General features: G+C 63.0%; 104 protein-coding genes, 1 pseudogene and 1 riboswitch. Of the genes and pseudogenes, 50 read left to right on the top strand and 55 right to left on the bottom strand.

Translation table 11 applies throughout. The features are described from left to right. The first annotated feature begins 101 nt into the window (after window positions 1–101). From JT360_RS05375 to hmuQ, 3 genes and pseudogenes are all read left to right on the top strand, one after another. Complete coding sequence (locus JT360_RS05375) at window positions 102–2,273, top strand: TonB-dependent hemoglobin/transferrin/lactoferrin family receptor (protein ID WP_214470531.1); 2,172 nt, start codon at window positions 102–104, stop codon at window positions 2,271–2,273. 5 nt (window positions 2,274–2,278) lie between these two features. Next, window positions 2,279–2,722: a hypothetical protein gene (locus JT360_RS05370; protein ID WP_214470530.1), complete on the top strand. Its 444-nt coding sequence runs from the start codon at window positions 2,279–2,281 to the stop codon at window positions 2,720–2,722. Between the two features lie 162 nt (window positions 2,723–2,884). Continuing rightward, window positions 2,885–3,200 (top strand): annotated as a pseudogene (gene hmuQ, locus JT360_RS05365) (heme-degrading protein HmuQ). 154 nt (window positions 3,201–3,354) lie between these two features. On the opposite strand, the gene JT360_RS05360 reads toward hmuQ, so the two are convergent. Next, window positions 3,355–4,407, bottom strand: coding sequence for a glycosyltransferase family 2 protein (locus JT360_RS05360; protein WP_250888631.1), 1,053 nt, complete (start codon window positions 4,405–4,407; stop codon window positions 3,355–3,357). Between the two features lie 89 nt (window positions 4,408–4,496). Then, complete coding sequence (gene putA / locus JT360_RS05355) at window positions 4,497–8,105, bottom strand: bifunctional proline dehydrogenase/L-glutamate gamma-semialdehyde dehydrogenase PutA (RefSeq protein ID WP_214470527.1); 3,609 nt, start codon at window positions 8,103–8,105, stop codon at window positions 4,497–4,499. Between the two features lie 162 nt (window positions 8,106–8,267). On the opposite strand from putA, the gene JT360_RS05350 reads away from it, so the two are divergent. Beyond that, on the top strand, window positions 8,268–8,720 hold the full coding sequence (locus JT360_RS05350) for an Lrp/AsnC family transcriptional regulator (protein WP_214470526.1): 453 nt from the start codon (window positions 8,268–8,270) through the stop codon (window positions 8,718–8,720). Window positions 8,721–8,794: 74 nt separating this feature from the next. Here the strand turns inward: JT360_RS05350 and JT360_RS05345 are convergent, their stop codons facing one another. Both JT360_RS05345 and JT360_RS05340 read right to left on the bottom strand, forming a co-directional pair. Continuing rightward, window positions 8,795–9,991 (bottom strand): cytochrome-c peroxidase, encoded by a 1,197-nt coding sequence (locus tag JT360_RS05345; RefSeq protein WP_214470524.1) that lies wholly within the window; start codon window positions 9,989–9,991, stop codon window positions 8,795–8,797. Between the two features lie 7 nt (window positions 9,992–9,998). Next, entirely contained in the window at window positions 9,999–10,448 is a 450-nt protein-coding gene (locus tag JT360_RS05340) for a FixH family protein (RefSeq protein ID WP_214470743.1), read from the bottom strand. 151 nt (window positions 10,449–10,599) lie between these two features. Between JT360_RS05340 and JT360_RS05335 the strand changes: the two genes are divergently transcribed. Beyond that, window positions 10,600–11,520: a sugar kinase gene (locus JT360_RS05335; RefSeq protein WP_214470522.1), complete on the top strand. Its 921-nt coding sequence runs from the start codon at window positions 10,600–10,602 to the stop codon at window positions 11,518–11,520. A gap of 2 nt (window positions 11,521–11,522) precedes the next feature. Here the strand turns inward: JT360_RS05335 and JT360_RS05330 are convergent, their stop codons facing one another. The 3 genes from JT360_RS05330 to JT360_RS05320 form a co-directional block, all read right to left on the bottom strand. Beyond that, complete coding sequence (locus JT360_RS05330; RefSeq protein ID WP_214470520.1) at window positions 11,523–12,545, bottom strand: aldose epimerase family protein; 1,023 nt, start codon at window positions 12,543–12,545, stop codon at window positions 11,523–11,525. Between the two features lie 90 nt (window positions 12,546–12,635). Beyond that, window positions 12,636–14,093, bottom strand: coding sequence for an NAD-dependent succinate-semialdehyde dehydrogenase (locus JT360_RS05325; protein ID WP_214470519.1), 1,458 nt, complete (start codon window positions 14,091–14,093; stop codon window positions 12,636–12,638). A 225-nt stretch (window positions 14,094–14,318) separates the two neighbouring features. Beyond that, window positions 14,319–15,269, bottom strand: a complete 951-nt coding sequence (locus tag JT360_RS05320) for an AEC family transporter (protein WP_214470517.1) — start codon at window positions 15,267–15,269, stop codon at window positions 14,319–14,321. A gap of 191 nt (window positions 15,270–15,460) precedes the next feature. Between JT360_RS05320 and JT360_RS05315 the strand changes: the two genes are divergently transcribed. Then, on the top strand, window positions 15,461–16,009 hold the full coding sequence (locus JT360_RS05315; RefSeq protein ID WP_214470515.1) for a histidine phosphatase family protein: 549 nt from the start codon (window positions 15,461–15,463) through the stop codon (window positions 16,007–16,009). A gap of 76 nt (window positions 16,010–16,085) precedes the next feature. Here the strand turns inward: JT360_RS05315 and JT360_RS05310 are convergent, their stop codons facing one another. The 3 genes from JT360_RS05310 to JT360_RS05300 are packed head-to-tail and all read right to left on the bottom strand — an operon-like array spanning window position 16,086 to window position 16,744. Continuing rightward, window positions 16,086–16,322, bottom strand: a complete 237-nt coding sequence (locus JT360_RS05310) for a hypothetical protein (RefSeq protein ID WP_214470514.1) — start codon at window positions 16,320–16,322, stop codon at window positions 16,086–16,088. Between the two features lie 3 nt (window positions 16,323–16,325). Continuing rightward, window positions 16,326–16,475 carry a hypothetical protein gene (locus tag JT360_RS05305; RefSeq protein WP_214470513.1) on the bottom strand — a complete coding sequence of 50 codons (150 nt, stop codon included), beginning with the start codon at window positions 16,473–16,475 and terminating at the stop codon, window positions 16,326–16,328. Between the two features lie 17 nt (window positions 16,476–16,492). Then, window positions 16,493–16,744, bottom strand: a complete 252-nt coding sequence (locus tag JT360_RS05300) for a hypothetical protein (protein ID WP_214470512.1) — start codon at window positions 16,742–16,744, stop codon at window positions 16,493–16,495. A gap of 339 nt (window positions 16,745–17,083) precedes the next feature. On the opposite strand from JT360_RS05300, the gene JT360_RS05295 reads away from it, so the two are divergent. The 5 genes from JT360_RS05295 to JT360_RS05275 are packed head-to-tail and all read left to right on the top strand — an operon-like array spanning window position 17,084 to window position 21,997. Further along, entirely contained in the window at window positions 17,084–17,365 is a 282-nt protein-coding gene (locus tag JT360_RS05295) for an acyl carrier protein (protein WP_010909964.1), read from the top strand. A 55-nt stretch (window positions 17,366–17,420) separates the two neighbouring features. Beyond that, window positions 17,421–18,611 (top strand): beta-ketoacyl-ACP synthase, encoded by a 1,191-nt coding sequence (locus tag JT360_RS05290; RefSeq protein WP_214470511.1) that lies wholly within the window; start codon window positions 17,421–17,423, stop codon window positions 18,609–18,611. 46 nt (window positions 18,612–18,657) lie between these two features. Beyond that, entirely contained in the window at window positions 18,658–19,935 is a 1,278-nt protein-coding gene (locus tag JT360_RS05285) for a beta-ketoacyl-ACP synthase (protein WP_214470509.1), read from the top strand. A gap of 36 nt (window positions 19,936–19,971) precedes the next feature. Beyond that, complete coding sequence (locus JT360_RS05280; RefSeq protein ID WP_214470507.1) at window positions 19,972–21,000, top strand: zinc-binding dehydrogenase; 1,029 nt, start codon at window positions 19,972–19,974, stop codon at window positions 20,998–21,000. 13 nt (window positions 21,001–21,013) lie between these two features. Further along, window positions 21,014–21,997, top strand: coding sequence for a lipid A biosynthesis lauroyl acyltransferase (locus JT360_RS05275; protein ID WP_214470504.1), 984 nt, complete (start codon window positions 21,014–21,016; stop codon window positions 21,995–21,997). A 65-nt stretch (window positions 21,998–22,062) separates the two neighbouring features. Here JT360_RS05275 and JT360_RS05270 read toward each other — a convergent pair whose 3' ends face one another. After that, a complete protein-coding gene (locus JT360_RS05270) occupies window positions 22,063–22,494 on the bottom strand; it encodes a L,D-transpeptidase (protein WP_214470503.1) in 432 nt (143 codons plus the stop codon). Window positions 22,495–22,711: 217 nt separating this feature from the next. On the opposite strand from JT360_RS05270, the gene JT360_RS05265 reads away from it, so the two are divergent. The 5 genes from JT360_RS05265 to JT360_RS05245 all read left to right on the top strand — a co-directional run bounded on the left by JT360_RS05265 (window position 22,712) and on the right by JT360_RS05245 (window position 29,170). Then, complete coding sequence (locus tag JT360_RS05265) at window positions 22,712–23,992, top strand: acetylornithine deacetylase/succinyl-diaminopimelate desuccinylase family protein (RefSeq protein ID WP_214470501.1); 1,281 nt, start codon at window positions 22,712–22,714, stop codon at window positions 23,990–23,992. A gap of 148 nt (window positions 23,993–24,140) precedes the next feature. Beyond that, window positions 24,141–25,619, top strand: coding sequence for an ABC transporter substrate-binding protein (locus JT360_RS05260; protein WP_214470498.1), 1,479 nt, complete (start codon window positions 24,141–24,143; stop codon window positions 25,617–25,619). A 118-nt stretch (window positions 25,620–25,737) separates the two neighbouring features. Further along, on the top strand, window positions 25,738–26,685 hold the full coding sequence (locus JT360_RS05255; protein ID WP_214470497.1) for an ABC transporter permease: 948 nt from the start codon (window positions 25,738–25,740) through the stop codon (window positions 26,683–26,685). After that, entirely contained in the window at window positions 26,682–27,551 is an 870-nt protein-coding gene (locus JT360_RS05250; RefSeq protein WP_214470495.1) for an ABC transporter permease, read from the top strand. The genes JT360_RS05255 and JT360_RS05250 overlap by 4 nt, the downstream gene beginning before the upstream one ends. After that, window positions 27,548–29,170 carry an ABC transporter ATP-binding protein gene (locus JT360_RS05245; RefSeq protein WP_214470494.1) on the top strand — a complete coding sequence of 541 codons (1,623 nt, stop codon included), beginning with the start codon at window positions 27,548–27,550 and terminating at the stop codon, window positions 29,168–29,170. Before JT360_RS05250 ends, JT360_RS05245 begins: the two co-directional genes overlap by 4 nt. A gap of 103 nt (window positions 29,171–29,273) precedes the next feature. Here the strand turns inward: JT360_RS05245 and JT360_RS05240 are convergent, their stop codons facing one another. After that, entirely contained in the window at window positions 29,274–29,705 is a 432-nt protein-coding gene (locus tag JT360_RS05240; RefSeq protein WP_214470493.1) for a TerB family tellurite resistance protein, read from the bottom strand. 117 nt (window positions 29,706–29,822) lie between these two features. Here JT360_RS05240 and JT360_RS05235 point away from each other — a divergent pair, with 117 nt between their 5' ends. Together JT360_RS05235 and JT360_RS05230 are read left to right on the top strand one after the other, a co-directional pair. Then, window positions 29,823–30,608: a TSUP family transporter gene (locus JT360_RS05235; protein WP_214470492.1), complete on the top strand. Its 786-nt coding sequence runs from the start codon at window positions 29,823–29,825 to the stop codon at window positions 30,606–30,608. Window positions 30,609–30,660: 52 nt separating this feature from the next. Next, window positions 30,661–30,831, top strand: coding sequence for a hypothetical protein (locus tag JT360_RS05230; RefSeq protein WP_127369211.1), 171 nt, complete (start codon window positions 30,661–30,663; stop codon window positions 30,829–30,831). A gap of 170 nt (window positions 30,832–31,001) precedes the next feature. On the opposite strand, the gene JT360_RS05225 is transcribed toward JT360_RS05230, so the two are convergent. Next, window positions 31,002–32,477 (bottom strand): cobyric acid synthase, encoded by a 1,476-nt coding sequence (locus JT360_RS05225; protein WP_214470491.1) that lies wholly within the window; start codon window positions 32,475–32,477, stop codon window positions 31,002–31,004. Continuing rightward, a complete protein-coding gene (locus tag JT360_RS05220) occupies window positions 32,477–33,091 on the bottom strand; it encodes a dimethylsulfonioproprionate lyase family protein (protein ID WP_214470490.1) in 615 nt (204 codons plus the stop codon). Before JT360_RS05220 ends, JT360_RS05225 begins: the two co-directional genes overlap by 1 nt. A gap of 144 nt (window positions 33,092–33,235) precedes the next feature. Here JT360_RS05220 and JT360_RS05215 point away from each other — a divergent pair, with 144 nt between their 5' ends. From JT360_RS05215 to mmsB, 3 genes are all read left to right on the top strand, one after another. After that, on the top strand, window positions 33,236–34,405 hold the full coding sequence (locus JT360_RS05215; protein ID WP_214470489.1) for an isobutyryl-CoA dehydrogenase: 1,170 nt from the start codon (window positions 33,236–33,238) through the stop codon (window positions 34,403–34,405). Window positions 34,406–34,469: 64 nt separating this feature from the next. Next, window positions 34,470–34,838: a four helix bundle protein gene (locus tag JT360_RS05210; protein WP_214470488.1), complete on the top strand. Its 369-nt coding sequence runs from the start codon at window positions 34,470–34,472 to the stop codon at window positions 34,836–34,838. A 74-nt stretch (window positions 34,839–34,912) separates the two neighbouring features. Beyond that, entirely contained in the window at window positions 34,913–35,797 is an 885-nt protein-coding gene (mmsB, locus tag JT360_RS05205) for a 3-hydroxyisobutyrate dehydrogenase (protein WP_214470487.1), read from the top strand. Between the two features lie 269 nt (window positions 35,798–36,066). On the opposite strand, the gene JT360_RS05200 is transcribed toward mmsB, so the two are convergent. The 6 genes from JT360_RS05200 to JT360_RS05180 all read right to left on the bottom strand — a co-directional run bounded on the left by JT360_RS05200 (window position 36,067) and on the right by JT360_RS05180 (window position 44,014). After that, entirely contained in the window at window positions 36,067–36,723 is a 657-nt protein-coding gene (locus JT360_RS05200) for a cytochrome c oxidase assembly factor Coa1 family protein (RefSeq protein WP_250888629.1), read from the bottom strand. 161 nt (window positions 36,724–36,884) lie between these two features. Further along, window positions 36,885–38,264 (bottom strand): aspartate aminotransferase family protein, encoded by a 1,380-nt coding sequence (locus JT360_RS05195; RefSeq protein WP_214470486.1) that lies wholly within the window; start codon window positions 38,262–38,264, stop codon window positions 36,885–36,887. A 252-nt stretch (window positions 38,265–38,516) separates the two neighbouring features. Beyond that, the gene (locus tag JT360_RS05190; protein WP_214470485.1) at window positions 38,517–40,580 is read right to left on the bottom strand and encodes a prolyl oligopeptidase family serine peptidase; all 2,064 of its coding nucleotides are present in this window, start codon (window positions 40,578–40,580) and stop codon (window positions 38,517–38,519) included. 79 nt (window positions 40,581–40,659) lie between these two features. Further along, window positions 40,660–41,823: an MFS transporter gene (locus JT360_RS05185; protein ID WP_250888628.1), complete on the bottom strand. Its 1,164-nt coding sequence runs from the start codon at window positions 41,821–41,823 to the stop codon at window positions 40,660–40,662. Further along, window positions 41,820–41,948, bottom strand: coding sequence for a hypothetical protein (locus tag JT360_RS33960; RefSeq protein ID WP_284731532.1), 129 nt, complete (start codon window positions 41,946–41,948; stop codon window positions 41,820–41,822). Before JT360_RS33960 ends, JT360_RS05185 begins: the two co-directional genes overlap by 4 nt. Before the next feature lie 158 nt (window positions 41,949–42,106). Continuing rightward, window positions 42,107–44,014 carry a phospholipase D-like domain-containing protein gene (locus JT360_RS05180; RefSeq protein ID WP_214470484.1) on the bottom strand — a complete coding sequence of 636 codons (1,908 nt, stop codon included), beginning with the start codon at window positions 44,012–44,014 and terminating at the stop codon, window positions 42,107–42,109. A gap of 254 nt (window positions 44,015–44,268) precedes the next feature. Between JT360_RS05180 and JT360_RS05175 the strand changes: the two genes are divergently transcribed. From JT360_RS05175 to JT360_RS05165, 3 genes are all read left to right on the top strand, one after another. After that, on the top strand, window positions 44,269–45,846 hold the full coding sequence (locus tag JT360_RS05175) for a trimethylamine methyltransferase family protein (RefSeq protein ID WP_214470741.1): 1,578 nt from the start codon (window positions 44,269–44,271) through the stop codon (window positions 45,844–45,846). 296 nt (window positions 45,847–46,142) lie between these two features. Then, entirely contained in the window at window positions 46,143–48,725 is a 2,583-nt protein-coding gene (locus JT360_RS05170) for a GcvT family protein (RefSeq protein ID WP_214470483.1), read from the top strand. A 9-nt stretch (window positions 48,726–48,734) separates the two neighbouring features. Then, window positions 48,735–50,090, top strand: coding sequence for a M24 family metallopeptidase (locus JT360_RS05165; RefSeq protein WP_214470482.1), 1,356 nt, complete (start codon window positions 48,735–48,737; stop codon window positions 50,088–50,090). Here JT360_RS05165 and JT360_RS05160 read toward each other — a convergent pair. Further along, window positions 50,055–50,882, bottom strand: a complete 828-nt coding sequence (locus JT360_RS05160; protein WP_214470481.1) for a phosphate/phosphite/phosphonate ABC transporter substrate-binding protein — start codon at window positions 50,880–50,882, stop codon at window positions 50,055–50,057. The genes JT360_RS05165 and JT360_RS05160 overlap by 36 nt on opposite strands. Before the next feature lie 185 nt (window positions 50,883–51,067). Further along, window positions 51,068–52,078 carry a fatty acid desaturase gene (locus JT360_RS05155; protein WP_214470480.1) on the bottom strand — a complete coding sequence of 337 codons (1,011 nt, stop codon included), beginning with the start codon at window positions 52,076–52,078 and terminating at the stop codon, window positions 51,068–51,070. 231 nt (window positions 52,079–52,309) lie between these two features. Between JT360_RS05155 and JT360_RS05150 the strand changes: the two genes are divergently transcribed. Both JT360_RS05150 and bmt read left to right on the top strand, forming a co-directional pair. Further along, window positions 52,310–53,167: a helix-turn-helix domain-containing protein gene (locus JT360_RS05150; protein WP_027043871.1), complete on the top strand. Its 858-nt coding sequence runs from the start codon at window positions 52,310–52,312 to the stop codon at window positions 53,165–53,167. A gap of 115 nt (window positions 53,168–53,282) precedes the next feature. Next, window positions 53,283–54,305 (top strand): betaine--homocysteine S-methyltransferase, encoded by a 1,023-nt coding sequence (gene bmt / locus JT360_RS05145; RefSeq protein ID WP_214470479.1) that lies wholly within the window; start codon window positions 53,283–53,285, stop codon window positions 54,303–54,305. Window positions 54,306–54,319: 14 nt separating this feature from the next. Here bmt and JT360_RS05140 read toward each other — a convergent pair whose 3' ends face one another. The 6 genes from JT360_RS05140 to JT360_RS05115 all read right to left on the bottom strand — a co-directional run bounded on the left by JT360_RS05140 (window position 54,320) and on the right by JT360_RS05115 (window position 60,858). Next, window positions 54,320–54,589: a hypothetical protein gene (locus tag JT360_RS05140; RefSeq protein WP_214470478.1), complete on the bottom strand. Its 270-nt coding sequence runs from the start codon at window positions 54,587–54,589 to the stop codon at window positions 54,320–54,322. A 210-nt stretch (window positions 54,590–54,799) separates the two neighbouring features. Then, window positions 54,800–56,920, bottom strand: a complete 2,121-nt coding sequence (locus JT360_RS05135) for a vWA domain-containing protein (protein ID WP_214470477.1) — start codon at window positions 56,918–56,920, stop codon at window positions 54,800–54,802. A 2-nt stretch (window positions 56,921–56,922) separates the two neighbouring features. Continuing rightward, window positions 56,923–57,480: an RNA polymerase sigma factor gene (locus JT360_RS05130; RefSeq protein WP_214470476.1), complete on the bottom strand. Its 558-nt coding sequence runs from the start codon at window positions 57,478–57,480 to the stop codon at window positions 56,923–56,925. A gap of 187 nt (window positions 57,481–57,667) precedes the next feature. After that, entirely contained in the window at window positions 57,668–58,405 is a 738-nt protein-coding gene (locus JT360_RS05125) for a dienelactone hydrolase family protein (protein ID WP_214470475.1), read from the bottom strand. Between the two features lie 103 nt (window positions 58,406–58,508). Beyond that, the gene (locus tag JT360_RS05120) at window positions 58,509–59,177 is read right to left on the bottom strand and encodes a 4Fe-4S dicluster domain-containing protein (RefSeq protein ID WP_250888627.1); all 669 of its coding nucleotides are present in this window, start codon (window positions 59,175–59,177) and stop codon (window positions 58,509–58,511) included. 106 nt (window positions 59,178–59,283) lie between these two features. After that, a complete protein-coding gene (locus JT360_RS05115; RefSeq protein WP_214470473.1) occupies window positions 59,284–60,858 on the bottom strand; it encodes a trimethylamine methyltransferase family protein in 1,575 nt (524 codons plus the stop codon). A gap of 291 nt (window positions 60,859–61,149) precedes the next feature. Between JT360_RS05115 and JT360_RS05110 the strand changes: the two genes are divergently transcribed. Next, entirely contained in the window at window positions 61,150–61,848 is a 699-nt protein-coding gene (locus JT360_RS05110) for a cobalamin B12-binding domain-containing protein (RefSeq protein WP_214470472.1), read from the top strand. Between the two features lie 88 nt (window positions 61,849–61,936). Here JT360_RS05110 and JT360_RS05105 read toward each other — a convergent pair whose 3' ends face one another. Further along, window positions 61,937–62,077 carry an EncA/B family entericidin gene (locus JT360_RS05105; RefSeq protein ID WP_214470471.1) on the bottom strand — a complete coding sequence of 47 codons (141 nt, stop codon included), beginning with the start codon at window positions 62,075–62,077 and terminating at the stop codon, window positions 61,937–61,939. A 64-nt stretch (window positions 62,078–62,141) separates the two neighbouring features. On the opposite strand from JT360_RS05105, the gene JT360_RS05100 reads away from it, so the two are divergent. After that, window positions 62,142–62,771, top strand: a complete 630-nt coding sequence (locus JT360_RS05100; RefSeq protein WP_214470470.1) for a DUF1638 domain-containing protein — start codon at window positions 62,142–62,144, stop codon at window positions 62,769–62,771. A 7-nt stretch (window positions 62,772–62,778) separates the two neighbouring features. Here JT360_RS05100 and JT360_RS05095 read toward each other — a convergent pair whose 3' ends face one another. After that, window positions 62,779–63,702 (bottom strand): NAD-dependent epimerase/dehydratase family protein, encoded by a 924-nt coding sequence (locus JT360_RS05095; protein ID WP_214470469.1) that lies wholly within the window; start codon window positions 63,700–63,702, stop codon window positions 62,779–62,781. 136 nt (window positions 63,703–63,838) lie between these two features. Here JT360_RS05095 and JT360_RS05090 point away from each other — a divergent pair, with 136 nt between their 5' ends. The 6 genes from JT360_RS05090 (at window position 63,839) to JT360_RS05065 (ending at window position 68,548) form a co-directional block, all read left to right on the top strand. Beyond that, window positions 63,839–64,414 carry a DUF4893 domain-containing protein gene (locus JT360_RS05090; protein WP_214470468.1) on the top strand — a complete coding sequence of 192 codons (576 nt, stop codon included), beginning with the start codon at window positions 63,839–63,841 and terminating at the stop codon, window positions 64,412–64,414. A gap of 98 nt (window positions 64,415–64,512) precedes the next feature. Further along, window positions 64,513–65,295 (top strand): formyl transferase, encoded by a 783-nt coding sequence (locus JT360_RS05085; protein WP_214470467.1) that lies wholly within the window; start codon window positions 64,513–64,515, stop codon window positions 65,293–65,295. 202 nt (window positions 65,296–65,497) lie between these two features. Continuing rightward, on the top strand, window positions 65,498–65,800 hold the full coding sequence (locus JT360_RS05080; protein ID WP_214470466.1) for a virulence factor: 303 nt from the start codon (window positions 65,498–65,500) through the stop codon (window positions 65,798–65,800). Continuing rightward, the gene (locus JT360_RS05075; RefSeq protein ID WP_214470465.1) at window positions 65,793–66,404 is read left to right on the top strand and encodes a methylenetetrahydrofolate reductase C-terminal domain-containing protein; all 612 of its coding nucleotides are present in this window, start codon (window positions 65,793–65,795) and stop codon (window positions 66,402–66,404) included. Before JT360_RS05080 ends, JT360_RS05075 begins: the two co-directional genes overlap by 8 nt. Continuing rightward, window positions 66,401–67,492: a methylenetetrahydrofolate reductase gene (locus tag JT360_RS05070; RefSeq protein ID WP_214470464.1), complete on the top strand. Its 1,092-nt coding sequence runs from the start codon at window positions 66,401–66,403 to the stop codon at window positions 67,490–67,492. The genes JT360_RS05075 and JT360_RS05070 overlap by 4 nt, the downstream gene beginning before the upstream one ends. A gap of 81 nt (window positions 67,493–67,573) precedes the next feature. Beyond that, window positions 67,574–68,548 (top strand): methyltetrahydrofolate cobalamin methyltransferase, encoded by a 975-nt coding sequence (locus tag JT360_RS05065; protein WP_214470463.1) that lies wholly within the window; start codon window positions 67,574–67,576, stop codon window positions 68,546–68,548. Between the two features lie 79 nt (window positions 68,549–68,627). Here JT360_RS05065 and JT360_RS05060 read toward each other — a convergent pair whose 3' ends face one another. Beyond that, the gene (locus JT360_RS05060; RefSeq protein WP_250888626.1) at window positions 68,628–68,870 is read right to left on the bottom strand and encodes a hypothetical protein; all 243 of its coding nucleotides are present in this window, start codon (window positions 68,868–68,870) and stop codon (window positions 68,628–68,630) included. A gap of 89 nt (window positions 68,871–68,959) precedes the next feature. Between JT360_RS05060 and JT360_RS05055 the strand changes: the two genes are divergently transcribed. From JT360_RS05055 to JT360_RS05045, 3 genes are all read left to right on the top strand, one after another. Then, window positions 68,960–71,029 carry an ASKHA domain-containing protein gene (locus JT360_RS05055; RefSeq protein ID WP_214470462.1) on the top strand — a complete coding sequence of 690 codons (2,070 nt, stop codon included), beginning with the start codon at window positions 68,960–68,962 and terminating at the stop codon, window positions 71,027–71,029. A gap of 238 nt (window positions 71,030–71,267) precedes the next feature. Continuing rightward, window positions 71,268–71,453, top strand: a complete 186-nt coding sequence (locus tag JT360_RS05050; protein WP_214470461.1) for a hypothetical protein — start codon at window positions 71,268–71,270, stop codon at window positions 71,451–71,453. A 230-nt stretch (window positions 71,454–71,683) separates the two neighbouring features. Beyond that, entirely contained in the window at window positions 71,684–72,637 is a 954-nt protein-coding gene (locus tag JT360_RS05045; protein ID WP_214470460.1) for an alpha/beta hydrolase, read from the top strand. A gap of 33 nt (window positions 72,638–72,670) precedes the next feature. On the opposite strand, the gene JT360_RS05040 is transcribed toward JT360_RS05045, so the two are convergent. Next, window positions 72,671–73,570, bottom strand: a complete 900-nt coding sequence (locus tag JT360_RS05040) for a LysR substrate-binding domain-containing protein (RefSeq protein ID WP_214470459.1) — start codon at window positions 73,568–73,570, stop codon at window positions 72,671–72,673. Window positions 73,571–73,795: 225 nt separating this feature from the next. Between JT360_RS05040 and JT360_RS05035 the strand changes: the two genes are divergently transcribed. From JT360_RS05035 to JT360_RS05030, 3 genes are all read left to right on the top strand, one after another. Further along, a complete protein-coding gene (locus JT360_RS05035; RefSeq protein ID WP_214470458.1) occupies window positions 73,796–73,981 on the top strand; it encodes a hypothetical protein in 186 nt (61 codons plus the stop codon). Between the two features lie 340 nt (window positions 73,982–74,321). Further along, window positions 74,322–74,456, top strand: coding sequence for a hypothetical protein (locus JT360_RS33955; RefSeq protein ID WP_013894968.1), 135 nt, complete (start codon window positions 74,322–74,324; stop codon window positions 74,454–74,456). 314 nt (window positions 74,457–74,770) lie between these two features. After that, window positions 74,771–75,709: a GlxA family transcriptional regulator gene (locus JT360_RS05030; protein ID WP_250888640.1), complete on the top strand. Its 939-nt coding sequence runs from the start codon at window positions 74,771–74,773 to the stop codon at window positions 75,707–75,709. 16 nt (window positions 75,710–75,725) lie between these two features. On the opposite strand, the gene JT360_RS05025 is transcribed toward JT360_RS05030, so the two are convergent. The 22 genes from JT360_RS05025 to JT360_RS04920 all read right to left on the bottom strand — a co-directional run bounded on the left by JT360_RS05025 (window position 75,726) and on the right by JT360_RS04920 (window position 100,363). Further along, window positions 75,726–76,523, bottom strand: a complete 798-nt coding sequence (locus JT360_RS05025) for an ABC transporter ATP-binding protein (protein WP_214470456.1) — start codon at window positions 76,521–76,523, stop codon at window positions 75,726–75,728. Beyond that, entirely contained in the window at window positions 76,520–77,293 is a 774-nt protein-coding gene (locus tag JT360_RS05020; protein WP_214470455.1) for an ABC transporter permease, read from the bottom strand. The genes JT360_RS05025 and JT360_RS05020 overlap by 4 nt, the downstream gene beginning before the upstream one ends. 106 nt (window positions 77,294–77,399) lie before the next feature. Then, a complete protein-coding gene (locus JT360_RS05015; RefSeq protein WP_214470454.1) occupies window positions 77,400–78,350 on the bottom strand; it encodes an ABC transporter substrate-binding protein in 951 nt (316 codons plus the stop codon). Between the two features lie 128 nt (window positions 78,351–78,478). Beyond that, entirely contained in the window at window positions 78,479–78,817 is a 339-nt protein-coding gene (locus JT360_RS05010; protein ID WP_214470453.1) for a peptidase inhibitor family I36 protein, read from the bottom strand. A gap of 87 nt (window positions 78,818–78,904) precedes the next feature. After that, the gene (locus JT360_RS05005) at window positions 78,905–79,753 is read right to left on the bottom strand and encodes a DUF1194 domain-containing protein (protein WP_214470452.1); all 849 of its coding nucleotides are present in this window, start codon (window positions 79,751–79,753) and stop codon (window positions 78,905–78,907) included. 108 nt (window positions 79,754–79,861) lie between these two features. Beyond that, on the bottom strand, window positions 79,862–81,022 hold the full coding sequence (locus JT360_RS05000; RefSeq protein ID WP_214470451.1) for a hypothetical protein: 1,161 nt from the start codon (window positions 81,020–81,022) through the stop codon (window positions 79,862–79,864). 127 nt (window positions 81,023–81,149) lie between these two features. Continuing rightward, complete coding sequence (locus JT360_RS04995; protein ID WP_214470450.1) at window positions 81,150–83,711, bottom strand: GcvT family protein; 2,562 nt, start codon at window positions 83,709–83,711, stop codon at window positions 81,150–81,152. Window positions 83,712–83,864: 153 nt separating this feature from the next. Continuing rightward, the gene (locus JT360_RS04990; protein WP_214470449.1) at window positions 83,865–84,623 is read right to left on the bottom strand and encodes a hydroxymethylpyrimidine/phosphomethylpyrimidine kinase; all 759 of its coding nucleotides are present in this window, start codon (window positions 84,621–84,623) and stop codon (window positions 83,865–83,867) included. Further along, entirely contained in the window at window positions 84,614–85,219 is a 606-nt protein-coding gene (locus tag JT360_RS04985; RefSeq protein ID WP_214470448.1) for a thiamine phosphate synthase, read from the bottom strand. The genes JT360_RS04990 and JT360_RS04985 overlap by 10 nt, the downstream gene beginning before the upstream one ends. After that, on the bottom strand, window positions 85,216–85,989 hold the full coding sequence (locus tag JT360_RS04980; protein WP_214470447.1) for a thiazole synthase: 774 nt from the start codon (window positions 85,987–85,989) through the stop codon (window positions 85,216–85,218). The genes JT360_RS04985 and JT360_RS04980 overlap by 4 nt, the downstream gene beginning before the upstream one ends. Before the next feature lie 2 nt (window positions 85,990–85,991). After that, on the bottom strand, window positions 85,992–86,189 hold the full coding sequence (gene thiS, locus JT360_RS04975; RefSeq protein WP_214470446.1) for a sulfur carrier protein ThiS: 198 nt from the start codon (window positions 86,187–86,189) through the stop codon (window positions 85,992–85,994). Beyond that, window positions 86,186–87,163 (bottom strand): glycine oxidase ThiO, encoded by a 978-nt coding sequence (thiO, locus tag JT360_RS04970; protein ID WP_214470445.1) that lies wholly within the window; start codon window positions 87,161–87,163, stop codon window positions 86,186–86,188. Before thiO ends, thiS begins: the two co-directional genes overlap by 4 nt. Window positions 87,164–87,166: 3 nt before the next feature. Then, window positions 87,167–89,011 carry a phosphomethylpyrimidine synthase ThiC gene (gene thiC, locus JT360_RS04965; RefSeq protein WP_214470444.1) on the bottom strand — a complete coding sequence of 615 codons (1,845 nt, stop codon included), beginning with the start codon at window positions 89,009–89,011 and terminating at the stop codon, window positions 87,167–87,169. A gap of 104 nt (window positions 89,012–89,115) precedes the next feature. Next, a riboswitch (TPP riboswitch) is annotated at window positions 89,116–89,232 on the bottom strand. 96 nt (window positions 89,233–89,328) lie between these two features. Beyond that, the gene (locus JT360_RS04960; RefSeq protein WP_214470443.1) at window positions 89,329–90,087 is read right to left on the bottom strand and encodes an FkbM family methyltransferase; all 759 of its coding nucleotides are present in this window, start codon (window positions 90,085–90,087) and stop codon (window positions 89,329–89,331) included. After that, window positions 90,084–91,316, bottom strand: a complete 1,233-nt coding sequence (locus tag JT360_RS04955; protein WP_214470442.1) for a glycosyltransferase 87 family protein — start codon at window positions 91,314–91,316, stop codon at window positions 90,084–90,086. Before JT360_RS04955 ends, JT360_RS04960 begins: the two co-directional genes overlap by 4 nt. A 23-nt stretch (window positions 91,317–91,339) precedes the next feature. Beyond that, window positions 91,340–92,812 (bottom strand): aspartate aminotransferase family protein, encoded by a 1,473-nt coding sequence (locus JT360_RS04950; protein ID WP_214470441.1) that lies wholly within the window; start codon window positions 92,810–92,812, stop codon window positions 91,340–91,342. A 62-nt stretch (window positions 92,813–92,874) separates the two neighbouring features. Then, a complete protein-coding gene (locus tag JT360_RS04945; RefSeq protein ID WP_214470440.1) occupies window positions 92,875–93,882 on the bottom strand; it encodes an NAD-dependent epimerase/dehydratase family protein in 1,008 nt (335 codons plus the stop codon). Next, on the bottom strand, window positions 93,879–94,328 hold the full coding sequence (locus JT360_RS04940) for an EamA family transporter (protein ID WP_214470439.1): 450 nt from the start codon (window positions 94,326–94,328) through the stop codon (window positions 93,879–93,881). The genes JT360_RS04945 and JT360_RS04940 overlap by 4 nt, the downstream gene beginning before the upstream one ends. A 124-nt stretch (window positions 94,329–94,452) precedes the next feature. Continuing rightward, a complete protein-coding gene (locus JT360_RS04935) occupies window positions 94,453–95,802 on the bottom strand; it encodes an FAD-binding oxidoreductase (protein ID WP_214470438.1) in 1,350 nt (449 codons plus the stop codon). Between the two features lie 2 nt (window positions 95,803–95,804). Next, a complete protein-coding gene (locus tag JT360_RS04930; protein ID WP_214470437.1) occupies window positions 95,805–97,238 on the bottom strand; it encodes a UbiA family prenyltransferase in 1,434 nt (477 codons plus the stop codon). A 227-nt stretch (window positions 97,239–97,465) separates the two neighbouring features. After that, window positions 97,466–97,729 carry a hypothetical protein gene (locus tag JT360_RS04925; RefSeq protein WP_214470436.1) on the bottom strand — a complete coding sequence of 88 codons (264 nt, stop codon included), beginning with the start codon at window positions 97,727–97,729 and terminating at the stop codon, window positions 97,466–97,468. A gap of 144 nt (window positions 97,730–97,873) precedes the next feature. Beyond that, window positions 97,874–100,363 (bottom strand): mechanosensitive ion channel family protein, encoded by a 2,490-nt coding sequence (locus JT360_RS04920; protein WP_214470435.1) that lies wholly within the window; start codon window positions 100,361–100,363, stop codon window positions 97,874–97,876. A 227-nt stretch (window positions 100,364–100,590) separates the two neighbouring features. On the opposite strand from JT360_RS04920, the gene JT360_RS04915 reads away from it, so the two are divergent. The 5 genes from JT360_RS04915 (at window position 100,591) to JT360_RS04895 (ending at window position 107,484) form a co-directional block, all read left to right on the top strand. Next, window positions 100,591–101,850 carry a sarcosine oxidase subunit beta gene (locus tag JT360_RS04915; RefSeq protein ID WP_214470434.1) on the top strand — a complete coding sequence of 420 codons (1,260 nt, stop codon included), beginning with the start codon at window positions 100,591–100,593 and terminating at the stop codon, window positions 101,848–101,850. 64 nt (window positions 101,851–101,914) lie between these two features. Further along, the gene (locus JT360_RS04910) at window positions 101,915–102,211 is read left to right on the top strand and encodes a sarcosine oxidase subunit delta (RefSeq protein ID WP_214470433.1); all 297 of its coding nucleotides are present in this window, start codon (window positions 101,915–101,917) and stop codon (window positions 102,209–102,211) included. Continuing rightward, a complete protein-coding gene (locus JT360_RS04905; protein WP_214470432.1) occupies window positions 102,208–105,201 on the top strand; it encodes a sarcosine oxidase subunit alpha in 2,994 nt (997 codons plus the stop codon). Before JT360_RS04910 ends, JT360_RS04905 begins: the two co-directional genes overlap by 4 nt. Then, a complete protein-coding gene (locus tag JT360_RS04900; protein ID WP_214470431.1) occupies window positions 105,194–105,781 on the top strand; it encodes a sarcosine oxidase subunit gamma in 588 nt (195 codons plus the stop codon). The genes JT360_RS04905 and JT360_RS04900 overlap by 8 nt, the downstream gene beginning before the upstream one ends. Before the next feature lie 260 nt (window positions 105,782–106,041). Next, window positions 106,042–107,484 carry an MFS transporter gene (locus tag JT360_RS04895; protein WP_214470430.1) on the top strand — a complete coding sequence of 481 codons (1,443 nt, stop codon included), beginning with the start codon at window positions 106,042–106,044 and terminating at the stop codon, window positions 107,482–107,484. Window positions 107,485–107,506: 22 nt separating this feature from the next. Here JT360_RS04895 and JT360_RS04890 read toward each other — a convergent pair whose 3' ends face one another. Beyond that, entirely contained in the window at window positions 107,507–108,211 is a 705-nt protein-coding gene (locus JT360_RS04890; RefSeq protein ID WP_214470429.1) for a nitroreductase, read from the bottom strand. A gap of 204 nt (window positions 108,212–108,415) precedes the next feature. On the opposite strand from JT360_RS04890, the gene JT360_RS04885 reads away from it, so the two are divergent. The 5 genes from JT360_RS04885 to JT360_RS04865 form a co-directional block, all read left to right on the top strand. Continuing rightward, window positions 108,416–108,979, top strand: coding sequence for a helix-turn-helix domain-containing protein (locus tag JT360_RS04885; RefSeq protein WP_250888625.1), 564 nt, complete (start codon window positions 108,416–108,418; stop codon window positions 108,977–108,979). A gap of 21 nt (window positions 108,980–109,000) precedes the next feature. After that, the gene (locus JT360_RS04880) at window positions 109,001–111,454 is read left to right on the top strand and encodes a GcvT family protein (RefSeq protein ID WP_214470428.1); all 2,454 of its coding nucleotides are present in this window, start codon (window positions 109,001–109,003) and stop codon (window positions 111,452–111,454) included. Further along, a complete protein-coding gene (locus JT360_RS04875; protein WP_214470427.1) occupies window positions 111,451–112,350 on the top strand; it encodes a homocysteine S-methyltransferase family protein in 900 nt (299 codons plus the stop codon). Before JT360_RS04880 ends, JT360_RS04875 begins: the two co-directional genes overlap by 4 nt. Further along, window positions 112,350–113,531 (top strand): pyridoxal phosphate-dependent aminotransferase, encoded by a 1,182-nt coding sequence (locus JT360_RS04870; RefSeq protein WP_214470426.1) that lies wholly within the window; start codon window positions 112,350–112,352, stop codon window positions 113,529–113,531. Before JT360_RS04875 ends, JT360_RS04870 begins: the two co-directional genes overlap by 1 nt. Then, a partial coding sequence (locus JT360_RS04865) for an FAD-dependent oxidoreductase (RefSeq protein ID WP_214470738.1) occupies window positions 113,528–113,683 on the top strand: 156 nt, incomplete at its 3' end. The genes JT360_RS04870 and JT360_RS04865, both read left to right, overlap by 4 nt.

The raw sequence follows: 113,683 nt of genomic DNA, 5'->3' as shown, positions 1-113,683 counted from the left end.
TACCGGAGCAAACGAGTCAAGATTTAAGACGCCGGACACGAACAAAAATGCCAGCCAGCCCCGGGCCAGCCAGCATCGAACCTGGAATTTGGAGTTGGGGCATGGGGTTGATGAATTGGGAACGGCGCGGCCGGTCGGCGGCGAATGGTGCGGCGGCTTTGCTGGCAAGCGTGGCGGCGATCGCCTTGTCGGCGCAACTTGCCAGTGCCCAGCAGGCGGCGACCGATCAATCGAAAAAGGTTGACCAGGAAAAAGCAGCACAAGCGGGCGCGACGCTGCTCGACAAGATCCTGGTGCTCAGCCGCACCGGCGAAACGGCCATCGAATCGCTGGCCTCCGCCAGCCACGTCGACCAGGAACAGCTCGACCGCCGCATGGCGACCACGCCGAACGAGATGCTGCTCGGTGTACCCGGCGTCGCGACACAGGCCGACGCCAGGCGCGTCAGCACCAGCATCAACATTCGCGGCCTGCAGGATTTCGGCCGCGTCGCCGTCATCGTCGATGGGGCACGCCAGGACTTCCAGCGTTCAGACCACGGCACGCAGTCGACCTTCTACATCGATCCCGAACTCGTCAAATCCGTCGACGTGATCCGTGGCCCTGTCGCCAACACATACGGCTCGGGCGCCATCGGCGGCGTCGTCTTCTTCGACACCAAGGACGCCGAGGACTTCCTCAAGCCAGAAGAAACATGGGGCGCTTCGGTAACCGGACGCTACGAAAGCAACGGCAAGGGCTGGACCACCAGCGCCACGGGTGCCCACCGCTTCAATGAGAACTGGGACGTATTGGGCAATATCGTCTATCGCGACTATGACGACTACAAGGATGGCGGCGGCGATACCGTCAACGGCACCGGCTTCGACGTGCTGAGCGGCCTGCTCAAGACCACCATCCGTCCGACCGACAACAGTGAGCTGAAGCTTGGCTGGGTCGGCTCAAGCGACGGCTGGGACGAAACCAGCGGCGGCGTGCCGGTGAATGATGTCGACCTGAAGTCGAACACCTTCACGGCCCGTTACAACATATCAGACGAAGACAAGAGCTGGCTCGATCTTCATATCAATGCCTCGTACAACAAGACCAGTCTCGACCTGACCAGCCTTGTCCCTCAGAACCGCTTCGATCCGGTCACCGGTCTTCCCGTGGTTCTGCCGGCCGGATCACAGTCCACATTTGATGTCGGCACATCAGGCATCGACATCTGGAACACGTCACGGTTCGAAACGGGCGGCATCGCGCATGAGCTGACCTATGGCGGTGACCGGGTCGGCGACAACGTCGAGACGGGCGGTGCGGCTGGCGGTGACAGCTTCTATACGCCTTCGGGCAAGCGGAATGTGTCCGGCGCTTATGTCCAGGACAAGCTCACCTGGGAGTGGCTGGAGGTGATCGGCGGTCTGCGCTACGATAGCTACAGCCTGAAGGATGACACCCACGATATTTCCGGCGACAGGGTGTCGCCGCGTATCACCGTCGGCGTCTCGCCATTCGAAACCGCAGGCCTTGCAGGCCTCCAGTTCTATGGCACATACGCGGAAGGCTATCGCTCGCCGTCGATCACGGAGACGCTGATCAGCGGCAACCATCCTGCGGGCGTCACCTTCCCGTTCCTGCCCAATCCCAATTTGCGGCCTGAGACCGGCAAGACGACGGAATTCGGCGTCAACTACAAGCAGAACGACATCTTCGAATCCGGCGATGCGCTCCGCGTCAAGGCGGCCTACTTCAACAACGACGTCGACGACTATATCGATGGTGTGACACTGTCACCGTTCGCGCCAGGCAGCGGCTGCCCGTTCGGGCCTGGCATTCCGATCTGCTTCCAGTATCAGAATTTCGCCAAGGCCAAGATCAACGGCTTCGAACTGGAAGGCGTCTACGACGCCGGTTGGGGCTATGCGGGGCTATCGGCATCGATCACGAATGGCCACACGATTTCCTACAAGGGTGTGGAAGCCGATCTCGCCACCATTCCCTCCTCGCAGGTCACCGCACAGCTCGGCCTGCGCTTCCTCGAGGACAAGCTGACCGTCGGCGGCGAGGTGCAATACAACGGCAAGCCGAAGGGCAATGCGGTGGCGGAGGACTACACTCTGGTCAATGCCTTCGCCAGTTATCAGGCGACGGACAATCTGAAAGTCGATTTCCGCGCCGACAATCTGTTCGATGTCAAATACGCCAACCCGCTGAACGGCAGCACGACAGTTGCGGTCTATGAGCCGGGCATCACGCTGAAGCTGGCGGCAACCATGCGTTTCGGAGGCTGAGGGCAATGGCGAGTTTGATGACATCTCTTCGTCTGCTGACCTCGGCGTTTGCGATGTCGCTTGCGATGGTTCCGGCGTGGGCTGAAGGGCCCGCGCCGGTCCCCGCGCTGACCCTCGAACTCAATGCCGCGCAACCCTCCGACAAGGGCTGCCGGCTGACCTTCCTGGTCAACAACGATCTCGGTGCCGACCTCTCCAAGGCGGCGTTCGAAATCGCGCTGTTCAACGAGGCCGGCGTCGTCGACCGGCTGACCGTGCTCGACTTCAAGGACCTGCCGGCCGGCAAGACCAAGGTGACGCGCTTCGATCTCACCGGCACGGACTGTGCCAAGGTCAGCCGCGTGCTGATCAACAGTGCGACGGAATGCACAGGCACCGGCGTCGAACCGAACGCCTGCATGCGCAAGCTGAAGACGGCCACCAAGACCAGCATCGCTTTCGGCGCCTGAGGCTTTGCATCCCGCATTCGCGCATGACACCCTCGCCTGGCCGCCAGCCGCCGCCAGCATCCTGCCATTTGGCCAAACGATCTTGATTTGACTTTTCGGCGTTGGAAATGGGCACGGAACGAATTGCGACGCCAATAATCAAACCCGCATGAAAGGAACCGCATGTACATCGCCATGAACCGCTTCAAGGTGCAGAACGGCTCGGAGGCCGATTTCGAGGCCGTGTGGAAGAATCGCGATTCCAGCCTGGCCGAGATGAAAGGCTTCCGCGAATTCCATCTGCTGCGCGGCCCGGTCAACGAGGCCGAAGGCTACACGCTTTTCGCGTCGCACACAGTGTGGGCGAGCCAGGACGATTTTCGTCGCCTGGACCAAGTCGGAGAATTTCCGCGCCGCGCACAGGAATGTCGGCACGACGAAAGTCCACTATCTTGGCCACCCGCAATTCGAGGGCTTTTCCGTCATTGAAGGCGCCTGAATGGAACCGTCTGACGACCCGGCTCGCAGCATCCCGAGCTCGGTTTCGGTATCGTCGAGCCGGAAATGGACGACTATCTGATCGTTTGCGGTGGCGAGATCGAGATCCTGCGCACCGGAAGAGGCGTAGGTCTCCGCGACCGGGGCAGCAACCCTTAGGCTTGGCCAAACAAACGCCGCAGATCCCGGACGGCACGCTTGCGCCACCGTCGCCAACGGTTTTTTCGATTGAGAAAGGGCACGACACGTGGATCGTCAAACAGGCTGCCAAATCGCCTTACATGATGCGTAAGCACCTCTGACACGAAGCCCTTGCCGTTTATCGCGTCGAGGCGTTCGGCATTGGCCAGGACATAGTCGAGGACTTCGGCGCCCAGGTTGATGTGTTTGGCGCTATGCGTCGGCGTCTGCTGGACATGTCCACCCGCGTAGGCACTGTTGGTGGAGACGTTGGCCCCGTGCAGGCGGTAGAGGCCCAGACATTCCGACAGGAGCAAGCTGCCAGCCACCAAATGCGCGCAGGTCGCCGTAAGATAGTCGGTGCTCATGCGGGACTGGAACGGGAAGGCCAGAACCGGTTCCAGCGCTCCGCGTCGGAAAACCATCGAGGATGTCGGTGCCCAGATCCAGCCATAGGTTCTGGGTCCGAAATAGGTGATCGGATATTCCGTGGAATAGGCGATGCCCGGGGCTATTTCGCCGAGCCGACTGGTGGGCGGCACGGCGGCGCCGTGTGGGTCCATCTCCGAACGTGGCTTGCGCATCAACACGTAGGTACCGCTAAGGACGACGCGGTCGCGATCGACCAGAAGGACGTCGGAACTGGACAGCGACACTGAGCGCATCGTGTTCAGATGGGCCGACAGATGCGCGGCGAGAAAATTCGGCAACCAGACATCGTCGGCATCGAGGAACGCCACGAATGGCTGATCGCCGGTGGCAAAACCGTCGCGGAACGCTGCAATCTGGCCGCCATTTTGCGGCCGCACCAGTAGGCGCAGGCGCGGGTCGCCTATCGTTTCGAGAAGCTGGCGCACATGTTCGGCCGAACCATCCGTCGAGGCATCGTCAACGATGACGCAGTCCCATTTCTGATAGGTCTGCGCCAATACCGAGCGGATCGCGTCCTCGACATAGGCGCGATAGTTGTGACAGGTGATGATAACGCCCACTCGAGGAAGCTCGAATGGCGCGTTCGTGCTTGGCATGCGCGGCTTGCCCCGATTGACGCCCAGGCTTTCGGGCTCTCGCCCTTTGCACCGGCCCGAAGCCGATGACAAGGGAAAAGCCTTCCTCCCTAAGCCGCGGCGAGCAGGCTCGCATTGCCGCCCGCGGCCGTGGTGTCGACGCATACGGCCCGCTCATGCGCATAGGCCGCCGGATTGAGCACTTCGCTGACCAGCGGCACGATCGGCCCGCTGCGCTCGGCAATGACCTTGCGAACGATCCGCGCTGCTTCCGGTGTGCCGGAGAAGGCGACGACATCGACCCGCAACGAGCGTGCCTCGACCGGATCCGGCCGACCGTCTATGGCCGCCAAAGGAAGGCCTTTGCCAGTCAAGGCGGAAAGGGCAGCCGGCGCTCCAGGCGCCACAGCCAGCACTGCATTGCCTGCGGCGAGTGCCTGGATCGTCTGCGCGAGCAGCGTGTCGCCGTCGGGGCCGAGGCACAGCACCCGACCACGCGGCGACAGCGACAGCGTATTGGCCTCGCCGGTCGGTCCGGGCAGGTCGACCTGGCCAAAGTCGATACCGGCAGCGGCGCCAATGGCGGCCGCGCCCTTGCCGCGCAGATGCTTCCTCAGGATGGCGATCCTATCCGGGCGAGTCGACCAGCCGCCAAGCGCCGGATCGGGCAGATTGTCGGCCAGCTCGGTCGCCGTCACCTTATGGCCGTCGCCAACTTCCGTGCCCGCTTGCGGCCCCTTGCGGAAGCGCCGGAGATAGTGTGGACCGCCGGCCTTCGGCCCGGTGCCGGACAGCCCCTCGCCGCCAAATGGCTGCGAACCGACGACGGCGCCGATCTGGTTGCGGTTGACATAGATGTTGCCGGCATGGATGCCGTCGACGAAATGCTGGACGCGGCCTTCGATACGGGTGTGCAGGCCGAAGGTCAGGCCATAGCCCTTGCGGTTGATCGCGGCGATGACCGCGTCGATCTCGTCGGCGTCGAAGGTAGCGACATGCAGCACCGGGCCGAACACCTCGCGCTCCATCTCCTCGATGCCCTTGACCCGGAAGACATGCGGCGCGACGAAGCGGCCATCTCTGGGCGCCTCCAGCTTGGCAATCAGCCGTCCCTGCAGGCCCATCGTGGTGCAATAGTCGCGGATCGATGCCTGCGCCTCATCGTCGATGACCGGGCCGACATCGGTCGAAATCCGCCAGGGATCGCCGATATTGAGCGCCTGCAGGGCGCCCTTCAGCATCTCCAGCATCTTCTTCTCGACGTCCTTCTGCACGTAGAGCACGCGCAGCGCCGAGCAGCGTTGTCCGGCACTCTGGAAGGCCGAGGCGAGGATATCGCGCACCGCCTGCTCGGGCAGCGCGGTGGAATCGACGATCATGGCATTGAGGCCGCCGGTCTCTGCGATCAGCATGGCATCCGGCGCGGCGGTCTGCGCCAATTGCTTCTCGATCAGCTTGGCGACCTCGGTCGAGCCGGTGAAGCAGACGCCGGCAATGCGCGGATCTGATGTCAGCGGCCCGCCGACCGAGGGGCCGTCACCCGGCAGAAGCTGGATGACGTCCTCCGGCACGCCGGCCTCGCGCAGCAGCTCGACGGCGCGGTAGGCGATCAACGGCGTCTGCTCGGCCGGCTTGGCGATGACCGAATTGCCGGTGACGAGTGCCGCCGCGATCTGGCCAGTGAAGATGGCGAGCGGGAAATTCCACGGCGAAATACAGACGATGGCGCCGCGCGCCTGCGTGCCCGTCTCGGCGTTTGCCGCCTCGGCGGCGTAGTAGCGCAGGAAGTCGACCGCCTCGCGCACCTCGGCGACGCCGTCGGCCAGTGATTTTCCGGCTTCGCGGGTGGCGAGTGCGAAGAATTCGACGGCATTGGCCTCATAGAGATCGGCGGCGCGGTTGAGGATAGCGGCGCGCTCGGCAACCGGACGCTTTGCCCAGGCTGGCTGTGCTTCCACGGCGAAGCGCACGGCCGTCGCCACTTGGTCGGCGGCGGCCTCGCTGACCGTGCCGACCAGTTCATCAGGCTTTGCGGGATTGACGATCGGGTGCTGCTTGCCGTAACCGGCGGCCCGCGTGATCGGCTTGGCATGCCAACGGTCGGGACCAGCGAATGCCGCTCTGGCCCTGTCGATCGCCGCGAGCGTCACCGTGTCGGTGATGTCGAATCCCCTGGAATTGCGGCGGCCGGCGCCAAAGATCTGCGAAGGCCGGGCGATCGCCGGATTGGCGGCGGGACCCTGGCCCTCGACCGTTTCGAGCGGATCACGCGCGATGTCCTCCGGCTCGACGTCCTCGTCGGTCAGTTGGTGCACGAAGGAGGAATTGGCGCCGTTTTCCAGCAGCCGGCGGACCAGATAGGCAAGCAGGTCCGAATGCGCGCCGACCGGCGCATAGATGCGGCAGCGCGTGCCTTCGGACCGGCGCACCGTCTCGTGCAGCGCCTCGCCCATGCCGTGCAGGCGCTGGAACTCGAAGGAGTCGCGATTTGCGGCCATCGACAGGATGGCGGCTACGGTGTGGGCGTTGTGGGTGGCGAATTGCGGATAGATGCGGTCGGTCATGCCAAGCAGTTTTTTCGCGCAAGCGATGTAGGAGACGTCGGTGTTGGCCTTGCGGGTGAACACCGGATAGCCTGACAGTCCGAGCGTCTGCGCCCGCTTGATCTCGGTGTCCCAATAGGCGCCCTTGACCAGCCGCACCATGATGGTGCGGTCGTATTTCTTGGCCAGCGCGTAGAGCCAGTCGATGGCGAAGGCCGCGCGTGGCCCATAGGCTTGCACCACCACACCAAAGCCGTTCCAGCCGGCGAGCTCGGGCTCGGCCAGCACCCGCTCGATGACGTCGAGCGACAGATCAAGGCGGTCGGCCTCCTCGGCGTCGATGTTGAGGCCCATGCGCGAATGCCGTGCGGCGAGCGCCAGCGACAACAGCCGCTCGGCCATGACAGGCAGCATCTCTTCCTTCTGCGCCACCTCATAGCGCGGATGCAGCGCCGAGAGCTTGACCGAGATGCCGTGGTTCTGGCGGATGTCTGGGCCATTGGAGCCGGAATCGAGCGCAGAAATGGCGTCGGCATAGGCCTTGTGATAGCGCAAGGCGTCGGCCTCGGTGCGAGCCGCCTCGCCCAGCATGTCGAAGGAATAGAGATAGCCCTTCTGCGTCATCGGCCGGCCGCGCTTGACGGCCTCGGCGATCGTGCGGCCGAGCACGAACTGCTCGCCCATCTCGCGCATGGCGGCGGCCACCGCCTTGCGGATGACCGGCTCGCCCAGCCGCCGCACCATCGAACGCAGCGTACCTTCGATGCCGCCCTCGCCCTCATCGAGGACGCGGCCGGTCAGCATCAGCGCCCAGGTCGAGGCATTGACGAAGATCGAACTCGAACCGCCCGAATGCGACGACCAATCGTGCGGCGCGATCTTGTCGGCGATGAGATCGTCCATCGTCTCGGTGTCCGGCACGCGCAGCAGCGCTTCGGCCAGGCACATCAGCGCCACGCCTTCCTTGGTGGAGAGGCCATAGGCAGACAGGAAAACTTCCATCAGCCGGGGATCGGACGAACCGCGCACTGCCCGTACCAGGTCGGCGGCACGGGCCGAGATCGCCTTGCGCTCCTTCGCCGAGAGCCCCGTCACCTCGGCCAGCCGCTTCATGGCCTCGTCTTCGTCGGGCAAATAGTTGGCGCGGATCTGCTGGCGGATGGTGTCGAGCGGCATGGAGGTCCTGCGGAGCAAGCTTCAGGGAGCGGGCCGGCGGTCACCGGACCGAATGCCGCAAGCTAGCACAGGCGCTGATTTTGGTCGGTCCAAAGAAATCGACAAGGTAGCCCAATCGATCTATCATTTCGCCAATTTTCCAGATTTTGGACTGTGATTTATATGACAGAAGACCAATTGGACCGCATCGACCGGAACATCCTGTCGGCGCTGGCAAGCAATGGCCGGCTTTCGATGTCCGAACTGGCGGCAAAGGTCGGTCTTTCCAAGACGCCGGTGCAGGCGCGGGTGAAGCGGCTGGAGAAGGACGGCTATATCAGGGGTTATCAGGCGATCATCGACCGCGAACGCATGGGTGAAGGCCACGTCGCCTTCGTGCAGGTGAAACTATCCGATACCCGTTCCGCGGCACTCGACGCCTTCAATCGCTCCGTGCAGGGCGTGCCCGAGATCGAGCAGTGTCACATGATGGCGTCGAGCTTCGACTATCTGCTGAAGGTTCGCACCAGGGACATCGCCGCCTACCGCCGCGTGCTGGGCGAGCGCATCTCCGCCCTGCCCCATGTCGCCCAGACCTCGACCTTCGTGGCGATGGAAACGGTGAAAGATCGATAGACTTTTTTCAGGTTTGCGCTGCCCCTCATCGGCGATTCTCCGGAGCCAGCACGCTCTGCCGACCCTATCTCTGGTCAATCCGACAGCGTCTTCAGGAATGCCACCAGCGCCGCCCGCTCGCGATCCGACAACTCCAGCGGGTGAATCTCGGATGTGCCCTCCACGCTGGGGGCAGCCTTGGCGTAATGCGCAACCACCTCGTCTAGCGAAGAAAACTGCCCCGCATGCATGTAGGGTGGTCGGCCCGCCGCGCCGCGCAGCGACGGCGTCTTGTAGGCGCGGACGAGTTCCGGTTCTGACTTGACCATGAAGCGCAGCTCGCCGCAGGCACCCGCATCGCCGTCGCGATAAGCGCCGAAACAATTGAACGGATCGGCCTCGACTTGGCGTACCGCATCGACGCGCCCTCGATCCGGCGGCAGATCCGGAACGGGGGGCACGCCGGTGTTGTGAAAGCCGTTGTCGGTGAAGCGCGGGCCGTTGTGACAGGTCACGCAGTTAGCCTTGCCGAGGAACAGTTTCAGCCCGAGGATTTCTTCCCGTGAAAAGACCGCATCGCCCTTCGGCTCGGCACCGGTGACGAGGTCCAGCGCAAAACGGTCGAAGCGCGTCTGCGCCGGCTCGATCGAGCGCTCGAAGGCCGCGATCGCCTTGCCGATATTGGCAAAGACGCGATTGATGGCGTCGCGCTGCGCATCGCTCATCGCGTTCCAGGCAGCCTTCTCGGCATCGTTTCCCTGCGGGCTGGCATTCAACGGAATGCCGGAAAAATCGGGCAACGGCCCGAAGATGCGCTCATAGCGTTCGCCGAAGCGCGCCTTAATGTAGTGCGCATAGGCGGCGCGATTTCCCGCCTGTTCCAGCGGGTTCTCGAGTGGCGTCAGCGCTTGTGCCCACAGGCTGTCGCGGCGGCCGTCCCAGAAGAACCAGGGATCGCGGGCCACGCCGGCCAACGGCATGGTGCGCCGGTTCGTGTGGCCAACGCCGACGGCTTGCGGCAGGTCGTCCTGGAACTGCCGGTCGATCTTGTGGCAGGTCGAGCACGACACCGTGCCCTCCCGGCTCATGCCGACATCAAAGAACAGCGTCGAGCCAAGGGCGGCGGCGGCCGGCACGTCGGCAAAACGGTTGGTGGTGTCCGGCTTTAGCGACGGCAGCGTGTTCAGGGCCAACGACGCGATGGTCTTCTTCTCGGCGTCGGAAAAATCCGGCTTGCCGCAACCGGCAAGAATGACGGCCATCATCGCCAGAAAGCAGAAAAGGCGCCTCATCGATCGCTCACAGCACCACGTTGAACAGTACCGTGTCGGAGCCGGCGGTGGCCGAGATGGCGAAATGCAGCTGCCACCAGCCGCTCATCGTGAACTTGACCCCTTCGATCCGGTAGCGTCCATCGCCGAGATAGTCGGTCGCCTGCGGGCTGGTCGGCAGGCCATGATTGTGCTGCGGCATCCCTCCTGAGATTGTGATCGCGGCCCCCTCCACCGATGCGCCGGCCTTTGTCTTCAGGGTCAGCAGCCACGATTCCAGTTCGCCCTGCCGCACGACCCCCCGCTCCGGCGCGAAGCTTGCCACGAACAGCCCGTTGTCCGTGGCCTTGGTGCGCGACACATCCGGGCCGACAGTCTGCGCCGAATGCGGCGTCGTCAGATAGACGACCGCCAGAACGCCGACCAGCAAGGCAGCCAGACCAAGACCCGCTAAGAGATAACGCCATAACGATGCCAAACCGGTTCCTTTTCTGCAGACAACGTTCTGCCGGGTGGATCGCATCCCGCCAGCCTGTGGGAAAACGCTGTGGCGGAAAAAAGCCTGCTTGCCAAGCATGGCGCTGCCGCCGGCAAAAAGCTACAGCACCGAAGTCACCGGAGGATCGCAGATGGCAGGAAACGGCATCGCCTCGATCGGCGAATGCATGCTCGAACTGTCGGGCCAGACCGGCCCGAACTGGCGCATGGGTTTTGCCGGCGACACGTTCAATACGTTGTGGGCGCTGCACGCGTTGAGCGGCGACCGGCCGGCAACCTATGTCTCGGCCTTCGGCGACGACCCGTTCTCGCAAGGCCAGATCGGCTTCTTCGCCGAAAACGGCATCGGTATCGGTTCCAGCCCGGTGATCGCGGGCGCCCGGCCCGGCCTCTATGCAATCACGCTGACCGGTGCCGAGCGCGCCTTCACCTATTGGCGCAGCGATGCCGCCGCCCGGCAGCTCGCGTCGGACTCCCCAGCCCTGTTGAAAAACCTGGAAAATCAGGCACTTGTCTACTTCAGTGGAATTACCTTGGCAATTCTGGACGATACTGCGCGCAAAACGCTGCTGTCGGCCGTGGCCAAGGCGCGGGCTGCTGGATCCACTGTGGCTTTCGATCCGAACTACCGGCCAAGGCTCTGGCGCAGCCGCGAGGACGCGCAGGCAGCGATCGTCGAGGCATTGGCCGTCACCGACATTGCCCTGCCGACGTTTCCCGACGAGCAGATGCTGTTCGGCGACGAAGTCCCGCAGGCCACAGCCGAGCGCCTCGGAAAAGTGGTCAAAGAGGTCGTCGTCAAGAACGGCGAGGAACCGGCGCTGATCGCCGCTGGCGGAGCCCTGCAGCCGGTTCCGGCCCAGCATGTCGCCGCCCCTGTCGACACCACCGGCGCCGGCGATTCCTTCAACGGCGCCTATCTCGCAGCCCGGCTCGCTGGTCACGCGCCGGTCCAGGCCGTGCAGAGCGCGCACCGTGTCGCCGCCGCTGTCGTGCAGGTTCGCGGCGCGCTGGCGCCGTTCGAGACGCTACGACGGGCCTTCGCGGGATAACATTAAGGCAGCCTGAACCGGTATTCCGTCACATGATGGTAGATCGCGCCTGGCCATAGCGTCGCCTGCGGGAAATAAGGCCTGTTCGGCGCGTCGGGCCATATCTGCGGCTCCAGGCAGAAGCCGGAAAAAGCCTTGTAGTTGCGCCCTTCCAGGCCGGCGCGCGGCGTCACATATTGGCCGGTATAGAGCTGGACGCCGGGCTCCGTGGTCCAGACCTCCATCTCGACGCCTGAACTCGCGCCTTGCGTCCATGACGCTTGCCGGAGCGGTCCGCGCGCCGAGGCAAGGCAGAAATTCTGGTCGTAGGGAAGCTGTTCGCCCTCGGTCTCCATGCGCAGCGGCCGCGCCTGGCGGAAATCGAAGGGCGTGCCGTCAACCGGCTTGACCACGCCAGTGGGGATCATATCGCTGTCGACCGGCAGATAGGCGCCGGCGTTCAGCATCATCCTGTGGTCGAGAATGTCGCCGGCGCCGCCGTCATCCAGGTTGAAGTAGGAGTGCTGGGTGAGATTGCACGGCGTCGGTTCCTCGCAGGTCGCCGTCAGCTCGACGCTGAGCGTGCCCGGAATCTTCAGCCGGTAGGTGCAGGTGACGTCGAGCGCGCCGGGAAAGCCCATCACGCCGTCGGGATCGTGCAGCGTCAGAGTGACGAAATCCCGGCCGTGCAGCGAAACCGCCCATGGCCGGTGCGAATAGCCTTGCGAGCCGCCATGCAGCGTATGCTTGCCAAGGAAATTTGGCTCGGTCTGGTAGCGATTGCCGCCAAGGGTGAAGCGGCCGTCGCGGATGCGGTTGGCATAGCGGCCGACAACCGCGCCGAAGAAGGCATTGTCGGCCTCATAGGCTTCCAGATTGTTGTAGCCGAGCACCAGCGGTGCATCATGCCCGGTCAGGCGCAAATCCTGGATGATCGCGCCGAGCCCGATGATGTTTGCGGTGATACCGCCGCCCCTGATGGTGAAGCGGCGGATCGATTCGCCCGCCTGCGTCTTGCCGAAAACCTCGCCGTCCTTCATCGCCATGCCCGCAAACGCCAGTTGATCCAGAGGACTTCGGCTGATTTCCCATAAGAGACAGGCGGCCATTGGCCTGCCTGTCTCAGTACCAATCTATCAGAGGCCGAGGCCGCCGATGCAGACATATTTGGTATCGAGGTAATCCTCGATGCCCTGATGTCCGCCTTCCTTGCCAAGACCCGATTCCTTGACGCCGCCGAACGGTGCCTCCGGCGTGGTGATGAGGCCTTCATTGACACCGACCATGCCGTATTTCAGCCCTTCCATAACGCGGAAGGCGCGGCCGAGATCGCCGGTGTAGAAATAGCAGGCAAGGCCGAATTCGGTATCGTTGGCGAGCGAGACCGCTTCTTCCTCGGTCTCGAACTTGAACACCGGAGCGACCGGCCCAAAAATCTCTTCCTTCATGAAGCGCATCTTGGGCGTCGCATTGGCGATGACGGTCGGCTGGAAGAACGAGCCGCCCAGCGCATGGCGCTTGCCGCCGGCGACAACCTTGCCGCCCTTCGAAGTGGCGTCGGCGATCAGCTCCTCGACCTTCTCGACCGCCTTTTCGTCGATCAGCGGTCCCTGCTGCACGCCCTCCTCGAGGCCGGAACCGACCTTCAGCCCGTTGCTCGCCGCCGCGAGCTTCTCGACGAATTTGTCGTAGACGCCGGCCTGGACGAGGAAGCGGTTGGTGCAGACGCAGGTCTGGCCGGAATTGCGGTACTTGGCGGTGATCGCTCCGGCGACGGCACGCTCGATGTCGGCGTCGTCGAAGACGATGAACGGCGCGTTGCCGCCCAGTTCCATCGACACTTTCTTGACGGTGACGGACGACTTCTGGATCAGGATCTTGCCGACCTCGGTTGAGCCGGTGAAGGTGATCTTCTTGACCAGCGGATTGGCGCAGATCTCGTCGCCGATTTCGCCGGCGGCACCCGTCAGGATGTTGACGACGCCCTTGGGGAAGCCGACTTCCTCGGCGAGCGCGCCCCAGGCGAGACCCGAATACGGCGTCTGCGAGGCTGGCTTGACGACGGCGGTGCAGCCGGCAGCAAGTGCCGGACCGAGTTTGCGGGCCAGCATCGAGGACGGGAAATTCCACGGCGTGATGGCGGCGATGACACCGACCGGTTCCTTGGTCACCAGGATGCGGCGGTCCGCCCATGGCGAGGGCACGACGTCGCCATAGGTGCGGCGGCCTTCCTCGGCAAACCACAATATGTAGGCCGCGGCAGAGCCGATCTCGCCTTTCGATTCGAACAGCGACTTGCCCTGCTCGATGGTGAGCAGTTCGGCCAGCACGTCCTGATTGTCCATCATCGCATCATGCAGCTTGCGCAGCAGCTTCGAACGCTCGAGCGCGGTGGTCTTGCGCCAGGTCTTGAACGCTTCGTCGGCGGCTTCGATGGCGCGGCGTGTCTCGGCCTTGCCCGACTTCGGCACTGTGCCGATCTTGAGGCCGGTGGCCGGGTTGTTGACGTCGACCGTCTGGCCGCTGTCGGCCTGCACCCATTCGCCGTTGATGAGATTGGCCTGCCGCATGAAATGGCTGGTTTTCTGAAGCATGGTCTAGCCTCCGCTCGGCACTGACGGGCCGGTCTGTGGATTTCTTCGATGAGCGTGTCCGGTATATCGGCCCCGACACGCCAAGTCATGGATTCATGACTGTGAGCCAGTGCTCTTTACCTAGGGCAAGGCCCGCAAGCAATCGCAAGATGGCATATAGGGGTTGGGCCAGCGCAAGACGAGAGCAGGCTGGCCTGTAATTGCCTCACTTGATCCCGAAACGCCCTATCCGAAGACATGCAAGACGACCGTCAGCCAGAAAGCCGTGGTGACGGCCGCGCAGGCCGTGGCGATGGTCATCTGGTTCGAGGCCAGCGCCTGGCCGGTGTTGAACTGAACGGCGATGAGATAGGAATTGATGCCGGACGGCAGCGCCGCGACCACGACGGCCACCTTGGCCGTCAAGGGCGGCAGGCCGAGCAGCCAGACGAAGACCAGAACCAGCGCCGGCATCAGGAACAGTTTCAGCACCGAAAGCGCCAGCGCCGGCCGGACATTGCCTGAAATGCCGAAGCGGCGCAGGCTGAGCCCCATGGCAAACAGCGCCACCGGCCCGGCCGTGTCGGCCAGCGCATCGACCAGCCGCATGACAAGGTCGGGCAGCGGCACGCCGCTGAGCCGCCATGCAAGGCCCAGCAGAATGCCGATGATTAGCGGATTGATGAACAGGCGCCTCAGGAAACTGCGCAGCACCCGCAACGGATGCACATGTTCGCCGCTGCCGCGGCCGAACATCTCGAACAGCACGATTGAGGCCATCATCATAACAGGCAGATGCACGGAGACCAGCAGCGACAGCACTTCGAAGCCGCTCGGGCCGAATATGCCGAGGATGAACGGAGCGCCGAGCAGCACGACATTGGAATAGGCCGACGACACGCCACCGACGACGCCGGCGCGGGCGTCGCGTCCGAAGATCCGCGTGGTGACGATATGGCCAGCGGCCCAGGTGATTGCTGCCGCTGCGAAATAGGCCCCCCACAGCGGCCATGGCGCCACGCCGCGGAAATCCGCTTTCACCATGGTCTGGAACAGAAGCAGCGGCATCGCCACCGAGACCGCGAAATCGGCTATCCCTTCCCCGCTCGCCGGTCTGAGATAGCCTGTGAACCCGGCGAGATAGCCGAGCGCCACGAGGCTGAAAACGAAAAGGACGGTTTCTGTGAGCGGAGACATTTTTCAGGGATAGGCGAGCCATGCCCGCGGCGCAATCGCACCCGAATTTGATCATGGTCGGCTGGCAGCGCCCGCGACGTAACCAATCACGATGCCGCCATCAGCCAGCTCCTGGCTTGTCTTTGTGCCCGCTTTCCAATCCCTTATATGCGAATGGTCGGGGCCCGATGCCGGGCTCCTGGAGGGTGGCGATGATTCGATTTGCCTTGGCGTTGTTCCTGCTTGTTGTCCCTGCAGCGGCCCATGCCACCGATGCCGGCTGGGCGCTGCTGCGCGACGGCGGCCACATCGTGCTGCTTCGCCATGCCATGGTCACCGGCACCACCGACCCCGCCAATTTCGACATCGGCAGCTGCGCAACCCAGGTCAATTTGTCGGCACGCGGCAAGCAGCAGGCGAGCAAGATCGGCGCCTTGTTCGCGGCAAGGGCCGCGCCGATCGAGCGCGTGCTGTCCAGCCGCTACTGCCGCTGCCTCGAAACCGCGCGCATCGCCTTCGAGGCCGAGCCGGAACCCTTCGCGCCCCTCGACCTGCTGAAAAGCGACGAGACCGAGAAGGCAGCGCAGATCGCAGCGATCCTGAACGAAATCCGCGCCTATTCCGGCTCGGACAATCTGGTCATGGTCACCCATCTGGAAAACATCGTCGCGCTGACCGGTGTCTCGCCGCGCGAAGGCGAAGCTGTCGTCGTCGAGCCGCAAGGCGACGGCCTGCGCGTGCTTGGCCGCGTCACGTTCTAATGGTGGCCAGAGCCGGCCGACACACCAGAGAGCAGCCACGCATCGATACGAACCTTCCAGCCTTCGATCATGCCCGCTAAGCCTCCTGTGTCAGCGCTGACAGGTGCGACCGCCCTGCTGCGTTGAGGGCCGTGAACGTATAGGCAATCGATGCCTCGGTCCCACCGCCGGCGGCCGCTTGGCAGGCCACCTCGACAAAACCGAAACGCGAATCCGGCATCACCCTGACATAGCGGACACGATGCTCGGCCGGCTCCCAGTCCGTGCAGGCCCAGAGCGTCGCCTCGTCGCCATGGTCGGTTCGGAAGACCATGCCTTACTGCGTTTCTCCGTTTTTCGGATGCAGGAACTCCGATTGCCAGCCCTCCACCCACAAAGTCTCGCCTATTGGCGTGAACAGCGGGAAGACGCGATCGATAGGGCCGGCAAGCAAGACACGGTGGCTGCGCTCAAGATGGCTCGTCATCGGCTTTTCCATTCCATTCAGTCGGATGTCGGCGCTTCGGCGAGGTGGTGGCTGTCCGCTGCGCCGAGCTCCAGCCCGTAAATGCGTTTCAACTGGCTGATCGTTTCCAGGGCCTCCGCCGAAAACGGCGTTTGCCCTTCGAAAGCATGCAGGACGATGCCTTCGACGAGATCGCCAAGGCTCATGTCGCGATGCTCGGCCAAGGCCTTGAGCACTTTCACCAGCCGTTTTTCCAACCGCACGCCTGTCTGTACGCGTTCAATGTTCATGACGCTATGTACCATGGTACATTGGTACAAGCAATTCCGTGCTGGCGGCACTGGGGAGTGTTGCCGAAATGCCACCACTGAAAGAAGCTCCGGGGCCTACGTCATCCGCCGCCGTCGCCCAAAAGATGTTCCGGTTTTGGGGAACGACATGCATCGAAACAACGACTGACGTGACGTAATGGGAAGGGCCGCCGGGTTGACCGGCGGCCCTTCTTGCGTTTCCTAGGCAGCCTACCCATCTGCGCCCGGCCTATCAGGCCTTTTCCTGCCGGGAAAAACCGATTAGACAGCGCCCAAACAAGCTGCGGACAGATTCCGCCCGCAAAGAAGGAAAAGCCCTTGTCCACCACGTTCGACAAAGTCGCCAAGATCATTGCCGACACCAGCGAGATCGATATCGACACCATCACGCCCGAGAGCCACACGATCGACGATCTCGGCATCGACAGCCTCGATTTCCTCGACATCGTCTTCGCCATCGACAAGGAATTCGGCATCAAGGTACCGCTGGAAAAGTGGACCCAGGAAGTCAATGACGGTAAGGCGTCGACCGACGATTACTTCGTCATGAAGAACCTGTGCGCCAAGATCGACGCACTGGTCGCAGCCAAGACCGCCTGACATAGGCCGGCGCGCGGCCTTGACGGGTAGCGCAGCCTGACCCACAAAGCCGCCCATGAGCAGCCCCCGCGACGTCGTCATCACAGGTATCGGCCTTGTCTCTTCGCTGGGAGAAGGTCCTGATACCCACTGGCAAAAGCTCGCGCAGCCGGGCCTGCAGCCGGTGCTCGAAGCCGCGCGCTTCGCGCCCTACACCGTCCATCCCCTGCCGGAGATCGACTGGAACCTGCAGATCGCCAAGCGCGGCGACCAGCGGCAGATGGAAACCTGGCAGCGGCTCGGCACCTATGCCGCGGGCCTTGCGCTGGACGACGCCGGTATCAAGGGTAATGACGAGCTTTGCACGACAATGGACATGGTCGTGGCAGCCGGCGGCGGCGAGCGCGATGAGGCGGTCGATGCCGCTATTCTCGCCGCTTCGGAAAGCCGCAATGACCGCGACGTGCTGCTCAACGAGAAGCTGACCACCGAATTGCGGCCGACTTTGTTCCTGGCCCAGCTTTCCAACCTGCTCGCCGGCAACATCTCCATCGTCCACAAGGTGACCGGCTCGTCCAGGACCTTCATGGGTGAAGAGGGTGCCGGCGTGGCCGCGGTCGAGACGGCCGCCGCGCGAATCCGCTCCGGCCAATCGACGCACATTCTGGTCGGCGGCGCCTTCCAGACCGAACATTCCGATATGCTGCTCGGCTACGAGCTGGCCGGCTATTTGCATCGCGGCCCCTGGAAAGCCGTCTGGCAAAGGCAGGGCACCGAGGGCGGTGGCGTGGTCACAGGTTCGGGCGGTGCTTTCCTGGTGCTGGAGCAGCGCGAACACGCGATGAGCCGTGGGCGCAAAATCTATGCCGAGCTGGGACCGGTCCTCTCCGGGCGCGCCAGACGGTCGCGCGGAAAACTCGATACCGAGATCGCCGCATTGCTGGCCCAAGCGGCGTTGCCGAATGGCAAACTGCTCGCTTTGTCGGGCGCATCCGGCGCGCATGCGGCAACCACCGCCGAGAAGGCGGCGCTCGACGCCAATCCGGCGATCGCCGCGCGTGGTTTCTCGACGCTGACCGGACATATGAAGGAAGCGCAGTTTCCTTTCGCCGTGGCGCTCGCCGCATTGGCCGTCGACCGCAAGGCCGCCTACCCTGTCTTTGATGCAACAGCCGAGAAGCCATTCGAAGGCATTCCCGCAAGCGTCCTTGCAACGGCGATCGGCTATCACCAATTCGAGGGCATGGCGCTGGTCAACGCGGCGTAAGGCGGACGCTGACCGATCCATGCCGCAACGACAAGAGGGGTCCCGAATGGCCAATCTCAGAGATCACATGGGCAGGCCGATCGTCGCCGTCACCGGCATCGGTGTCGTGACATCGCTCGGTGTCGGCAAGACCGACAACTGGGCGGCATTGACCTCCGGCAAGTCAGGCATCCATCCGATCACCCGCTTTCCCATCGATCAACTGAACACCCGCATCTCCGGCATGGTCGATTTCCTGCCGTCGAGTTCGAAAGGCGCGAGCCCCCTCACCTACGAGTTGGCCGAGCTTGCGGGCGTCGAAGCGGTGGCCGAGGCGAGTCTTGATTCCAACGACTTCGGCGGACCGCTCTTCCTCGCCTCGCCGCCGGTCGAACTCGACTGGGCCGAGCGGTTTTCGCTCTACAATTCCGACAAGGACAAGGATGACACCGCCGCCGAAAGACTGCTCCGGGTGGCGCGCAGCTTGAAAGAGCTTGATATTTTCGAGACCACCCAGTTCGGTTCGATCGCCGACCGCCTTGCCGACCGCCTTGGCACACGCGGTCTGCCGATCACGCTGTCGACGGCTTGCGCCTCGGGCGCCACCGCGATCCAACTCGGTGTCGAGGCGATCCGCCGCGGCGAATGCGACCGTGCGCTGTCGATCGGTGCGGACGGTTCTGCCACCGCCGAGGCACTGATCCGTTTCTCATTGCTCTCGGCGCTCTCCACGCACAACGACATTCCCGAAAAGGCATCGAAACCTTTCTCCAGGGATCGCGACGGCTTCGTACTGGCCGAGGGATCCGGGGCGCTCGTGTTGGAATCGCTTGAGGCGGCATTGGCTCGCGGCGCCACCATCCTCGGCATCCTGGGCGGTTGCGGCGAGAAGGCCGACGACTTCCACCGTACTCGCTCGAAGCCGGACGCTTCGCCGGCCATCGCTGCGGTTCGCGCCGCCCTCGCCGATGCCGGCCTGGGTGAAGACGAGGTCGACTATGTCAACGCCCACGGCACGTCGACCCCGGAGAACGACAAGATGGAACATCTGGCGCTGTCGACTGTGTTCGGCGAGCGCATAAGCTCCATGCCGGTTTCGTCGAACAAGTCGATGATCGGCCATACGCTGTCGGCGGCCGGCGCCGTCGAGGCGGCGTTTTCGCTGATGACGATGCGCGAAAGCGTCATTCCGCCGACCATCAACTACGACAATCCCGACCCTGCGATCGTGCTCGACGTCGTGCCGAACAAGAAGCGCAATGCCGGGGTTCGCACCGTTCTGTCGAACTCCTTCGGTTTCGGCGGCCAGAACACTTGCCTTGTCATGGCGCGGGAACCGGTCTAAGCGACCTTTTTCAGGCATACTGAACCGACAGGCCCAATGCGCGCATTGCAACTTATCGAGGACCGCCGTCTTGAAACGGTGGACCTGCCGCCCCCTCCGCCGCCCGCACTCGGCGAAGTCACGCTGCGCATCAAGGCGGTGGCGCTGAACCATATCGACGTCTGGGGCTGGCGCGGCATGGCCTTCGCCAAACGCAAACTGCCGCTGGTCGTCGGCGCGGAAGCCTCGGGCGAAGTCGAGGCGGTCGGTCCCGGCGTTTCCAGCCTGCTGCCCGGACAGTTGGTGTCGATCTATGGCGCGCGCACCTGCGGCCTTTGCCGCGCCTGCCGCGAAGGCCGCGACAATCTCTGCGAGCATGTCTCCGGCGTTCACGGCTTTCATCTCGACGGCTTTGCGCAAGAGAAGATCAACCTGCCTGCGCGTCTGCTCGTCCCGGCACCGCCCGGCGTGACCGATATCGGTGCCGCGGTGGCGCCCGTCACCTTCGGCACCGTCGAGCACATGCTGTTCGACAACGCCAGGCTGCAGCCCGGCGAGACGATCCTCATCCATGCCGGCGGATCCGGCATCGGCTCGGCGGCGATCCAGCTGGCGAAGCGGATGGGCTGCACCATCATCACCACGGTCGGCTCGAACGACAAGATCGACAAGGCCAAGGCGCTCGGCGCCGACCACGTCATCAACTACCGCGAAGATCGTTTCGAAGGCGTCGTGCGCAAGCTGACCAAGAAGAAGGGCGTCGATGTCGTGTTCGAACATGTCGGCGCTGACACCTTCGCCGGCTCGATGCTGTGCCTGAAGCGTGGCGGCCGGCTGGTGACATGCGGCTCGACATCAGGCGTATCGACGCAGATCAACCTGATGCAGCTCTTCCAGCAACAGCTGAAGCTGCTCGGATCCTTCGGCTGCCGCATGGAGAACATGGCCAACGCCATGCAGAAGATGGCGGCGGGACAAGTCGCGCCAGTCATCGACACCGAAGTCGGCTTCGACGACATCGATGCGGCGTTGAAGCGTATGGAAGGCCGCGACGTCTTCGGCAAGATCATCCTGCGCGTCGTCTAGAGCCTTGACTTCGGTGTTCAAGAAGTTTCGCCGCGATCTCAGATTTCGCTACGGCAGGCAGCTGCGTCAGGTGAACTACTGGCTGGTTGCGCGGGTCGCGATGATCATCATCTCGCTGCTGCGCCTGCTGCCGGTCGACAGTGCGCTGAATTTCGCCGACCGCGTCGCGCGCCGCATCGGCCCCTGGGTCGGTCGTCATCAGGTCGCCATCGACAATCTGCGCAAGGCCTATCCGGAAAAGAGCGAGGACGAGATCCAGGCCATTGCCTCCGACATGTGGGGCAACATGGCTCGCCTTGCCGCCGAATACATATTTCTCGACGCCCTGTTCGACTATGACCCGGCCGCCGGCAAGCCCGGTCGCGTCGAGGTCAAGGGAATAGAGCATTTCGTCGAGATCGCCGCCGAAAAGCAGCCGCACATCGTCTTCACCGGACATCTCGGCAATTTCGAGCTGCTGCCGGTGGCGGCGGCGACCTTCGGCATGAACATCACGGCGCTGTTTCGCCCGCCCAACAACCCCTACCTCGCCGATTACATCCTTTCGACGCGGCGCTCGACCATGGGATCGCTGTTGCCGTCGATGGCTGGCGCCTCGTTTGCATTGGCCGGGGTCCTGGAGAATGGCGGCAACATCGGCGTCCTCGTCGACCAGAAATTCTCCAATGGCCTGGATACCACCTTCTTCGGCCGTCCCTGCCAGAGCAACCGGGTGCTCGGGACCCTTGCCCGCCACTATGATTGCGACGTCTATCCCGCGCGTTGCATCAGGCTGCCCGGCAACCGCTTCCGGCTCGAGATCGAGGACAAGCTGGTCTTGCCGCGCACCGCTGACGGCAGCGTCGACGTCCACGCCACCACCCAGGTTCTGAACGATGTGGTCGAGCGCTGGGTGCGCGAGGATCCCGGCCAGTGGATGTGGTTCCACAAGAGATGGGAGATCAGCAACTGGCGGCGCAAGCGGCCCGTGAAGGCCGCCCCGGTCGCAAACCTCTAAGCTAAGTCGCTGGCGAAAATACAATTTCTACGCCAGCCGATGATGTCCCGGCGACCCGGGTCACTTCAGTTCGTGACGACAATACGGGTGTTGCCAAAACCCACTTCCCGCACCATCGAATAGAAGGTTGCGGCATTGGCCGTGTGCAGCCGCACGCAGCCATGCGAGGCCGGGCGGCCGAGCTGCCGGACTGCGCCCGTCCCGTGGATGGCGTAGCCACCATGGAAGAACACGGAATAAGGCATCGGCGACATCTCGTATTTGCGCGAGTACCACATACGCGCGGTCCGCTGCGGCCGGTACGTCCCGCGCGGCGTGAAATAGCCGGGACGCGCGGTGGACACGGCCCACCGGTAGACCGCCGAGCCATATCTGACCGTCATCGTCTGCGAGGACACGTCGATATTCGCCTCCAACATCGCCGCGTAGCTTGCGGCCGGCGTACCAAACAGCGCTGTTGCCAACATCGCCGCTGCTACCAGAAAGTTCTTCTTCATGCGATCAAACCCCTTTGATTGCCCCTTGCCTGCTCGCCATCACGTTGTTTTTTTAGGCTTTAATGGCAGTGAACAGATAGCACATACTCCTTGATCAATTCGCCAATCCAAAGCAGCCAATTTGAACGATTTCCCGCGATAGTTGCCGCAACGACACGCTGCACCGGTTTGATCGACGGGCTTGCAAAACCACAGGGATCACTGCTCAACTCGGCGCATGAATGAGCGACTCCTCAAGGCAATCGACACCAGGCGCGACGACGTCGTCGCGCTGACAGCCGACCTGATCCGCTTTCCGACCATCAATCCGCCCGGCGAAGCCTACCGGCCATGCGCCGAATATCTTGGCGCGCGGCTGAAGAAGCGCGGCTTCGAGACCGAATTCATCCGTGCAGAAGGCACGCCCGGCGACACCGATCGCTACCCACGCGTCAATGTCGTGGCCCGTTTCGAGGGCAGGTCACCCGGTGCCTGCGTCCACTTCAATTCGCATATCGACGTGGTCGAAGCCGGCGACGGCTGGACCGTCGATCCCTTTGCCGGCATCGTCAAGGACGGCAGGGTCTATGGCCGTGGCGCCTGCGACATGAAGGGTGGCCTGGCGTCGTCGATCATCGCGGCCGAAGCCTTCATGGAAGTCTATCCCGACTTTCCCGGCGCCATCGAGATATCCGGCACGGTCGATGAAGAGTCCGGCGGCTTCGGCGGTGTCGCCCATCTGGCCAGACTCGGCTATTTCTCCAAACCCAGGGTCGACCACGTCATCATCCCCGAGCCGCTCAACAAGGACCGCATCTGCCTTGGTCATCGTGGCGTCTGGTGGGCGGAGATCGAGACCAAGGGCGAGATCGCGCATGGCTCGATGCCGTTTCTCGGCGACAATGCGGTGCGCCATATGGGCGCCGTGCTAAGGGCTTTCGAGGACGAATTGTTCCCGGCACTCGACCGCAAGATGACACGCATGCCGGTCGTGCCAGAAGGCGCCAGGCGCTCGACCATGAACATCAACTCCGTCCACGGCGGCCAGACCGAGGACTTCCGGCCCGGCCTGCCCTCGCCCAACGTGCCCGATTCCTGTCGGCTGACCATCGACCGCCGCTTCCTGCTCGAGGAAGATCTCGCCACGGTCAAGGGCGAAGTGACCGGCATTCTTGACCGGCTGAAGCGCGAGCGCAAAAAGTTCGACTATGAAATTCGCGACCTGATGGAAGTTTTGCCGCTGATGACCGAGCGCGACGCGCCGGTGGTCAAGGCCGTGGCGCAAGGCATTCATGCGATTTTCGACCGCGAGCCCGATTATGTCATTTCTCCCGGCACCTATGACCAGAAACACATCGCCCGCATCGGCCACATCTACGATTGCATCGCCTATGGCCCGGGCATTCTCGACCTCGCCCACCGGCCGGACGAATGGGTCGGCATAGCGGACATGGTGGAATCGGCCAAGGTGATGGCGATCGGGCTCAATGTGCTGCTGCGCGGCACGGCGACGGGATAACCCTGCACCGCGACAAGCTTCGACCTGTCGACGGGGCTGGCGCGGCAAAAACATTCCCGGCCATCCTGCCTGGCAGCACGAAACGCAATTTACTCCCGCGCGAAATCACGCTTCTATCCGGTCGCTTGAGTAGATGGGGAGTCGCACGATGAGATTGTGGAAAACCATTCTGGCCGCGGCGGTCCTTGCGCTGGCCACCGGAAGCCCGACCTTTGCCGCGCGCACCGACCTTGTCATCGGCATTCCGCTCGAACCGCCGCATCTCGACCCAACCGCCGGCGCCGCGGCCGCGATCGACGAGGTGCTCTATGCCAATGTGTTCGAGGGCCTGACGCGTATCGGTCAAAATGGCGAAGTGCTGCCGGACCTGGCCGAAAGCTGGACCATTTCCGACGACGGCAAGACCTACACCTTCAAGCTGCACAGCGGCGTGAAATTCCACGACGGCGCCGACTTCAGCGCCGACGATGTTAAATTCTCGCTCGACCGTGCACGCGCCGATAATTCCGTCAATGCGCAAAAGGCTCTGTTTGCGGAGATCGACAAGGTCGAAATCGTCGATCCGGCAACGGTCAAGGTCACGCTGAAAAACCCGCAAGGGTCATTCCTCTACAATATGGGCTGGGGCGATGCAGTCATCGTCTCCCCGAAATCCGCCGACACCAACAAGGAAAAGCCTGTCGGTACCGGCCCGTTCAAATTCCAGAGCTGGAGCAAGGGATCGTCGATCACGCTGGTCAAGTCCGACCACTACTGGGGCACGCCGGCATCCCTCGACAAAGTCGAGTTCCGCATCGTGCCGGATGCCGCCGCCTATGTGCCGGCGCTGCTGTCGGGCGACATCCAGGCCTTCCCGTTCTTCGATCCCGAGAGTCTCGCGCAGGTCAAGGACGATCCGCGTTTCAAGGTGGTGATCGGCTCGACCGAGGGCGAAACCATCCTGTCGATCAACAACAAGAAGCCGCCTTTCGACAAGCTGCAGGTCAGGCAGGCGATCTCCTACGCGCTCGACCGCAAGGCGATCATCGATGGCGCCTCGGCCGGCCTTGGCCTGCCGATCGGCTCGCATATGTCCCCGGCCAACAAGGACTATGTCGACCTCACCGGCCGCTATCCGCATGATATCGCCAAGGCCAAGGAGCTCCTGAAGGAAGCAGGCCTGGAAAACGGGTTCAAGGCGACGCTGAAGCTGCCTCCGCCCGGCTATGCCAGGCTCGGCGGCGAGATCATCGCCTCGGAGCTTCGTGACGTCGGCATCAACCTCGAGATCATCCCGGTCGAATGGGCGCAGTGGCTGGACCAGGTATTCACCAAGAAGGACTACGACCTGACCATCGTTTCCCACACCGAACCCAACGACATCGATATCTATTCGCGCAAGGATTATTACTTCAACTACGATAACCCCACCTTCGACAGGGTGATTGCCGACCTCAACCTCACCTCCGACGAGGCCAAGCGCAAGGAGTTGCTCGCCCAGGCACAGAAGATCCTGGCCGACGACGCCGTGGTCGGCTTCCTCTACGAACTGCCGAAGGTTGGCGTCTGGGATGCCAAGCTGCAAGGGCTGTGGGAAAACGCCCCGATCCAGGCGAATGACCTGACCAAGGTGAAGTGGGGCGAGTGAGGCTGTTGGCCAAAAGGCGACGCTTGCGCTCCGCCCCCCTCTCTGCAGAGGGGGGCGCCGTAGAGCGACACCCTCAGCTGCTCTTTGCCGTCGGCAATACCGCCGGTCCTCGCCTCCCATGACCGCCTACCTCCTCAAGCGCTTCGCCATCGCCCTCGCCACACTGGTCCTCGCCTCCATGGTGGTGTTCGCCGTGCTGGAGATCCTTCCCGGCGACCCGGCGCGGCTGATGTTGGGCATGAACGCGAGCGCCGACCAGGTCGAACTTCTGCGCAACCAGATGGGTCTCAACGCGCCGCTGGCTTGGCGCTATCTGCACTGGGCCGGAGGCCTGCTCAGCCTCGATTTCGGCCGCTCCTATACCTATTCGGTGCCGGTCCTCGATCTCGTGCGCGAACGGCTTGCCGTCTCGCTGCCATTGGCGCTGATCGCGCTCGCGCTCTCCACCATCATCGCCATTCCGGTCGGGCTGTTTTCCGCCAGCCGGCGCGGCCGCGCTGGCGACACGGTGGCGATGGGCGCGGCACAGCTTGGCGTTGCCGTACCCAATTTCTGGTTCGCCCTCATGCTGATCTATGTCTTCGCGGTCTGGCTGCGACTGGTCCCGGCCGGCGGTTTTCCCGGCTGGGGCGCTGGCATCTGGCCGGCCGCGAAATCGCTGATGCTGCCGGCGGTGGCGCTTGCCTTGCCGCAGGCGGCGATCCTGGCGCGCGTCACCCGCTCGGCGCTGATCGAGGTGCTGAATGAGGATTATATCCGAACCGCCCGCGCCAAGGGCCTGCCCTATCGCGCCGTGCTGTGGCGGCACGCGCTGCGCAACGCCATGATCCCGGTGCTGACCATCCTTGGCCTGCAATTCGCCTTCCTGCTCGCCGGCACCATCATCATCGAGAATGTTTTCTATCTCCCCGGCCTCGGCCGGCTGGTGTTCCAGGCGATCACCCAGCGCGACCTGATCGTCGTTGAAAGCGTCGTCATGCTGCTGGTCGCCGCCGTCATTGCCGTCAACCTGGTCGTCGACCTTTCCTATGCGGTCGTCGATCCGCGCCTGAGAAGCCGGCAATGACAATGCACATCGACATCCCCGAGGAGACGCTCAGCTCCATCCTGGCCAAGGCGTTCAGGAATACCGCATTCGTTGCCGGTTTCGTCATCACCGTGCTGATCCTGGCGATGGCTGTGATCTCCTACGTCTGGACACCTTACGACGTGACGAGGTTGGTCATATCGGACAAAACGCAAGGCCCCTCGCTGGCGCATTGGTTCGGCACCGACCATTTCGGCCGCGACATCCTGTCGATGATCATGGTTGGCGCGCGCAATTCGATTGCCGTGGCATTTGTCGCGGTCGGCATCGGCATGGGTGTCGGCGTGCCGCTCGGCGCCTTCGCCGCGGCGCGCGGCGGTCTCGTCGACGAGGCGCTGATGCGCATCAACGACCTCGTCTTCGCCTTTCCGGCACTGCTGTCGGCGATCATGATCACCGCCATCTTCGGGCCGGGCGCCGTCAACGCCATCATCGCCATCGGCATCTTCAACATCCCGGTCTTTGCCCGCGTCGCCCGCGCCGGCGCGCTGGCGATCTGGCCGCGCGAGTTCATCCTTGCCGCGCGCGCCGCCGGCAAAAGCAGCACACAGATCTCAATCGAACATGTGCTGCCCAACATTGCCACGCTGCTTCTGGTGCAAGGCACCATCCAGTTCGCGCTGGGCATTCTGGCCGAAGCCGGGCTTTCCTATCTCGGCCTCGGCGCGCAGCCGCCAATGCCGAGCTGGGGCCGCATGCTCTTCGACGCGCAGACCCGCATGGTGGCGGCGCCCTGGATGGCGATCTTTCCCGGCATGGCAATCGTCATCACCGTGCTCGGCCTGAACCTCCTGGGCGACGGCATCGCCGACATTCTCGACCCGAAATCGCGGCGGCAGCGATGAGCCTGCTGGAGATCGAGAACCTGTCGCTGACCATCGGCGATACGCCGATCCTGAAAGACTTGCAGCTTTCCGTTGCGCCCGGCGAGGTGATGGGGCTGGTCGGCGAATCCGGTTCCGGCAAATCGATGACCGCGCTGACCACGATGCGGCTTCTGCCCCATGCCGCCCGCGCCACCGGGCGCGTCTCGTTCGACGGCATCGATATCCTCGCCGCAACCGAGGACCAGATGTGCGCACTGCGCGGCGACGACATCGGCATGGTGTTCCAGGAGCCGATGACGGCACTCAATCCGGTCAAGACCATCGGCGAACAGGTGGCCGAAGGCATACGCTGGCACACCAAGGCGTCTCGCGCCGAGGCCGAGGAGCGGGCGCGAAAAATGCTCGACCGCGTCGGCCTTCCCTCGGCGAAGTTCCCGCTGTCGCGCTATCCGCACGAACTGTCCGGCGGCCAGCGCCAGCGTGTCGTCATCGCCATCGCTTGCGCGCTGAAACCGAAACTGCTGATCGCCGACGAGCCGACGACGGCCCTCGACGTGGTGATTCAGGCGCAGATCCTCGATCTCCTGCGCGACCTCGTTGCCGAGAGCCGCATGGGCCTGCTGCTGATCTCGCACGACCTGGCTGTCGTGACCGAGATGGCCGACCGCATCACCATCCTGCGCCGCGGCGAGGTGATGGAAACCGGCGAGACCGCGCGCACGCTCTCCGAACAGCTTGACCCCTACACGCGCCAACTGGCGCAAGCCTCGATGCATGTGCCGGCACGCGCCAAGCCGCATGCCACCGGAGAAGGCAAGCCGCTGCTCGAGGTCGAAGGCGTGACCCGCGACTATCCCGGCCGGCGCATCGCGCTGTTCCGGCGCGCGCCTGATATCCGCGCCGTCGACGATGTCTCCCTGGCGATGGCGCCGGGCCAGTCGGTGGCGCTGGTCGGCCGATCCGGCTGCGGCAAGTCAACACTCGCCCGCATGATCCTGGCGCTCGATCGACCAAAGTCAGGCACGATCCGCTTTCGCGGCGAAACCATCACCGACAAGGGCGAAGCGGAACTGAAACCGGCCCGGCGCGACATGCAGCCTGTCTTCCAGGACCCCTACGGCTCCTTCGATCCGCGCCAAAAAGTCGAAAAACTGGTCGCCGAACCCTTGCATGTGCTGGAGAAACAACCGACACGCGCCGAGCGCCGCGAAATGGTGGCGCATGCGCTGCACGAGGTCGGCCTCGACCAGCGCGATATGGACAAGTACCCGCACGAATTTTCCGGCGGCCAGCGCCAGCGCCTGTCGATCGCCCGCGCCATCATCACCCGCCCCAAGCTGGTCGTCGCCGACGAGCCGGTCTCGGCGCTCGACGTCTCGATCCGCGCCCAGATCCTCGATCTGTTCGCCGAACTCAACCAGAAGCTCGGCATCGCCTATCTCTTCATCACCCATGACCTGACCGTCGCCCGCGCCATCACGGATGAGGTGCTGGTCATGCATGACGGAAAGATCGTCGAGCGTGGCAAGACGAGCGAGGTGCTCGACCATCCGCAGTCCGAGGCGGCCAAGGCGTTGGTTGCCGCCGCCCCGGACCTGCATCGGGCAATCGCGCGCCGGATGCAGGAACAGGGGTGAGCGACCGGTTAGCGAAGCGAATCCATCGTGCCAGTGCCACGATGGAAGGTGGCGAACCGGGGAGCTGCCGCAGGCAGCGGGCCCCCGGCCGGGGCACCGATCCCTACTCTTCCGGCTTCACCACATCGACCGGACTGATGTCAAGCAGGTCAAGCGTGCGGCGCAGCAGGCGCATCTCGGTCTCGGCCAGTTGCGCATCCGCCTTGGCGATCTCGGCCATATGCCGCGCCAATTGCTTGCGCCGTTCAACGTCGAGATCGCGAAACAGCGCAATCGCCTGCGAGCCATTGGTCTCGTAGCCGAACTCGTTGAGATATTCGATGACGCTGTCGATGCTGGCCTCCGGAATACCGAAGGCGTCCTTGCAGATGCGCCGGAAGGCAACCATCTCGCTCTCGCTGACCGATCCGTCGGCCAGGATCATGCGGAACAGCATCAGAAGTTCCGCCGACAGGACGGGATCGTCCGCCACCTTGCGCACGCCGGGGTCGCCGTCAAAGATCGAGCGTATCTGGTCCAGCAATGCGAACGCCATCAGGTGCCCCTTTCCGATTCGTCTTCAATAGAGTTAGCGCGGAATCGGCCTTGCGCAAACGGGGCGGTCGTGGTCGAACGCCCGCTATCTCAGCCGACCGACGTTCCCACGGATCAGATGATCGACCTCAGCATCCAAACCGTTGCCATGCTCGCCTTCGCCGCCTTTGCGGCGGGCTTTGTCGATTCGATTGCCGGCGGCGGCGGACTGATCACCATTCCCGCACTGCTGCTGGCCGGCTTCTCGCCGGTCGGGGCACTTGGGACCAACAAGCTGCAGGGCATGTTCGGCTCCGGATCGGCGACGATCCATTATGCCTCCAAAGGGCATGTCGACCTGCGCAGGCAATTGCCCTCGGCGCTGCTGGCACTTGCCGGAAGTGCCATCGGCGCATTGCTGGCCACGATCGTGCCCGGCGACCTGCTGCGTGCTCTCCTGCCCCTGGTGCTGATCGCCATTGCGCTTTATTTCGCACTCAAGCCCAACATGAACGACGTCGACCGGGCCGAGCGCCTGTCGCCATTCCTGTTCGGACTGACCCTGGTGCCGGCAATCGGCTTCTATGACGGCCTGTTCGGCCCGGGCGCCGGCTCCTTCTACATGCTGGCCTTCGTCGCCCTGGCCGGCTACGGCGTGCTCAAGGCCACGGCGCATACCAAACTGCTCAACTTCGCCTCCAACATCGGCGGCTTCATTGTCTTCGCCGCCGTCGGCGTCATCTCCTGGAAGATCGGCCTGATGATGGGCGTCGCCCAGTTCCTCGGCGCCCGCGTCGGCGCGAGCCTGGCCATGCGCATCGGCGCCAAACTGATCAAGCCGCTGCTGGTGATCGTCTGCGTGGCACTGGCGGTGAAGCTGCTGGCCGATCCGGCCAACCCGCTGCGCGTCATGATTGGTGTGTGACCACACGCCCTGATAGAATGACGCTGTTCGAATCATGTTGGAGGAGCCACACATGAATCTCAGCGCGCCTACTCAGATTGTTTTCATCATTTCCCTAGTCATTGCCATAATCGGCATTCTCGCCGCGCTTGGCATTCTTGCGTTCATTCCAATCGCATCGGTGTGGATCGTTCTTATTGCCTACATTGTGCTAGCCGCCGGCTGTTTGATGCGCGGCGCCTGATACGCTTCCCTCAAGACGTGGGGACTGAGAGCGCCCGGCCAAAAGCCGGGCGCTTTTGATTCTGACCCGCTTTTCAGTCGCGCCAAGATCCCAGGGAATTAGCCGCGTCGCTACGCTCCTTGCTCCGCCCGTGGATGATGACGAAACGATGGGTATTCCTGGCCAAGAAATTACCTAGCCAGCCCGAAAATCGCGTCACAGTCGAGATGGGTCTCCAGTTCGGCCGCGACCTCGTCCAGCGCCCGTTCGACCTCGGCGCGATAATCGATGCCGCCGCCCTTGATGCCGAGGCTTTCGAGGAATTTCCCGCGAAAGCCGTCGGCACCGAACAGGCCATGCATATAGGTGCCCAGCACCTTGCCATCGGGCGAGATCGCACCGTCCTCGGCACCATTGATGATCGCCGACGGTCGCATCGCGTCCGGGCCGGTGGTGCGGCCGAGATGGATTTCATAGCCTTCGAGCGGCTGGTCGAACGGGACGGATCGCGCGCTGACATTGCGCACTGTCTTCTCCGGCTCCATCACCGTCTCGACGTCGAGCAGGCCGAGCCCTTCGGCTTCGGTGACGCTGCCTTCGATGCCGTCGGGATCGCGCACCATGCGGCCAAGCATCTGGAAACCGCCGCAAATGCCGACAATATGGCCGCCACGCTTGCGGTGCGCCGCAAGATCCCGGTCCCAACCGTTCTCGCGGAATTTCAGGAGATCGCCGATCGTCGACTTGGAGCCGGGAATAACAACCAGCCCGGCGTCGGCCGGCAGCGGCTTACCAGGGGGCACGAAAACCACTTCGACCTGCGGCTCGGCCTTGAGAGGGTCGAGATCGTCAAAATTGGCGATGCGGCCAAGCACCGGCACCGCCACCTTCAGCGCGCGCGCCTCACCGGACGCCAACCGTTCCAGCACGACAGAGTCCTCCGAAGGCAGCCGTGCCGCCGCCTTCAGCCACGGCACGACGCCAAAGCAGCGCCAGCCGGTGAATTTTTCGATCGCCTTCAGGCCGTCATCGAACAGCGAGACATCACCGCGGAACTTGTTGATGAGATAGCCGACGATCATGCGCCGGTCCTCTTCCGGCAGGATCAGATGCGTACCAGCCACCGAGGCGATGACGCCGCCGCGATCGATGTCTCCGACCAGAACCACCGGCACGTCGGCACGCGTGGCAAAGCCCATATTGGCGATGTCGCGGCTGCGCAGGTTGATTTCGGCCGGCGAGCCGGCGCCCTCGACGATGACGAGGTCTGCGTCCTCGCCGACCTTGCCCCAGGAGTCGAGCACGGCGTCCATCAGCCGGCCCTTCAGCGCCTGATAATCCCGCGCTCGCGCCTCGCCGAACACCTTGCCTTGCACGATGACCTGCGCGCCGACATCGGTCTGCGGCTTGAGCAGCACCGGGTTCATGTGGACCGACGGCACAACGCCACAAGCGATCGCCTGCAGCCATTGCGCACGGCCGATCTCGCCGCCGCCATGATGGTTGTCGCCGGGAATATCGGCAACGGCGGCATTGTTGGACATGTTCTGCGGTTTGAACGGGCGCACCTTCAGCCCGCGCTTTTTCGCGGCTCGGCACAGCCCGGCGACCAGCACCGTCTTACCGACATCCGAGCCGGTGCCTTGCAGCATGATTGCCCTGGCCATCAGTCCCTGCCCTGCGCTGCGGTTCCGGTGACGGTGGATTTCTGCGCCAGCGGTCCGCCGCGCCAGATGTAGAGCGCCAGCAGCGCTTCCCCGCCGGTGCGCATGGCGTGGTTGACATTGGAAGCGTGGTGGATCACCTCGCCGGCCTCCCGCATGTGAAAACCGCCCTCGCCCATCCGCCATTCGGTGCCGCCGGTCAGTGGAACGTAGATTTCCTCGGCGACATGGTGATGGTCGGGATAGACGATATCAGGCCCAAGGATCAGCAGGCCGGCGGCGACCTGGTCATTGGCGAAATGACCGCGCGTGCCGAACATTTCCAGCCAGCCGTAATTGTCGATGAAATCTTTGCCGAAATCCGCCTCGCTGTAAGTCTGCCCCCAATGCAGGTCGTTGCGCTGCTGTACCAGCAACTGCATCAGCGGTTTTGCAGCCATCGGCGCCAAGTCTGCCGCGCGATCGAGATGACACAGGCAGCCGAGCGGACGCGGCTTCAGCGCGCGGGCCGGCATGTCCCAGCCGATGCGCGCCACGGCATCGCGCACCAGGGCATCGTCCACGGAAGCCAGATAGGCATGGAACCGTCGAAGCAGTTCATCGAATTTTGTCGTCACGTCTTGCTCCGGACATGCATTGAAGCACAGCCGCTCCGCGGCGGGTCGGGTTGCGCGGCGGCATCATTGGTCTAGATTGGTGCGCGCGCAAAGCCAAAAACAACAGGCCAGCGGGCTAGCTGGCCAGCACATAGGGAGCACGCCATGGACGCCGCGGTCGATGCGAGCACCAGCCAGTTCGAACTCAACGAGGAACAGCGTGCCATCCAGGAGATGGCGCAGGCCTTCGCCGCCGACCGCGTCGCGCCGAATGCACTCGACTGGGACCGCAGGAAACATTTCCCCGCCGACGTGATCCGCGAGACCGGCCCGCTCGGCCTTGGCGGCATCTATGTCAGCGACGATGTCGGCGGCTCCGCGCTCGGCCGCCTCGACGCCGTGCTGATCTTTGAGGCGCTGTCGCATGCCGATCCGGCCTTTTCGTCCTTCATCTCGATCCACAACATGGTGGCTTCGATGATCGACCGTTTCGGGGATGAGGAGCAGCGCCAGCGCTTCCTGCCCAAGCTGACCTCGATGGAGTGGCTGGCAAGCTACTGCCTGACCGAGCCGGGTTCGGGATCCGATGCCGCCGCCCTGAAGACGCGTGCGGTGAAGAGCGGCGGCGACTATGTCCTCAACGGCGCCAAGCAGTTCATCTCGGGTGCCGGCGACAGCGATGTCTACGCCGTCATGGTCCGCACCGGCGCCGATGGTCCGAAAGGCATCTCCACCATCATCGTGCCCAGGGATGCGCCCGGCCTCTCCTTCGGCGCCAACGAGCACAAGATGGGCTGGCACATGCAGTCGACGCGCCAGGTCATCTTCGAGGACTGCAAAGTGCCGGTGGAAAACCTTTTGTCGGGTGAAGGCGCCGGTTTCGGCATCGCCATGGCCGGGCTCGATGGCGGCCGGCTGAACATCGCCGCCTGTTCGCTGGGCGGTGCGCAATCGGCGCTCGACAAGGCGCTGTCCTACACCGCCGAGCGCAAGGCCTTCGGCTCCAAGATCAACCAGTTCCAGGCGCTGCAGTTCCGGCTGGCCGACATGGAGACGGAGCTGCAGGCAGCGCGCATCTTCCTCTATGCCGCCGCCTCAAAGCTCGACCGCAAGGCGCCCGATGCCGGCAAATGGTCGGCAATGGCCAAGCGCTTCGTCACCGACACCGGCTTCACCGTCGCCAACGACGCGCTGCAGCTGCTCGGCGGCTATGGCTATCTGCATGATTACGGCGTCGAGAAGCTGGTGCGGGACCTGCGCGTCCATCAGATCCTCGAAGGCACCAACGAGATCATGCGCGTCATCATCGCGCGCGCCTTGATTGGGCGGCAGTAGGCAGTAGGCAGTAGGCAGTAGGCAGTAGGCAGTAGGCAGTAGGCAGTAGGCAGTAGGCAGAGAGATGACCGGCAAGATCAATTCCTACAAGGATCTTATCGTATGGCAGCATGCGATGGATCTAGCGGTCGCTGCCTATTCCTTGACCAAGACGTGGCCAAAAGAAGAATTGTACGGCCTGACCAGCCAAATCCGTCGATCAGCGAACTCTATCCCTGCAAATATCGCGGAAGGTTATGGTCGAGACAACAGAGGCTCATATCAGCAATTTCTCAGGATCGCCCAGGGTTCGCTGAAGGAGTTCGAGACACACCTTCAGATCGCCGAACGCATCGGTCTTGCCACGCATGATCAAGCTCATCACCTGCTATTAGCGACCGAGGGCATCGGCAAAATGCTTCGCCAACTCATTCTCAGACTTACGCCAGAATAGATTGCCTACTGCCTACTGCCTACTGCCTACTGCCTACTGCCTACTGCCTACCTACCCATTCACGGAGCGCCACCATGACCACCATCGCCTTCATCGGCCTCGGCAATATGGGCAATCCAATGGCCGCCAACCTAGTCAAGGCCGGGCATGCGGTGAACGGTTTCGACCTCGTGCCGGAAAACCTCACCGTCGCCAAGGAACATGGCGTGACGGTCATGGCCAACGCACCGGCCGCGGTAAAGGACGCCGAAGTGGTGATCACGATGTTGCCGGCCGGCAAGCACGTGCTCTCGGTTTATGAGGACATCGCGCCAAAGGCAAAAAAGGGCGCGCTGTTCATCGATTCCTCGACGATCGACGTTGAATCCGCGCGCAAGGCGCATGCGACAGCTACAAAACATGGCCTGCTGTCGATCGATGCGCCGGTTTCCGGCGGCACCGGCGGTGCGGCGGCCGGTACGCTGACCTTCATGGCTGGCGGCTCCGACAATGCCTTCGCCGCCGCCGAGCCGATCCTGAAGCCGATGGCCGGGCGCATCGTCCATTGCGGTGGCGACGGCGCCGGCCAGGCGGCAAAGATCTGCAACAACATGATCCTCGGCATTTCGATGATCGGCGTCGCCGAGGCCTTCGTGCTGGCGGAAAAGCTCGGCCTGTCGCATCAGGCGTTGTTCGACGTCGCCTCGACCTCGTCAGGCCAGTGCTGGTCGCTGACCACCTATTGCCCGGTGCCCGGCCCGGTGCCCACTTCGCCCGCCAACGGGGATTACAAGCCGGGCTTTGCCGCGGCCCTTATGCTGAAGGACCTGAAATTGTCCCAGGAAGCAGCACTCGGCGCAGGCGCGGTGACCCCACTCGGCGCCGAGGCGGCGCAGCTCTACGCCCTGTTCAACGCCCAGGGACATGGCGGCGCCGATTTCTCCGGCATAATTAATTTTCTGCGCGGCAATCCTGCGTAACCGGCGGATTTGATGGGATTTTTCCGGGTTTGCCCGACAGGCAGATCGCAAATTTAGATTTGCTTAAGCTCTCGATAACTCCGCGGTAACGATGTCCCTATAAAACGGATTGTGAGGCGGACATATCGCATCCGCCCGGCGCTCCGGATCAGGTCTCGCGTACCGGAGCCCGTAAGTTTCGCAAGTGTCTCAGTAGCGAAACGCCATGCGTATCTGGCAAAGCCGCGTTCCCGATGGAGCGCGGTTTTTGCATTTCTCCCGCGCTCAATTCAGATCGACGCTATATTCCGATCGCCGCGTTTCGGGATTGGCACGTGATCTTCGTTGGTCAGCACGATCGGCGCATCCACCCCATCCACCCTGACCACGAGCAGGCGCATGCTCCATGTGCCTGCATTGCGGACCAGGTGGGAAAACACGGTGCCCTTGCCCTTGGCGCCATGGACCGGAATGCTGAACTGCGCATCGCCGGCGCCGTTCGCGTTGACGTCGAGATTGCCGCCGACCCAGAAATTGTCGGTCACGTCCTCGCCGATCGCGGCTTTCACGCGGGTGTCGGCGCGAATGGCATCCATGGTCATGTGATAGGCATCACTGCCTTTCAGAATGTAGGGAACGCTGCCGACCGTCGCCGCGCAGCCGCCGATCCCAACCACCCAGACGACCAGACCGGCGATTGCCCAGTTGCGTTGCGTCTTGCGGAACTGCTCGGCGTCGCGCCAGGCCCGGTTCCGCCACGCCCAGCGGCTGCCGCGCGCGCCGAGCACGATGATCATGATGATATTGACGACCGGGATCAGCGCCAGCAGCGCGATGAAGGTGCTGTTGCCGATGCCCCATATCCAGTTGAGGAAGAAGGCGCCCCAATTCCAGCGATCGAGCTCAGCCGGAATTTCAGCGGGCTGGTTGAGCGGTTGTCCTGCCATCAAGTCTCCCCTCGGCAAACGGCCTCACCGGCTTGTAGCCGATAGCACGGACAACCGGAACCCTTGGCCACCTGCGATGGACGGGCAAGTGGGCTCAGGACAACGGAATGGCTGACATGTGGGTGGCAGGCGTCGCGAACCTCGGGACGCCTGCCAATATCTCACCGCTTGCGCAGATCCGCTTGCGCTAGGTCGAGCGCCTTGCCGATACGCTCGCAGGCCATGTCGATCGTGTCGCGGGTCCACATCAGCGGCGGCGACAGGATCATCGTGTCGCCGGTGGCGCGCAGCATCATGCCGTTGGCGATCGCATGGTCGCGCACCGTCACCGCTGCACTTCCCGAAGGCAGGAACCGCTCCTTGGTCGCCTTGTCCTTGACGATCTCGATCGCGCCCATCAGCCCGATCGAACGCACCTCACCGACGAGATCATGTCCGGCAATCCGCTCCTGCAGGGCCTTGGCGAAGTAGGGGCCGGTGTCGTTCCTGACGCGATCGACCATGCCTTCCCGTTCGATGATTTCCAGGTTCTTCAACGCCACCGCACAAGCCACCGGGTGCCCGGAATAGGTGTAGCCGTGATTGAACTCGCCACCCTTCTCGACCAGCGTCGAGGTGATGCGGTCGCCGACCAGCAGGGCCGACAAAGGCTGGTAGCCCGAGGTCAGCGCCTTGGCCGTGGTGATGGTATCCGGTTCGATGCCGAAGGTCTGGGCCGCGAACCATTCGCCAGTGCGGCCATAGCCGGTGATGACTTCGTCGAGCATCAGCAGCACGTCGTATTTGCGGCAGATGCGCTGCACTTCCGGCCAGTAGCTCATCGGCGGTATCTTCACGCCGCCCGCCCCCATAACCGGCTCGCCGATGAAGGCCGCGACCTTGTCGGCGCCGGCTTCGAGGATGGCGTCCTCGACCGCCTTGGCCGCGCGCAGCCCGAAATCATGGTCGCTCTCGCCAGGCAGCGCCAGCTCGTAGGCATAGGGCATCATCACATGGACGATGTTGGGCACCGCGCCGCCGAGCTGCTTGTGCATGGCATCCATGCCGCCGAGCGAGGTGCCGGCGACGGTCGAGCCGTGATAGGCCATCTTGCGCGAGATGATGCGGTTCTTTTCCGGCTTGCCTTCCAGCACCCAGTAGTGGCGCACGAGACGCAGCGCCGTGTCATTGGCTTCCGAACCGGACGAGCCGTAGAACACCTGATTTATATGCTTCGGCGCGATTTCCGCCAGCTTCTTGGACAACAGCACCGGTGTCGGCGTCGAGGTTTTGAAGAAGGAATTGTAGTAGGGCAGTTCCTTCATCTGGGCGTAAGCGGCCTCAGCCAGTTCGTCGCGGCCATAGCCGATATTGACGCACCATAGCCCAGCCATGCCGTCGAGAATCTCTGTCCCCTCTGAATCGTAGATGAATGCCCCATTGGCGTGGGTGATGATGCGCGACCCTGCCGCGCGCAGCTCCTTGTGGTCGGTGAAGGGGTGGAGATGATGCGCGGCGTCGATCTGCTGAAGCTGCTTCAGCGAATAATTCTGATAAGTCATGGATATGATCTTTCCTCTGGATTCAAGCCGGCTGGCGCCGGGGCGAATGCATCAGAGGGAGGCAGGCGGCGAATAACCGATGCGGGCGCATAGCCGCAAAAGCTCGGCGCGCAGCGTGCGCGGTGACGGTGTCACCGCGACGCGCAATGCACGAGCCCGAAATGCGCCAACCAATGTCCTGACCAGAGCCATGGGCGGCACCTTAGAGCAAAGGGCGGTCGAGGTGAACCACCCTTGCTCCGAGATTTCGGTTCACGCCTTGGCGCTCAGCGCTCTTTGCAGGAACACATATTTCATCGCCGTCTGCGCCGCTTGCGGCCGGCGGTCGCCACGCCCGCCATGTCCGCCTTCGGTCTCCTCGAAGAACAGCGTCCTGGCATGACCTGCCTCCTGCAGGCGGGCGGCCATCTTGCGCGCATGGCCGGGATGGACCCGGTCGTCGGCGGTCGAGGTGGTCAGCAGCACCGGCGGATAGGCGGCACCGGCCTCGACATGCTGATAGGGTGAATATGCCGAAAGCCATTTAGCGTCTTCCGGCTTTGACGGATCGCCATATTCGGCCATCCATGAGGCGCCCGGCGGCAATTCGGTGTAGCGCAGCATATCGAGCAGCGGCACCTCGATGATGACGGCACCGAACAGCTCCGGACGCTGCGTCAGGGAAGCGCCGGTCAGCAGGCCGCCATTCGAGCCGCCCTGGATGCCGAGCGAGGCTGTCGTCGCGATACCGCGCCGAACAACGTCCTCAGCCACCGCGGCGAAATCGTCGAAGCCGTTCTGGCGCTTGCCCTTCAGCGCCGCCTGATGCCAGGCCGGGCCGAATTCGCCGCCGCCGCGGATGCAGGCCTGCACATAGGCGTTGCCCTTCTCAAGCCACAACCTGCCACGCACGCCGGCATAGCCGGGCAAGAGCGGCACTTCGAACCCGCCATAGCCGTAGAGCAGCGTCGGCACCGGCCCTTTCTGGTCGCGCCGCCGGACGACGAAATACGGGATCATCGTGCCATCCTTCGAACGTGCCTCGAATTGTTCCGAGATCAGCGGCGAAGCATCGAAACGCGCCGGCTGCGATTTCACCGTCGCCAGCGTCTCAGCATTGTCGTCAGACCAGATGATCGAAACCGGCGTCAGGAAATCCGTGAAGGAGAAGGAAACGCTCGAGCCGAAATGCTCGGCATGGCTGATGCCGACGGTGCCGTTCTCAGGCAGTGCGACGGGTTTCAGCGACCAAGCACCGTCCTTGCGCTCGCAGACGAGAACCTTGCCGCGCACATTGTCCATCAGGCTGATGAACAGTCGGTCCTGCGTGCGGGCAATGCCGGCAATGGACACACGATGCGCCGGCGCCAACAAGGTTTCGATGGAACCAAGGCTGCCTGTTTCGATCCAGTGCGCGAAATCGAGCGAATAGAGCCCGTCCGGCTGGCAGGCCGTGCCGTCCGGCGCGGCCCATGGTGTACGCACCCCGAACACCAGCTGGTCCTTGAAAAGCGCGGTGTCGGTCACATCGTCGGGCAGCGGGATGCGCCTGTTTTCGCCCGACGGGAGATGCAGGAAACTGTGCGACGCGAAGAAGTTGAGCGTCCGCGCCAGAAACAGATGACGCTTGTCGCCGTCGAACTCGACGCCGGCACCAACGGCGAGATCCTCTTTCTGCGCCTCGAAGATCGGCGTCGCGTCTTCGAGCTTCGTGCCGCGCTTCCAGAGCTTGACCACGCGCGGATAGCCGGACTCAGTCTTGTCCGCTTCCTCGAAGGCCGCCGAGACGATGACGGTATCTTTGTCCAGCCAGCCGAAGTTCGATTTGGAGGCGGGCGCCTGAAAACCGCCTTCAACGAAGGATTTGGCGGCGATGTCGAACTCGCGCATGGTACTGGCATCGCCGCCATCAGGCGACATGCTTACCAGGCAGAGGTTGAAATCGGGATAGAGCCGGCTGGCGCCGCTGAACACCCATTTGATTCCCTCCTTCGCAGCAAGCTGGTCGAAGTCGATGATCGTTTCCCACATCGGCTTCTCGGCCTTGTAGGAGGCGACCGTGGTGCGGCGCCAAAGGCCGAGCGCATTGGTCTTGTCCTGCCAGAAATTATAGACATGCCCGGCGATTGCCGCGCCCACGGCGATATTGTCCTCGGCCGTCATCAGATCAAGCGCGGTCTGGAATGACGCCTGGTAGGACGGATCGCCCTGCAATTCACCAACCGTGACCCCGTTCTGGCTATGCACCCAGTCCAGCGACTCTTTGGCCGTCCGGTCCTCCAACCAGAGGAAGGGATCGTGAGAGCTGGATTCTGGCTTGGCGATGGGCTTGGTCATGGAATCTCCGATTGCTTCGGCATGCAACATCGACATGCCGTGTCCGATATTCAATAGCTGGGGAATTCAAGCCAAGGATTCAGGCTTTCCCGCGGCCAGCGATGCTGGCGGCCGCCAGTACCAGGCACAGCAGGCCAAGCGTGATCGGCAGGCCGACGGCCCCCAGAATATCCATCGCGCTCCCCGCGAGCGGCGGCACGGCGATGCCACCGACGCCCCACATCAGCGAGAATGCGGCATTGCCGGCAACCAGTGCCGAGCCGGTGAAGCGCTCGCCGAGTTCGATGATCGACATCGTATAGATGCCGTAGGAGACGGCGCCCCAGACGAAGATCATCGGCCAGATCAGCGGCGTCTCGATGAGAAGCGGCAGAAGCAGGCAGCCGAGCACCGTGATCGAGACACATGCAAGCCGCACCAGGCGCGCCGTTAGCCTTTCGGCCAGAAGACCGAGCGGAACCTGCATAGCGATGTTGCCGGCGATCATCACCGACAGCAGCGCCGACATGCGGGCCTCGGTGAGGCCGTAATGGCCGCCATAGACCGGCAGCAAGGCCAGCGCGCCCTGTTCGAAGCCGGCGGCCACGATGACGGCAAACAGAAGCAGCCACGCCAACGGCACGAAACCCAGGACGGAAACCTGGTGACCGGCATCGTCGACTTTGGGCAGGCGCGGCAGCACCGATGCCAGGCAGATGCCGCACAGCACGAAGGCGCAAATGCCGACCAGGAACGGCGGCCAGCCCTCGGTGCCGACAGCAAGCAGGCAGAGTGGTCCGGCCGCGAAACCGGCCGAGATGATCGTCGAATACACGCCCATGACGCGCCCGCGACGGGCCGGCGGCGCCAGGGCAATGACCCAGATCTCACTCAGCACATAGAGCGGATTGGTCACCGCGCCGATCAGGAAGCGCAGCGGGAACCACAGATAGACATTCTGCGTCCAGCCGATCAGCGCCAGCACGACAGCCGAGAGTGCGGCACAGGTGAGCGTCGTGCGCCCTGCCCCGAACCGGCGCGCCAATGCCGGGATCAGCGGCGACGAAACGATGAAGCCGATCGGCGTCATCGCCGCCGACAGGCCGATCATCGCCGGAGAGACGCCCTGGCGCTGCAGGATGAAGCTCAGCAGCGGATAGGACAACCCCTGCGCGATGGCGAACACAGACACCGTCGCGATCACGCCGGTAATCGCCGCCCCTTGCATCCCTGTCTCGCTATTGTCCGAACCGGTCGCCGTCATGCCGTGCCGCTCCGGCGGACCGACGAGCGATAGAGCGCGAAAATCACCAGCAAGGCGTCGAGTGCCGCCCACTGCGTTCCCGCTTCGCCTTCGCTCGAGCCGGTCGCGACCATGCCGTCATCCATGTGAGCCGCCGGCTGACCTCCCGGCCGGCAAGCGTCACTAGCTACTGGTTCAATCCCGGGAAAGAAAGAGCCGGCAAGGCAAATCAGCTTGCGCTTCGATCGACCGACGCCAAAGCGGTACCGGATTGAAAGAATTTCGGATGACCGGTTTGACGACGCTACGGAAAATATCGGGCAATCGCGCCCTTCTTGCCATCGGCGTAGGGCCTTAGCCACTTGTCGTCGACGGAAATCCCATCGTCGTCCGAAGGTCCCTTGCCGATCGTCCTGCGCCAGGCGCGGAACTTGTAGTGATCGAAGACGTCGAGCATGTGGACGGCATAGGCCGCGGCAAACGTCTTGTCGCCTTCCACGATCACCAAATTTTCGTCATTTTCGTAGGACGCTTTGTAGCCAAGGTTGTGGCTGCCGGTGATGACTGTGGCGTTGTCTTCCATCGGATCGATGATGACGATCTTGTCGTGCACGATCGCATGGCCGACGGTCAGCACCTCCGCCTGGAAGTCGCGGGCGATGGTGGCGCCGGTCAGGTTTGCCGCCCGCACGATGGAGACATTGGGCGCCTCCCGGACCTTCTCCGGATAGACGAAGGGCGCCTTGCCGTCCTTGTTCGATTTGTGGGTGACCGGATCCTTGGTCGGCGCGACATAGTTGGGCATGGCGGTTTGATCACTGATCGCGCCCTGCACGATCAAATTCGGATCGGCCTTCGCCGCCGCGACGGCCTGGTCGACGATCGACTTTTCGCCAAGCAACGAGGGATTGAACACCAGGAACAGCACCGCCCGCTTCGCCGCGCGGATGCGGGCAAAGACATCCTCGAGATCCACCGGCCGCACGGAAATATCCTTCTTGTTGCGGTTAGGATCGTTGGGCGAAAACCAAACCGTCATGCCGTCCAGCGCCGCGGTGGCGCCGTTCAGCGGATTTGGCATGTGGTTTTCCAGGCGGAACGGCACACCTTGCGTCTGCGCGACGTGGCCGGCGGCACTTTCCGAGGCAGGCGGCGGAAACACATCGGCCTTCATGCGCTCCCAATAGGCATTAAACACTTTTGCCATCGCCGGGTCGTCGCGGATGAAGGCGTTGTTGGACTGCCCGCAAATGCCGGTCGAGGTCCAGTTGGTGCTGCCCGTCATCACGGCCTGCGGCTCGCCTTGGGGATCGCGATAGACGGCGAACTTGTTGTGGCCGATATGGTTGTTGTTGAAAAGACGGTCCGTCACCACGACGCCCGCATCGTGCAGGCGCTTCCTGTAGGGCGCATTGCCGGCGTCCCAGGACTTGGTCTGGGCGTCCTTGCCCGAATTCGAAAGGATGACCTCGACGACATCCTTGGCGGTGACGATGGCGTCGCACAATTCGTCGTCGCCAAGCTCGTAGAGGGCAAGCCTGACGGTGCCGCCTTCCTCCTTGGCCCGTCTCAAAAGACTGGTCAGCACGTCAGGCACATCGCCGTGCAGATAGGCGCGTATCTTGCTGGTCGGATCCCGCAGGATCGCGCTGATCTTGTCGCGCTGCCCGACCTTGATGCCGGCCTCTTGCAACGCATGCGACATCCATTGCGTCGACAGAACGCCATTGGTGAAGGCGACACGCGCCTCGCCGAACATCTGTCCCAGGAAGATCGTTGGGCTGACCGCGCCCTGGCCGAGATAGCCAAGCCGCCGCGCCGGCCCGGTATAGGCGGGTTTGCCGTCGACGACCTGGTCAGGGCGCACCGGCACCGGATCGAGACCTGGTTTCATGTCGCCGACCGGACGCACCCGGTAGGCGATCATTTCGCCGTCCGGCCTGACGTCGATGCTGTCGCGGCGCCGCCGAACGGTGAGATCGCGCCAGAATGTCTTCTGCACCGGCCAGACGCCGGTATCCTGGGGAATCCATCTGGGGTTTCGCTGCCCCTTGAAAGGTACCCAGGCCGCCAGGCAACGCTCCTCGCCGGCGTCGGGATAGAGGCGCACGATTTCGAAACCGAGGCAGCCCGGGATCATCCCGTCGATATCCCAGGAAAGGAACGCAACTTCGTTATTGGTCGCGGCACGCACTTTGACGACGTCAGGCATGGCTGTCCCTCCAAAAAATTTCAACGCGCAAGTATGTCAGAAGTAAAAGACGGTACTGTAACGCACTCAACATCTGCCGCCGACCCCTCTCCCGGACATACGCGGGAATGCCGGTACTGCCGGTCAATGTCGCGGCCTCACAACTGCCGTTCCGGCATGTCGCTTCCCTCGCCCTAGTGGTCGCCGCCTCCGCAATGGCCGGCGGGTCGCCGGTCCATTATGCCGCCCGCTATCCGCATCAGACGAGGACCATCATGACCGCCGCCCTACAACCCCTAGAACCGGCCCAGGCACCCGACCGTGCCCGCCGTGGTGGCCGTGCTGGGAAGCGCGCCGGCGGCTCGGCCGCCTTCGAGCAGCCGGTTTTCCGGCAGCTGAAGAACCCGCTGACGCCGACCAGGCTGGTGTCGGAAGACGAATTGGAATCGATCCACCTCGCCTCGCTGCGCGTGCTCAGGGAAATCGGCGTCGACGTCCTGCACGATGAAGCCCGCCGCATCATGAAGGCGCATGGCGCCGATGTGCGCGAAGGCAGCGAGCGCGTGCGCTTCGACAGCGACATGATCCTCGACCTGGTGTCGAATTGCCCGTCCGAATTCACCATCCATGCCCGCAACCCGGCGCACAATGTGCGCTTCGGCGGCGACAATCTGATCATCTCGATGATGGCATCGGCGCCCAACTGCTCCGACATCGATCGCGGCCGCCGGCCGGGCAACCAGGCGGACTACCGCAATTTCCTGCGCCTTGCGCAGATGCACAACATCCTGAACTGCACCGGCGGCTATCCGGTGGAGCCGACCGACATCCATCCGTCCGTCCGCCACCTCGAATGCATCCGCGACCTCGCCACGCTGACCGACAAGGTGTTCCACATCTATTCGCTCGGCAAGGAGCGCAATGTCGACGGCATCGAGATCACCCGCATCGCGCGCGGCATCAGCCACGAGCAGTTGCTGGCGGAGCCGTCTGTCTTCACCATCATCAACACCAATTCGCCGCTCAAGCTCGACGTGCCGATGATGGAAGGCATCATCCAGATGTCGAGCAAGGGCCAGGTCGTCATCGTCACGCCCTTCACCCTGTCCGGCGCCATGGCACCGGTGACCATCGCCGGCGCGCTGGTGCAGCAGAATGCCGAGGCACTGTCCGGCATCGCCTTCGCCCAGATGGTGCGCAAGGGCGCGCCCGTCGGCTATGGCGGCTTCACCTCCAATGTCGACATGAAGTCCGGTTCACCGGCCTTCGGCACACCCGAATACATGAAGGCGCAGCTGGTCGGCGGCCAGCTTGCCCGCCGCTACAACATACCCTACCGCACCTCCAACACCTGCGCCGCCAACACGGTCGATGCACAGGCGGCCTATGAGAGCGTGTTCTCGCTGTGGGGCGCCATCCAGGGCGGCGGCAATCTGATGATGCATGCCGCCGGCTGGCTGGAAGGCGGCCTGCGCTGCTCCTACGAGAAGACCATTCTGGATATCGACCTGTTGCAGATGGTGGCCGAATTCCTGACCCCGCTCGACATGTCCGACGAGGCACTCGGCTTCGACGCTATCCAGTCGGTCGGCCCCGGCGGCCATTTCTTCGGCACCCAGCATACGCAGGACCGCTACAAGACCGCCTTCTACTCGCCGATCCTCTCCGACTGGCGCAATTTCGAGACCTGGGCGGAAGCCGGCTCGCCGACGGCGCTGGAAAAGGCCAACAAGGTCTGGAAGGAGCGGCTGGCGTCCTATGACGAGCCCTACATGGACCCGGCGATCCGCGAGGAACTCAACGACTTCGTCCAGAAGCGCACGGCCGAAGGCGGCGCACCGACCGATTTTTGATCATCTGTATTGGTTTTGATGAATAGTCGACCCCCACTCCGTCGAGCTTCGCTCGCCACCTCTCCCCCGATCGACGGGGCAGAGGAAGGGCGTGAAGCGATTCCAGCTGGCACCCTTCCTCCGGAGGGGGGAGAGGTGGCGCCGCGAAGCGGCGACGGAGTGGGGGAAGCCGCTCGTGAAACCATCCTTGCCGCGCCTGATGGCAGGCTGGCCGAAAACATCACTGTATCCGACCTCCGCTTTGTTTTCACGCCCCGCTCATCCGATTCAATCTCTTCAAAAACGGACCTATCTTCATGAAATCCCATGTAAAAGCGGTTGTCATCGGCGGCGGCGTCGTCGGCTGCTCGGTTCTCTACCATCTGGCCAAGGCCGGCTGGACCGATATCATGCTGATCGAGCGCTCGGAACTCACCTCCGGCTCGTCCTGGCATGCGGCAGGTGGCTTCCACACGCTGAACGGCGATCCCAACGTCGCCAAGCTGCAGGCCTATACGGTGCAGCTCTACAAGGAGATTGAGGAAATCTCAGGCCAGTCCTGCTCGCTGCATCTGACCGGCGGCGTGATGTTGGCTGATACGCCCGAACGTATGGATTTCCTGCGGCTGGCGCACGCCAAGGGCCGCTATCTCGGCATGGACACCGAGCTGATCACCCCGTCCGAAGCCAAGGCGATGTTCCCGCTGATGGATGAGACCAACTTCGTCGGCGCCATGTGGGATCCGGTCGAAGGCCACCTTGATCCCTCAGGCACCACCATCGCATACTCCAAGGCGGCGAAGAAACTCGGCGCCGAGATCGTGCTGCGCAACCGCGTCGTCGACCTGACGCAGCAGCCGGACGGCACCTGGAACGTCGTCACCGAGCAGGGCACGGTTCATGCCGAGCACGTCGTCAACTGTGGCGGCCTGTGGGCGCGCGAGATCGGCCGCATGGTCGGCGTCGAACTGCCGGTTCTGGCCATGGAGCACATGTATCTCTTGACCGAGCCGATGCCTGAGGTCGAGGAATTCAACAAATCGACCGGCCGCGAAATGATCGGCGTGCTCGACTTCAAGGGCGAGATCTACACCCGTCAGGAGCGCAACGGCATCCTGCTCGGCACCTACGAAAAGGCTTGCAAGCCGTGGTCGCCGGTCAACACGCCCTGGGATTTCGGCCACGAACTCTTGCAGCCCGATCTCGACCGCATCGCGCCGTCGCTGGAAATCGGCTTCAAGCATTTCCCGGGCATCGAGAAGGCCGGCATCAAGCAGATCATCAACGGCCCCTTCACCTTCGCGCTTGACGGCAACCCGCTGGTCGGCCCGGTGCAGGGCCTGACCAATTTCTGGTGCGCCTGCGCCGTCATGGCCGGCTTCAGCCAGGGCGGCGGCGTCGGCCTCGCTCTGTCGAACTGGATGGTGCATGGCGATCCGGGCTTCGACGTGTGGGGCATGGATGTCGCCCGCTTCGGCGAATGGGCCGGCCTGCGCTACACCAACGCCAAGGTGCGCGAGAACTATTCGCGTCGCTTCTCCATTCGTTTCCCCAACGAGGAATTGCCGGCAGCACGCCCGGCGCAGACGACGCCGCTCTACGACACGATGCTCGCCAACAACGCCGTCATGGGCGACTCCTGGGGCCTCGAGACGCCGCTATGGTTCGCGCCAAAGGGCAAGGAGCCTAGGGATATCGTCTCCTTTCATCGCTCCAACGACTTTGGCCCGATCGGCGAGGAAGTCCGCGCCACGCGTGAGCGCGTCGGCGTCACCGAAATCGCCAACTTCGCCAAATACGAAGTGTCGGGACCGGGCGCGGAAGAGTTCCTCAACCGGCTGATGACCAACCGCATGCCGAAGACCGGCCGCATCGTGCTCACCCCGATGATCAACGAATTCGGCAAGCTGATCGGCGACTTCACCATCGCCAAGGCTGGTGAAGACCGCTTCATGATCTGGGGTTCGTCGGCCGCGCAGAAATACCACATGCGCTGGTTCGAGAAGCACCTGCCGAAGGATGGTCCAAGGGCGTCAGAGGTACGCATCCACCGCTTCGACCAGACACTGGTCGGTCTCTCCATCGCCGGGCCGAAATCCCGCGACCTCTTGCAGAAGCTGGTCGACGTCGACATCTCGACAAAAGCATTCCGCTTCATGGATTTCCGCGAAATGGCGGTCGGCGGCGCGCCCTGCATGGTCAACCGCATCACCTATACGGGCGATCTCGGCTACGAAATCTGGGTGGCGCCGGCCTATGAACGCCTGGTCTATAAAGCCATCAAGGACGCCGGGGAGGAGTTCGGTCTCGTCGATTTCGGCATGCGCGCGCTGCTGTCGATGCGCCTTGAAAAGAACTTCCCGACCTGGTTCCGCGAGTTGCGGCCGATCTATGGACCGTTCGAAGGTTCGATGGACCGCTTCATCAAGCTCGAGAAGAACGATTTTATTGGCCGCGAAGCCGCCGCGAAGGAACAAGCGGAAGGACCAAAGCTGCGCCGCGTCTCCTTCATCGTCGACGCTGCCGACGCCGATGTCATGGGCGACGAGCCGATCTGGGCCAAGGTCAGCAAGGATTACGGCACGGTGGAAAAGCCGCATGGCTACGGCGCGCCACGCTTTGACATCAACGGCAAGGAAGTGCGCGGCTCCAAGGCCGCGGAAGGCGCTTCCGCGGTGCGCGGCATTATCGACGGCGACTGGCGCGTGGTCGGCTGGGTGACGTCGGGCGGCTACGCCCACTACGTCCAGAAGTCGATGGCGCAGGGCTATGTGCCGGCAGCCCTTGCCGAGGACGAAAGTGCCGGACTGTTCGAGATCGAGATCCTCGGGCACCGCCGTCCGGCGCGCATCAATGTCGAGGCGCCTTTCGACCCGAGCGGCGAGAAGATGCGGAGCTGAGGTTCGGCCATGGACAGCGCGGGGCCAAAAGGCGGCTTCGGCAGCCACCGTAAGATCATGCCGTTCGAGCCCGGCTCGATCGAGGCCCTGCGCGACGCCTCCCGTCACAAGGCGGCGTCACTCAACCAGCATGTGCTGGGCTATGGCGCGCAGGCGGAAGCTGAATGGGCGGCGGCAGGCATTGCGGCGCCCGATCTGCCGGCGATGCGCAAATACCGGCTGGAGCGCATCCGCACTGAGCTGAAGCGCCGCGGCTATGCCGGCGCCCTGCTCTATGACCCCGTCAATATCCGCTATGCGACCGACGGCACCAACATGCAGCTGTGGGTGGCGCACAATCGGACGCGGCATTGTTTCGTCGCCACCGACGGACCGGTCGTGCTGTTCGACTATTTTTCCTGCGAGCACCTATCCGACCATTCCGGCGTCGTCGACGAGGTGCGGCCGGCGGTGTCGTGGATCTATCTCTACGGCGGCGAACTCACGGAGCAAAAGGTTCGCCGCTGGGCCGCCGGCATCGGCGATCTGGTCAGGGAACATGGCGGCGGCAACAACCGCATTGCGGTCGACCACATCAATCCGGAGGGCGTCGAGGAACTGGCGCGGCTTGGCATTTCGATCGGCAATGGCGACGCGGTGATGGAAAACGCCCGGCTGATCAAATCGCCTGATGAAATCCTCGCCATGCGCCGCGCCATCATCGCCTGCGAGGCGGCAATGGGGGAGATGGAAAAGGCGTTGACGCCCGGCATTTCCGAAAACGAATTATGGGCCGAGCTGCACCGTGGCAACATCGCGCGCGGCGGCGAATGGATCGAGACGCGGCTGCTGGCGTCGGGCCCGCGCACCAATCCGTGGTTCCAGGAATGCTCCTCGCGCCAGATCGAGGCTGGCGATCTCGTCGCCTTCGACACCGATCTGATCGGCCCTTACGGCTTCTGCGCCGACCTGTCGCGCACCTGGCTGTGCGGAGATGCGAAGCCAACCGACGAACAACGCGATCTCTTCCGCATCGCCGCCGACCAGATCGAACACAACACTGAATTGATGCGGCCCGGCATCTCGTTTCGCGATCTTGTCGAGCGCTCGGCGGTACCGCCCGGGGACTGTTTCCCGACCCGCTATGGCGTGCTCTATCATGGCGTCGGACTGGCCGATGAATACCCGACGCTGCCGCATGCCAGCGACTGGACATCGGACACGCCTGACGGCGTGCTGGAACCAGGCATGGTGCTGTGCGTGGAAAGCTATATGGGCAGGCTTGGCGGGCGCGAAGGCGTCAAGATCGAGGAGCAGATCCTGATCACCGACACCGGCAACGAGCAGCTTTCAACCTACCCGTTGGATGCGAGGCTGCTCGGCTAGGCCGGCAAGGGCCTCGCGCATTGCCCTGATTGTGTTTTCCGGCGTCGTCCTGGCGGTGATGAAGGGCAGGCCTTTGCGCCGTGCCGTCCAGCCGACGATCACCACTTTGCTGGCTGCCGGCTCGAAGCGCTGCGCCAGCGCCCAGCTTTCGCAGTCGATCGCGGCGATGTCCGCCCTGCCCTCGGCAACGGCGACGATCGAGCCGCGATGGCCGCCGCTTTCGCTGCGCGAGGAAAAGATATCGAGGCTTTCGCCCACCGCTTGCAGGTCGCGCGTCAGCCCGATAATGCCCGACATGGAATCGAGGTTGTTGAAGGTGAAGCGCTTGCCGCGGATGAGATCGAGCGGAAGCAAGGGCTTGCCGTCCGCGGGCGAGCGAACCTCCGGCCCCTCGCCTGTCCGCATCACCAGCGCGCTCGAATAGAGCTCGCCCTGCCCGCCTTCATACGCGTCATAGCTCGGCTGGCCGACCACCTGCACATGGCTGGACAGGCCGAGCTCCATCGGTCCCCAGCAGGTTTGCGCGAACAGCAGCTTCGGATGCAGCCAAAGCTTGTGAAAGTCGAGTTCGTCTACCGGCAATGTCGCCGAATCCTGTGCGATCAAGTCTCCCTGACCATCACGAATGCCGCCCGGAACCGCCGGCAGATCGCTATTGCGGCGCGCGATGGTCTGCGGCGCATCGATGCCCTTTTGCCGGAACGCATCGCGCAGCAGCGCCCATTGCGCATCGATCTCGCCGCGCACTTCCGGCCAGTCATACATAGGCAACGCCGCAACCAATTCGCTCATGCCGGGATCCGACCACTATGCCTAAAGCGCGTCGCGTTGAAACGGCTTCATGCGACGCGCTTTAGGCGTTTGCTTTGATGCATGTCGTTCTCCCAAAACCGAGGTCACTTTTGGGCGACATGCATTAGAATTGAAAGGAACCGACCAAGGCAGTCTAGCAGACAGCACACGGCTGCCGCAAAAGCTCATTCCTTCGGCGGTTCGGCGGGCACTGGCGCGGTGCCGAGCCCATTGATGTTGCGCGCCCGGATGCGCGGCTTGAATGCCCGGCCGTGCTCCGGCGCGCGACGCAGCACCGGGTGGACGATCGGCTCCTTGGCCTTGAACGCATAGGCTTTGATCAGCGCGAAATAGTTGGGGTAGGCATAGCCATTGTTCATCCGCAGCCATTCCTCGCGGCGGTCGCGAAACAGTTTTGGCAGCTTGTACCACGCCACAGTCGGGGTCTTGTGGTGGACGAAGTGGAGATTGTTGTTGAGGAACAGGAACGACAGTGGCGAACGCTCGATGATCACCGTGCGGCCTTCCGGGTGCTCGGACCATTGATGCTCGGCAAAAGTGCGGATCGCGATCAGCGACTGGCCGAGCCAGACCGGCGCCAGGATGTAGAGCCATAGCGGAATACCGAAGCCGAATTGCACGATCGGCGCCACGATGGCGAGACCGATCGCATGCAGCAGCCAGGCTTTGCGGATCGCCTTGTCGCCGGCCATCATATGCTTGGCATCGTCGATGAAGAAGCCGATGCAGGACAGCCAGGGACCGAGGAAGAACCGGCCGGTCATGGTGTTGTTGATCTTGAGCAGGAATTTCATCGTCGGCGGCAAATCATCATGCTGCCACAGCGTCTGATAATAGCTTTCCGGATCGTCGAGTGGATCGGTCAGCCGCTCGTCGGCATGGTGGCGCAGATGAAGCGTCTTGAAGCGGCGGAACGGCCAGACCAGCCCGATCGGCAGGAAGACGAAGGCTTCGTTGATCAGCGCGCTGCGCGTCGGATGGCCATGCAGCACTTCGTGCATGATCGACGACTGCAGTGCCAGGATAAAGCCGAGGATGGCGAGCGCGAGGATCGGGTGGGACGGCCAGAGCAGGAAACCGACGGCGAGCCATGTTCCGTAACAGAAGAAAGCGAGGACCACGGTCGGCCATTCGAAGGCCGGTGCGTTGCGTCGCTTGATGCTCTTGCCTGTCATGCTATCGACCACTGCCCCTCAGTCGCCGGAACCCCCGATGGTTCCTGACAGCATAGTGTCAGGAGAAATGATTCCACTCAACGAGACAAAGTGTACAAAATGTTGCGATTGCGCATTTTTGAACGCACATGTTACACATTGTAAACAACCCTAGGGATTCATTTACGCCTCGCACGCCGACTCGGCCCGCCCTGGCGCAAAATTTTCCTCAGGATTCGCGGGAGAGCGGCTATGGACAAACGGGACCTGTCGGCAATCTTTCGGGAGCGCCTGAAGCTGCTCCTGACACGCTCCGACCTCAACCAGTCGGCATTCGCGTCAGCCGTCGGCATTGATCGGTCGGCGCTGTCGCAGCTGATGTCGGGCGCCTCGACGCGCCTGCCGCGCGCCGAAACGCTGCTCAACATCGCCGCCGAATTCAAGGTGTCGCTCGACTGGCTGCTCGGCCTTAGCCAGGACGAAGGCGTCACCGGCGAAATCCGCGAAAGCCTGGAGATCGAGGAAGCGCCCGACGGTTTCGACCGCACACTGCTCGCCAAGTGGTTCGCTGAAGCAGCGGGCACCAAGATCCGCTATGTGCCGGCCGGCATTCCCGATCTCCTGCGGACCCGCGCGCTGGTCGACTACGAGGCCAACATCACCAACAGGAGCCGCCTGGCTCAGGCAAGCGAAACCCAATACCGCATCGAATACAACCGGCGCCCGGAAACCGACATGGAAGTCTGCATGCCGCGCCACACGCTGGAAATCTTCGCGCGCGGCTTGGGCGTATGGGACCGTTTTCCCGAGGCCGACCGCCGGCAGCAACTCGCCCATATGGCGACGCTGCTTGACGATCTCTACCCGACCTTCCGCCTGTTTCTCTACGACGGCCGTATGCGGTATTCGATCCCGCTCACCATCTTCGGCCCCTATCGCGCCGCCATCTATGTCGGCGACATGTATGTGGTGCTGAACGCCACGCAGCCGGTCCAGGCGCTGACCCAGCATTTCGACAATCTGATCCGTGCCGCCGACGTCAACCCGCACGAGGCCGCCGCCTTCGCGCGCAATCTGGCCGGCATGTCGTTCCCATCAGGCTCTGTCTGATCGACAGCAGTGCTGTTGAGCGATCAAGGCCAGCGGTGACGCGTCCTATTTCATTGACTAGACATAAAGACTTCTTTATATCCTTATTCGAATTGAAAATACGAAAGCCAATCCGATGACGACGACCAATCCGATCGATGCGCTGCTGGCTGAAAAGGGCGTGCTGCTGGCCGATGGCGCCACCGGCACCAATTTGTTCGCCATGGGCCTGGAAGCTGGCGAGGCGCCGGAACTGCTGAACGAGACCGCGCCCGACACCATCACCAGCCTGCACCAGAATTTCGTCGATGCCGGCGCCGACATCATCCTCACCAACTCCTTCGGCGGCACCCGCCACCGGCTCAAGCTCCACCATGCGCAGGACCGCGTGCATGCGCTGAACAAACGCGCCGCCGAGATTGCCCGCGCCGTTGCCGACAAGGCCGGCCGCAAGGTGATTGTCGCCGGCTCCGTGGGCCCGACTGGCGAATTGCTGGTGCCGCTTGGTGCCATGACCTATGACGAGGCGGTCGACGCCTTTGCCGAGCAGATCGAAGGTCTCAAGGAAGGCGGCGCCGAAGTCGCCTGGATCGAGACCATGTCGGCGCCCGGCGAGATCCGCGCGGCCGCCGAGGCTGCCATCCGTGTCGGCCTGCCCTACACCTATACCGGCTCCTTCGACACCGCCGGCCGCACCATGATGGGTCTGCTTCCCAAGGATATCCATGGCGTCGCCGACGGGCTGTCGCAAGCCCCGCTCGGCGTCGGCGCCAATTGCGGCGTCGGTGCCTCCGACATCCTGGCATCGCTGCTCGACATGACCGAGGCGAAGCCGCAGGCAACCGTCATCGTCAAGGGCAATTGCGGTATTCCCGAATTCCGCGGCACCGAGATCCATTATTCCGGCACGCCGGAACTGATGGCCGATTATGTGCGTCTTGCCGTCGATGCCGGCGCGAAAATCGTCGGCGGCTGCTGCGGCACCTCTTTCCAGCACCTCGCCGCCATGCGCAAGGCGCTCGACGCCCACACCAAGGCGGATCGTCCGACGGTTGAAAAGATTGTCGAGCGCATCGGTCCGATGCGCAACAAGGTGGCGACGGAAAACACCGCCGAGACCAGCGAAGCCCGCCGCGAGCGTCGCCGCAGCCGGGCGTGAAAACGGCTCTTCGATTATTCGTTATTGTCGGCGTAGCTCGACTGCGCCGACTTGAAATCGACCACATTGTCGCCGCGCATCGTCATCAGTGCGCCGGATGAAACCGGATCGGTTATCTGCTCAAGCATGATGCGGAAGCGGTCGTTGGTCAGCGCCGACATGGCGGTGTTGCGCGCCTGCGCAACATCATCGCTGATACGCCTGGATTCGGATGATGGGGCTGATGAAACCGCCGAAGCGTCCCGTGCCGGCGGCGTCGAGTTGGCGATAGTCCTGATCTGCAATTCCGGCTCCCTCAAGCCCCGTAGACCTGCCCGGTGTAGCGAGAGGGGAGTTGCGATCCGGTGCCGGAAATTGAGTGCAATTTAACGATCCGGAAAAATTCAAAAAAAGCCGGCAAGGGAAAGATCCCTCGCCGGCTTGCCTCACCCGCCCGTGGGCCGGCTTCCCCTGTCAGAACGATCCCATCTGAAAGAAACCGGCCGTCATCGCCGCTACCGGTTGCCGCCCAGCGCCGAGGCAAGGCGCACAAGCGAAAGGAACTCAGACCTGTACCCAAACGGGTCGGCTCCCCGGGCGGCAGCAGCAATCTCCATGATCTTGTCGTAACCGAACTTGACGGTTGCATCTTCGTCGCGCAGCTTCTGGCCAAAAGCGGCGACAGCGACGGAGAAACGCTGGTCGGTGCTGGCCTGGTCGAAGGATGCCACCTCGTTGGCAGACGTCACCGGTGTGGTGATCAGCTTCGAGACGTCCTCGTTCGGCAGCTTGTAGCGGATCTTAACGAAGGCATATTCGTCCGCATTGGCGACGCCGCCATTGTTCACCGCGGCCTGGCCATAGCGCAGCGGGTCGATCTGCTCGCCGCCGCTGCCCTTGGGCGTGATCTCGTAGATCGCGGTGACCGAGTGGCCCGAGCCGATATCGCCGGCATCGACGCGATCGTTGTTGAAATCCTCGCGGTTCAGTGCGCGGGTCTCGTAGCCGATCAGGCGATATTCGGAGACCTTGTTCGGATTGAACTCGACCTGGATCTTCACGTCCTTTGCGATGGGGAACAACGTCGAGGAGGCATCCTCGACCAGCACCTTTTCGGCTTCGGCCAGCGTGTCGATATAGGCGGCGGTGCCGTTGCCGTTCTGGGCGATGGTCTGCATCATCTGGTCGTTCAGATTGTCATGCCCAAAACCGAACACCGACAGGAAAACACCGCTCTTGCGCTCCTGTTCGATCAGGCGCTTCAGATCATCGTCGTCGCTCTGGCCGACATTGAAGTCGCCATCGGTGGCGAGCATCACCCGGTTGACGCCGTCCTTGACGAAGGATTGCTGGGCAAGTTTGTACGCCTCCTTGATACCGGCCTCGCCGGCGGTCGAGCCCCCGGGCTGCAGATTGTCGATGGCATTGAGGATCTTGTCCTTCTCGGCAGCCCTGGTCGGCATCAGCACGGTGCCGGCGTCACCCGCATAGGTGACGATCGAGATCGTGTCGTCAGCCTTCAACTTGCTGACCAGCAGCCGGAATGCCGATTTGAGCAGCGGCAGCTTGTCCGGTTCGTCCATCGAGCCCGAGACGTCGATCAGGAACACCAGATTGGCCTTCGGCTGCTCCGTCGGCTTGATGTCGAAGCCCTTGATGGCGACATGCATCAGCTTGGTATGTGTGTTCCACGGCGTCGGCATGACGCTGACGGTCGAGTTGAACGGCGTCGACGCCGAGTCAGGGCCCTTCCAGTCATAGGAGAAGTAGTTGATCATCTCCTCGACACGGACCGTATCGGCCTGCGGCGCGGACCCTTCCTTGAGCGAGCGGCGCACGAAGGAATACGAGGCTGTGTCGACATCGATCGAGAAGGTCGAGACCGGATCTTCGAGTGCCGCATGCACCGGATTGGTCTTGAAATCCTGGACGCGGTTGCGGTTTTCCTCTTGCGGCTGCAACTGGTCGGCTGGCGCCACGGCAGGCTGCTGCGGCGCCATCAGCTCGGACTCGGCGGTAGGCATGCGGGCGGCCCGCGACGTGTTGGGCGCGCTTGTGGTGCTATCCAGCGCGAACTCACCCGTTGGTGCCGGTGGTGCAGGCTCGGCCGGCGCAACCTGTCCTTGCGCATTCTGCTGCGCCAAGCCGCCAACTGCGGTCGATTCGGATTTCGGCGGCGAAGCCGGCGCCACAAGCGCATCGTTTGCATTGCGGCTTTCGACGTCCGCCTCGGCCTTTTTGTCCTTCGCCAGCTCGGTGGGAGCCGGTTTCTGCTCGGGCATCGTCGGCTTGATGGTCGCCGGCTTGTCGGCCAGCGTCTCGGTGATCTTCTCGCCGCCGCCGAAAGTGGACAGCGGCTCCCTCAGCATATGGAAAGTGGCGTATCCGGCGATCGGCAGGGCGACCAGCCCGGCAAGGGCCGGCGTGGCAATGAGTTTCTTTTGCATGATTTCGCTCCAGAGCTTTTGTGCTCGCTCTGTGAGACGAAGACCGCCGGCCGATCCTTGGGTCACGGCGGAAATATTTTCCTGATCATAGCCGCGCAAGGCCGCCTCGAAGGCGCGCGCCTTCGCGCTCTCGCCCGGCGCCGGTGCCGCGATATCGCGCAATTTCCTCAGTTCGTTGTCGTCGACCATGATCACACTTCCCCGGCCGAGCGCATCAGCGTTTTCAGCCGTTTCTTCGCTTCATGGATGTGCCAGGAAACCGTCGTCGCCGAGATCGCCATCGCCTCGGCGGCGGCCGCGTGGCTCAAGCACTCCCCATAGACAAGCAGTACCGCGTCGCGCTGCTTGTCCGGAAGCTGCCGCACCGCTGCCCATAGTGCTTCGGCCGGGTCTTCGCTCTCGGCCGCCTCGCCCGAAATCAGCGAATGGACGCCATAGGCCTCGGTCTTGACCGTCTCGCGCGCGGTCTTTCGCATCATGTCGCGCGCCGCGTTCATCGTCATGGCGTAGAGCCATGTCGTGAAAGCCGCGCCGCCGCGATAGTCCCGGATCGCCCTGCCGAGCCGGACGCAGACTTCCTGGGCGATGTCTTCGGCATCGGCCTTCCTGCCACACCAGCGATAGGCGGCGCGATAGACGAAGTCGTAGTGACGCTCCAGCAATATGCCGAAGGCCCCCCTGTCTCCGCCCTTCGCCCGCCCGATCAGTTCGGCGTCGGAGGCTTCGCTCTCATCCAGCATCATCGCCATCATTTGCCTGTTGGACGAAGGCTAATGGCTAATCCTTGGGCTAAGGGAAAGATTTTTTGCAAGCACCCTTTCCTTCTCCCCGTTCTACGGGGAGAAGGTGCCCGAAGGGCGGATGAGGGCAGCGCGACCTCTCGAAGGTTCGCGCCAGCATGTCTGAAATTGGAGCTTATCACGCAGGCAGAAAGCCCTACCCCAGCGTTTCCGCAAACAGGGTGATCAGCCGTTTCCAATGCCGCTCGGCGCCAGCCTCGTCATAGACGCTGTGGTCCGGCACGCACCAGCCATGCGCCATGCCGATATAATTCTCGATCGTATGGTCGACTTCCGCTGCTCTGAGCGCCTCCTCCAGCCGGGTCGACTGCTCCGGCGGAAAACTCCTGTCGACGCCGGCCATGCCGACATAGATTCGCGCCTTGATGGCGGCGGCCTTGCGGTGCGGGCTGTCGGCGGCATCGCTGGCAAGATTGCCGCCGTGGAAACTGGCGGTGGCCTTGATCCTGTCGGGGTAGCTCGCGGCCGCGTTCAGCGCCCGCGCGCCGCCCATGCAATAGCCGACGGTGCCGATCGGCCCCTCAACACCTTCGCCGGCGAGCGCATCGAGAAAGGCGGCGCCGTCGCTGATGGTCATTGCCTGCGTCGTGCCGGTGACCAGCGCCATCAGTGCTGCCTTGGTCTTTTCCTCGGTAAAGGCGGTCTTGGCGTCGAACGGCCCGTAAGGCGCGTTGCGATAGAACAGGTCCGGCACCAGCACCGCATAGCCCTCGCCCGCCAGCCGCTCGGCCATGCCGTCAAGCGCCGGACGCGGGCCGAAGGCGTCCTGGTAGAGAACGACACCGGCCTTGGCCGGGGATGTCTTGGCCGCGCGGAACAGGCCCGCCTTCGCCACACCATCACCGGTCTTGATCTGAAGGTCCTGCTTCGTCATTGCCTGCTCCGCACGGTTGCTGGGCGATACATATTCGGACAAGTCGACGCGGCAAGTCGTTCCCTGAACTTTGCGTTCAAGATTTCGTGCAAGGTTGCAAGCTCTATGCGCCGGCGAAGCTCGCCATGTGGAAAGCCTGGACCTCCGGCGGATAACGATACGAGATGCCATAGGGGCAGGCATTGCGGTCGAGGCAGCCGCCGCGGCACGGCCCGCCATTCGCCCCCCGCACATGCGCCAGGCAGGCCTGGTACGCGAACCCTGCCGTGGAATAGGCGTCGACCGGGCAGGATTTGAGGCAAGGTTTCTCGGCACAGGCGTCGCAAAGATGGATCGCCTCGCCATGCCTGGGCGGCGCAATCTCCTCCTCGAACAGCAGCGCGCCGCGATAGGCATGCCAAAGCCCGTATTGCGGGTGCATGAGGATACCGAGCGGCGACGGCTTGAGCCCCTCCGCCCGCATCGCCCATTGCTGGAACGGCAGATAAGGCTTGTCTGACGGCGAAACCGCGCGCGCGCCAAATGCCTCCGCCACAGTGCCGATGACCTGCCGCGACCAGCTGTCGAGCGGATTGGCGACTGCCTGTGGCTGCTGCTCCCGCCAACGCAGGAAATGCGGCCAGGGTGCCGCGCCCGCCTGCCCCACCAGAAGAGCAGACCTTGCCGGCGCTCCAGAGGCGCCATCAGGAGCATCCTCATCATCGGGAAAAACAAAGCCGCCGCGCAGGATGAGGCCGCTGGCGCCAAGCGCGGCCGTGATCCCTTCGATCATGCCGTGCACGCAATCATCCCTTCTTGTCCGGATCGGAGAAGGCGCTCCGCCAGACTTCCTTGTGGATGATGTTGGCGACTTTAGCCCCGCCTGACTCGGGCTCCTTTCAGGTGAAGGCGTCGGGCATTGACCCCTTCTTCTTGGCGATGAAGTCCTTCAACGCCTCGTCGATGCTCGGATCGAGATGGGGCGCCTCATAGCTTTCCAGCCAGCGGCGCGCGAGTTCGTTGGCGCGCTGCGGCGCGGTCTTCTCGCCCTCGGCCAGCCACTGTTCGTAGGAATTGTTGTCGGCGATGTTGGAGCGGTAGAAGGCGGTCTGGAAATTCGCCTGCGTGTGGTCGCAGCCGAGATAGTGGCTGCCCGGTCCGACCTGGCGGATGGCGTCCATCGCCTGGCCGTTTTCCGACAGGTCGACGCCCTCGGAGAATTTCTGCGTCATGCCGAGCTGGTCGATGTCCATCATGAATTTTTCGTAGCAGGATGCCAGTCCGCCTTCGAGCCAGCCGGCCGAATGCAGCACGAAATTGGTGCCGGCCAGAATGGTCGAATTCAGCGTGTTGGCGCTCTCATAAGCCGCCTGCGCATCCGGGACTTTCGAGGCGCAGAGCGAACCGCCGGTGCGGAACGGCAGACCGAGGCGCCGCGCAAGCTGGGCCGCACCATAGGAGACCAGCGACGGTTCCGGTGTGCCGAAGGTCGGCGCGCCCGACTGCATCGAGATGGAGGACGCAAAGGTACCGAACAGCACCGGCGCGCCCGGCCGGATCAGCTGGGTGAACGATGCACCGGCCAGCACCTCGGCCAGGACCTGCGTCAGCGTACCCGCGACCGTCACCGGGCTCATCGCGCCGGCAAGGATGAACGGCGTGACGATGCAGGCCTGGTTGTGGCGCGAATAGACTTTGAGCGCGCCGAGCATGGTCTCGTCGAACACCATCGGCGAGTTGGCGTTGATCAGGCTGGTCAGCACCGTGTTGTTCTCGACGAAATCGTCGCCGAACACGAGCTTGGCCATGGCCACCGTATCCTCGGCGCGCTCCGGCGCGGTCACCGAGCCCATGAACGGCTTGTCGGAATATTTGATATGGCTGTAGATCATATCGAGGTGACGCTTGTTGACCGGCACGTCGACAGGCTCACACACCGTGCCGCCCGAATGGTGGATCGACGGCGCCATATAGGCGAGCTTCACGAAATTCTGGAAATCCTCGATCGTGGCGTAGCGCCTGACACCGTCGAGGTCGCGGACGAAGGGCGGGCCGTAGACCGGCGCGAACACCGTCGCGTTGCCGCCGATCTGCACCGAGCGCTCGGAATTGCGGGCGTGCTGGGTATAGACGGAGGGCGCGGTTTTCAGCAGCGACCGGCAGAGGCCCTTGGGAAAGTGCACGCGCTCGCCCTTGACGTCGGCACCGGCCTCTTTCCACAGCTGCAGCGCTTCCGCGTCATCGCGGAAGATGATGCCGATCTCTTCAAGCACCGTGTCGGTGTTCTTCTCGATCAGCGCCAGGCCTTCCTCGTCGAGCACCTCATAAACGTTGATCTTACGCTTGATATAGGTGAGCTGCGTGCCTGGACCGCCGCCCGAGCGCGCGGCCCTGCGGGCAGCCGCCCCACCACTGGCGCCGCGTCCACGCCGCGCGTTTGACGCTTCCTGGTCGACTGCCGCGTGTTCGCTCATGATCGCTCTTCCCTGAATATGGCCGGCCCCAGAGATGGGCCGGTCCGTAACCGTTGCGGCCGCATGGCGCGGCTTTCGCCCGGATCGTAGCCATGCACCCTATTCGAAACGGCCCGTCCGCGCCAACGCCTGTCGCAAAATCGACAAGAAAACCAATAGATTTTCCAGTCGCTTTCCTTTTGCGGGAAGTCGCAAATCAGCTATGGATACCCGCCCGTTGCGCGTTAGGTATGGACGCTATTGTTTTGTGCCTTGCGACACAGTCGCGATGCCGTGAGGAGCTGGATTAAAATGTCCGACGACGAGATCATCCTTTCCGAACTTTCCGACGACGAGTTGGTGCAGCAGATGCACGACGATCTCTATGACGGGTTGAAGGAAGAGATCGAGGAAGGCACGCAGATCCTGCTCGAGCGCGGCTGGGCGCCTTACAAGGTGCTGACCGAGGCGCTGGTCGAAGGCATGCGCATCGTCGGCGAGGATTTTCGCGACGGCATCCTGTTCGTTCCCGAAGTGCTGCTGTCGGCCAACGCCATGAAGGCCGGCATGTTCATCCTGCGTCCGCTGCTCGCCGCCACCGGCGCGCCCAAGCAGGGCAAGATGGTCATCGGCACCGTCAAGGGTGACATTCACGACATCGGCAAAAATCTCGTCGGCATGATGATGGAGGGCGCCGGTTTCGACGTCATCGATCTCGGCATCAACAATGCAGTCGAGAAGTATCTCGATGCGATCGAGCAGCATCAGCCCGACATTATCGGCATGTCGGCGCTGCTGACCACGACCATGCCCTACATGAAGGTCGTCATCGACACGATGAAGGAAAAGGGCATCCGCGACGACTATGTCGTGCTGGTTGGCGGCGCGCCGCTCAACGAGGAATTTGGCAAGGCCGTCGGCGCCGACGCCTATTGCCGCGATGCCGCGGTGGCGGTCGAGACCGCCAAGGATTACATGAAGCGCAAGCACAATGTCCGCGCTTCGGCCTGATTGGCCAACCCGTCATGGACAATAGAAAGAGCCGCGCCTTGCAGCGCGGCTTTTTTGTTCCCAGATGATGGAGATGGCTGCTCGTGGATCAGGGCTTGGTGACGGTGTCCTTGACCGCCCTGGCCGTCGATTTGACGTCCTTGCCGACGCCGCGGACGGTGTTCGCGCAAGCCGTAAGGGCCAGGGCGCAGGCAAGAATGGCAATTGGTGCGATGCGTAGCAGTTTCATGGACGGTGTCTCCCTCAACAGATAAATTAACCCCACGGCAACGAAGGCCGGCTCGACTGGTTCAATGGCCAAGACACAGAAAACGAAACCGAATCAAGAAGACAGGCTGCTCGTCATCGCCTGCGGGATGATTGCGCGCGAGGTATTGGCCGTCAAGGAACAGCTCGGGCTGAATCACCTCGAATTGACCTGTTTGCCGGCGGAGTTCCATTTCTATCCCGACCGCATTGCGCCGGCCATGGACAAGGCGATCGAGAAGGCCAAAGCGGAGGGTTACGAGCACATTTTCGTCGGCTATGCCGATTGCGGCACTGGCGGCCTGCTCGACCGGGTTTGCGAGAAGCATGGCGTCGAGCGCATGGCCGGACCGCATTGCTTCGCCTTCTATCAGGGCATGGAGGGCTACGCGAAGGTCGCCGAAGATGACATGATGTCCTTCTACATGACGGATTTCCTGTGCCGCCAGTTCGATGCCTTCTTCATGAAGCCGCTCGGCCTCGACAAGCATCCCGAGCTGATCAAGGACTATTTCGGCAATTACGAGAAGCTGATCTATCTCGCCCAGACCGACGACCCCGAACTCGACAAGGTCGCGGAAAAGGCTGCCGCCCTGCTTGGCCTTGCCTATGAACGCCGCTCGACCGGCTTTGGCGACCTGACGGCGGGACTGGCGCAAGCGGCAAAAGTCGCCTGAAGGCCGGTTAGGAATCCCCCTCCTCCGCTCGCAGCTGTGCAAGCACGTCGGCGAAGCTCGTCTTGCAGACGAAGCCGAGCCGCTCTCTTGCCCGCGACGGATCATAGACGCGGTCGATCGATGAAAACATCGTCCAGCCTTTCCTGGCATAGAGCCTCGGATATCCAGGGAAATGGCGCGCGACGACGGATGGCGCATCGGCGATCAGCTGGGCACAGTCTTCCGGCCGAAATGGCGTCGGAGCGGATACGATGAAGACGTCGAAGCCGAGCTGCGGCGCCTTTTCCAACGCGGCGACATGAGCCTGCGCCGCATCTTTCACCGTCAATCGCCGAAACAGCAATTCGTTCGCCTTGGTGTTGGCATCCGATTGTTCGATCGCATGCGCCATGTCATCGGCTTCGGGAAAGAAGCGGGCCGTGCGCAGAACGACCACCGGCAGACCATGCTGAAGATGATAGAGGCGGCAGAGATGTTCGGCCGAAAGCTTGGTGACGCCATAGATGTTGCGCGGCTCGGGCGACATCTCTTCCGTCAGCCAGGCGGCCTTGCGCGCGCCGCCCTCGAACCCGTCGCGTATCGCCTGCGAGATCATCAGCGAAGTCGTCGAGGTAAAGACGAAGCGCTCCACACCGGCTGCCACCGCCGCATCGAGCAGGTTCAGCGTGCCCTGCACATTGGTCGCGATGAAATCGCTGTTGGCGCGATTCTCAATGTTGGGCTTATGCAGCGCGCCGCTGTGGATGATCGCCCGGATACGGTTGTCATGGACAGTCTGCATGACAAGCTCACGATCGGCGATCGAGCCGACAATGTTGGTCTCCGAAGACGAAACGGGATCAAGCCCGATCACCTCGTGGCCAAGGCCGCGCAGCCGCGGCGCCAGCGCGCTGCCCAGCCAACCCGACGATCCCGTGAGCAAGATTCGCATGCGTCACACCATGATTTTTGACGGTGACGCTGTTAAGCACGGATGACAGGCGCGAGCGACCCGATAAAGTCAGGCATCGGCCGGCAGGAGCGCCGCTCCAGACATTAACTGCCATTTCAGATCAGGGGAGTCTCAGATGATCCTTCGTCCACTGCTTGCCATTGTCGGCCTGCTCTGCTGCACCTTGCCAGCACTGGCCGATGGCGAGGTGCAGAAGCTGATCACATCAGCCGACAAGGTCCGCCTCGACAAATATGGCGAGACGCGCAAGGCGGCACTTGCCGAGGCGAAGGCGGGCAACCCAGCCGAGGTCAAACAACTCGATGCCTTGCTGGCGAAGCCGCTGGTGTCATTCTCCGATAACGACCTGACCGGCAACTGGAAGTGCCGCACCATCAAGGCAGGCGGCTTGAGTCCGCTCGTCATCTATGGCTGGTTCAAATGCAAGGTGACCGACGACGGCTCCGGCTGGCGGCTGGAAAAGACCAGCGGCTCGCAGCGCACCAAGGGCCGCTTCTTCGACGACGGCGAGAAGCGCGCGATCTATCTCGGCTCCGGATACGTCAACACCGATCCGGCAAAACCTTATGGCAGCGGCCCGCAGACCGATCAGGTCGGCTATGCCTTCCGCACCAGCGCGAATGAATGGCGCATCGAATTTCCCTCGCCCTACTACGAATCCAAGCTCGATATCGTCGAGTTTAAGCGCTGAGCGTGGTCATCAAGATTTAACCCCATTCGGGCACAAAATCCGGCCGGCAGCATACGGCAGCCAGCCGCGTGCAGGCAGGAAAGCGGGCAAAGCGGGCTATGTCTTCACCAGTTGGAACCAGCGCGTCGATTGTCGTCGTGACCGGCGGCGGCCAGCATGTCTGGGCCATGATCAACGCAATCGCCGATCGCGTTGGTCCTGTCAGCGTCATCCTCGAAACCCCTGAATCCAAAAAGCAATTGCTGCGTGGTCGCGCTCGCCGCCAGGGCTGGGTCTCGGCCATGGGTCAGCTTGGCACGATGGTGCTGAGCAGGTTGGGCAAGCGGCTCCTGGCCGGCCATTGCGCGCGATTGATTGCAGAAGAGAAGCTGGAGGTTGAGCCGCGACCAGGCCAGAAGATCATCCAAGTAGCCTCTGCCAATGGGCTTGAGTGCCTCCAGGCGATCCAGAAGCTCCGGCCAGGCGTTGTGCTGCTCAACGGTTGCCGACTGATCTCGGCCGAGATGCTGAGCAAAATACCCTGCCCGGTGCTCAACTACCATGCGGGCATCACGCCGAAATATCGCGGCATGAATGGCGGTTATTGGGCTCTGGTATCAGGTGATGCGCAGAATTTTGGCACGACTGTTCACCTCGTCGACGCCGGCGTCGACACCGGCGGCGTGCTGAAGCAGGCGCGCGGCAGACCGAAGAAAGGCGACACCATCTCAAGTCACGCGCTACGCCAGGCGGCGTTCTCGCGCGACATCTGCGTCGAGGCCGTCAGCGATGCACTGGCTGGAAAACTCACGACGATCGATCCAGGCCTGCCTTCGAAACAGTGGTATCATCCGACGATCTGGTTCTACGTCTGGACCGGCCTCAGAACTGGAATCTGGTAGGTTTTGTCAGCCCTGAACAGCGTAAGGCTAGGCGGGTTTTCCGCTGCGGCAAACCTGCCGCCGGCGCACGTCGCAAACGAATAAATACACCTTTCATTTTACGACATTGAAATGCGTCGCTTTTGAATGCGCGCGCGTCGTCCCATAACAAGCGGCCCCATTGCGCATGCGGCAATGCTCGCAGATCGAGGAGCGAGAATTCATGGCCGATCTTATCGTCGTCTACTGGCGCGACATCCCTGCCCAGGTCATCGTCAAGAAGGGCCGGCAGAATGCCAAGCGCGAGCTGCCGTTGCGCTTCACCGAGGCCATCGACATGTGCGCCATGCGCACCGGCGCCGGCGGCACCGACGACTACCTTGCCGAATGGCGCAAGGCCGATCCGGTCCCGGTTGGCGACGACCTGGAAGCCGAGGTCGAAAAGGCGTTCAACGATATCGATGTAAGGTATGACCGCGAGCGGCTGGTCGCTCTGGTCAAGGCGGGCGGCAAAGAAAATGTCTGAGATCACCCCTGCCAAGGATGGCCCGGCGGTTACGCAGGCCACGCTCGTCAAGAAGGCGGCGCCGAAATCCGACTACAAGCCGGCCGACGTGTCGCCGCAGCGGCGCGTGCAGCGCTCATTTGCGGTCAGGCTGTGGTCTGTGCGGCACTCGCGATTGCTCGAATGGTTCTACGCCCGCTTCGCCGACACCTTCCTGCTGCTGCATCCCTTGTGGAAGGGCATCGGTTACGGCCGCGTCGAGGCGCCGGTGAAATTCGTCGAGAAGCGCGTCAAGGGCTTTATGTTCGACTGCCGCATGTGCGGCCAATGCATCCTGTCCTCGACCGGCATGTCGTGCCCGATGAACTGCCCCAAGCAGCTGCGCAACGGCCCTTGCGGCGGCGTGCGCGCCAACGGCAATTGCGAGGTCGAGCCCGATATGCCCTGCGTCTGGGTCAAGGCCTGGGAAGGTTCGAAGAACATGGTCAACGGCGACAAGATCCTCGCCGTGCAGAAGCCTGTCGACCAGTCGCTACGCGAAACCTCGGCCTGGCTGCGCGTCACCGCGCAGGCGGCGGCAGCCCGTGAAGCCGCGGCGACGCCAAAGACCGGAGCCTCCGCATGACCGCCCATCAGCGCGACGAGAATCCGGCCGGCATTCATCTGCCGCTCGACCCACTGCCCGGCCACACCTCGCGTGGCCGGCTCGAGCGCGTGCTGCGGCGCGGCGAATTCGCGGTAACGACCGAACTCAATCCGCCTGACAGCGCCGATCCGGAAGACGTCTACAACAGGGCGAAGATCTTCGATGGCTGGGTCGACGCCATCAACGCCGTCGATGCGTCCGGCGCCAACTGCCACATGTCCTCCGTCGGCATCTGCGCGCTTCTGACCCGCATGGGCTACGCCCCGATCATGCAGATCGCCTGCCGCGACAAGAACCGCATCGCCATCCAGGGCGACGTGCTGGGCGGCGCGGCGATGGGTGTCGCCAACATGCTGTGCTTGACCGGCGACGGCGTGCAGGCTGGCGACCAGCCCGGCGCCAAGCCGGTGTTCGACCTCGATTCCATGTCGCTGCTCGAAACCATCCGCATCATGCGCGACAACGGCAAGTTCCTGTCCGGCCGCAAGCTCACCACGCCGCCGCAGCTGTTCCTGGGTGCGGCCGTCAACCCGTTCGCGCCACCCTTCGACTTCCGCCCGATCCATCTCGGCAAGAAGATCGCCGCCGGCGCGCAATTCGTGCAGACGCAGTATTGTTTCGACGTGCCGATGTTCAGGACCTTCATGCATAAGGCGCGCGATCTCGGCCACACCGAGAAGGTGTTCGTCCTGTGCGGCGTTGGCCCGCTCGCCTCGGCCAAGACCGCCAAGTGGATCCGCTCCAATGTGCCGGGCATCCACATCCCCGATGCCATCATCAAGCGGCTGGAGGGCGCCCAGGACCAGAAGAAGGAAGGCAAGCAGCTCTGCATCGACATCATCAACGAGGTGAAGGAAATCCCAGGCGTCTCCGGCGTCCATGTGATGGCCTACCGCCAGGAGGAATATGTCGCCGAGATCGTCGATGAATCCGGCGTGCTCAGGGGCCGCCAGCCGTGGAAGCGCGAAATCCGCCACGACGACCAGATGGTTGCCGACCGGCTCGACCACATATTGCATGACGAGATTACCGAAACGCAGGTGGACATGGTGAAGACCGCGCATTGATCCGCGCGGAGGACCACCATTCGCTTGATCGAAATCAGATAACGATATAAAGAACTCTTTATATCACGACGGAGAGATTTCATGACCCGGACCATCGTTGCCTCGGCGACACGAGAAATCATCATCGGCTTCGACCAGCCCTTCTGCGTGATTGGCGAGCGCATCAACCCGACCGGTCGCAAGAAGCTCGCCGCCGAGATGGTCGCCGGCAATTTCGAGACCGTCATCAAGGACGCGCTGGAACAGGCCGCCTGCGGCGCCACCATGCTCGACGTCAATGCCGGTGTCACCGCGGTCGACCCTAACGCGACCGAGCCGGCACTGCTGGTGCAGACGCTGGAAATCGTGCAGGGCCTGGTCGACCTGCCGCTGTCGATCGACTCCTCCGTCACCGCCGCGATCGAGGCGGCACTCAAGGTCGCCAAGGGCCGCCCGCTGGTCAATTCCGTCACCGGCGAAGAGGAAAAGCTCGAAGCCATCCTGCCGCTGATCAAGAAATACAATGTGCCGGTCGTTGCCATCTCCAACGACGAGACCGGCATTTCGATGGATCCGGACGTGCGCTTCGCCGTCGCCAAGAAGATCGTGCAGCGCTGCGCCGATTTCGGCATTCCGGCGCATGACGTCGTCGTCGACCCGCTGGTCATGCCGATCGGCGCGCTGGGCGATGCCGGCCGCCAGGTGTTCGCGCTGCTGCGTCGGCTGCGCGAAGAGCTCAAGGTCAACACCACTTGCGGCCTGTCAAACATCTCCTTCGGCCTGCCGCACCGCCACGGCATCAACGCCGCCTTCATCCCGATGGTGATCGGCGCCGGCATGACGAGCGCGATCATGAATCCGGTGCGGCCGCAGGAAATGGAAGCCGTTCGCGGCGCCAATGTGCTGAACGGCACCGACGAGAACTGCACCAACTGGATCCGTACCTACAAGGACTACAAGCCTGCCGAAGGCGGCCAGGCGGTCGCGGCGCCAACGGCGGTCAACGCACCCGGTGAAGGCGGCAATGGCGGCGGTCGCCGTCGCGGTGGCCGTGAAGCCCGCATGGCCAGAGGATAAGCGCGCAATCGTGAGCCGCACTGCAAACCACGCTGGACCGATCGCATCATCGATGCGGTCGGACGGGTCTGCGTTGCGGTCAGGCGATACCCAATATGGCGTCGAACAACGCCATTCCCGCCCACGAGCCAAATATGCCGGTCACGCCGCCTATGACGAAATCATCGTCGTAAGCAGGCCAGAACCCGTGCAGCAGCAGCACTGCCACAATCGTGCCGAGAATTCCGGAGGCCAGATATTGCGGATTGCGCAGCCATGGACCCTTGAGCAGGCGCACCATGGTAAAGACAGTGAATATGCCGGACAGCAGGAGATCGGACATGATTGGCCTCTGGACGATCAGACACTCCGCCCAATAATGAAACGATCCGTTAAACGGTATCGACAATCCTTACCGAGACACGTGCACGCATGAACTCGCCTGCCAACATCACCGATCCACTCGTGCTGTTCATGCCGTCGGGCAAGCGCGGTCGGTTTCCGGTCGGAACGCCGGTGCTGGATGCCGCGCGCCAGCTTGGCGTCTATGTCGAAAGCGTGTGCGGTGGCCGCGCCACGTGCGGGCGCTGCCAGGTCGAGGTGCAGGAAGGCAATTTCGCCAAGCACAAGATCGTCTCCTCCAACGATCACATCTCGCCCAAGGGGCCCAAGGAAGAGCGCTACGAACGCGTGCGCGGCCTGCCCGAACGACGCCGCCTCTCCTGCTCGGCGCAGATCCTCGGCGACCTCGTCATCGACGTGCCGCAGGATACCGTCATCAATGCGCAGACCATCCGCAAGGATGCCGACACTAGGGTGATCGCCCGCGATGCCGCGATCCGCATGTGCTATGTCGAGATCGAAGAGCCCGACATGCACAAACCGCTCGGCGATCTCGACCGGCTGAAGATCGCGCTGATGAAGGACTGGGGTTTCAAGAACCTCGAATTCGACTTCTACCTGCTGCCACAAGTGCAAGGCATATTGCGCAAGGGCAACTGGACCGCGACCGCCGCAATCCACAAGGATGCCGACAGCGACATCGCGCGTGTCATCGCGCTATGGCCAGGCCTCAAGAACGAAGCCTATGGCCTTGCCTGCGACATCGGCTCGACCACCATCGCCATGCATCTGGTGTCGCTGCTGTCGGGCCGCGTCGCAGCCTCCTCCGGCACGTCGAACCCGCAAATCCGCTTCGGCGAGGATCTGATGAGCCGCGTCTCCTATGTGATGATGAACCCGGATGGCCGCGAGGGCATGACTGTTGCCGTGCGCGAGGCGATCTCCAGCCTTGTCGACAAGGTCTGCGCGGAAGGCAACGTCCAGCGCAACGACATTCTGGATTCCGTCTTCGTCGGCAATCCGATCATGCACCATCTGTTCCTCGGCATCGATCCGACCGAACTCGGCGGCGCCCCCTTCGCGCTCGCCGTTTCGGGCGCGGTACGTATCAAGGCATCCGACATCGGCCTCAAGCTTAACCAGGGCGCGCGGCTCTACATGTTGCCTTGCATTGCCGGCCATGTCGGCGCCGACGCGGCGGCGGTCACGCTGTCGGAAGGGCCGCATCGCCAGGACGAGATGATGCTGATCGTCGACGTCGGCACCAATGCCGAGATCGTGCTCGGCAATCGCGCGCGCGTCGTGGCCGCCTCCTCTCCCACTGGTCCGGCCTTCGAGGGCGCCGAAATCTCCGGCGGCCAGCGTGCCGCCCCCGGCGCCATCGAGCGCGTGCGCATCGACCCCGACACGCTGGAGCCGAAATACCGCGTCATCGGCTCGGAACTGTGGTCCGACGAGCCGGGTTTCCTCGACAGCGTGCAGGCAACCGGTGTCACCGGCATCTGCGGCTCCGGCATCATCGAGATCGTGGCGGAGATGTATCTCGCCGGCGTCATTTCGGAGGATGGCGTCGTCGACGGGTCACTTGCCGCACGTTCGCCACGGGTCGTCGCCAATGGCCGCACCTTCTCCTATGTGCTGAAGGACGGCGAGCCGAAGATCACCATCACCCAGACCGATGTGCGCGCCATCCAGCTTGCCAAGGCGGCCCTTTATGCCGGCACCAAGCTGTTGATGGAAAAGCAGAACACGGAGCATGTCGATCGCATCCACTTCGCCGGCGCCTTCGGCTCCTTCATCGATCCGAAATACGCCATGGTGCTGGGCCTGATCCCCGACTGCGACCTCGACAAGGTCTCGGCCGTCGGCAACGCCGCCGGCGCCGGTGCGCGCATGGCGCTCTTGAACCGCGGCTATCGCCGCGAGATCGAGGAGACGGTGAGCCAGATCGAGAAGATCGAGACCGCGCTGGAACCGAAATTCCAGGAGCATTTCGTCTACGCCATGGCGCTGCCCAACAAGGTCGATCCGTTCCCGAAACTGTCGGCGGCGGTGAAGCTGCCGCCACGCAAGACGGTCAGCGAGGACGGCATCGCCGGCGACGCCACCCCGCGCCGGCGTTCGCGCGAAGGCCACGCGGCGCGGCGTGGTCGGGAATAACCAGCCGCGCCCAAGCTGCCGCCACTCCAAACTCATTTGTATGCAAATGTTTCCAAATCGCGCCGATCTGGAAACCGAAACGCTGTTTTCGCGAAATCCATCCGATACATGGCAAGTGCATTTACCCGGCATCGAGCGGTCGCCGAAGCATGTCGCCCAAAAGTGCTCAGCGGTTTTGGGAAAACGACATGCGCCATGAACAAGTCCTTGGCACCGCTGCTCTTCAAGGGAGATGAAAATGTTGATGTTCGAAAATCTCGGCCGCTTCGGTGTCACCATCAGGCAGGCCCATGCCAGGAATAAAGCGATCCGCGCACTGAACAGCCTGCCGGCGCATGTCCAGAAGGACATCGGCTGGCCGGCATCGCCGCCGAACGATCCGCAGGCTGCACTCGCCTCGCTGCTTCTGGGTGCGGGGCGCTGATGACTTTCGCTGAGAAATGCAAATTGCTCGGCCGCCGTCGGGGACCTCGGAAGTCCTCGATGGTCAGCAACCGGTTGCGCGCCGCGCTCTTGCAGCGTCGCTGACGACGCGGCGTGGATCACAGCAGCGTGTGGACACGGCGCAAATCTTGACATTTTCGGCTGGGGCACGATCTTCAAAGCGAGGGGAGAATTCTCTTAGTCGGCTGTCGCCGAAGTTCGTGTATGCGCATGCCAAGTTTGAAAAGCCACGTCGTCTCCTTCGTGCTCAGGTACAGCCGTAAAAAGGCGTTTTCCAGCCCGGAAAACCTGCAGCGCTGGATTGCTGCCGCACGCAGGACCGAGGACCATCACCCGCCGGCCTCGCTGCATCAGCGTTTCAACATCGAGATGCGCGCCGTTGACGGCTTCGCGGTTTACGAGATCGCTCCCAGGGCCGGCGTACGAAAGCGGATACTCTACCTGCACGGCGGCGCCTATGTCTTTGAAATCACACCCTATCATTGGCATCTGATCGCGGACATGGCTGACCGGCTCGGCTATGCCATAACCGTGCCGATCTACCCCATCGCCCCCGAACATGATTTCCACGCGATGTTCGGCATGGTCGGCGAGGTCTATCGCCGGATGCTCGAAGAGACCGAACCGGAGGACATCGTCTTCGTGGGCGACTCCGCCGGCGGCAACATGGCCGTGGTGCTCACCATGATGGCGGCCAAAGAGGGTCAGCCGCTGCCGTCGCGCCATGTGCTGATTTCACCCGGCCTCGACGTTTCGCTTGCGAACCCCGAAGTGTTCGAGGCGGAGCGGAACGATCCCTGGTTGGGCATCGCGGGCGGACGGGAGGCGATACGGCTCTACAGTGCAGGAATGGATCCGGCGGACTGGCATATCAGTCCGGTCTATGGCGATCTCTCGGTGTTGCCCAAGACATTGCTTCTGACGGGCTCGCGTGATCTCCTCACGCCCGACAATTTGATCTTCGCGCAAAAAGCGCGTGCAGCCGGCGTCGAGGTCGAGGTCATATACGAGGAAGGCATGTTTCATGTCTGGCCGCTGATCGACATGCCGGAATCGCGACGCGCGCGCGAACGCATCGCCGCGTTTCTAAGTGAGAGCCGCCCGCCGATCAGGCAAGGCAAGAGGACAGGGCTCGAAGCGCCCTCCGCCGAGGCGGCGCAATAGTGCATCCAGCTTGAATCTGACGTTGCTCGCGGATCAGAACTTGCCGGTTTCCCGGAACACTTCGAACGTCGCGCGGATATGGTCGGCGACGGCCTTGACCGGCGCGCTGGCGTCCGGCGCCACCACCATCGCCAGATTGTAGGTGCCGATATCGGGCATGCCGTCCTTCGGGCAGAGTTCGACCATGTCGTTGCCGAGGAAGGACTTCGGCAGCGGCGCCACGGCGAGATCGGACATGATGGCGGCCCGCTGCCCGGCCGTATGGGCGCTCATATAGGCAATACGGTAGTTGCGCCCTTCGCGGCCCAACGCTTCGAGCGCGCCGGCCCGCCAGGCGCAACCCTCTTCCCACAGTGACACCGGCAGCGGTTCACGCAGATGCGCGCAGCCGCCCTTGGCGCCGGCCCACACGATCGGCTCGGTCAGCAGCACCTCGGCGCCGAGGGCGCTGGTCTTGTAGGAGTTGGTCAGAAGCGTGATGTCGAGCGCCCGGTCGTCCATGCGTCGGCGCAGGTTGCTGCTCTGGTCGATGGTGACGTCGACGGCGATCGAGGGGTGCGACTGCGCGAAACGCTTCAGCACATGCGGCAGCACGCGCTCGCCATAATCGTCCGGCGAGCCGAGCCGCACCACGCCGACGATATCGGGAATGATGAACTTCGACACCACCTCGCGATTGATCGACAGCAGCCGGCGGGCGTAGCCGAGCAGCACCTCGCCGTCCGTGGTCAGCGTCACCGAACGCGCGTCGCGCGCGAACACCGAGCGGCCAAGAATGTCTTCCAGCTTCTTGATCTGCATCGACACCGCCGACGGCGTGCGAAAGACGGCATTGGCGGCGGTGGTGAAACTGCCGGTCTCGGCAATCGCCACGAAAGTGCGCAAAACGTCGAGATCGAGCAGCGGCAGCGGATGATTGAGTGGGGCGTTCATGCGATCAGCCTTCAATTTTTCTGATACAAAGCATCATTCCATTTCGTTTGATTGAACATCAGATCGGAAGCATAGTCAACTCCATCGATTACGGATGCTGCCACAAGCAGCCACGAAACGACCAAGACACAAACCCGCAATCGACATGAAATGAAGCTGAAACAGACCTGACGTAACCCGGCTGCTGCCTGGCAATCCCTGCCCCGGCACATAAGGAGAAATGAAATGTCTATCCTGTCGTCCCTCGGCCGCATCGCGACCGAATTCAGCGCGGCCCGCGCCCGCTATCAGACCGAACGCGCCATCCGCTCCTTGCCGATCGAACTGCAGAAGGATATCGGCTGGCCTGAGGCTTCCGACGCCAAGACCGGTATTCGCAACGGCATCGGATCCTGGGCTGGAGCAAAGTAAATCGTGTGTAGCAAGTGCTGAAGGCCTGCCGCGCAACCCGCCCGGCAGGCCTTCTCTATTTTATTTGTATTCAAATGAATTCAGGAGCCATGCCGCCGCTGCATGGCGCATATGAACAAGCCGCATAGCATCATCATTTTTGATCTAACCGGCTGTAAACAATCATAGATTCTGGGCATCATGCCCAAATTTGTCGCATTCGGTGTCGCTTTTCATATCAAGCGCTTCGCTTTTGCGATTTAGTTTTTACTTACACAAGCCTATATCACCGCCAGCAAACGAGCTGCCCCACTCCATCAAGCGAAGGCGACCCGTCTAAGCAAACCGAATGGAGATGATCATGAAGCTTTTTGCCCGCCTTTTCGCCCGTCGCGAAATGAACCTCACCACCGCTCTCGAGCGTCAGCGTCTTGCCAACACCATGCCCGGCCAGACCGGCGCCATGGCCGCGGCGCGCCTCGGCTTCGTCGCCTGAAGATCTTTCGGGGCGCAGCGCATCCCTGCCGCTGCTCTCACCACTGTAGCGCCGCCCGGCTTGGCCGAGGCGGCGTTTTTGTTCCGTCGCCACGCGCTCCGGCGTGTTCATCGATCGCATTGCCCATTTGCGACCCATGTCGCAAATTTAATCTCATCGCGGCAGCGTAGCCAATTGACAGGCATGGTTTTTCCTGATGTCGCTATGCTATTCGCGACATCCTGTTCGCGTCATGGCCAGATGAGGTTCCCGTGAACGCCGTCAAGCATCCGATCAAGCGATCGTTTGTGTTCTTCCTTATCCCTGATTTCACCATGATCGCTTTTGCGACCGCGCTCGACCCCCTGCGCTCAGCCAATCGCATGCTCGGCTACGAGGCCTATCGCTGGCGCCTCGCCAGCATCGACGGCAAGCCGGTGCGCGCCTCGAACGGCGTCGAATGCGCAGTCAACACCTCGCTCGAGGAGGAACGCAAGAAGATGGCGGGCCCTGAACGGCCCAACATGGCCATCGTCTGCAGCGGTATCAACGTCGAGCGCTACCAGAACAAGTCGGCCTTCGCCTGGCTGCGCGAAGAGTACAATCGCGGCGTCGCGGTCGGCGGGCTCTGCACCGGCGCGCACATCCTCGCCGCCGCCGGCCTGCTGTCGAACAAGCGCTGCGCCATCCATTGGGAAAACCTGCCGGGCTTTTCCGAGGCATTTCCGAAGGCCAATGTCTTTGCCGACCTCTTCGAGATCGACCAGAACATCTACACCTGCGCCGGCGGAACCGCAGCGCTCGACATGATGCTGAAGCTGATCGGCGATGATTTCGACGAGAGCCTCGTCAACCGGGTCTGCGAGCAGGTGCTGACCGACCGCGTGCGCAGCCCGACCGACCGCCAGCGCCTGCCGCTGCGCGCCCGCCTCGGCGTGCAGAACTCGAAAGTGCTGACCATCATCGAGCTGATGGAGGCAAATCTCTCCGAGCCGCTGTCGCTGATCGAGATCGCAGACCATGTCGACCTCTCGCGCCGCCAGATCGAGCGCCTGTTCCGCACGGAGATGGGGCGGTCGCCCGCCCGCTACTATCTGGAAATCCGGCTCGATCGTGCGAGGCATCTGCTGATCCAGTCGTCAATGCCGGTGGTCGAGGTGGCTGTCGCCTGCGGCTTCGTCTCGGCCTCGCATTTCTCGAAATGCTATCGCGAGCTCTATGCCCGCTCGCCGCAGCAGGAGCGTGTCGACCGCAAGCAGCTGCTTGCGGCTTGATCCGCAATTCCGCGGATCAAGCCGTGGCCGGCTGCGCCTCCGCCGTCCGCATCGCCTCGATACGGATGTCTTCGGTCAGGCGCGCCTTGAGCGCCGAAAATTCCGCACTGGTTTTCAGCGTGTAGTGGCGCGGATGCGGCAGGTCGATGGCGACATCCGATTTGATGCGGCCGGGCCGCGCCGTCATCACGATCACCCGTGAGGCCATGAAGATCGCCTCCTCGATATCGTGCGTGACGAACAGCACCGTCTTCTTGCGCCGTTCCCAGATGCCGAGAAGCAGTTCCTGCATCAGCCCGCGCGTCTGGTTGTCGAGGGCGCCGAACGGCTCATCCAGCAACAGGATCTCCGGATCGTTGGCCAGCGCCCGGGCGATCGCCGTGCGCTGCTGCATGCCGCCTGACAGTTGTTTTGGCCAATGGTTTTCGAAGCCCTTCAATCCGACGAGATCGACATAGGAAGCAACGATCCCTTCCCGCTCCTTTTGCGCCATCCCGCGTTCGCGCAGGCCGAAGGCGATGTTTTCGGCCACCGTCAGCCACGGGAACAGCGTGTAGGATTGGAACACCATGCCGCGGTCCGGCCCCGGCCGCGTCACCGCCTTGCCGTCGAGCAGCACGCGGCCTTCGCTTGGCGCCTCCAGGCCGGCGACGATCCGGAGCAGCGTCGATTTTCCGCAGCCGGACGGCCCCAGAATCGTGATGAAATCATTGGCGGCGACTGCCATGTCGATCGGCATCAGCGCCCTGACCGGCTGTCCGCCGCGTACGCCGGCAAAGGTGCGCGAGACGCCCTCGATGAGAAGCTTGCTCACGCCAGGCTCCACGGAAAGAGCCAGCGGTTGAACGCCTTGAAGGCGAAGTCGGACAACAGCCCGATCAGCCCGATGACGATGATGCCGAAGATGATCTGTCCGGTCGCCAGCCGCGACTGGCTGTTGATGATCATGTAACCGATGCCGGAGGATGAGCCTATCAGTTCGGCGACGATGACATAGGTCCAGGCCCAGCCGAGAACCAGCCGCAGCGTCTCGGCGATCTCCGGCGCATTGGCCGGCATGATCACCCGCTTGACGATGCTGTTGTTCGTCGAGCCCAGCGTATAGGCGGCCTCGACCAGGTCGCGCCGCGTCGAACCGACCTTGACGGCGATGATCAGGATGATCTGGAACACCGAGCCGACGAAGATGACCAGCAGTTTTTCCAGCTCGCCAATGCCGGCCCACAGGATGAGCAGCGGGATGAAAGCCGAAGCCGGCAGATAGCGGGCGAAGGAGACGAAGGGTTCCAGGAACGCTTCCACCGGCTTCCAGGCACCCATGGCGATGCCGAGCGGCACGGCAACGACCGAGGCCAGCACAAAGCCGCCGAAGACGCGCCAGATGGTGATCAATATGTCGAGCCAGAAACGGTCCTCGACCAGCAGCCGCCAGCCGTCACGCAGCATCGACAGCGGGTCGGCGAGAAAGATGCGGTTGACGTGGCCGCCAAGCGTAATCCAGGCCCAGAAGAGAATGAACAGCACGAAGAAAGAAATGCCGAGCACGGTTCGCAGCCCCGGCGAAAGCGGATGCAAGGGGCGCATATTCACATCGTCCGCATCTTCAAATCGTCCCCATGCTCAATTCGTGCTTTGTCCAGGAGAACGCGACGGCGCAACGCGCCATCGCATGATGGCCAAAGCCGGACGATCAGTTCGACACCGCGCTTGTGTCGGCCAGCGTGGCGAGATCGGGTGCTTCCTTGATCAGCCCCATCTGCAGCAGCAGTTCGCCGGCTGTCTTGGAAAAATCCTGGAACTCCTTGGTGAAGAACTGCTTGTTCCCGGCCTTGTCAGCCCATTTCAGGTATTTGGCCGAATCCTCGAATTCCTTGGCCGACTGCTTCACGTCGGCACCCATCGTCTCGTAGGACTTCTGCGGATCCTTCTTGATCAGGTCGAGCGCATCGAAATAGCTGTCGGCGAGCGCCTTGGCGGCATCCGGGTTGGCCTTGAGGAATTCGGGCGTGCAGCCGACCGTGTCGAGAACCATCGGATAATCGAGCGTGGTCGCCAGTATATGGCCCTGGTCGGCCTTGTCGCGCACCGCCGAGATGAACGGCTCATAGGTGACCGCCGCATCGTTCTGGCCGGCAAGGAAGGCCTGCGCCGCGGCGTCCGGCTCCAGATTGACGACCGTCACGTCCTTGGTCGACATGCCGTTCTTGTTCAGCACCCATGCCAGCAGGAAGTAGGGCGACGTGCCCGGCGCCGAGGAGGCGACGGTCTTGCCCTTGAGATCGGCGACGGTCTTGATGTCGTTGCGCACCACGATGCCGTCCGCGCCATAGGATTTGTCGAGCTGGAATATCTGCTTGGTGGTCACCCCGCTGGCGTTCCACACCAGCCAGGTTTCGACCGTGGTTGCGGCGCATTGCAGGTCGCCGCTGGCGATGGCGAGCGGACGGCTGGCTTGTGGCACCTTCTTCAACGTTACGTCGAGGCCGTGTTTCTCGAAGAGGCCTGCCTGCTTGGCAAGCGTCAGCGGCGCGAAGCCGGTCCAGCCGCTGATGCCGATGGTGACAGAGGTGGCCGCCATCGCCGGAGCCGACAGACCGGCGGCAAGCGCCAATGCCCCAGCGAATGTAATTGTCCTGTTCATGTTAGTTCCCCTTTTGTTTTGTAGGGGAAATTGTTCACAGACACCAATGAGCTTGTCAATCAACAGGAACGTGTTTCGCCAGGGGTCGTCTTGTCGTCGAAGCTCGGCAGGGCCGAGCCTTTGCCCCGTCAGTTGTCGCAATAGCATTCGGCAGATGAGATGCGGTCGTTCCAGTCGCCGCCCAACTCGCGGGCGCGGCGCCTGATCTCGATCGATTCGCCCCTCATGTTCGTATGCTCATAGGCAACGAGGGTGCAGCCTCGGCGCACGAATACTGACGACACACGGTCGTTCCAAAACTGGCCGCCGCGAAAATTCACCGAATCGTCGGGGCCCATTTCGATCGACCGCCCGCGAAAATTCACGTGCTCGAACATAACGCAGGCGGGCTGGTCATCATATTGGGCACTGGCGGCGTCAGCGAAAAGCATGGACGCGACAGCAGTCAGGATGGCAACGCGTTTCATCTGGTATTTCCTCGGTTCGACCGCGCCCCCACCGGCTGGATAACCCGGTCCGGCCAGTTTGCCAATGCTCTGGCCGGCAGCCTACACTTAGCGGCTGTCCAGCATCCAGCTCCGGTTGCGCCACATCTTCTCGCCGACCTGACAGTCGGTGGCGGGCTTGTCCTGCGCCAGCACCACCGGCGGATGATCCGCCTCCTCCGCCGCCCATTGCGGCGAGGCCGGACCGGCAAGCTCGAGCACCAGCTTGCGGCGGACGGCTTCGGGAAATTGCGTCCAGTCGTTGACCGGGATCATGAAGGCTCCCGGCCCTCCGATGACACAGTCACTGTAGTAGCGGTCGAGATCGTTGACGTCGTAGGCGCCGGAAAACCCGCCTCGGGTCATCAGCGGCAGGCCGTTGATGATGATGCCTTGCCGGACCACCCCGTCGCGGGTGAGATCGACCGGCGGACCCTGGTTGTTGGGCCCGTCGCCCGAAATGTCGATGACGCGCTTGGTCCCCCGGTAGCCGCTTTCGGCGAAAAGGTCGCTGCCGAACTCCAGCGCGCCGGAGATCGAGGTGCGCCGCGCGCTGTCGGGCGGACGCGCCGACATTTGCGCGACCACCCGCTCCGCATCGGCTCGGGTTGCAATCACCGTCCAGGGCACGATGACGCGTTGCCAGCTGGTGCCGGCCCACTCGACATAGGTGACGGCGATCTTGCCATAGGCGCCATCGGCGATCGCCTGCAGCACATTGTCATGCGTCAGCGCCGCCGCGTAACCATGACGCTGGATCTCGAGCTCGTCCGCCGACATCGACAGCGAAACATCGACCGCCAGCACCAGCTCGACATCGACGGACTCATCCGCGAGGGATCCTCGCGCCAGCCAGAGCACCAGTGCCAACGCGGCGCAGCCGGAAAGGAGATGTCTTGCAAAGGACAAAGCAGACATGCCGCCAGGGTAAGCGAGAATCGGCCGCTGACAAAGGAAAAAGCCGACACTGCCGGTTCGTTACCGCGCCGCTCACGACTCGGCGGCAGGCTGGCCTGCTTCAGCGCATCAGACTGTAACCAACTGGACCGACGCATCGACATCGGCCACCGCCCCGTCGATCGCGCGCACCACCGGTTTGCCGCTATAGCCCTCACCGACGATATTTCTGACGATGACCTTGGTGTCAGCGCCGCTGGCATAGACAAACGGCGACGCTTCAGGAACGCCGTCCGCCCGTCGGGTATGACAATTCAGCACTTCGAAAGTGCCCCCGGTGACGGAGATCAGCCCGCCATCGCTGCGCCCATTGCCTGTCGGGTTGGACATGCCGAAGGATATCCACGAATTTGCGAGTTGTGTGTAGCCGCCTAGCGCGACAATCAGCGCGCCAAAGCAGGGCTGCGCCGCATTACGACCTTCGAACTCGCAGTCGCGAATGCGCAGCATCGATTGCTCGCCGTCTATCACCAGCGCCGAATGTCCGTCTGCGGTGACGTAGAAATTGGCGATTGTCGTCTTCGACTGCGATGCAGTCTGCATCAGAAATCCGCTCGCGGCTAGCATCGACGGCGGTGAATCAAGGAACAGGGTTGACGGCACGAAACGGCAGTCCGAACCTGCAAGGCAGAACGCTTGTTCGGTGACATTGTTGACATTCCAAAAGCCGTCCATGACGCAGGCTGTCATAGGTTGCTTGACGGTGGACGAGCCGAACAGGCTCGGTCCATTCTGCCATGAGATGTCCCGAAAGGTTGACGTCCAGATCACACAGTTGTCGTTCGGATGGAACAGCCGCGACGTTGCATTGGCATTGAACGAGAGGCCGCTGAGATACAGGCCGAAGATCTCACCGTTCGGCAATGTCAGCCAGCCCCGCGGCGAAGGCTGGTTGATATTCACAATTTGCGGCAGGACGGATGGGGTACGCCCCTGGTCGACGGCGCGGCGGTCGGCCCCGACCATCGCGAAACCGCTGTACACCAGCTGCTGATTGGAGAAGTCATACGCCCGCAGCTCATCAAGCACGAGTGTTGGTTTATACGCCGCGGTTTTGTAGGTCGTGCAAAAATTGGCGAGCTTGACGTCGTCGGTCGACCCGGCAAGGCTTGAAAAATTGACCTCCGCGGCAACGACCCTCGCCGTCGCGGATGCGATGCGCGGCACCAAAATAGCACCAAGTGCTGCAGCTCCGGCGGCCAGACTCTGACGTCTGCTGATCTCGACCATCAGGGCCTGCCCCATGCTTGCGCGACGCACCTTCGACACGCAAGTTTTACGAGTTGCGCAAAATTGTCAAAGTATCTCTTGCGCTTCAGGGCGTCAGGACAAGTATCAGGGTCACTCTTCTTGTCGCTCAGCTCCTCGGCTTCAGATTCTCCGGGTCGTAGAGCGGCTTATAGCCGACTGCCGCCACTTCGACCGGATAGGTCTCACCGAAATATTCCACCTTGAGCTTGCGTCCTTCTTGCGCGTGCGACCACGGCAGATAAGCGAGCGCGATGTTCTTGCCGATGGTCGGGCCATAGGCGACCGAAGTGGTGAAGGAGCGGCGCCCGAGTTCGTCGACCAGCGTCTCGCCGGTGGCGGGATCCAGCACCGGCATCGTGCCGACCGGATAACGCGCGACCCCCTTGGAATCGGTGTTCTCGGTCATCACCAGCGTGCACAGCATCGCCGGCTGGTGCTCGCGGGCGCGGTATTCGACATGCCTGGCCTTGCCGCAGAAATCGCTCTCCTTGACCTTCGGACGGGCGAGATCGGCTTCCAGCAGATTGTACTCGGTCAGGAGGTCGGCGTTCTGCAGGCGCAGGCTCTTTTCCATCCGGCGCGTATTGGCATAGGTCTCGACGCCGAACGGCATCACGCCAGTCGAGCGCAGCGCGTCCCAGACGGCAAGGCCGTCCTCGTAGCGCATATGCAGTTCCCAGCCCTGCTCGCCGACATAGGAGATGCGGAAAGCGGTGACATCCTTGCCGCCGATCCTGACCGGCTTGATCGCCGCGAACGGGAAATTCTCAAGAGAAAGCGCCTCCGGGTTCTCGACCACTTTCTGCAGGGTTGCGCGCGCGTTCGGCCCCCAAATGCCGATGGTGACGAATTTTTCGGTCACGTCTGTGATGGTGACATCGAAACCTTTGTCCTGCGCGGTGCGGCGCATATACTGGAAATCGCGCGGACCGGCGTCGGCGCCGTCGATCACCCGGCAGCGGTCAGCCATGCGGATGACGGTGAAGTCGGCGCGCACCATGCCTTCCTCGTCGAGGAAGTGGGTATAGATGCCTTTGCCGATATTGTTGTCGCCGCCGATCTTGGCCGCGCACAGCCATTCCAGCAGCGCGACATGGTCTGGTCCCTCGACGTCATACATCGAGAAATGCGACAGGTTGACGATGCCGCAATCCTCGCTCATCGCCAGATGCTCGGCATTGGAGACACGCCAGAAATGGCGGTTGTCCCATTCGTTCTCGCGCACCGGCACGCGGTTGCCGTATTTCTCCAGGAGATGCTCGTTGGCGGCATAGCCATGGGCGCGCTCCCACCCGCCCAGTTCCATGAAATAGCCGCCGAGTTCCTTCTCACGCTCCCAGAAGGGCGAGCGCCTAATATTGCGGGCCTTGGAGAACGGCTCGCGCGGATGCACCGCCGGATTATAGACCTTCATCGCCGTCTCGGTGCAGCGATCCCAGATGAACTGTTCCTTGGTCTGATGCGGATAGAAGCGCGCATAGTCGATGGCATGGTGGTCGATCGCCGTGCGGCCGTCCGTCATCCAGTCGGCGATCAGCTTGCCCATGCCCGGGCCGTCCTTGACCCAGATGGCGACGGCATACCAGAGGCCCCGCACCTTCTGGCTTTCGCCCATCGACGGGCCGCCATCGGCCGTCACCTGCAGCAGGCCGTTGAAGGAATGGCTTTCATTGTAACCGAGTTCGCCCAGGATCGGCGTCAGCTCCATGGCGCGTTCGAGCGGCGCCAGGATCTGCTCCATGTCGAGGTCGCGCTGCGACGGCGACAGCCGCGCCTGATCCTTCTCCAAGAGGTCGCGCGGATGGCAGAGACGCGGATTGGTCTCTTCGTAATAGCCCCATTCGATCTGACCGCCTTCGGCGGTTTTGGGATCGCCGGTGTCGCGCATATAGGCCGAGTTGCCCTGGTCGCGCAGCAGCGGCCAGCCGATCTCCTTGCCGGTGCCGGCGAACTCGTTGTAGGGACCGAAGAAGGTCAGCGGATGGTCGATCGGCATGACCGGCAGGTCTTCGCCGACCATTTCGGCAATCAGCCGGCCCCAGATGCCGGCGCAGACGATGACATAGTCGGCTTCGATCGTGCCGCGGTCGGTCACCACGGCGCTGATGCGGCCGTCCTTGACGATGAGCGACCTTGCCGGCGTATTGGCGAAGGATTTTAGCTTCCCCGATGCTTCCGCCTGGTCGACCAGTTTGCCGGCGACCGTCTGCGAACGCGGAATGACGAGGCCGGCATCGGGATCCCAGAGGCCGCCCTGCACCATCCCTTCTTCGATGAGCGGGAATTTTTCCTTGATCTCGGCGGGTTCGATCAGGCGCGCGCGTGTGCCAAAAGCCTTTGCCGAGGCGATCTTGCGCTTGATCTCGTCCATGCGGCTGTCGTCACCGACGCGAGCCACTTCGAGACCACCGATACGCGCGTAGTGACCCATCTTCTCGTAGAAATCGATGGAATAAATCGTCGTCCAGCAGGACAGGAAATCGTGGCTGGTCGTGTAACAGAAGTCGGAAGCGTGCGCCGTCGAGCCGATATCGGTCGGGATGCCCGACTTGTCGATGCCGACGATGTCGTCCCAGCCACGCTCGATCAGGTGATGGGCGATCGATGCGCCGACAATACCGCCGAGGCCAATGATGACGACCTTCGCCTTTTTCGGAAACTCTGCCATTGCCCGCGACTCCAAAGTGAAAAGCGGGCGGACTATAGGGCGGAGCGGTAGGGAGATTGAAGCCTGTTTGCGACATTGCGAAAGAGCCGAGCGACCCTGACGAAAGAACGCGCTTCCCAAGTGCCACCAATCAGAATTCCTTATGCGCCGGAGTTAGGTGGAAACCTCCATGAGCTGCTCGAAGACACGCTGCTTGGCTCCCTGCACGCTGTCCTCAAGCGACTTCGCCATGGCCAGATGCGCGGCGATCGCGCTGGCCAGTATGCAGCCTGTTCCGCGCATCGATCCGGCAAGGCGAGGCATGTCGAAGCGAACAGGTTCCTGGTCGGAACTCAACAGGATGTCTATTGATCTTGCCCCTATTGCATGACCGCCCTTGAGCAGCACGGCTCGCGGCCCGGCCGCTAGCAATCGCCTTCCCTGCCGCAGCACGTCTTCGTCGTCCGCGGCCAATTCCGCCCCGGTCAGGATCGCCAGTTCGACAAGATTCGGCGTGACAAGACGGCAAAGCGGCATGAGATCCCGCTTCAAGACCCCGATCGCAGCCGGTTCCAGCAGTTGCCTGCCTGAAGAGGAAGCCAGCACTGGATCGAGGACGGCCGGTATCCGCGGATGTTCGCGCAGCACGGCGGCAACCGCCGCGATGACACGTCCCGCTGAAAGCATGCCGATCTTTATCGCCGATACTTTATTGGCCCGCAGCGCCGCACGCATCTGATCGGCAACCAGGCTGGGCTGCATATGGTGGATTGCCGTAACGGATTGATGTGTCTGCACCGTTACCGCGGTGACGGCAACGCAAGTGCGCAGACCTATGCACGAGATCGTCTCGATGTCGCGTGCAATCCCGGCGCCTCCGCTGGAATCCGATCCGCCAACAACAAGTACGTGCGGGTCTTGCCTCAGCGCCATCGCTTCGTCTTTTCGAGCCATTCCCTGGCCCGCGCCTCGGGATCCGGGTTCAGCGTTATGTCGGTCACCACCGCAGCGCTGTCGGCACCAGCCTCAAAAACGCCATCAAGCCGCTCGGGATTGAGGCCGCCGATGGCGACCAGCGGAGTGGGCGCGACCATGCCCTTCCAAACCCGGAGCCTTTCGAGCCCCTGCGGCGCCCATTTCATCTTCTTCAGGATGGTTGGGTAGACGGGACCTAGCGCAAGGTAATCGGGCGCGGCGGCTATGGCCGTCGCCAGCTCGGCATGATCGTGGGTGCTCAGTCCGAGCCTGATGCCGGCCGCCCGTATCTCAGGGAGGTTGGCGGCTTGCAGATCCTCCTGACCCAGATGAACGAAGTCGCAGCCCTCCTCGATCGCCAGGCGCCAATGATCATTGACGATGAGCTGGCAATGGTGCCGGGCGCACAAGGCTTTTGCCTTGCGGATTTCCACGCGCAGCCCGTCCTCGTCCATGTCCTTGATGCGGAGCTGCACCAGCCTGACGCCAAGCGGCACCAGCCGCTCGATCCAGGCGGCGCTGTCGACGATCAGGTAGAACGGATCGAGCTTCATGAAAGAACCGCCCTGCCGAATGTCGGCGTCGATGGCACGGCGACATCGCGGGGCTCGAGCAATCCCGAACCGAAGGCCTCCCGCCCGGCGTCGACTGCCTTGCTGAAAGCGCGCGCCATGCCGACAGGATCGGCCGCCTTGGCCACCGCCGTGTTGAGGAGCACGGCATCAAAGCCGAGTTCCATGACGGTTGCCGCGTGCGACGGTCGTCCAAGCCCGGCATCCACAATCAATGGAACGTCGGGGAAATGCCCACGCATCGAGCGCAGCGCCATGATGTTGACCGGCCCGAGAGCCGAGCCGATCGGCGCGCACCACGGCATCAGAACCTTGCAGCCCGCGCCGAGCAGCCGCTCGGCGACAACGAGATCGTCAGTGGTATACGGGAACACTGTAAAACCGTCTTCGCACAGGATGCGGGCAGCTTCGACCAGGCCGAACACGTCCGGCTGTAGCGTGTCATGGTTGCCGATCACTTCGAGCTTGATCCACGACGTGCCGAAGACCTCGCGCGCCATCTTCGCGGTCGTGACGGCTTCCTTCACGGAGTGACAGCCGGCGGTGTTGGGCAGGATCCTCACGCCCAGCGAGTTGACCAGCGACCAGAATTTCTCGCCGCCCCTGCCGCCGGCCATTTCACGGCGCAGCGAGACCGTCACCACCGAGGCACCCGACGTCTTGACCGCATCGGCGAGGATGACCGGCGAAGGATACTGGGCGGTGCCGAGAAACAGGCGCGAAGGCAGTGCCGCTCCGAGAAGATCGAACATGTCTAGCCTCCCTGCATGGGCGAAAGGATTTCGATCCGATCGCCGTCGTTCAATCGGAATTCCACTCGTTCGGCTTTGTGTACGAGGTCACTATTGACGGCCGTCGCCAGCCAGTCGCCTTCATAGTCAAGCTCGGCAAGCAGGGCCGCCAGCGTTGCGGCGACGCTGTCCAGGGCTTCTCCGTTAACGATCAGTTTCATGCGCAAGCTCCTACGCGTTTGTCGATATCGAAGAGGATGTCAGCGGCCTGCCGCGCCATGGCAGGGGCAAGCAGGAAGCCATGGCGATAAAGCCCGTTGATCGCGACGCCGTTTCCGAGCGTTTCGATGCGTGGCAAATTATCGGCAAAGGCTGGGCGGACACCGGCGCTCGTTTCGACGATTGCCGCCTCGCCAAAGGCCGGATGGAGCGCGCAGGCGGCGCCGGCCAGCTCCATCATGGAACGGACGGTGACCGGGCCGACCTCATCGCTTTCGATCATCGTCGCGCCGGCCATGAAATGGTGATCGGCGCGCGGCACGATGTAGAGCGGAAAGCGCGGATGCAGCAGCCGGACGGGGCGAGACAGCGAGATATCCGGCGTGCGCAGGATCAGCATCTCGCCGCGAACGCCGCGCAGCGCCGCGTCATCCGCCGCGATCCCCCGGCAGTCGACCTCGCATTCGAAACCGGGAAGGCCTTGGCCGTCGATTGCGAAACGGAAGTCGACGCCCATCGCGACGAGCTTGTCATGAAGCGCCGTCATCACCCGGCGCGGGTCGAGATGCGCTTCGCCAGAGAAGAACAGGCCCCGCTTGAAGCGGCCGGCGAGGTCGGGCTCCAGCTTTGCGATGTCCTCCTCGCCCAGCCAGCGATGGCCCGAGGTGCGGCTGGCGAAGCGGTCGAGCTCGCCCACATCGCGCGGCGGCGCGACGACGAGCGTTCCCGCCCGCGTCGCCTGGCCGGGCAGAACGGCATCCCACCAGTCGGCGGCGCCGCGTCCGAGATCCAGTACCGGTTGCTCGGCGCTCTCGCGCTCGCACCATGGCGCTAACATGCCGCCTGCAGACCATGACGCGTTGCCGCCCATCTGGCTCCGAATTTCAGCAACCGTGACGGACGCACCCCGCGCGGCTAATTCATGGGCGACGGTGAGGCCTGCCACACCGGCGCCTTTGACAAGGACGCGGCGCATGGCTCAGCGCGTCCCCTGGTCGTCCTGCGCCAAAGCCTGGTCTTCCGCCCCGGGCGTTTCGACCGGCACATAGAGATCGCCGCCTTCGCGATATTTCGCCGCCATCGCCGCCATGCCTTCCTTCTGTGCCTCGGCGCGGATGTCGTGGGAAATGCGCATGGAGCAGAATTTCGGCCCGCACATCGAGCAGAAATGCGCCACCTTGTGCGCCTCCTTGGGCAAGGTCTGGTCGTGGAAGGAACGCGCGGTTTCGGGATCGAGCGACAGGTTGAACTGGTCCTCCCAGCGGAACTCGAAGCGCGCCCGGGAAAGGGCATCATCCCTGACTTTCGCCGCTGGATGCCCCTTCGCGAGGTCGGCGGCATGGGCCGCGATCTTGTAGGTGATCACGCCGGTCTTGACGTCGTTGCGATCGGGAAGGCCGAGATGTTCCTTCGGCGTGACGTAGCAGAGCATGGCGGTGCCGAACCAGCCGATCATCGCCGCGCCGATGCCGGAGGTGATGTGATCGTAGCCCGGCGCAATGTCGGTCGTCAGCGGTCCAAGCGTATAGAACGGCGCCTCGCCACAGACAGCGAGCTGCTTGTCCATGTTCTCCTTGATCTTGTGCATCGGCACGTGGCCGGGCCCCTCGATCATCACCTGGCAATCCTTCGCCCAGGCGATCTGCGTCAGCTCGCCGAGCGTTTCCAGCTCGGCGAATTGCGCCGCGTCGTTGGCATCGGCGATGGAGCCCGGACGAAGACCATCGCCGAGCGAGAAGGACACGTCATAGGCGCGGCAGATGTCGCAGATCTCCGCGAAATGCTCGTAGAGGAAGCTTTCCCGGTGATGGTGCAGGCACCATTTGGCCATGATCGACCCGCCGCGAGAGACGATGCCCGTGACCCGGTCGACCGTCAGTGGGATGTAGTGCAGCCGCACGCCGGCGTGGATGGTGAAATAGTCGACGCCCTGTTCGGCCTGTTCGATCAGTGTGTCGCGGTAGACCTCCCAGGTCAGGTCCTCCGCGATGCCGCCGACCTTTTCGAGCGCCTGGTAGAGCGGCACCGTGCCGATCGGCATCGGCGCATTGCGGACGATCCAATCGCGGATGTTGTGGATGTTGCGGCCGGTCGACAGGTCCATCACCGTATCGGCACCCCAGCGGATCGCCCAGACCATCTTTTCGACCTCTTCGGCCATCGACGATGTGACCGCCGAATTGCCGATATTGGCATTGATCTTGACCAGGAAATTGCGGCCGATGATCATCGGCTCGCTCTCGGGATGATTGATGTTGGCGGGAATGATTGCGCGCCCTCGAGCCACCTCGTCACGCACGAATTCCGGCGTCACGAAATCTGGAATCGTCGCGCCGAAGGCTTCGCCGTCGCGCTCAAGCTTGCCGCGCAGCATCTCGCGGCCAAGGTTCTCGCGGATGGCGACGAACTCCATTTCAGGCGTGATAATGCCGGCGCGCGCATAGGCGAGCTGTGTCACCGCCTTGCCGGCCTTGGCCCTGAGCGGTCGGTTGCGTACCCGAAATTCCGGTGTCAGGCGCTCGCCCGCCGCGAATCCGTTGTCTTCCGGCTGGACATGGCGACCGTCATAGGCTTCGACATCGCCGCGCGCGATAATCCATTCATGGCGAAGCCGTGCAAGGCCGTTCTCAATGCTGGTTTCGACTGTCGGGTCGGTATAGGGGCCGGACGGATCGTAGACGATAACGGGCGGCTCGCCGGCCGTTGGATGGACGGAGATTTCGCGCATCGGCACCCTGATCTGCGGGTGGATGGCACCGGGCTTGTGGATTTTCCGCGAGGCGGGCAGTGGTCCCGTCGAAACAGCGGGGGTGAGGGCATTCATCTTGAGGCTCCTTTGCTCATTGCATTGGAGACCCAGTTCTGTGCCGGAAGGATGAAAAGACGCTTCTGTCGACCTGCCGAAACAGGACCTCGGGCATAGACTCCCGCAAAGCGCTTGCACCGTCCCTACGCCAGTATGAACTGGATCAGGTTCAACGGGTCACTGCGCCGCGAAAGCCAGCAGTATCTCAGCCCCTTGCCGGGACTCCCCTGGTGAATTCTTGGAGTTGAACGGGCCGTCGCTATCTTGTCAAGCGTATTTGGCCGTGCGGCAATCGGGACTGATTGCCGTTGTGAACGGAAGGTTGGCCGCGAAGCCTAGGCGAAGGCCCAGATGTCCTCGGCCTGGAAGCCGACCTGGTAGCCCGCGGTCTTCAGCTTGACCACAACCTGACCAATCTCCGGGGCCGGCAGCGCGCCGACCTCGACCTTGATCATGCCGGGGCGGTAGCGCTCGAGGTCGAGCTGCTCGAACACCATCCAGTCGGCGCCCTCGCAATCGACGAGGAAGGCGTCGATATGGGCAATGCCGTTGCGGTCGAGCAATGTCTGCAGCGTTTCCGACGGCACCTCGATATCCCTGAGGTGCGGCACGAATTTGTTGAAGTTGGCGTCGGCCTCGCCCCAGGCATTCTTGCCCGACATCAGGTTGGTGTCGGTGACCGATGAGCAGCCGATGAACTCGATCGGCAGCGTGCCGGCCTCGAGCGCCGCGGCATCGAAGGTGTGAACGGTGATTGTGCCCTTGGTCCTGGTCACCGCCACGGGCTCGATGACAAAGCGATCCGTATCGGGATAGTTGGCGCGCAGCCGCTTCTGATTGTACGGGATCGGCTCGACCAGCATCGCGCGGGCGCGCGGAATCTTATGCAGCCAAGGCGTGACGTCATCGAACAGCGCGCCGTCGCAAGCGCCGACATTGACCATCTGGAAAGGCCGCCCCGACCCGCCGAAACGCGCCTTCAGCGCTGCCCTGGCGAGGAATTTCGTGCCGCGCAGCGATGGCCCGCGATCGAGCAGGCCTGAGGGAAGGCCAAGCGACAGCGCGATGCGCGTCAGGCCGGATAGCGAACTCATGGCTTGTCTCCTGATATGACGTGCAAGGCGGCGCGATGCTGGCCACGAGCCACGGCCGCCCAGAGCGCCATGAACGGCGTCGCCAGCAGCAGGAATGGCGGGATCAGATGCGGGAAATAGATGCGCGTATCGTGGATCGGAAAGACGGTGAACTTCGCCAGCGCGCCAAGCACCAGCGCGGCGAACAGGACGCCGGCACGGCGATCAAGCCAGAAGCCGGCGCGGCCGGCCGCAAACCAGCCGGCCAGCGCCAGCACCGAAACGCCGACCCAGCTGTTCAGGTTGACGGCTCGCAGCAGCGAAGTCGCAAAGGTCCTGAGATAGGCGGCGGCCGAGAACGCCGGCTCGAACCCGTCCATATTGTAGTGCTGCTCGATGCTGGAAAACCACAGATGCGGCCACCAGCCGGGATGATGGGCCCAGTGCGAGATGGCGAAATAGGCGATGAGGGACGCGGCAAAGCCGGCCAGCGCGCCCCATGCCTTCTGCCGGAAGGCAACAAGCAGCATCGCGAAAATGGCAAGGAACACGATATTGTCCGGCCGCACCATGAAGGCGAGGAAGAGCAGGATCGCCGTCGCCACCTCGCGGCCGCGGACATAGGCGTAGAGCCCGCCGAGCAGCAGCGCCGACGTCAGTAGATCCGGCGTCGAAGCACGCGCCGCATCGCCGAAATCGGCCATGATCAGCACCGCGCCGACCACCGGCGCCATGGCCAATGCTTTTTCCCTGCGCAGCCAGAGCAGCGTGATGCCGCCGAACAGCAGCACCGAAAACACCTGCACCAGCCGCATCGCCTCGACCGGTGACATCGCCGCGCTCAACGTCGACAGGATCTCGGCATAGAGGAACTTGATCCGGTACATGCCGAGCAGTGAATGGAAGTCGGCGGCATTCTCCGTCATGTGGCTGCGGAAGCCGCCGCCATCGTCGGTCAGCGTCTTGTAGTCGCCGGCCGACACGCCCGATCTGACGGTGCTGTAGGCATAATCGTGCAGCGCCTGCGCATCGGGATAGGAGCTTTCCCCTGATATTGCGAGATAGGGCAGCATGTCCCAATTGGCTTCGGGCATCACCCAGGCCGTGAACGCCGTCAAAAGGATGTAGAGCGCGAAGGCCGCCGCGCCGATGGGTGCGGCCAGCCGCGCATAAGTCCCCTCGCCCCACGCCAAGCCGGCCTCGGCGAGCCGGTCGAGCGGGTTTTGCGCAGCGGGCGACTTGGTCAGCATGGTTTACTCAGCGAACTTCCGTTTTAACGGACCTGGCTTTTGACGAAATCCTTCACGATTCCCACGATGCCGCGCGACAACAGACTGTCGAAGGCATCGACGAAACGGTCGACATGCTCGCGCTGGCAGATCAGCGGCGGCTCGAGCCGGATGACGTTACGGTTGTATTCGGTGAAGGCGACGAGCACGTCATAGTCGCGCAGGAGCAGCGCACCGACGAAGCCGGACAGCGAACCCTTCAGCTTGTCGTCGAGCACGCTGACCACAGGCCGCAGCACCATCGGCAAGGTCTGCGAGAAGTCGTGGAACTCCAGCCCGACCATAAAGCCTTTGCCGCGCACATCCTTGATGATCTTGGGGTATTTTTCCTTGAGCGCCTGCAGACGCTGCAGCAGGTAGTCGCCGGTGACGGCGGCGTTGTCGATCAGGCCCTCGTCATAGAGCACGTTGAGCGCCTCGATCGAGGTGACGCAGGCCTCGCCCATGCCGCCGAAGGTCGCCATGGCATGGATCATCGCCGTCTTTGGCGTGCCATAGGCTTTCATGTAGACCTCGCGCCTGGCGATCATCGCGCCGACCGCCGCCTTGCCGCCACCGAGCGACTTCGCCAGCGCCGTCACGTCGGGAACGACGCCGTAATGCTCGAAGGCATAGAAGCGGCCGGAGCGGCCATAACCGCACTGCACTTCGTCGGCGACCCACAGCACGCCGTACTGGTCGCACAGCGCCCGCAGCTTCTGCCAGTAGTCGGCCGGCGCCTGGATGATGCCGCCGCCGCCCTGGATGGTTTCGAGCACGATGACGCCGACCTCCGGATCAGAACGGAACAGGCGCTCGACCGCCTCGATATCGGCAAAGGGAATGCGCACCGTATTGTCCGCCATCTTGAAGTCGGCGCGGTAGAGCTGGCCATCGGTGATGCCCAACACGCCCTTGGTCTTGCCGTGAAAGGAATTCTCGGCATAGACGATCTTCGGCCGCTTCGGGCCGGCGGCGCGCTCGGCGAGCTTCACCGCCGCTTCCATCGCCTCCGAGCCGGACGAGCCCAAAAACACCATATCGAGATCGCCAGGCGAACATTTTGCGAGGTTGTGCGCCAATGCAGCCGCATATTGCGACATGAAGGCGATGGCGATTTCCTGACGCTTCTCTTCCTGGAATTTTTTCCGCGCCTCCAGAATGCGTGGGTGGTTGTGGCCAAAGGCCAGCGACCCGAAACCGCCGAAGAAATCGAGGATCTTGCGGCCGTTCTGGTCGATGTAGAACATGCCTTCGGCGCGCTCGATCTTGATCTTGTGGAAGCCGAGCAGCTTCATGAAATGCAGCTGACCGGGGTTGAGATGCGCCTTGAACAGGTCGGTCATGCGGGCAACGTCCATCCCCTTGGCCTGCTCGACGCTGATCAGGTCAGGCTTGGCGATGGTGGCTGGCGACAGCGCCGGCGCGCTCACCCTGGTGCGAGCGCTCGTCTGTTCGGGCTTGGCCATGACGGTCATTTCAATCTCCTGTCCGCGCTGACGACGAGCGTCGTGCGCCATAAAACTGTTCGGCGAACCAGCTATTCGGCGGGCACATGTTTGGTGGCGACGGCGTGCCCCGCCTTCTTGGCGCGATATTCGCTGTAGGCGGCGATCAGCATGTCCTCGTCGCGATATTGCGGCACCCAGCCAAGCTGGCGTTCGGCCTTGGAGACGTCGAGCACGCACTCCTCGTCGGCGATCAGATACTGCTCCGGGTCCATGATCGGCATGTTCATGAGATCGAGCAGGTCGAGCGTGCGCTTGACCGCCCAGCCCGGTGTCGGGATCAGGATCGATTTCGAACCGGCATGCCGGATCAGGTCACCGAGCAGCTTCTTCACCGGCGGCGGATTGAGCGAGCCGAGATTGTAGGCCTCGTTTGGCACGCCGGCTTTCCAGGCCGCGCGGGCAGCTTCCGCGCAATCGAAAACAGAAATGAATTGGTAGGGGTTCCTGCCCGACCCGATCATCGGCACCGGAAAACTCCAGTCGATCAGCTTGAACAGTTTTTCGAGGATGCCGAGCCGCCCGGGCCCGATGATCAGCCGCGGGCGAAACAGCGAGATCGACATGCCGCGCTTGCGCCATTGCGCGGCCAGTTCCTCGGTCTTCTGTTTCGACCAGCCATATTCGCCGAGCGGCGCGACAGGATGCTCCTCGGTCATCGGCTGGGTGACCGTGTGACCGTAGATCATGTCGGTCGTGTAGTGGACGAGCCTGGGCGCGCCGGCCCTGTCCATCGCCTGCATGATGTGCTCGGTGCCATGGAAGTTGACCGGAAAGAAGAAATCGTGCCGCTTGGCGCGCACCTGGATCGGCGACAGCATCTTTGCCGACAGATTGTAGACCATGTCGTCGGCCTTCAGCCCAACCGCCGTGACCGACGCAGCATCGGTGACATCGCATTGAACGAACCGGACATTGCGGTAGTGCGCAAGGTCGCTTTTGACGATGTCGGCGACGACAACCTCTTCGCCATCGGCCACGAGCTTGGGCGCAAGGTGGCGGCCGACGAAGCCGTCACCGCCGAAAATCACATGTCTCATCGAACAATCTCGTCTGCTTGGATCTTGGCGGGCGTGATGGAAGCGGTCTGGTCCTCATGTCCTCTCCCGCCCAAATCCCGACCACTCTGCGCGATCAGCACCGTGCCGACGCAGATGCAGGCGATGCCGGCGATGCGCCAGCCGTTGAGGTCCTCGCGGAAGACGAAATAGGCGAAGATGGCAACAGCGACATAGGCGAGGCTGAGGAAGGGATAGGCAAAGGAAAGCTCGACCTTGGACAGCACATAGAGATGAGAGGCCATCGAGATGACGAAGGTGCACAGGCCGAGGAACACCCAGGCGCTGAAGACGATCTGCAGCACCTTGAACAGAGGATTGACGCCCTCGAACGAGATCGGTCCAAGCGACATCATGCCTTGCTTCAGCATCAGCTGTGCTGCGGCATTGGTCATGACCGTAAAGAGAATGAAGACGATATATTTCATGCCTGCTCACCCACCCCGTAATCTTAACTAATACAAACCAGAAAAGATTTCGTGAACTCACAACAATATTTTGAGTAAACCTTGCGATTAATCATTCGCTAACCACGATTCATTCCAATTTTATCTACTCGGCAGCCTCGGCGCCGCGCCGCCGCAGGTCGACGCTCCCGGCCGTGCGCGCCCAGAAATCGGACATGAAGGCAGGGTCGCGCAGCGCCTCCAGTCTCGGCCAGTCAGGGAAGGAGGCGGCGAAGGTTGCAGCAGCCATGCGCGCATCCTTGTAAGGATTGACCGCCCCGCCGGCCGCGATCGTGATGCGGTCGAGCTCGCCGAGCAGGGCAAGCGTCGCCGCCCCCCTGTTGGGGAAATCCAGCGTCAGCGTATAGCCTGGCCGCGGGAACGACAGCAGCGCCGGCGAGCGGACCGAACCGAAACGTTTCAGCACTGTGAGAAAGGACCCCTGCCCGGCCCGCCGGGCCGCCGCGAGCAGGTCAGGCACAACGATGCGCGCAGCCTCTTCCGGCACGACACTCTGGTGCTGGAACAGTCCATTGGGGCCATAAAGCCGGTTCCAGTCGCGCACGTCATCGAGCGGAAAGAAGAAGCCTTGATAGCCGGTCTGGCGCGGCACTGTGGCCCGGCCCCTCTTCCACCGGTAGGCGGCATTGAAAGCGGTCAGGAACGGCCGGTTGAGCACATTGAACGGCGGCTGGAGCGGCACCGAAAGACTGCCGCGGGCGCGCGAAGCCGCATGCGAGCCATGCTCGGCGTGGTTGCCGGTAAACAGCAGCCCGCGCCCGCTGTTGCGGCCGCCGGCAAGCTGGTCGATCCAGGCGACCGCATATTCATTGGCCTGATCCGCCGCCGCGGCGAGGTCGAAGAATTCGCCCAAGTCGCGAAACGGCGTCGTCTTTTCGACAATGTCGAGCGAGTGGACCCGCATCAGCCGGATCGATGCCGACAGGATCAGCCCTGTCAGCCCCATGCCGCCGATCGTCGCCCGGAACAGCCACGGATTGTCGGCAGTCGAGCAACGATAGGTCTTTCCATCCGACCGCAGCAGCGTGAAGCTCTCAACATGACAGCCGAAGGTGCCGCGCCGATGATGGTTCTTGCCATGTACGTCATTGGCGATGGCGCCGCCGAGCGTCACGAACTGCGTGCCCGGAACCACCGCCGGGAAGAAGCCGTGGGGTGCTGCGTTGGCGATGATATCGGCCAAGAGCACGCCCGCATCCGCTTCGAGAACGCCGGTCTCGGCGTTGAAGGCGCGGATGTGGTTCAGGGTTCGCATATCGACGACCGCGCCGGCCTGGTTCTGGCAGGAATCGCCATAGGAACGCCCGTTGCCATAGGCCAGCAGCGACCCGTCCTTAGCCTGCCCGCTCTTTAGAAGAGCGACAGCATCATCGGCGTGGATCGCCCTGGCCGCAGGCGGCGTGGCAAGGCCAAAGCTCCGGAAGCGTTCGGCCATGCCTACCAGCCCCCGATGACCAGCAGGATAGCGCCGATCAGCACCACGATCTGGCTGCGCCAATCGCGGATGATGAAGACGACCGGGTCGTCATGCATCTCGTCGCGGCGCGCCAGGATCCAGACGCGCATGGTGAGGTAAAGCACGATCGGCGGCAGCGGCCAGATCAGCCACGGATGCGGATAGAGTTCGCGCACCGCGACACTGTCCATGTAGAGCGCCAGCACCAGCGCCGAGGAGAAGGCGGACGCCATGCCGGCCTGGGCGACGATCTCCTGGTCCTCGGTGCGATAGCCGCGGCCGGCAATGCGTTCGCCGGGCGGGATGGCCGTGGTGCGCAATTCGACAAAGCGCTTCACCAGCGCCAGCGACAGGAAGAAGAAGATCGAGAAGGCGAGCAGCCAGAACGAGACGTCGACGCCGGTCGCGGCCGCACCGGCAAGCACGCGGATCGTGTAGAGGCCGGCAAGTGTCAGCACGTCGACCAGCAGCATGCGTTTGAACGACAGCGAATAGGCCGTGGTGACGACCATATAGCCGCCGAGCACACCGAGGAATTCGATTGGCAAAAACAGGCCGGTACCGATGCCGGTCGCCAGCAGCACGAAGATCGCGCCAAGGCCGAACGGGATCGACAGCGCGCCGCTCGCGAACGGCCTGTTGCGCTTGGTGGCGTGCTTGCGGTCGAGCGCGAGATCGAAGAAATCGTTGAGGATATAGATCGCCGACGCCACCGCGCTGAACGAGATGAACGCCAGCAGGCACTGCCAGATCATGTTGCTGTTGAAATATTCGTGCGACAGCACCATCGGCACCGCAATCAGCGAGTTCTTCAGCCACTGGTGGACGCGCAGCATCTTGACGACGGTCCGCAAGGACGGCTTCGGCGCCGGCATCGTTTCGGCGCCATGCGCGGCCTGCCAGCGCGCGGCATGACGGTCGGGCGCGACGACGATTGCATTGCGCGCGGCGTCGAAGACCTGGAGGTCATGACGGCTGTTGCCGGCATAGTCGAAGCCGCCATCGCCATAGGTCGCAATCAGCGAGGCGCGCTTCTTGCCGGAGGTGAGGTTGTTGAGATCATCGGTCGCCAGCACCCGGTCGAAAATGCCGAGATGGCAAGCTATGGCGTCGGCAAATTTACGCGGCGTGCCGGTCGCCAGCACGATCTTGCGGCCTTCGGCGTGTTCGGCACGAAGGCGGTTGAGCAACGCCTCGCGGTAGGGCAGCGACGCGGGATCGATATCGATACGCTGCGCGATCGCCTGCTTCAGCCGCGCCGGCCCGCCGGCGGCCCAGAACGGCACCAGGAAGATGTAGAGCGGGTTCCTCTTCAGCAGGACGAACAGCCCTTCCCACAACAGGTCGGTCGCGATCAGCGTGCCGTCGAGATCGACCGCAAGCGGTATTGCGTTCCTGTCCGACCGCGCATCCATGTACGTCCTGCCCCTGTCGCCATTTGATCCGGGAACCGGAATCTCGTTGCGCGCCGTGTTCCGGCGTCTTGAGGCCGGTATAGCGGGGTATGGCGTAGCGAACGTTAAAACGTACGGTTGCAGGCGGGTGCCGTAGCGGTTTTTCCGGCGTCATTGTTAAACAACCGCTACCGGAAACGATAAAAGGCCGAGCAAATGCCCGGCCTTTCCCAATCATGCCGCTGAGATTACTTGATGCGGGCGACGCCGCCGGAGATTTCGACGGTCTCCGAACCTGTCAGCGCCTCGAGGTCGCCATTGGGCAAGGTGACGAAGCAGCCGTTCTGGCAGAATTCAACGGTTTCACCCCCGGCCAGCGCAAGGTCGGTTTTGCTGCCGCCTTCCGTCACGATCAGCGTGCGGGTCTCGGCGTCCTTGTTGACCGCGCTCGCGGCATGGGCCGAGCCGCTCACGGCGAGCAAGGCGACGGCAGCGACGAGAGACTTCCACATTTGCAGTATCGGTGTTCCCACCGCCTCTGTTGCATTTCGCAAGGCATTTTCGCCTTTGCATGGAAGCTTATATGAGATGGAAGCTGAACCGCAACTGAATGCCGCATTCATGCCGCAATTGGCTTTGGCTTCCCGGTCTCTGACCTAGTCGGGGTCGGGCTTGCGCGGCTTGCGTCCTGATTTGGCGAGCTTTTTCGCCTCGGCCGCGGCGTCCGCCTTCGCCTTCTCCTGTTCGGCAAAGTCCGCCTCGATCTTGTCGTCGTCGGTCGGCCAGGCCTTGGGCTTGTGGACATCGACGACGGCGCGCGGGGTCGAAGGGATCTCGATATGCTGGTCGCTGAATTTTTCCAGCACGGTGAAGCGGACATCGTTCTGCACGATGTTGCCGTTCATCACATCGGCCAGGAACACACGCATCTCGAATTCGAGCGCGGCCGGTCCAAAATTGGAAAACAGCACGAAGGGTTCGGGGTTCTTCAGCACCAGCGGATGGTTGCGTGCGATCTCCAGCAGGACGGCGTGAACCTGCTTGACGTCGCTGCCATAGGCGACGCCGACCTTGATGTCGATGCGGCCGAGCTTGTTGCGGTGTGTCCAGTTGCCGACGGCGTTGTTGATGAGATTTGAATTGGGCAGGATCACCGATTGCCGCTGGAATGTTTCGATCTCGGTGGCGCGCACGCTGATCTTCTTGACCGTGCCGCTGATGTCGCCGGCGACGATCCAGTCGCCGACCTTGAACGGCCGCTCGGCCAGGAGAATCAGGCCGGAGACGAAGTTGGAAACCACATTCTGCAGGCCAAAGCCGATGCCGAGAGAAAGGGCACCGGCGACCAGCGCCAGGCTGGAGAGGTCGATGCCGGCGGCCGAGATACCGACGAGTGCCGCAAGCGCGACACCAGCATAGCCGACCGCCAGCCGGATCGAGTTGCGCACCCCGGTATCGACTTTGCCGCGCGCCATCACCGAGCCGTCGAGCCAGCCCTGGAACCAGCGTGTCAGGAAATAGCCGATGATGAAGACGACGATGCCTGAAAGGATGCCGGTCACCGAAATCGTCACCGAGCCGATGGAGATCCCGGTCGCCAGCTTGTAGGCCCAGGCCTGGATGTCGCCGGGCTGGAAGCCCCACATCAAAAGGATCAGGGGCAGGAACACCAGCACGATCATCAGGTTGATGGCGACGCTGACGACGAGGCCGAGCTGGTCGAGGGCGGTATCCTCGTAGCTGGAATTGGCCGACAGCCAGCGCCCGACAGTGGTGTTGGCGAAAGCCCCCTCCTCGCCGATCGCCTGCGCCGACAGGAAGCCGATATAGGCCGTGACGAGCGCGGTGCCGGTGACCACGACCTGCAGCGAGACGAACAGCGCGAGGCCGATATAGCCGAGCAACGCGGCTATGATGGTGAACAGGCCAAGCGCCAGCGACAGGTAACGCAGCCATGCCGGCCACGGCCGCCAGCTGCCGTCACGTGCCTTGAACGGCCGCAGCATCGCCATCATGATCAGGATGATGCCGACGACAATGGTGGCGACGAAACTGCGCGCGATGGTCAGTGACAGCGGCGATCCCATCTTGTCGTTGATCACCGACAGGAAATAATTGACGCCGATGACCACGGCCATGGCGGTCGTCAGGCGCACCAGCCACAGCGCCGGTCCGGTTTCAACCGGGATCAGGCGCCAGTTGGGCAGCCGCGGCTCGAGCGCCGCCTTGGTCAGGCGGTTGACGCAGAACACCACCCCGATGACGCTCGCCAGAGCATTGAGGAAAAGCCCGATATCGCCGCGCAACACATTATAATAATTGAAGAAGAAGATCGTCGATCCGAGAAAGGCGCCGACCGCCAGAGTCGGCAGCAAGGTCGACCAGAAGGCCACCGAAAGTCGGCTGAGATAGGACGGATCCTCGTTGGTGGGATCGGCTTCGAACACGCGCCCGAAGAGGCGCCTGCCGCCGACCAGCAGCACCAGCGCCAGTCCGAGCGCCACGAATGTCGCGGCAAGGATGGCCTGGAACTTGAATTTGAAGGCGAAGCTCAGCCAGGAGGACACCGCCTTGTAGAAATTGCCGAATTCATCCCTGGCATCGGAGAAGACCTGCGGGCTCAGTGCCTCGGACAATACGTAGCGCTTGGTCAACACGTTGCGGAACTGCTCGCTGCGCTTGTTGCCGATCCTGTCGATCAGCCCGCTGATACGGATCGACAGATTCTGTGCGCTGGCGACGACCGCATTGATCTCGGCCTTTTCCGAAGCCAGCGCCTGGCGTTCGCCAGTCACTATCTCGGGCTCCGGCGGCTGCCCAGTGGCGGGCGGCGGGCCGAGCATCTCGATCCGATTGTTGATGTCGGTGAGACGCGAGCGAAACGCCAGCGCGCTGGTAAGTGCCGCCCGCGACATGTCCTCCAGTTGCAGACGGATCTCCACGAGTGAGGCATCATCCTCACCGTCCTGCTGTATCTTCTTCTCGAGATCGTCAGTCTTGGCCGTCAGGCCCTGGATGACCTTTTGCTGATCGGTGATCAATCCGGCAGAGCCCTGGCCGAGCGCTTGCGCCATCGCCTCAAACGAAGGCGACACTAAGACAACCAGCGCGAGGATCAAAATGAAACGAAGCAGTCGGAAAAACATGATTTGTTGGCGACTCACGGGCGGCAAAGGCAATCTGAAATTGCGTGTCCTTGATAAAGACGGCCATATCATGGGGCAAGCCGTCGCATCCGATCGCCACCTCGGCTGATTGCTGGCGGTCGCTGGCGCCCGGAGCGTCGGCCAGTCGAAAGGCGATGGCGCAATATTGGCTTTGCCGATGCGGCCTGCTCTATAGTCTGCCGCATCGCCCGAACCGGATGACAATGATGGCAGAGTACTCGGCCTTTTCGCTGCTCGCGAACGCGCTCAAGGGGAACAAGGACTGGAAGCCGGCCTGGCGCAAGCCCGACCCGAAGGCATCCTATGACGTCATCATCATCGGCGGTGGCGGCCACGGTCTAGCGACTGCCTACTATCTGGCCAAGGAACACGGCATCACCAATGTCGCGGTGCTGGAGAAGGGCTGGCTCGGCTCCGGCAATGTCGGCCGCAACACGACGGCCGTGCGCTCGAACTATCTGCTGCCGGCCAATACCCGCTTCTACGAACATTCGATGAAGCTATGGGAGGGCCTCTCGCACGAACTCAACTACAACGTCATGTTCTCGCAGCGCGGCTGCCTTAACCTGGCCCACACACCGGCCCAGTTCGACGACTATGCAAGGCGCGGCAACGCCATGCGCCATCTCGGCGTCGACGCCGAACTGATGACGCCGGCTGAAATCAAGCGCCTGGTTCCGGCACTCGATATCTCCAGTGATGCACGCTTTCCGGTCGTCGGCGGCCTGATGCAGCGGCGCGCCGGCACCGCCCGCCACGATGCGGTGGCCTGGGGCTATGCGCGCGGCGCCGATCGCCGCGGCGTCGACATCATCGAGAATTGCGAGGTCACCGGCTTCCTGCGTGACGGCGACCGCATTACCGGCGTCACCACCTCGCGCGGCGACATCAGGGCCAAGAAGGTGGCGATCGCGGTGGCCGGCAGCACCGGGCGCGTCATGCAGCTGGCCGGCATCGAGACGATGCCGATCGAAAGCCACGTGCTGCAGGCTTTCGTCACCGAATCGCTAAAGCCGTTCATCGACACCGTCGTGACCTTCGGCATGGGCCATTTCTACATGTCGCAGTCGGACAAGGGCGGCCTTGTCTATGGCGGCGACATAGACGGCTACAACAGCTATGCCCAGCGCGGCAACCTGCCTATCGTCGACGAGGTGATGAGCGAGATGCTGGCACTGTTCCCGGGCCTTGCCCGAGTGCGCATGCTGCGCTCCTGGGGCGGCGTCTGCGACATGTCGATGGATGGCTCGCCGATCATCACCGCCGGTCCCCTGCCCGGCATGTATCTCAATTGCGGCTGGTGTTATGGCGGCTTCAAGGCGACGCCGGCTTCCGGCTGGTGTTTTGCCTGGACCATCGCCAAGGATGAGCCGCACGACTTCAATGCTCCCTTCACGCTCGACCGCTTCCATCGCGGCCTGGTGATCGACGACAAGGGCCAGGGTGCGAACCCAAGGCTGCATTAGACCATGATCCGGAAAAGTAGGTACCGGTTTTCCGATAAGATCATGGTCAAATAGGAAGATATCCGTGCTGATCACCTGTCCCTATTGCGGCCCGCGCGACGTCATCGAGTTCACCTACCAGGGTGATGGCAACCGCGAGCGGCCCGACCCCGCCTCGCAGAATTTCGAGGCGTGGAACGCCTATGTCTATGATCGGCTGAACCCGGCCGGCGATCATAACGAGATCTGGCAGCATTCCGGTGGCTGCCGCACGCATCTCAGGGTCGTGCGCAACACGCTGACGCATGAGATTTCGAGCGTCGCCTTCGTGCGCGGCGACCATGCCTCGGGCGCGCGCCGCAAGGCGGAGGACAGGTCATGAGCCCGCGCCGCACCCACACTGGCGGCCGCATCGACCGGCTGAAGACCATCCGCTTCACCTTCGACGGCGTTGCCTACACTGGCCATGCCGGCGACACGCTGGCATCCGCGCTGCTGGCCAATGGCGTCACGCTTTTCGGGCGCTCGTTCAAATACCACCGCCCGCGCGGCCTGCTGACCGCTGGTGTCGAGGAGCCCAACGCGCTGGTGACGGTGCTGAAGGGCGAGGTTCGCGAGCCCAACATCCCTGCGACCATGGTCGAAATCCATGACGGGCTGGTCGCCGTCAGCCAGAACCGCTTCCCCTCGCTCGCCTGGGACGTCAACGCCGTCAACCAGCTCGGCGGCAAGATCCTGTCGGCCGGCTTCTACTACAAAACCTTCATGGGGCCGGTGTTCGGTCCCCTCAAGGGCACGCGCTTCTGGATGTTCTGCGAGCATTTCATCCGCCGCGCCGCCGGCCTCGGCAGCGCCGGATCGGCGAAGGACCCGGCCCGCTACGAACGCATGAACGCCTTTTGCGACGTGCTGGTGGTCGGTGCAGGCCCGGCCGGCCTGATGGCTGCCAAGGCAGCCGCCGATCAAGGCGCGCGCGTCATGCTGGCCGATCTCGAGCCACGTTTCGGCGGCTCGGCCAACTGGTCCGATGAAACCATCGATGGCGTGCCGGCCGCAGATTGGGCGCGGCGCACCGTCGCCCAGTTCGAAGGCCGCGACAATATCAGGCTTTTGCCGCGCACCACGGTCTGGGGCTACTACGACAACAACACGCTTGCCGCGCTCGAGCGCGTCAGCGATCACAAGGAGCAGCCCGCCAAGGGCGAGCCGCGCCATCGCTACTGGGCAATCCGCGCCAAATCCGTGGTGCTGGCCACCGGCGCTTTCGAACGGCCGCTGGTCTTCCCGGGCAATGACAGGCCAGGCGTCATGCTGGCGCATGCCGCCGAGCGCTACGCCAACGAGTTCGGCGTGCTGCCGGGCGAACGGATCGCGCTGTTCACCAACAATGACAGCGCCTATCGCACCGCCGTCGCCTTGAAGAAGGCGGGGGCCGCTGTTGTCGCCATCGCCGACGTCAGGCCCGAGCTTTCGGCCGAGATGCGCAAGCTGGCCACGGAAGCCGAAGCCGAGATCTTTGCCGGCCATGCCATCGTGGCCACCGAGGGCGGCAAGGCGCTTTCGGGCGTCAAGGTCCAGCGTTTCGACATGGTCACCGGCGCGCTGAGCGGCGATGCGCGCTCCATCCATGCCGACTGCCTGCTGATGTCGGGCGGCTGGTCGCCGACCATCCATCTCGCCAGCCAGGCTGGTGCCAAGGCGGAATGGAACGAGGCGCTGCAAGCCTTCCTGCCGCCGAAGCCGACGCAGAAATGGGCAGGCGCCGGAGCCTTCAATGGCCATTTCAGGACCCTCGAAGCAATACTAGACGGCCGCAACGCAGGTCTTTCGGCAGTCGGCGCAACAGTTACGCCAATGGCGTACCCGAGCATCGAATCCTTGCCTTGTGACCCCAGTCCTGCACCTGTGTTCGAGATCAGGGCCAAGGGCAAGAGCTTTGTCGATTTCCAGCACGACGTGACGGCGGATGATGTCCGCCTGGCGCATCGCGAGGGCTTCGTCTCGGTCGAGCACCTGAAGCGCTACACCACGCTTGGCATGGCGACCGACCAGGGCAAGAGCTCCAACATTCCTGGCCTTGCCATCATGGCCGAAGCGCTGGGCAAGCCGATCCCGGAAGTCGGCACGACGCGCTTCCGGCCGCCCTTTGCCCCGGTATCGATCGGCTCCCTGGCGGCGGAACGCTTCGGCGACCTGAAGCCCGATCGGCTGACGCCCATGCATGACTGGCATGTCGACAATGGCGCCACCATGTACTCTGCCGGCCTCTGGTACCGTCCCATGATCTACGGCCTTGCCGGCGAGACAGTCGAGCAGGCCTATGTGCGCGAAGCCAAGGCAACGCGCGAAAGCGCCGGCATTGTCGACGTCTCGACGCTGGGCAAGATCGCGGTGCAAGGCCCTGATGCCGCCGCCTTCCTCGACCGCGTCTACACCAACATGTTTTCGACGCTCGCCGTCGGCAAGGCCCGCTACGGGCTGATGCTGCGCGAGGACGGTTTTGCCTTCGACGACGGCACCACCTGGCGGCTCGGCGAACAGGATTTCCTGATGACCACCACGACGGCCAATGCCGGCAAGGTGATGCAGCATCTGGAATATTTCCTCGACGTCATCTGGCCGGAGCTGAAAGTGCATGTCACCTCGGTGACCGACGAATGGGCGGGTGCCGCGATTGGCGGGCCGAAGGCCAGGCAGATCCTGGCTGCTTGCGTCACGGGCACCGCTGTCGACGATGCAACACTGCCCTTCATGGGTATCGTGCGCGGCGAGATCGCTGATGTGCCGGTGATGATCTGCCGGCTTTCCTTCTCCGGTGAAATGGCCTTCGAGGTCTATTGCGGCGCCGGCCATGGCACGCATGTCTGGGAGGCCTTGATCGAAGCCGGCAAGCCGTTCGGGCTGGTCGCCTACGGCCTCGAGGCGCTGGGCACGATGCGCATCGAGAAGGGCCATGTCACCGGCGCCGAGATCGACGGCCGCACCACGGCGCGCGACCTGCATCTCGACTGGATGCTGTCGAAGAAAAAGCCCTTCATCGGCTCGGCGATGATGGACCGCGAAGGCCTGATCGCGGCCGACCGTCTGGAGCTGGTCGGACTGATCTCGCTGGACAACCGGCCTCTCAATGGCGGCGCGCACATTGTCGAGGAGGTTGACGAGGCAAACCCGCACGGCTCGATCGGCCACATCACCGCCTGCTGCTATTCGCCGGCGCTCGGCAAACATATCGCGCTGGCGCTGGTCAAGGGCGGCAAGGCGCGGCACGGCACGCGCGCCCATGTCTCCGATCCCTTGCGCAACCGCTTCGGGCCGGTCGAGATCGTCTCCAACCATTTCTACGATCCGGAAGGGACCCGCATGCATGGTTGAGCGCCAATCTCCCCTCGAGCCGGAACTCCACATCGGCTCGCACGGCAATTTCGAGCATGGCATCGAAATCCTGCTCACCGAAACGAGGCCAGGCTCGATCGTGCAGCTTGCCGCATGGCCGGGCGAAGAGAAGAATTTGATGACCGCCATTCGCACCGTCACCGGGCTTGCCCTGCCCGACGGCGCCGGAGGCGGTTTGAGCGATGGCGTGAAATCGGTGTTCGGCTTCGCGCCGGGAAAGTTCACCGTCGCCGACGACGCCGAGGGGCTGGCGGCGGCCTTCGCCGAAGCGGTAACGCCGGCCATCGGCACGGTGACCGACCTGTCGCATGGCCGCACCGTCATCCGTATCGCCGGACCGAAGGCCGAATGGGTGCTGGCGAAATTCTTCGCCATCGACTTCGCCCTTACGGCGTTCCCGGTCGGCGCCGGCCGCTCGACCGCTCACCACGACGTCTTCGCCCAGATCCAGCGCACCGGCGCCGATCAGTTCGACATCTACGTCTTCCGCTCGTTTGCGCGTTCGTTCTGGAAGGCGCTCTGCCACGCCAGCGAGGAAGTCGGTTACGAGGTGCAATAGAGCAATTCCAGGAAAAGTGTGAAACGGGTTTTCCCGGGAAAAGCGCGTAGCGCTTTCCCTTGGGAATTGCGTCGAAACAAGGAACTGGTGCGGCCGGATGGCCGCCTCGCCGCTGTTCTGGCCTCAAGGCCTGCCGGCTCTGCCGCTAGAGAATCCTGCCGCGGGCGCCCATGATGCAAGGACGTGGCCGCCCCAACCGGTCCAAGGGGTATGAAAATCCCGTCTCAGCGTCGGCACATACGTTTGGTTCGAACATCCCCATGACTGCTGAAATATCCGCCGGCGCCACGGATCGCGCCGATGTGTCGGCCAGAGCCTTGCTCCTGCTGCCGCTGACGGTCGCCTGCGGCGTGTTCATGACCAGCCTCGACCAGAATGTCGTGGTGACGGCACTGCCCGGCATCGGCGAAAGCCTCGCCCGGCCACCCAGCCAGCTTGGCCTGCTGATCACCGTCTATGTCGCCAGCCTGATCATCTCGATGCCGCTCGGCGGCTGGGCCGCCGACCGTTTCGGCCTGCGCAACGTCTACTGCTTTGCCTTGCTGGTGTTCGCCGCCTCGTCGGCGCTCTGCGGCCTGTCGAACGACATCTGGACACTGGTCGGCGCCCGCGCACTGCAGGGATTTGGCGGCGCGCTGATGGGCACACTCGGCCAGGTCGTCATCCTGTCGAGCTTTCCGCGCAACCGAACGCTGAAGATCAACATGTATATCTCGGTGGCCAGCCAAACCGGGCCGCTGGTCGGGCCGCTCGTCGGAGGCGCGCTAACCACCTACATTTCATGGCGCTGGATTTTCTTCATCAATGTGCCGTTCGCACTTGCGGCGGCAATCCTTGCCGCCTCACTGTTCCCGACCGTGACCAAGCCCGTTCGCACGCGGTTCGATTTTCCCGGCTTTCTACTGGTCGGCAGCGGCATGATACTGCTTGTCTTCGGCATGGACTCGCTTGCGGCCAAGGACGCCGCCGGTGCCATGGTTACCGGTGAACTGGCGTTGGCGGTCACCATCCTGTCGATCGCCTCGCTCTACTGCCTGCGCGTGCCCAATCCCCTGCTCGACCTCAGGCTCCTGCGCATCCGCACCTTCCGCATCTCGTTCCTCACTGGCGGCGGTCTGGACACGATCGGCCTCAGCTCGGTCGCCTTCCTGCTGCCGCTGATGTTCCAGCTCGGCTTCGGCATGAGCGCGGTGCAGGCGGGATCGCTGACCTTCGTTGCCGCGCTCGGCTCGGTCATCATGCGTTTCTTCATGCCACGCGTCCTCAACCGGTTCGGGTTTCGGCGCGTGCTGGTCTTCAACACGCCGATCGTTGCCGCGATGGTCGCGGGCTTCGCCTTGATGCAGGCGACGACGCCGGTCTGGATCGTGCTTGGCTACATCTTTGTTTTCGGCGTCTTCCGCTCGGTGCAATGGGCCTCGACCGGCAACCTCGCCTATTCCGACATCGCGCCCGAACAGCTCGCCCGCTTCAGCGCGCTCTATTATATCCTCTGGCAGCTGGCCGTGGCGATCAGCGTCGGCCTTGCGGCGGCGATGCTCTCGTTCCTGGCCGGCGGCGGGCCTGCCGTGACCGGTGATTTCCGGATCCTGTTCGCGATCGAGGGCGTCATCACGCTCTGCGCGCTATCAGCCTATCTCAAGCTGACGCCACAGGACGGCGCCCATGTCAGCGGCCACGGCATGCAGATGAATACGGAATAGTGCTACGGCCTGTCCCGGCCAGCTATTCGCTGAAAGTCACCCACTCTTCCAGCGGCACGCGGTCGGTGCGGAAGGCGTTTTCCGGCTTGGAAATGTCTTCATAGCCCAGCGCCATGCCGCAGACGACGATCTCCTCGTCGGGAATGCTGAGCAACGGCCGGATTTGCCGGTGGTAGGGCGCGAAGGCGGCTTGCGGGCAAGTGTGCAGACCCCTGCCCCGCGCCGCGACCATGATGTTCTGCAGGAACATGCCGTAGTCGATCCACGAACCCTGGTTGAGGCGTCGATCGATGGTGAAGATCATGCCGACCGGCGCGTCGAAGAAGACGAAGTTACGGTCGTGCTGGGCACGCATCTTGTCGACCTCGCGGCGGCCGATGCCGAGTGCGCCATAAAGGCCGAAGCCATTGGCACGGCGACGGGTAAGATAAGGTTCGAAGAACTGGGTGGGATAATAGCGGTACTCGTCCCAGTCGGCCTTTTCGGCGCGGATGCCGGAATTCAGAATGGCATCTGATATCTGCTGCTTGGTCTCGCCCTTGGTGACGTAGACCCGCCATGGCTGCATGTTGGTGCCGGACGGAGCGCGCGCCGCAACCGCCAGAATGTCCCGGATGACGTCGTCATCGATCATATCGGGCAGAAATGCGCGCACCGAACGGCGCGACAGGATCGCGTCGTCGACGATCTCGGCCTCAACCGCGATTCGAGCCTTCTTTTCCAGCATGGGCCGTCCCTTAGCCTTTGTGTCGATCGGACGTCCCCACCCGCCGCTCGCGGCGGAGCCTTTGCATGAACCGCCAAAATCCTGCAAGCAAATCTTGAGCATCGGTGAAAATCTACTTGATTTTTTCATGAGCTTGATTTCTCATGAAATTCGGATTGAAATTTTCATGAAGAGAGCGTTTTGCCCTCCACTACAGCACGAACATTGCAGGGACCTGACGAACGCGTGCTGGCCAGCGATATCAGGGCGCTGCGCCGGGCACGCGGACTGACGCTCGCCGAGATCGCGCTGAAACTCGGCCGTTCGGTCGGCTGGGTCAGCCAGGTCGAGCGCGGCCTGTCGGCACCGTCGCTCGGCGACCTCAGGGCCTTCGCCGAACTGTTCGGGGTGCCGATCAGCCTGTTCTTCAGCCATGACGTGCCTGTCGAGAGCGAGCGCGGCGTGATTGTTCGGGCCGGCAGGCGCCGCACGCTCGGCACCAGCGAAACCGGCCTGGTGGAAGAACTTCTGTCGCCAGATCTCGGGGGGAGTTTCGAGATGGTGCGTTCGGTCTTTGCGCCAGGCGCCGAGCTGAAGGCCGAGGCGCGCCGGCCGACCGAGGAGGCCGGATACATCGCGTCCGGCCTGTTCGATATCGAGATCGCGGGCGTCTGGCACCGGCTCGGCGAAGGCGACTCCTTCCGTTTCGAAGGCAAGCCCTACCGCTGGCGCAATCCGGGCAGCGAGCCGGCGGTTGTCATCTGGGTGGTTTCGCCACCGGTTTATTAAGTTTCAAGTTGGGAGAAGAACATGGCGGGTTTGCCGAGCACGGCGCGCGTGGTGATCATCGGAGGTGGCGTTGTCGGCACCTCCTCGCTCTATCATCTCGCCAAGGCGGGCTGGACCGACTGCGTGCTGCTGGAAAAGAACGAGCTGACCTCCGGCTCGACCTGGCATGCCGCCGGCAACGTGCCGACCTTCTCCTCGTCCTGGTCGCTGATGAACATGCAGCGCTATTCGACCGAGCTTTACCGGGGCCTGGCCGACGCGGTCGACTATCCCATGAACTACCACGTCACCGGATCGTTGCGGCTCGCCCACTCGAAGGAGCGCATGCAGGAATTCCAGCGCGCCAAGGGCATGGGCCGCTATCAGGGCATGGACATCGACGTGGTCGGCGTCGACGAGATCAAGCGCCGCTATCCCTTCATCGAAACGCATGATTTGAAGGGCGCGCTCTACGACCCCAGCGACGGCGACATCGACCCGGCACAGTTGACGCAGGCGCTGGCCAAGGGCGCGCGCGACATGGGCGCCAGGATCATCCGCTTCTGCCCCGTCACCGGTATGCGCCGCGAAAACGACGAATGGGTGGTCGCCACGCCGCAAGGCGAGATCCGCTGCGAGATCGTCGTCAATGCCGCCGGCTACCGCGCCGCTGAAGTCGGCAAGATGTTCGGCCGCGAGGTGCCGATGATGGTGATGAGCCACCAGTACATCCTGTTCGAGGAAATCCCCGAACTCGCCGCCTGGTCGAAGGAACAGGGCAAGAAGCTGCCGCTGCTGCGCGATGTCGATACGTCCTACTATCTGCGCCAGGAAAAGGCCGGCATGAATCTCGGCCCCTATGAGCGCAATTGCCGCGCGCATTGGGCAACCCACAATGATCCGATGCCGGAGGATTTTTCCTTCCAGCTCTTCCCCGACGATCTCGACCGGCTGGAACATTACCTGGCCGACGCCGTCGCCCGCGTGCCGATCCTGGGCACCGCCGGCCTGTCCAAGGTCATCAACGGACCGATCCCCTATGCCCCGGACGGCAATCCGCTGATCGGCCCGATGCCCGGCGTTCCCAACGCCTTCGAGGCCTGCGTCTTCACTTTCGGCATCGCCCAGGGCGGCGGCGCCGGCAAGGTGCTGGCCGAATGGGTGACGCAAGGCCAGACCGAATGGGACATGTGGTCGTGCGATCCGCGCCGCTTCACCTCCTTCGCCGCCGCACCCGACTATTGCGTCGCCAAGGGCATGGAGATCTACGGCAACGAATACGCCATCCAGTTCCCGCGCCATGCCTGGCCGGAAGGGCGCGACAGGAAACTGTCGCCGATCCATGATCGCATCAAGGCGCTTGGCGGGCGCTTCGACGCCTATAATGGCTGGGAACGCGCCATCTGGTACGCGAAAGACGGCGATGATATCTCCGAGGAAGCGACGCTGACCTTCCGCCGTGATGGGCCATGGCAGCATCGCGTGCGCGAAGAATGTCTCGCCGTGCGCGACGCCGCCGGCATTTTGGACCTGCCCGGCTTTTCCCGCTTCAACCTTGAAGGCCCCGGCGCCGCCGAATGGCTGAGCCTGCAGGTCACCGGACTGGTGCCGAAGCCCGGCCGCATCGGCCTCGTCTATTTCGCCGACGACAAGGGCCGCATCGTCACCGAAATGTCCGTCGTGCGCCATGGCGAGGATCAGATGACGCTGATCACCGCAGCGGTAGCGCAATGGCACGATTTCGAATGGCTGAAATGGCGCATGCCGGGGGATGCGGCCTTCACGCTGACCGACCGCACCGACGACTACGCCACCCAGATCCTGGCCGGCCCCAATTCGCGAAAGATCCTCGCCGAGGTCTGCGACGCCGACCTCACTCTGCCTTGGCTGACGCATCAGGAAACTGAGATCGCCGGCCGCTGGGCGAAGCTCGTGCGCGTCTCCTTTGCCGGCGAACTCGGCTGGGAAATCCACACCAAGGTCGGCGACACCGCCGCCATCTTCGATGCGATCTGGGCGGCCGGGCAGGAGCACGGGCTGAAGCCGTTCGGCATGTACGCACTGGATTCGCTCAGGCTCGAGAAAAGCTACCGCACCTGGAAGGGCGATCTGTCGACCGACTATTCCATCCTGCAGGGCGGGCTGGAGCGCTTCGTCAAATGGGAAAAGCCTGACTTTCGCGGCAAGGCCGCACTTCAGAGCGAGAAACAGCAAGGTGTGAAGAAGCGTTTCGTCACGCTGGTGCTCGAAAACCCCGGCGATTGCGATGCGCCCTACATGTCGACGCTGTGGAATGAAGGCCAGATCGTCGGTGAAACCACGTCGGGCGGCTGGGGTCATCGTATCGACAAGTCGATCGCGCTCGGCATGCTGCGCGCCGATTTGACCGAACCCGGCACCGCCGTCGAGGTCGAGATCTTCGGCGACCGTTTCCGGGCGGTCGTGCAGAAGGACGAGCCCTTGTGGGATCCGAAGAACGAGAGGCTGCGCGCATGAAGACGGTTATCCTCACCGATGGCGGCATGGGCCAGGAACTGGTCCGGCGCAGCAAATCCGAGCCGACGCCGCTATGGTCGGCCAGGGTGCTGATCGATGAACCGGACCTGGTGCGCGGCCTGCACATTGAATTCATCCGCGCCGGCGCCCGCGTCATCACCATCAACACCTATTCGGCGACACCCGAACGATTGGCGCGCGAGGGTGCCGAAGACCTGTTCAAGCCGCTGCAGAGGCTTGGCATCGAATTGGCCAGGCAAGCTTGCGACGAAGCCGGCGACGCGACGATCGCCGGCTGCCTGTCGCCGCTTTTCGGCAGCTACGCCCCGGCGCTGACCATTTCCTATCAGGAGACGCTCGACATCTACCGCCGCATCGTTGCCGAGCAGGCGGACGGCGTCGATCTCTTCCTGTGCGAGACCATGGCCTCGGCCGATGAAGCGCGCGCCGCCGTCACCGCGGCATCGGAGAGTGGCAAGCCCGTCTGGGTGTCGTGGACGCTCGCCGATCATGGCACGCCGCGGCTGCGCAGCGGCGAGACAATAGCCACGGCGGCAAGCGTGCTCGACGGCTTGGACGTGGCGGCGCGGCTGCTCAACTGCTGCCGGCCGGAAGCAATCGCCGCCGCATTGCCGGAACTGATCGACCTCGGCGGCCCGGTCGGCGCCTATGCCAATGGCTTCACCTCCACCGAAGCGCTCAAGCATGGCGGCACGGTGGATGTGTTGCACGCCCGCCATGATCTCGGTCCCGACGCCTATGCCGACCAGGCGATCGGCTGGGTGGAAGCCGGAGCCAGCATCGTCGGCGGCTGCTGCGAGGTCGGACCGTCGCATATCGCGGCCCTGCGCGACCGGCTCGAGCAGGCCGGCTACCAGATCTCGGGAGTTCAGTAATGCCAAGACCATCATCGCGGATTTCCGGCATCGTGCCTTCGGGCAAGGATGGCTGGGAGGTTCATTTCGCCGCCTGGACGCGCAAGGAAGCCGGCGAAGACATCATCATGCTGTCGGTCGGTGATCATGATTTCGACACGCCCGCCGAAACGATCGAAGCCTGCGTGACCGCGGTTCGCGGCAGCAATCACCACTACACCCCGCTTCCCGGCCTGCCCCGCCTGCGCAAGGCGATGGCGACCGCATCGAGCGCCTGCACCGGCGTCGAGACGACCCCGGACGAGGTCATCGCCACGCCGGGCGGCCAGGCCGCCCTTTACGCGGCCGTGCAGGCCGTGCTCGACCCGGGCGACCATGCCATCGTCGTGGCGCCCTACTATGCCACCTATCCCAACACGTTCAGCGCCGCCGGGGCCAGTTTCACCGTCGTCGAGACGCCGGCCGAGGATGGCTTCCAGCCACATGCCGACATGATCCGCGCGGCACTCAAGCCGAATACGCGCGCCATTCTGATCAACACGCCGAACAACCCGACGGGGGCCGTCTATTCGCGCGAGCGGCTGGAACAGCTGGCCGAAATCTGCCGGGAGCATGACCTCTGGCTGCTGTCGGACGAGGTCTATTGGACGCTTGGCGGCGGCGAGCACGTCTCGCCGCGCTCGCTGCCCAGCATGGCCGATCGCACGCTGGTCATCAATTCCATGTCCAAGAGCCATGGCATGACCGGCTGGCGCATGGGCTGGCTGACCGGCCCCAGCGAGATGGTCACGCTGCTCATCAATCTCAATCTGGTGACGACCTACGGCCTGCCGGCCTTCATCTCGATCGCTTGCGCCGAGGCGTTGGAGAACCATTACGGCGTCAAGGACATCGCCGAACGTTATGCGGCGCGCCGCACAATCCTGCTCGACGCCGTACGCGGCATGAACAATGTCAGCGTACGCGGTTCAGAAGGCGGCATGTATGTCATGCTCGACATATCCGATGTCGAACCCGACGACGAGAAATTCGCCTGGGCATTCCTCGACAAGGAGAATGTCGGCGTGATGCCGGGTTCCAGCTTCGGCGAGGCCGCCGCCGGCCATATCCGCATCAGCCTTTGCCAGCCGGAGCCGATCCTTCAAGAAGCCGCGGCGCGGCTGCGCCGTTTTGCTTCCAGCTATCGCCGAGAGGCCGCATGACCAAGACCATCCCCACCAAAGCCCGCGCCGCCATCATCGGCGGCGGCGTTTCCGGCTGCTCGGTCGCCTACCATCTGGCCAAACTCGGCTGGACCGACATCGTGCTCCTCGAACGCAAGCAGCTGACGTCGGGCACGACGTGGCACGCCGCG

It is taken from the genome of Mesorhizobium sp. dw_380, from assembly GCF_018588885.1.
Taxonomy (GTDB): Bacteria; Pseudomonadota; Alphaproteobacteria; order Rhizobiales; family Rhizobiaceae; genus Mesorhizobium.
Note: the sequence above shows the minus strand (reverse complement) of the source record. Positions and strands in the feature narration are given on the sequence as shown.

Excerpts from the sequence above, each read along its gene's own strand:
- JT360_RS05375 (WP_214470531.1), top strand. The coding sequence starts at position 102 with ATGGGGTTGATGAATTGGGAACGGCGCGGCCGGTCGGCGGCGAATGGT.
- JT360_RS05370 (WP_214470530.1), top strand. The coding sequence starts at position 2,279 with ATGGCGAGTTTGATGACATCTCTTCGTCTGCTGACCTCGGCGTTTGCG.
- JT360_RS05360 (WP_250888631.1), bottom strand. The coding sequence starts at position 4,407 with ATGCCAAGCACGAACGCGCCATTCGAGCTTCCTCGAGTGGGCGTTATC.
- putA (WP_214470527.1), bottom strand. The coding sequence starts at position 8,105 with ATGCCGCTCGACACCATCCGCCAGCAGATCCGCGCCAACTATTTGCCC.
- JT360_RS05350 (WP_214470526.1), top strand. The coding sequence starts at position 8,268 with ATGACAGAAGACCAATTGGACCGCATCGACCGGAACATCCTGTCGGCG.
- JT360_RS05345 (WP_214470524.1), bottom strand. The coding sequence starts at position 9,991 with ATGAGGCGCCTTTTCTGCTTTCTGGCGATGATGGCCGTCATTCTTGCC.
- JT360_RS05335 (WP_214470522.1), top strand. The coding sequence starts at position 10,600 with ATGGCAGGAAACGGCATCGCCTCGATCGGCGAATGCATGCTCGAACTG.
- JT360_RS05330 (WP_214470520.1), bottom strand. The coding sequence starts at position 12,545 with ATGGCGATGAAGGACGGCGAGGTTTTCGGCAAGACGCAGGCGGGCGAA.
- JT360_RS05325 (WP_214470519.1), bottom strand. The coding sequence starts at position 14,093 with ATGCTTCAGAAAACCAGCCATTTCATGCGGCAGGCCAATCTCATCAAC.
- JT360_RS05320 (WP_214470517.1), bottom strand. The coding sequence starts at position 15,269 with ATGTCTCCGCTCACAGAAACCGTCCTTTTCGTTTTCAGCCTCGTGGCG.
- JT360_RS05315 (WP_214470515.1), top strand. The coding sequence starts at position 15,461 with ATGATTCGATTTGCCTTGGCGTTGTTCCTGCTTGTTGTCCCTGCAGCG.
- JT360_RS05310 (WP_214470514.1), bottom strand. The coding sequence starts at position 16,322 with ATGGTCTTCCGAACCGACCATGGCGACGAGGCGACGCTCTGGGCCTGC.
- JT360_RS05305 (WP_214470513.1), bottom strand. The coding sequence starts at position 16,475 with ATGACGAGCCATCTTGAGCGCAGCCACCGTGTCTTGCTTGCCGGCCCT.
- JT360_RS05300 (WP_214470512.1), bottom strand. The coding sequence starts at position 16,744 with ATGAACATTGAACGCGTACAGACAGGCGTGCGGTTGGAAAAACGGCTG.
- JT360_RS05290 (WP_214470511.1), top strand. The coding sequence starts at position 17,421 with ATGAGCAGCCCCCGCGACGTCGTCATCACAGGTATCGGCCTTGTCTCT.
- JT360_RS05285 (WP_214470509.1), top strand. The coding sequence starts at position 18,658 with ATGGCCAATCTCAGAGATCACATGGGCAGGCCGATCGTCGCCGTCACC.
- JT360_RS05280 (WP_214470507.1), top strand. The coding sequence starts at position 19,972 with ATGCGCGCATTGCAACTTATCGAGGACCGCCGTCTTGAAACGGTGGAC.
- JT360_RS05270 (WP_214470503.1), bottom strand. The coding sequence starts at position 22,494 with ATGAAGAAGAACTTTCTGGTAGCAGCGGCGATGTTGGCAACAGCGCTG.
- JT360_RS05265 (WP_214470501.1), top strand. The coding sequence starts at position 22,712 with ATGAATGAGCGACTCCTCAAGGCAATCGACACCAGGCGCGACGACGTC.
- JT360_RS05260 (WP_214470498.1), top strand. The coding sequence starts at position 24,141 with ATGAGATTGTGGAAAACCATTCTGGCCGCGGCGGTCCTTGCGCTGGCC.
- JT360_RS05255 (WP_214470497.1), top strand. The coding sequence starts at position 25,738 with ATGACCGCCTACCTCCTCAAGCGCTTCGCCATCGCCCTCGCCACACTG.
- JT360_RS05250 (WP_214470495.1), top strand. The coding sequence starts at position 26,682 with ATGACAATGCACATCGACATCCCCGAGGAGACGCTCAGCTCCATCCTG.
- JT360_RS05245 (WP_214470494.1), top strand. The coding sequence starts at position 27,548 with ATGAGCCTGCTGGAGATCGAGAACCTGTCGCTGACCATCGGCGATACG.
- JT360_RS05240 (WP_214470493.1), bottom strand. The coding sequence starts at position 29,705 with ATGGCGTTCGCATTGCTGGACCAGATACGCTCGATCTTTGACGGCGAC.
- JT360_RS05235 (WP_214470492.1), top strand. The coding sequence starts at position 29,823 with ATGATCGACCTCAGCATCCAAACCGTTGCCATGCTCGCCTTCGCCGCC.
- JT360_RS05230 (WP_127369211.1), top strand. The coding sequence starts at position 30,661 with ATGAATCTCAGCGCGCCTACTCAGATTGTTTTCATCATTTCCCTAGTC.
- JT360_RS05225 (WP_214470491.1), bottom strand. The coding sequence starts at position 32,477 with ATGGCCAGGGCAATCATGCTGCAAGGCACCGGCTCGGATGTCGGTAAG.
- JT360_RS05215 (WP_214470489.1), top strand. The coding sequence starts at position 33,236 with ATGGACGCCGCGGTCGATGCGAGCACCAGCCAGTTCGAACTCAACGAG.
- JT360_RS05210 (WP_214470488.1), top strand. The coding sequence starts at position 34,470 with ATGACCGGCAAGATCAATTCCTACAAGGATCTTATCGTATGGCAGCAT.
- mmsB (WP_214470487.1), top strand. The coding sequence starts at position 34,913 with ATGACCACCATCGCCTTCATCGGCCTCGGCAATATGGGCAATCCAATG.
- JT360_RS05200 (WP_250888629.1), bottom strand. The coding sequence starts at position 36,723 with ATGGCAGGACAACCGCTCAACCAGCCCGCTGAAATTCCGGCTGAGCTC.
- JT360_RS05195 (WP_214470486.1), bottom strand. The coding sequence starts at position 38,264 with ATGACTTATCAGAATTATTCGCTGAAGCAGCTTCAGCAGATCGACGCC.
- JT360_RS05190 (WP_214470485.1), bottom strand. The coding sequence starts at position 40,580 with ATGACCAAGCCCATCGCCAAGCCAGAATCCAGCTCTCACGATCCCTTC.
- JT360_RS05185 (WP_250888628.1), bottom strand. The coding sequence starts at position 41,823 with ATGACGGCGACCGGTTCGGACAATAGCGAGACAGGGATGCAAGGGGCG.
- JT360_RS33960 (WP_284731532.1), bottom strand. The coding sequence starts at position 41,948 with ATGGATGACGGCATGGTCGCGACCGGCTCGAGCGAAGGCGAAGCGGGA.
- JT360_RS05180 (WP_214470484.1), bottom strand. The coding sequence starts at position 44,014 with ATGCCTGACGTCGTCAAAGTGCGTGCCGCGACCAATAACGAAGTTGCG.
- JT360_RS05175 (WP_214470741.1), top strand. The coding sequence starts at position 44,269 with ATGACCGCCGCCCTACAACCCCTAGAACCGGCCCAGGCACCCGACCGT.
- JT360_RS05170 (WP_214470483.1), top strand. The coding sequence starts at position 46,143 with ATGAAATCCCATGTAAAAGCGGTTGTCATCGGCGGCGGCGTCGTCGGC.
- JT360_RS05165 (WP_214470482.1), top strand. The coding sequence starts at position 48,735 with ATGGACAGCGCGGGGCCAAAAGGCGGCTTCGGCAGCCACCGTAAGATC.
- JT360_RS05160 (WP_214470481.1), bottom strand. The coding sequence starts at position 50,882 with ATGAGCGAATTGGTTGCGGCGTTGCCTATGTATGACTGGCCGGAAGTG.
- JT360_RS05155 (WP_214470480.1), bottom strand. The coding sequence starts at position 52,078 with ATGACAGGCAAGAGCATCAAGCGACGCAACGCACCGGCCTTCGAATGG.
- JT360_RS05150 (WP_027043871.1), top strand. The coding sequence starts at position 52,310 with ATGGACAAACGGGACCTGTCGGCAATCTTTCGGGAGCGCCTGAAGCTG.
- bmt (WP_214470479.1), top strand. The coding sequence starts at position 53,283 with ATGACGACGACCAATCCGATCGATGCGCTGCTGGCTGAAAAGGGCGTG.
- JT360_RS05135 (WP_214470477.1), bottom strand. The coding sequence starts at position 56,920 with ATGGTCGACGACAACGAACTGAGGAAATTGCGCGATATCGCGGCACCG.
- JT360_RS05130 (WP_214470476.1), bottom strand. The coding sequence starts at position 57,480 with ATGGCGATGATGCTGGATGAGAGCGAAGCCTCCGACGCCGAACTGATC.
- JT360_RS05125 (WP_214470475.1), bottom strand. The coding sequence starts at position 58,405 with ATGACGAAGCAGGACCTTCAGATCAAGACCGGTGATGGTGTGGCGAAG.
- JT360_RS05120 (WP_250888627.1), bottom strand. The coding sequence starts at position 59,177 with ATGATCGAAGGGATCACGGCCGCGCTTGGCGCCAGCGGCCTCATCCTG.
- JT360_RS05115 (WP_214470473.1), bottom strand. The coding sequence starts at position 60,858 with ATGAGCGAACACGCGGCAGTCGACCAGGAAGCGTCAAACGCGCGGCGT.
- JT360_RS05110 (WP_214470472.1), top strand. The coding sequence starts at position 61,150 with ATGTCCGACGACGAGATCATCCTTTCCGAACTTTCCGACGACGAGTTG.
- JT360_RS05105 (WP_214470471.1), bottom strand. The coding sequence starts at position 62,077 with ATGAAACTGCTACGCATCGCACCAATTGCCATTCTTGCCTGCGCCCTG.
- JT360_RS05100 (WP_214470470.1), top strand. The coding sequence starts at position 62,142 with ATGGCCAAGACACAGAAAACGAAACCGAATCAAGAAGACAGGCTGCTC.
- JT360_RS05095 (WP_214470469.1), bottom strand. The coding sequence starts at position 63,702 with ATGCGAATCTTGCTCACGGGATCGTCGGGTTGGCTGGGCAGCGCGCTG.
- JT360_RS05090 (WP_214470468.1), top strand. The coding sequence starts at position 63,839 with ATGATCCTTCGTCCACTGCTTGCCATTGTCGGCCTGCTCTGCTGCACC.
- JT360_RS05085 (WP_214470467.1), top strand. The coding sequence starts at position 64,513 with ATGTCTTCACCAGTTGGAACCAGCGCGTCGATTGTCGTCGTGACCGGC.
- JT360_RS05080 (WP_214470466.1), top strand. The coding sequence starts at position 65,498 with ATGGCCGATCTTATCGTCGTCTACTGGCGCGACATCCCTGCCCAGGTC.
- JT360_RS05075 (WP_214470465.1), top strand. The coding sequence starts at position 65,793 with ATGTCTGAGATCACCCCTGCCAAGGATGGCCCGGCGGTTACGCAGGCC.
- JT360_RS05070 (WP_214470464.1), top strand. The coding sequence starts at position 66,401 with ATGACCGCCCATCAGCGCGACGAGAATCCGGCCGGCATTCATCTGCCG.
- JT360_RS05065 (WP_214470463.1), top strand. The coding sequence starts at position 67,574 with ATGACCCGGACCATCGTTGCCTCGGCGACACGAGAAATCATCATCGGC.
- JT360_RS05060 (WP_250888626.1), bottom strand. The coding sequence starts at position 68,870 with ATGTCCGATCTCCTGCTGTCCGGCATATTCACTGTCTTTACCATGGTG.
- JT360_RS05055 (WP_214470462.1), top strand. The coding sequence starts at position 68,960 with ATGAACTCGCCTGCCAACATCACCGATCCACTCGTGCTGTTCATGCCG.
- JT360_RS05050 (WP_214470461.1), top strand. The coding sequence starts at position 71,268 with ATGTTGATGTTCGAAAATCTCGGCCGCTTCGGTGTCACCATCAGGCAG.
- JT360_RS05045 (WP_214470460.1), top strand. The coding sequence starts at position 71,684 with ATGCCAAGTTTGAAAAGCCACGTCGTCTCCTTCGTGCTCAGGTACAGC.
- JT360_RS05040 (WP_214470459.1), bottom strand. The coding sequence starts at position 73,570 with ATGAACGCCCCACTCAATCATCCGCTGCCGCTGCTCGATCTCGACGTT.
- JT360_RS05035 (WP_214470458.1), top strand. The coding sequence starts at position 73,796 with ATGTCTATCCTGTCGTCCCTCGGCCGCATCGCGACCGAATTCAGCGCG.
- JT360_RS33955 (WP_013894968.1), top strand. The coding sequence starts at position 74,322 with ATGAAGCTTTTTGCCCGCCTTTTCGCCCGTCGCGAAATGAACCTCACC.
- JT360_RS05030 (WP_250888640.1), top strand. The coding sequence starts at position 74,771 with ATGATCGCTTTTGCGACCGCGCTCGACCCCCTGCGCTCAGCCAATCGC.
- JT360_RS05020 (WP_214470455.1), bottom strand. The coding sequence starts at position 77,293 with ATGCGCCCCTTGCATCCGCTTTCGCCGGGGCTGCGAACCGTGCTCGGC.
- JT360_RS05015 (WP_214470454.1), bottom strand. The coding sequence starts at position 78,350 with ATGAACAGGACAATTACATTCGCTGGGGCATTGGCGCTTGCCGCCGGT.
- JT360_RS05010 (WP_214470453.1), bottom strand. The coding sequence starts at position 78,817 with ATGAAACGCGTTGCCATCCTGACTGCTGTCGCGTCCATGCTTTTCGCT.
- JT360_RS05005 (WP_214470452.1), bottom strand. The coding sequence starts at position 79,753 with ATGTCTGCTTTGTCCTTTGCAAGACATCTCCTTTCCGGCTGCGCCGCG.
- JT360_RS05000 (WP_214470451.1), bottom strand. The coding sequence starts at position 81,022 with ATGGTCGAGATCAGCAGACGTCAGAGTCTGGCCGCCGGAGCTGCAGCA.
- JT360_RS04995 (WP_214470450.1), bottom strand. The coding sequence starts at position 83,711 with ATGGCAGAGTTTCCGAAAAAGGCGAAGGTCGTCATCATTGGCCTCGGC.
- JT360_RS04990 (WP_214470449.1), bottom strand. The coding sequence starts at position 84,623 with ATGGCGCTGAGGCAAGACCCGCACGTACTTGTTGTTGGCGGATCGGAT.
- JT360_RS04985 (WP_214470448.1), bottom strand. The coding sequence starts at position 85,219 with ATGAAGCTCGATCCGTTCTACCTGATCGTCGACAGCGCCGCCTGGATC.
- JT360_RS04980 (WP_214470447.1), bottom strand. The coding sequence starts at position 85,989 with ATGTTCGATCTTCTCGGAGCGGCACTGCCTTCGCGCCTGTTTCTCGGC.
- thiS (WP_214470446.1), bottom strand. The coding sequence starts at position 86,189 with ATGAAACTGATCGTTAACGGAGAAGCCCTGGACAGCGTCGCCGCAACG.
- thiO (WP_214470445.1), bottom strand. The coding sequence starts at position 87,163 with ATGCGCCGCGTCCTTGTCAAAGGCGCCGGTGTGGCAGGCCTCACCGTC.
- thiC (WP_214470444.1), bottom strand. The coding sequence starts at position 89,011 with ATGAATGCCCTCACCCCCGCTGTTTCGACGGGACCACTGCCCGCCTCG.
- JT360_RS04960 (WP_214470443.1), bottom strand. The coding sequence starts at position 90,087 with ATGAGTTCGCTATCCGGCCTGACGCGCATCGCGCTGTCGCTTGGCCTT.
- JT360_RS04955 (WP_214470442.1), bottom strand. The coding sequence starts at position 91,316 with ATGCTGACCAAGTCGCCCGCTGCGCAAAACCCGCTCGACCGGCTCGCC.
- JT360_RS04950 (WP_214470441.1), bottom strand. The coding sequence starts at position 92,812 with ATGACCGTCATGGCCAAGCCCGAACAGACGAGCGCTCGCACCAGGGTG.
- JT360_RS04945 (WP_214470440.1), bottom strand. The coding sequence starts at position 93,882 with ATGAGACATGTGATTTTCGGCGGTGACGGCTTCGTCGGCCGCCACCTT.
- JT360_RS04940 (WP_214470439.1), bottom strand. The coding sequence starts at position 94,328 with ATGAAATATATCGTCTTCATTCTCTTTACGGTCATGACCAATGCCGCA.
- JT360_RS04935 (WP_214470438.1), bottom strand. The coding sequence starts at position 95,802 with ATGGCCGAACGCTTCCGGAGCTTTGGCCTTGCCACGCCGCCTGCGGCC.
- JT360_RS04930 (WP_214470437.1), bottom strand. The coding sequence starts at position 97,238 with ATGGATGCGCGGTCGGACAGGAACGCAATACCGCTTGCGGTCGATCTC.
- JT360_RS04925 (WP_214470436.1), bottom strand. The coding sequence starts at position 97,729 with ATGTGGAAGTCTCTCGTCGCTGCCGTCGCCTTGCTCGCCGTGAGCGGC.
- JT360_RS04920 (WP_214470435.1), bottom strand. The coding sequence starts at position 100,363 with ATGTTTTTCCGACTGCTTCGTTTCATTTTGATCCTCGCGCTGGTTGTC.
- JT360_RS04915 (WP_214470434.1), top strand. The coding sequence starts at position 100,591 with ATGGCAGAGTACTCGGCCTTTTCGCTGCTCGCGAACGCGCTCAAGGGG.
- JT360_RS04905 (WP_214470432.1), top strand. The coding sequence starts at position 102,208 with ATGAGCCCGCGCCGCACCCACACTGGCGGCCGCATCGACCGGCTGAAG.
- JT360_RS04900 (WP_214470431.1), top strand. The coding sequence starts at position 105,194 with ATGGTTGAGCGCCAATCTCCCCTCGAGCCGGAACTCCACATCGGCTCG.
- JT360_RS04895 (WP_214470430.1), top strand. The coding sequence starts at position 106,042 with ATGACTGCTGAAATATCCGCCGGCGCCACGGATCGCGCCGATGTGTCG.
- JT360_RS04890 (WP_214470429.1), bottom strand. The coding sequence starts at position 108,211 with ATGCTGGAAAAGAAGGCTCGAATCGCGGTTGAGGCCGAGATCGTCGAC.
- JT360_RS04880 (WP_214470428.1), top strand. The coding sequence starts at position 109,001 with ATGGCGGGTTTGCCGAGCACGGCGCGCGTGGTGATCATCGGAGGTGGC.
- JT360_RS04875 (WP_214470427.1), top strand. The coding sequence starts at position 111,451 with ATGAAGACGGTTATCCTCACCGATGGCGGCATGGGCCAGGAACTGGTC.
- JT360_RS04870 (WP_214470426.1), top strand. The coding sequence starts at position 112,350 with ATGCCAAGACCATCATCGCGGATTTCCGGCATCGTGCCTTCGGGCAAG.